The sequence below is a fragment of the Amycolatopsis sp. FDAARGOS 1241 genome, assembly GCF_016889705.1.
GTDB lineage: Bacteria > Actinomycetota > Actinomycetes > Mycobacteriales > Pseudonocardiaceae > Amycolatopsis.
Genome location: NZ_CP069526.1, coordinates 3,727,727 through 3,840,138 on the forward strand (window position 1 = coordinate 3,727,727; position 112,412 = coordinate 3,840,138).

The window sequence follows — 112,412 nt, forward strand, 5'->3', positions numbered from 1 at the left end:
GAACACGCTCGAAACACCACCCGATCACCGAAGCGCACGGTATCCCGCTGGCAGACGTGCTGACCGGCGGTAACCGCAACGACGTCACTCAGCTCATGTCGTTGATCGAGACGATCCCGCCGGTACGGGGCCGGCGCGGGCGACCCCGCGGGCGACCGGACACGATCTACGCCGACCGCGCCACGATCACGACAAGGACCGCAGACTGGTACCGGACAAGGCCAGCACGCCCCCGTTCGCCCGGCGTGGCGTCGAACACGGTTGCGGGTCGGGCGTGCACCGCTGGGTCGTCGAGCAAGCGTCGCCCCGCTGCACTGGTTCCGGCGTCTGCGCATCCGCAGCGAGGTCCGCGACGACATCCACGCGGCGTTCCTGAGTCTCACCCGCGGCATCACCTGCCGGCGCCGACCAGGCAACCCCGCATTGAGTTAGGAGTTCCAAGGAAACGCGGGCTTCAGGAAACGGCCGCCCGCAGCCGTTCGGTGAAGGTCTCAGTGTCGAGCCCATCGGTGAGGTGCGTGGCGTACTCGCCGTCGGGGCTCAGCACGTAGGTGATGGCGGTGTGCGGCACGGCGTACCCGTCGGGGTCCTCGGGGTCGTCCTTGCGGCGCGCGAAGACGTGGAACGAGCGCTTCGCGGCCTCGATCCGCTCCGGCGTGCCGGTGAGCCCGGTGAACCGCGGGTGGCCGGCTTCGAGGAAGGCGCGCATGACCTCGGGGGTGTCGCGCTCCGGGTCGACGGTGATGTACAGCGGCCGGATCTTCTCCGCGAGCGGCCCGAGCCCGTCGAGCACGGCCGACAGCCGCCCGAGCGCGCGCGGGCACACCACCCGGCAGTGCGTGAAGCCGAAGAACACCGTAACCCACTGGCCCCGGTAGCTCTGTTCGGTCACGGGCGTGCCGTGGTGATCGACGAGGCTGAAGGTGGCGTCGATCGGTCTCACGGCCGGGTCCTCCTTGTCGCGGGTCGCGAACAATCGTGGGTCTGGACTGTCCGGTGTGGACAGCAGCGGCGGACGGCGCCTGCCGATCATCACGGTACCCGGGAACGTTTCGGTCGTCGCTCCAGGTTCGGGCGCCGGGCGAGCGAAAGGGATCGGCTTCCCCGGTGCGGCATACCCAGGCTAAGTCAAGCACTTGACTTAACACGCGGACCTCCGGTTGACTGATCACGAACCGGGCCAGGGGTGCGGGGAGGAGCAACGGTGGTCGCAACGGTCGGGAAGGTGGCGCGCGCCGGCTCGACGCGGGAGCGGATCCTCGTGACGGCCGAGCGGCTGTTCGCCGAGCACGGGGTGTACGCCGTGTCGAACCGGCAGATCAGCGAGGCCGCGGGGCAGGGCAACAACGCCGCGGTCGGGTACCACTTCGGTGCGAAGGCCGATCTGGTGCGGGCGATCGCGCGCAAGCACGCCGGTCGCATCGAGCTCACGCGCACGCGCATGGTCGAGCAGGTGGGCGCGGACGCCACGGCCCGCGACTGGGTCGAATGCCTCGTCCGGCCGGTCACCGACCACCTCGCGGAGCTGTCCGGCCCGACGTGGTTCGCGCGCTTCGCCGCGCAGGTCATGACCGACCCGGCACTGCGCGGGATCCTAATCGACGAAGCGCTGAGCGCGCCCGCGCTGCACCGCATCCTCCACGGGCTCGACAGCTGCCTGCCGCACCTGCCCGCCGCCGTCCGCGCCGAACGCGACGACATGGCGCGCCAGCTCATGGTCCACACCTGCGCCGAACGCGAACGTGCCCTGGCCGAAGGAGCGCCGACCCCGCGTCCCGACTGGCACGCCGCCGGCACCGGCCTCGTCGACGCCATCGTCGGGGTCTGGCTCGCACCATCCACATCAGACTGACGAAAACCGTTGCGGAGGAACGCATGACGAGCACCCTGGACCCCGCCACCCCCGAGGCGGACGCGATCCCGGACTTCCCGATGGCGCGCGCGGCCGGCTGCCCGTTCGACCCGCCGCCGCGGACGCGGGAGCTGCAGGACGAAGCGCGGCTCGCGCGAGTACGCCTGTGGGACGGCAGCACGCCGTGGCTCGTCACGCGCTACGCCGACCAACGGGCGCTGCTCGCGGACCCGCGGGTGAGCGCGGACGTGACGCGGCCGGGTTACCCGAGCCCCGCGCCGCTGCCGCCGGGCGGGCCGGCGGTGAGCTTCATCCTGATGGACAACCCCGAGCACGGGCGCCTGCGCCGGATGGTCACGGCGCCGTTCACCGTGCGCCGCATCGAGGGGCTGCGCCCGGCGGTCCAGAAGATCGTCGACGACACGCTCGACGAGATGCTCGCCGGGCCCAACCCGGTGGACCTCGTCGAGGCGTTCGCGCTGCCGGTGCCGTCGCTGGTGATCTGCGAGCTGCTCGGCGTGCCCTACCGCGACCACGACTTCTTCCAGGCCAACAGCAAGGTCATCATCAAGCGCGACACCGAGCCGGCCGAGCGCGCGGCCGGCCACCGCGCGCTGCTGGACTACCTCGACGAGCTGATGGGGGAGAAGCTCGCGCGCCGCCGGGACGACCTGCTGTCGGGCCTCGCCGACCGCGTCGAAGCGGGAGAATTGACGCGGTCCGAGGCCGCGCAGATGGGCGTGCTGCTGCTGATCGCCGGCCACGAGACGACGGCCAACATGATCGCGCTCGGCACGCTGACGCTGCTCGACCACCCCGATCAGCTCGCCGTGCTGCGCGAGACCGACGATCCGAAGGTGATCGCCGGCGCGGTCGAGGAGCTGCTGCGGTACCTGACGATCACGCACAACGGCCGCCGCCGCGTCGCGCTGGAGGACATCGAGCTCGCCGGGCAGACCATCCGCGCCGGCGAAGGCCTGATCATGGCCAACGACATCGCCAACCGCGACGCCGCGGTGTTCCCCAACCCCGACGGGCTCGATCTGCGTCGCCCGGACTCGCGCCGGCACGTCGCGTTCGGCTTCGGGGTGCACCAGTGCCTCGGGCAGCCGCTCGCGCGCGTCGAGCTCCAGGTCGCGTACTCCACGCTCTACCGGCGAGTGCCGACGCTCGCCCTGGCCGGCGATCCGGCCCGGATCCCGTTCAAGCACAACGGGTCCGTGTACGGCGTGTACGAGCTGCCGGTCACGTGGTGATCCGCAGGCCTTCCAGCACCACGTCGAGGTAAGGCTTCGCGGTCCGGCCCGTCTCCGGATCCTTCGGCAGCGCGCCCACGAGCGTGAGCACTTGCGCCGCCGAGACGTCGGGCCGGACGCGGCCCTCGTCGCGGGCGCGGGCCAGGAGCCGCTTGAAGCTCGCCTTCATCGGCGCGCACGTGACGGCGACGGGCGAGCCGTCGTCGGTGACGTGACCGGTGAGGCCGGGGTACTCGGTGGCGGCGCGGTCGAAGTGGCGCAGCCACTCCGGCAGCCGCGCGCCGCCGTCTGGGGCGTCGAGCAGTTCGCGGGCGTGGGCGTCGAGCGCGTCCGCGCTGTCGCGCATGATCGCGGCGAACACGTGCTCGCGTGAGGGGAAATGCCGGTACAGCGTGCCCCGGCCCACGCCGGCCTCCTGCGCGACGAACTCCAGCGGCGCGTCCGTGCCCAGTCGCGCGAACACGTCCTTCGCGGCGGCGAGCAGCACGTCGTAGTTGCGCCGCGCGTCCGCGCGCTGCCGCTTCTCCGGGGTGGCCACCGCCCGAGTCTAGCCACTATCCGGACGCCGTGTCCGCTATCACCGTGACAAGCGGACACGGCGTCCATATCGTCGGGAGCGGCAAACGGACACGGCGTCCGGATGGAGAGGAGAACCGATGGCTCCCACGATCGCCGTGGTCACCGGCGCCAGCCGGGGTGGCAAGGGCATCGCCGTGGCGCTGCGCGCGGAGGGCGCCACCGTCTACGTCACCGGCCGCAGCACCCGGCCCGGCGACTCGCCGCACGGCGGGACGGTCGCCGAAACCGCCGCGCTCGTCGACGCGGCCGGCGGGCGGGGTGTACCGGTCGCCGTCGACCACGCCGACGATTCGGCCGTCGCCGCGTTGTTCGCCCGGATCGCCGACGAGCACGGGCGGCTCGACGTCCTGGTCAACAACGCGGCCAAGGTCCCGGCCCCGATCGAACCGGGTGGGTTCTGGGTGAACCCGATCGCCGCGGCCGACCTGCTCACCGTCGGCCTGCGCTCGCACTTCATCGCGGCACACCACGCGGCTCCGCTGCTGATCGCGAACGACCGGGGTCTCCTCGTCAACACCGGCCACTACGGCGCGGTGTCCTACCACCAGGGTCCGGCGTACGGCGCGCAGAAGGCCGGCGCGGACAAGATGGCCGCGGACATGGCGAAGGACCTGCGCCCGCACCACGTCGCCGCCGTGTCGATCTGGATGGGCAGCATGCGCACCGAACGCGCCGAAGCCCACCTCGCCACGCTGCCGCCCGGCGCGCGGACGGCGCCCCGCGAGTCACCGCAGTTCACCGGCCGCGTCATCGCCACGCTCTACGCGTCGCCCGATCTCATGGCCTACTCGGGCCGCGCCCTCATCGGCGCGGAACTCGGTGCCGAGCTCGGGGTGACCGATGTGGACGGCACGGTGCCGCGCAGCCGCCGCGCCGAACTGGGCGCGCCGCCCGAGCTGCACCCGTCCCTGCTCGGCTGACGAGCGTCGATCGGCTCGGCGTGGACGAGCCGGCCCCTCGGCGCCGTGAACCGCGCCGGGGCGTGAACCACAAATTTCCGAAAGCCGCAGCGCGGCTGTCGAGTTACGGTCAGGCTGTTCGTCATCCTCTTCGACCGACGGCGAGCAGGTGACTGGAGGACACGTGCAGTACATGCTGTTGATCTACAACTGCGAACGCCCGGAACCCGGCGACCCCGGGTTCGAGGAAGCGGTCGCACGGGTGAACGCGTTCGCCGACGAATGCCGCCGGCGCGGGGTGTGGGTGGACGGCAAGCCGCTGCACGGGGAGGCGACGGCGACGACCGTCAGCGTCCGCGACGGGCGCACGCTCATCACCGACGGACCGTTCGTCGAGACCCACGAGCACCTCGGCGGCTACTACGTGCTCGACTGCCGCAACCTCGACGAAGCGATCGAGCTGGCGGCGCTGTGCCCGATGGCGGCCGACGGCTCGATCGAGGTGCGCCCGATCGTCGGGGTGCCCGGGGTGGACCACGCGCCGGTCGACGCCGGGCGCCCGGGCGCTCCGGCCAAATGACCCGCGCATGACGGTGGCCGCTGCGGACGCGGTCGAACGGGTCTACCGCGCCGAGCGCGCCCGCATGCTCGCCGCGCTGATCCGCGTGCTCGGCGATTTCGAGCTGGCGGAGGACGCGCTGCAGGACGCGTGCGCGCTCGCACTGCGCAAGTGGGCCGCGGTGCCCGACGACCCGGTGGCATGGCTGCTCACCGCCGCGCGCAACAGCGCGATCGACCGGCTGCGCCGGGCCAGGCTCGGTCGGGAGAAGCTCGCGGCGCGAGGCGCGGACCCGGAGGTGGTGCCGATGACCGGCTTCGGGGAACACCGCCTGCTCGAGGTCGGCGACGAGCGGCTGAGCCTGATCTTCACCTGCTGTCACCCGGCGCTGGCCGAACAGGCGCGCGTGGCGCTGACGCTCAACGCCGTGGTCGGGTTCACGGCCGGGCAGATCGCGCGGACGTTCCTCGTCGGCGAGGCGACGCTCGCGCAGCGGCTGGTGCGGGCCAAGCGGAAGATCCGCGACGCCGGCATCACCTTCGAGGTCCCGCCCGACCACCTGCTGCCCGAACGGCTCTCCGGCGTGCTCGCGGTGCTGTACCTGATCTTCACGCAAGGCTACACGGCCGCGGCGGGTTCGCCTGAGCACAGCGCGCTGCGGCAGGAGGCGATCCGGCTCGGCAAACTCGTCGCCGCGCTGATGCCGGACGAACCCGAGGCCTTCGGGCTCGTCGCGGTCCTGCTGCTGCACGACTCGCGGGCCGCGGCGCGGCACAGCGCGGCCGGCGATGTCGTGCTGCTGGAGGACCAGGACCGCGCGTTGTGGGACCGCGCCGAGATCGCCGAGGCACTGGGGCTGCTGGACCGCGCGCTGCGCTTCGGCGAGCCCGGTCCGTACCAGCTGCAGGCCGCGATCGCCGCGTTGCACGCGCAGGCGCCGTCGGCGGACGAGACCGACTGGGGCGGCATCGCCGCGCTGTACGCCCGGTTGCTCGGCTTCACGCCGTCGCCGGTGGTGGCGCTCAACCACGCTGTCGCCGTCGCGATGGCCACCGGGCCGGCCGAAGGGCTCGCGCTGATGGACGGCATCGACGGACTGGAGCAGTACCACCTGCTGCACGCCGCGCGGGCCGACCTCCTGCGCCGGCTCGACCGGCGCGCGGAAGCGGCCGCCGCGTACCGGCGGGCGCACGAACTCGCCCACACCCCCGCCGACCGGAGGTTCCTCGCCGGCCGCCTGCTGGAACTCGACCGTGCCGGCACCGAGACCGGCACCGAACCCGACACCGAGGAGCACCGGTGAGACTGTCCATCCTGGACCACGGCCACCGCCGCCGCGCGAAGCTGTTCCTGTCCGCCACAGCGGCCATGTCGCGAGTGGACAGTCCCGACATCGTGCTGATGCTGCTGTACCGCCCGGACTTCATGTCGCGGGCGCTGCTGGAGCTGACCGCTCCGGCGATGCGCGGCCCGTCGCACTGGACGGCTGGGGAGCGCGAGTTCCTGGCGATGGGCACCGCGAAGCTGCACGAGTGCCCGTTCTGCGCCGTCACGCACGAGGAGCTCGTCAGAATCGCCGGCGTCGGCGAGATCGACCCGGACCGGCCGGAGTCGGCGCGGCCGGAGCTGCGGGCGGTGCGCGCGTTCCTCGACACCGTCTCGGGACCCGGCGGCGAGCCCGACGCGACGCTGGTCGCCGACGTGCCGAAGGACGCTGTGCTGGAGGCGCTGCGGGTAAACCTGGTCTGGGACGTCGTCAACCGCCTGGCCAACGCGTTCGGCTTCGTCCTGCGTGACGGGCAGCTGCACAGCGGTACCCGGTCGCTGCACCGGTTCGGCTACCGCTTCCCGGGCTTTCTCCTCGCCGGCGGCGTTGCGGCCGACCACGGTGACGTCGTGGAGAACCTGCGCCACAGCGTCCTCGACGCGGACGGTGTCACCGACCGGGCGCTGCGGGTGGCGCTCGTGGCCGGCGACCCCGTCGGCGAGCCCTGGCGGAGCTATGCGGAGAAGGTGCGCGGCGCGTCCTACCGCGTCACCGACGAGGAGGTCGCGGCGCTGGTCGCCGCGGGCCACAGCGAGGACGAGATCTTCGAGGTCACGGAAGCGGCGGCCGTCGGTGCGGCTCTGCACGCGTACGACACGGGCCGCAAGGTGATCGACGGCTAGCGGGGTGCGTCCGCAGTGTCCTCTGTCCGCCCTGTCCACTTCGGACGCACCCCGGCGCCTACGCGGCCACCGGCTGCCACGCCGCCCGGCCGAGGAACGCCAGGAGCCGCGTCTGCTCGTCGGCGCCGGCGGGCGGCGTGAGCTCCGGGCCGAAGAAACCGGGCCGGCGCACGGCGTGGGCGCGGGCCCAGTCGAAGGCCGCCGCGATCGTGTCCGGGTGCAGCCGCACCACGGTGCCGAGAGCGTGGCCGATGTCCCAGGCGTGCGCGACGAGGTCGGTGGTCAGCAGGCTTACGATGCCCGCGATCGGGACCTCGCCCAGGCCAGGCAGCGTGGTCGTGTGGCCCAGCGTTTCCGGCGTCAGCGCGGCGAGGGACGCCTCGCGCGCCGCACGCCAGGTCGTCAGCGGGTCGTCGCCGGCCAGCGCGGCCGGGTGCGGTGAGCCGGGCGCGCCGGAGTGTTCGGGGTAGTCCTCGCCGAGCGCCCACGCGCGCAGCTGGCGCTGGCCCCACACCGCGTGGCCCGCGACGTCGCGCACCGTCCACTCGGTGCACGCCGAAGGTGCGGCCCAGCGGTCGGACGGCACCGTGGCCAGCACGGTGTCGAAGTCGTCCTGGGCCCGGTGGTAGAGCTGCATGGTGTCCATCGTCCGTCCTTTCGAGGCGGTGTTGTCACCCCGAGGACGAACGGGCGCGGCGCGGCTCGACACGACCTCACGGCGAGGCGGCGAGGAACACGAACGCCGCCAGCAGCACCAGGTGCACACACGCCTGCAGCCGCGTCGCGCGGCCGGGGACGATCGTGAAACCGCCGATCACGACAGTGATCACGAGCAGCACGATCTGCGTCGGGTCCAGGCCCAGCACCAGCGGGCCGCTGAGCCAGATCGACGCGAGGGCGATCGCCGGGATCGTCAGGCCGATGCTGGCCATCGCGGAACCCAGCGCGAGGTTCAGGCTCACCTGCACCCGGTCGCGGCGCGCGGCGTTGGCGGCGGCGATCGTTTCGGGCAGCAGCACGAGCAGCGCGATCACCACGCCGACGAACGACTGCGGGAACCCGAGCGCGGCCACTGCGGCCTCGATCGCCGGTGACTCGACCTTCGCCAGCCCCACCACGGCGATCAACGCGACCAGCAGCAGGACGAGACTGAACGCGGTTTCGGGGCCGCTGGGCCGGCCCGAGTGCCCGCCGGCGTCGTCGAGCACGGCGCCGTCTTCGCCGACCGGCAGGAAGAAGTCGCGGTGGCGCACGGTCTGCGTGACCACGAAGACCCCGTACAGGATGAGAGACGCGATGGCCGCGAAACCCAGCTGCGCCGGGGAGAACTCCGGGCCGCGGCGCGACGTGGTGAACGTCGGCAGCACGAGGCTGAGCGTGGCCAGTGTCCCGACGGTCGCGAGCGCGGAGCCCGTGCCCTCGGCGTTGAACACCGCGGTCTTCCGCCGCAGCGTGCCCAGCAGCAGTGACAGGCCGAAGATGCCGTTGGCCGTGATCATCACGGCGGCGAACACCGTGTCCCGCGCGAGCGACGCGGTTTTCGGCCCGCCGGACACCATGAGCGTGACGATGAGCGCCACCTCGATCACCGTCACGGCGACTGCGAGTACGAGTGAACCGAACGGCTCGCCAACCCGGTGCGCCACCACCTCGGCGTGGTGCACCGCGGCGAGCACGGCCGCCGCGAGCACGACGGCGACGATGATCACCGGCACCGTCCCGAGCACGAGGCCCCACGTGATCGCGAGCGTCACCACCGCCACGACCGGCGCGATCGTGGTCCAGCGCAACCAGGGCGAACGCATCGGGACAGCCATGGAGGGAGCTTCGCAGATCCGCGGACGGACCGCTTCCGGAACACGAGGCGGGGGTCGCCTGCTGCGAGGGCACGGTCCCGAACCGGACCCCGAAACGGCCGTCGAGCCCGGATCGCGAGACCTTCACCTGCTGAGTCCTTTGAAAAGACTGCCTTTTGACGCGTCGTGCCGAGCCCTGCTCACCTCAGCCGGTTGGAAAACCGACGGCGAGTCCGCGCGTCCTCGCGCAGGTCGCAGGACGCGCCGGCGAAGGTCAACTGCGGGTCCGATCCTGGCTCGAGCACGGCGTGGCCTGACGAGTGTTTCCGGGCGCGGGGTCGCGGGTTATCCCGGCGGGGAAAGGGTGAGCCCCGGGTTCACCGACCCGCGACCCCAGGGAGCGCGCATGCGCATCGGCTACACGTTGATGACCGAACAGGCCGGGCCGAAGGACCTGGTCGGCCACGCGGCCTCGGCCGAGCGGGCCGGCTTCGACTTCGAGGTCTGCAGCGACCACTACTCACCTTGGCTCGCGGAGCAGGGACACGCGCCATACGCGTGGAGTGTGCTCGGCGCGGTGGCGCAGGTGACCGAGCGGGTCGACCTGATGACGTTCGTGACCTGCCCGATCATGCGCTACCACCCGGCCGTGGTGGCGCAGAAGGCCGCGACCGTCCAGCTCCTGTCCGACGACCGGTTCACCCTGGGCCTCGGAGCAGGGGAGAACCTGAACGAGCACGTGATCGGGCAGGGCTGGCCGCCGGTCAACGTGCGCCACGACATGCTCGCCGAAGCCCTGCAGATCATCGGCGGCCTGTTCGACGGCGGTACGTTCAGCTACGAGGGCAAGCACTTCCGCGTCGATTCGGCCAAGCTGTGGGACCTCTCGCCCCGGCGCGTGCCGATCGGCGTCGCGGTGTCGGGCAAGCAGTCCGTGCACCGCTTCGCCCCGCAGGCCGACGTGATGATCGCGGTCGAACCCGACCCGGGCCTGTGCGGCGAGTGGGACGCGACGCGCCTCGGCCCGCCGACGCGCAAGATCGCTCAGCTGCCGGTGGCGTGGGACGCCGACCGGGCCGCGGCGATCCGTCGCGCGCACGGCCAGTTCCGCTGGTTCGGCGGTGGCTGGAAGGTCAACTCCGAGCTACCCGGCCCGGCGGGATTCGCCGGCGCCACGCAGTTCGTGCGCGAGGAGGACGTCGCCGGGAGCATCCCGTGCGGCCCGGACGTGGAGCCGATCCGCGACGCCGTCCGGCAGTTCGCCGACTCGGGCTTCACCGACCTGGCGCTCGTCCAGATCGGCGGCGAGCACCAGAGCGGCTTCTTCGAGTTCGCCGAGAAGGAGCTGTTGCCGGCACTGCGCGCCGGTTAGTGGCTACCGTGAGGGCCGGTGCACCGCGGGCAGTTTCGCCAGCGCGGTGCGCACGCCCTCGGCCACGCGCGGGTGCCCGAGTGGCAGCGGGGCCGGGATGCGGTCGTCCGGGGTGTCGGTGGTGTGGGCGACCAGCTCCACGTCGATGCCGGCGTCGCGCAGCCGCGCGATCTCGTTGCCGTGCGCCGCGAGCCAGCCTTCGTCGGCCGCGAGCGCATCACCCGGGCTGACGACGCCCTCGGCGGAGGGGTCGACCAGCAGCACCGAGCGCACGCGGTCCCGGTGCTCCTGTGCGAGCCGCAGGGCATCGCCGGCGTCGGGGCCGCTCGCGACGATGTCGGCGAGGTGCCGCGCGTCCGCCGGTTCGGCCAGCGCTCGCGCGGCCTCCCGGGCGCCGTTCTCGACGGGCAGGCGGCACCAGAAGATCTCGTGGCCACCGGCGAGCGGGCGCCAGGTGGGCGGGAGGTCGTCGTGCTTGGCCTCGCCGGCGGGGTCGAGCACGACGAGCCGCCGCGCGCCGCGCGTGCCGCCGGTGACCAGCGCCGGGCCCTCGGCGCGAACCGGGTCCACCGTCGGGTCCTCGGGCATGGGGCACTCCTTCCTGTCCGCTCCGGCGGGTACCCGTCGCAGGCCGTGAAAAACGCGGCGATTTCCGCGTCGCGGCCGGGGGTATCCGCCGCTCATGAGCCGAAGTCGTGGAAAAGTCGAGGTCTCGGCCCGGGTGCGGCTCGAAGGCCCGCAGGATCTCGCGGAGCAGTACACGCCCGGGGTGGCCGAAGTCGCGAAACGGGTGGCCGAGGACCCGTCGGCACTCGCCCGCGAAACGGTGAAGGCCAACTCGGTTGCGATCGTTTCCGACGGGTCCGCCCTGCTGGGCCTCGGTGACCGCGGCCCGGCTGCGGCGCTGCCCGTGATGGAGGGCAAGGCCGCCCTGCTGAAGCGGTTCGCCGACGTCGACGCGTGGCCGATCTGCCCCCTCAGCCGGGATCCCGATGACCTGGTGCGGACCGTGAAGGACCTCGCGACGTCGTTCGGTGCGATCAACCTCGAGGACATCGCCGCGCCGCGCTGCTTCACCGTGGAGCGGCGGCTGCACGACGAGCTCGACATCCCGGTGTTCCACGACGACCAGCACGGCACCGCCGTCGTCGTGCTGGCCGCCCTGCACAACGCGCTCAAGCTGACGGACCGCGAACCCGGTGACACGTCGGTGGTGATCTCCGGCGCCGGCGCGGCGGGGAGCGCCACCGCGCGCCTGCTGCAGGAAGCCGGCTTCCGGCGTCTCGTGGTCTGTGACAGCAAAGGCGTGCTCCACCCGGAGCGGGACCTGGTCGGGGAGAAGCGGTGGCTCGCGGAGAACACCAACTCCGGCGGTGAAGCCCGGGGGAGCCTGCGCGACTCGGTGTCCGGCGCCGACGTGTTCGTCGGGGTGAGCGCCGGTGGTCTGCTGAGCGAAGAGGACGTGGCCGGCATGGCCGACCGCGCCGTCGTGCTGGCGCTGGCCAACCCCGATCCCGAGATCGACCCCGAGGTGGCCGGCCGACACGCCGAGATCGTCGCCACCGGCCGCAGCGATCACCCGAACCAGATCAACAACGTGCTCGTGTTTCCCGGCGTGTTCCGCGGCCTGCTCGACTCCGGCGCGCCGCGCGTGACGTCCCGCACGCTGTTGGCGGCCGCACGGGCGCTGGCCGACGTCACCGGTGACGACCTCGACGCGCGCCGGATCGTGCCGAGCGTGTTCGACGACGGGGTGGTGGAGGCGATCGCCGAGGCCGTGGCCGGCGCCGCCAAAGAAGACTCGCTGTGAGGACATCCCTTTCGCGGCTGGGCCGCGGGCGTGACCCTGCGACCGGCTGACCTCCTGCCTGGGGCAGGACCTGTCCGTCCGTGGTTGCCGGTCCCAGCACGGTCGGAGCAGCCGGCCTGATCCCGACCGCGGGAAGCCGGCGACAAGTCCGGCGAAGAGGGCGGCCGCACTCCAGCCGCCCTCTTCGCCGGGCAAGGACGGGCGGACGCACCCCACCGCGTGTCCGCCCGCCGGTTCTCAGGGGTGGCGGAGCAGTGCGGCGAAGCCGTCGGGCAGGTCGATCCGCTCGTCCATCACCACCACGTCGGCGCCGACGGCCACTGCCGCGTACGGCAGCGCTTCGTCGGCGCGGTGCTTCGCCGGGTGCTCGGCGCCCAGCGCGGCGAGCCGGGGCTTCGCCACACCGACCTGGGTCGGTTCGGCCCCGGTGAGCACTTCGGCGTCACCCGGCTCGCCGACCAGCAACGTCTCGACGTTCGCCTCGGCCAGCGCCGCCGTCACGGCTTGCAGCCCGCTGACCGCGAGACCGGACTCGCGTCCGGCTTCCGCGCGGAACCGCTCGGCCAGGTCGTCCAGCTCGACGAGGTGGCGGCCGGTGAGCAGCTCGTGGACGCGTTCGTCGAGCTCGTCGCGGTCCGAACCGGCCGCCCGGCCGCCCGTTCCGGTCTCCTGGGTGATCGAGCGCACCGGTTCCGGCAGCAGCTCGTGCAGTTCGGCCCGGGCCTGCACCTCGCCGGCGAGCACGACGAGCCGCGCGCCGGTCCGTTCGACGGTCTTCGCGACGTGCGCGGCGACGTCTTCGAGGTTGTGCCGCACGGTTTCTTCGCTGTGCGCCTGGATCGACCGGTGCGCGGGCCCACCGCCGCGCACCTTGTGCACGTCGTCGTCGCGGCCCCGCACGGTTTCGGTCTGCGTGGTGCCGTCGGCGTGGTGCACCTCGACCTCGGCACCCACCCGGTCCACGAGCACCAGCACGTAGTCGGGCACGTCTTCGGTGTGCGTGACCACGGGCAGGAAGTAGGGCAGGTCCGAGTAGCGGGCGTCCTGGCCGGCGGGCGGCGCGGCGAGCCGGCGGTCGGCGACGATCTTCCTGTTCGCCGCGATCAGGCTCCGGCCGGCACGGCCGACGGGCGGCGGACCGGCCTCGGCGGTGCGCAGGACGACGTCGACGGTCTCCGGATCGGCGTTCTGCTCGGACAGCGCCGCCTCGATCTCCTTGAGCCGCAGGCGCAGCTGCTTGGCGGCGTCCTCGGTGTCGTGCGACTCGTCGAAGTGCACGGACACGAACGGACCGGTGGCGGCGGTCAGGGGGCGCAGGCCACGGGTGTCCACAGGGGACTCCTTTCAGTTCCTCGACGGCAGGAGCTCCTGGACCTTCGTCTTGAGGCCCTGGGCAACCAGGTGCCAGGCGTTCGGGTCGCCCTTGAGCACCGATTCGGTCATGGACTTGAGCTGCTCCATGGTCGCGTGCGGCGGGATCGGCGGCACCTCGGGATCGCAGCGCACGTCGAGCACGGTCGGCACGTCGGCGGCGAGCGCCGCGGCCCAGGCGGCACCGAGCTGGGCGGGGTCCTCGACCGCCACGCCGCCGAGCCCGATGCCGCGCGCGAAGTCCGCATAGGACACTTCGGGCAGCGACTGCGACGGTTCGAACTTCGGCGCGCCGCCCATCGCGCGCAGCTCCCACGTGACCTGGTTGAGATCGCCGTTGTGGAACACGCAGATCACACATCGCTGGTCGGGCCACAGCTCGCGGTAGCGGGCGATCGTCAGCAGCTCCGCGAGGCCGTTCATCTGCATGGCGCCGTCACCGACGAGGGCGACCACCGGACGATCGGGGTGGGCGAACTTCGCGCCGATCGCGTACGGCACGGCGGGCCCCATCGTCGCGAGCGTGCCCGAGAGCGAGCCGCGGATGCGGCCGCGGATGCGGAGGTTGCGGGCGTACCAGTTGGCCGTCGACCCCGAATCGGTGGTGACGATGGCGTCCTCGGGGATGCGCTCGGACAGCTCGTGCACGATGCGCATCGGGTTGATCGGGTGCGCTTCCAGCATCGCCTGGCGAGTGACGGTGTCCGTCCACTCGGTTACGTTCTTTTCGACGCGCTCGCGCCAGGCGCGCACGGTTTTGCGCTCCAGCAACGGGATGAGGTGCTCCAGTGTGCTCTTCGCGTCACCGAGGAGCGTGACCTCGGTGGGGTAGCGCAGCCCCAGGAACCGCGCGTCGAGGTCGATCTGCACGGCGCGCGCCTGCCCGAACGGCGGCAGGAACTGGCTGTAGGGGAAGCCGGAGCCGACGATCAGCAGGGTGTCGCAGTCGCGCATCAGCTCGTAGCTCGGGCGCGTGCCGAGCAGGCCGATCGCGCCGGTGACGTAGGGCAGGTCGTCGGGCAGGACGTCCTTGCCCAGCAACGCTTTCGCCACGCCCGCAGCGGTCAGCTCGGCGACTTCGCGCACCTCGGTGACGGCGTTGCGCGCGCCCTGGCCGACGAGGATCGCGACCTTCTCGCCGGCGTTGAGCACCTCGGCGGCTCGCGTCAGCTCCTCGTCAGGCGGCACGACCTTCGCGTGCGGGTGGTCCGGCGGGCTGGAGGGCACGTGCTTGAACTCGTGTTCCGGTGGTTCGTAGGGGAGTTCCTGCACGTCGGCCGGGATGATGAGGGCCGTGGGGGCGCGCTGGGCGAGCGCGGTGCGGATCGCGCGGTCCAGGGCGTTGGGCAGCTGTTCCGGCACGTTGACCTCGACGAGGTACTCGCTGGCGACGTCCTTGAACAGCGCCTGCAGGTCCACTTCCTGCTGGTAGCTGCCGCCCATCGCGCTGCGTGCTGTCTGCCCGACGATCGCCACCACCGGCACGTGGTCGAGCTTTGCGTCGTACAGCCCATTGAGCAGGTGGATCGCGCCGGGCCCGGACGTCGCCGCGCACACCCCGACGCGCCCGCTGAACTTCGCGTACCCCACGGCTTCGAACGCGGCCATCTCCTCGTGCCGCGCCTGGACGAACCGCGGCTTGTTCCCCGCCGCGCCGAACGCGGTGACGAGCCCGTTGATCCCGTCACCCGGGTAGCCGAAAACCTGCTCGACGTCCCATTCGCGCAGCCTGGCCAGCACGTAGTCCGCAACGCTTTGACTCATGCGGCCCGGGTACCGCGGGGCCCGGCCGGGCAAACATCGTCTCAGGCGGCCGGATACTGCCGCTCGCGCACCAGGTCGGCGAGGTGCACCCCGTTGCGCACCAGCTTGGCGTTCGTCGAGGCGGCGGCCTTCGGGTTTCCGTGAGGTCGAGGTAGTCGCCGCCCTGCATGGCTTCGCCGTTCCAGCAGGTGGCGCCCTGCGCGGGCACGGTGAAGCCCGTGTCGTCGAGCGCCTGGAACAGGTCCGCGATGATCTTGTGGGCGGCGTCCTCGTTGCCGACCACCGCGGCGACGCCGACCTTGCCGAACATCGCCGGGCGGCCTTCGCCGTCCGTTTCGGACAGCTCGGCGTCGAGGCGCTCCAGCACCCGCTGCGCGACGCTCGACATGTGCCCGACCCAGGTCGGCGTCGCCACGAGCAGCACGTCGGCCGCCGCGACCTTCCGGCGGATTTCGGGCCACTCGTCGCCGCGGCCCAGGTCGGCCTCCACGCCGGGGCGCACGTCGTAGTCGACGACACGCACCACCTCGACGGTCGCCCCGTGCTCGGCGAACAGCTCGAGCGGCTGGCGTGCGATCAGGTCGCTGCTCGACTTGGCCGGCGAGGGCTTGAGCGTGCAGGTCAGCGCGACGACGCGCAACGGCTGGTTCACGGCTTCCTACCGACTCGGACAGGTTCGGATGGCTTCCCGCGAGCCGCCGGTTGAACCCGCGCCCGGCTGGGCACTCTCCGGAATCGGATCGCGCCGGTGAAGGGACGAGGCAAGAATGCGGCTCACGCCACGGGGGACGAAGTTCTTCGATCTGCTCACCGATGCCGCGGCCAACCTCGTGACCGCGACGGCGCTGCTCCGCGACCTGGTCGGCGCCGCACCGGGGGAGCGGGAGCTGATGGCGAAGCGCCTGCACGAGGTCGAGCACCAGGGCGACGAGCTGACCCACACGATCATGGTGGAGCTCAACAGCTCCTTCGTCACGCCCTTCGACCGCGAGGACATCCAGGCGCTTGCCGCGAAGATCGACGACGTCCTCGACTTCATGGACACCGCCGCCGACCTGTCGGTGCTCTACCGAGTGGACGCGTTCCCGCCCGGCACCGAGACGCTCGTGCGCGTGCTGTGCCGCTGCTCCGAGCTGACCGCGGCGGCCATGCCGGGCCTCGCGAAGGTCGGGGAACTGGAACCGTACTGGATCGAGATCAACGAGCTGGAGAACGAGGCCGACCGCGTCTACCGCCGTATCCTCGCGCAGCTGTTCGAACCCGGCGCGGACGCGCTGGAGGTGCTGAAGACGAAGGAAGTCGTCGAGCAGTTCGAACTCGCGGCCGACGCCTTCGAGCACGTGGCCGACGCGGTGCAGACGATCGCGGTCAAGGAGTCGTAGTGACGGGCACGGCCGCGCTCGTCACGGTCGTCGTGCTGACCCTGTTCTTCGACTACACCAACGGGTTCCACGACGCGGCGAATGCCATCGCCGGCGCGGTGTCCACGCGTGCGCTGACCCTGCGGACCGCGCTCGCGCTCGCCGCGGTCATGAACGTCGCCGGGGCGTTGCTGTCCACCGGCGTCGCGGCGACCGTCGCGAAAGGAGTGATCGACGTCCCGGCGGGGCCACATGCGCTCTCCGTGGTCTTCGCCGCGCTGGCCGGGGCCATCACGTGGAACCTGATCACGTGGTACTTCGGCCTGCCTTCGTCTTCCTCGCACTCGCTGATCGGCGGCATGGTCGGCGCGGCGCTGGCGGCGGCGAGCACCGTGCACTGGACCGGCATCGTCGAGAAGGTGCTCGTGCCGATGGTCGCCTCACCGCTGCTCGGCCTGGGTCTCGGCTACGTCGCGATGGTCGGCGCGCTGTGGCTGCTGCGGCGCGCGAACCCGCACCGCAGTGGCCGGGTGTTCCGCCGCTGCCAGATCCTCTCGGCGTCGGCCCTCGCGCTGGGCCACGGGCTGCAGGACGCCCAGAAGGGCATGGGGATCATCGTGCTCGCGCTGGTCGCCGCCGGGCGGCAGACGAGCTTCGCCGTGCCGCTGTGGGTCACGTTGCTGTGCGCCGGCGCGCTGTCGCTGGGCACGTACTCGGGCGGGCTGCGGATCATGCGCACGCTCGGGCGCCGCGTGTTCCCGCTCGACCCGCCGCACGGGTTCGTCGCCGAGTCGGTGGCCTCTTCCGTGCTGTACGTGACGGCGTTCGCGGTGAAGGCCCCGATCTCGACCACGCACGTGATCACCGCGGCGATCATGGGCGTGGGTGCGACCCGCCGGCTGTCGGCGGTGCGCTGGGGCATCGCTCGCGACATCGTGCTCGGCTGGGTGCTCACGTTCCCCGCGGCGGCCGCGGTGTCCGCGGTGGTCTACTTCGTGGTGAACGCGGTGAGCTGAGCCCTCAGCAGTCGTCGGGTGAGCGCCGGCGCAGGATGAGCCGCAGCACGATGATCAGCCCGAGCACGCCGGCGAACACCGGGAACGGGTTGGCTCGCACGGTGTCGGCGCCGTGGCGGAACTTCGCCGCCGCGGGCTCGCCGACCACGCCGCCGACCTTGGCCTCGGCCTGGTCGAGCCGTGCGTCGATGCCGCGGGTGATCTTCGGGCGCACGTCGAGCTTCTGCTCGAGCGTGTCGAGAGTCTGGGCCAGCTCGGCCCGCGTCGCGTCGCGGTCGATGCGGACTTCCTCCGGCGTCTCCGGGAACTCGCGGTTCACGAGCGCACCTCCTGCCGCACGACCTCGACGTCCTCGCGGACGCCCTCGATGGCTTCCTCCGGCATCGGCGGGCTGCCGCGCTTGAGCTGCGTGCGCCCCACCAGCGCCGTCAGCCCGGCCAGCACGAACAGCACCCCGGCGACGACGAGCGCGGCCGCCCAGCCAGGCAGCACCAGGGCGAGTGCCATGATCGCAGCGGCCACGACCGCACCGCCACCGAACAGCGCGACCAGCCCTGCCGCGCCGAACAGTCCGGCGCCAACCCCCATCCGGGTGCTCTTCTTGCGCACCTCGAACACGGCGAGGCGGACCTCGTCGCGCACCAAGCGCTTGATCTGTTCGGTCAGGTCGGACACCAGCTCCCCGAACGACCGCTCCTCCGGCGGCTTCGCGGGCACTTCCTCGATCACCACACACCTCCAAGGTCGCAGGATCGCCTTGAGACCCCGGGTTCCCGCTGTGCTCGCAGCTCAACCCGACGTCGAACGGTTCGTTTCGAGGGCCGTCCACACGCCGTCGAGGTCGTCGTAGCGCGCCTCGGCGGCGAGTGCGCCGAGCGGGCCCAGCACGTCGTCGCCCGCGCCGGCGGCGGTGGCCTGCCGCAGCAGCTCCGCGCGGCCGCACGGGTAGCGGACACCGGCAAGGTGCCGCGAGAGCGTGTCGTGGTCCGGAAAGGACATTCGCGCCTCCTCGGTTCGTCGCGCTTCCCGGGTACCCGCCGCGGCGCGGGTTCACCCGGGGACGTCACCGCGGCCGAGGGGCACGTGGTCGCCCCGCGCTTCGATCCGCCGCATCAACGGTTGGGCGAGGATCCCGTGCACCAAAACCGAAAGCGCGACGGCCAGCGCGCCGACGCGCCAGAGCGACGCCCGCCCGGGCACGGGGACCGCGTGCAGCGCGTGGGCCAGGTAGTAGAGCGTGCCGATGCCGCGGACCCCGAAGAACGCGATGCCGGACGCGGCCCGGCCCCGCGCGGCCGAGCGGATGAGCGAAACCAGCCCGGTCAGCGGCCGGACGAGGAACACGACGGTGAACACGAGCAGGATCTCGGTGACCGTGAGCCCCCGCAGTAGCCCGTCGCCGAGCGCGAGACCGAGGCCGAGCAGGGCCACGGCGACGAAGAGGCGCTCGAGCTGGCGGCCGAAGGAGTGCAGCACGTCGTGGTAGCGGTGGGACCGTTCCCGGTTCCGCACGGTGACGGCGGCGGTGAACACGGCGAGGAAGCCGTTGCCGTGCACCAGCTCGGCCAGCGCGTAGGGGAGGAAGGCCAGCGCGAGCAGCACGAGCCCATCGGCGTACTCGGCGAGCCGCACCCGCGACGAGGGGGTGCGGAACATCGTCCACGCGAGCAGCCGGCCGGTGCCGAGGCCGGCGAGGACACCGACGGGCAGCGGCAGCAGCACGTCGGTGAGCACCCAGGCACCGCCGTGCGGTTGTCCTGCGAGGCTGAGGGCGACCACGACGAACGGCATGGCCAGCCCGTCGTTGAGCCCGGCTTCCGTGGTGAGGGTGAACCGGACCTCGTTGTCGCGCGCGAGTTCCGGCCCGGCGCCGGGCGCGGGCACGCCGACGTCGCCCGCGAGCACCGGGTCCGTCGGGGCGAGCACGGATCCCAGCAGCAGCGCGGCCGCGGGTGCCAGACCCAGCCACCACCACCCGAGCAGAGCCACGGCGGCGATCGCGAGCGGCATGGCCAGGGCCAGCAGCCGCCACGTCGACAGCCAGCGCCGCGGGCCGAAGGGGCGGTCGACCGACAGCCCGGCCCCGGCCAGCGCGACGAGGATGCCGAGCTGCGCGAACGATTCGACACCCGCGAGGTGCGCAGCGGGATCGGCCCAGCCGTCGCCGTACGGTGCGGGCAGCGGCGCGATCCCCAGCAGCACGCCGGCGACGAGCATCACCAGCGGCGCCGAGAACGGCCGGTCGGCCACCAGCTTCGGCAGCACCGCCGCGGCGAGCGCGAGCAACCCGGCGACACCGAGCAGGACCGTCAGCGCCGACACGGCGGGGGCCAGGTCACGCGGAGACCGTCGTGGCGAACCTCAGACCGTCGGTCCCGCCCTCGCCGGCGTCGACCCGCACGGTGCTGCCGGGCCGCAGGTCACCGGAGAGCAGCATCGTGGACAACGGGTTGTCGACGTGGCGCTGGATCGCGCGCCGCAGCGGCCGGGCACCGAATTGCGGTTCGTAGCCCAGCTCGCTGATCCGGCGCACCGCTTCGGGCGTGAACTCCACCGTCACGTCCTGGGCCTGCGCCCGCCGTTTCGGGCGGTCCAGCAGCAGGCTCGTGATGCGGTCCAGCTGGCCGGCCTCGAGCTTGCGGAACACGATGATGTCGTCGATCCGGTCGAGGAACTCGCGCCGGAACGACTCGCGCAGCCGCCGCATCAGGCGCTCACGCAGCCCGTCCCCGCTGCCGCTCGCGCCTTCGCCGGACGGGCGCACGAACCCGAGCGCGCCCTCGGTCGCGCTGCCGACCAGGTCCGAGCCGAGGTTGCTCGTCATGATCAGCACGGTGTCGGCGAACGAAACGGTGCGGCCTCGCCCGTCGGTGAGGCGGCCGTCGTCGAGCACCTGCAGCAGCACGTTGAACAGGTCCGGGTGCGCCTTCTCGAGCTCGTCGAGCAGCACCACCGAATACGGGCGCCGGCGGACGGCCTCGGTCAGCTGGCCGGCGTCGGAGTAGCCCACGTACCCCGGCGGCGCCCCGATCAGCCTGCTCACCGTGTGGGCCTCGCCGTACTCGCTCATGTCGATGCGGACCATGCTGTCCTCGTCGCCGAAGAGCGCTTCGGCGAGCGCGCGGGCCAGCTCGGTCTTGCCGACGCCGGTCGGGCCGAGGAACAGGAAGCTGCCGAACGGCCGTCCCGGCTCGGCCGTCCCGGCTCGGCCAGCCCGGCCCGGGAGCGCCGCACGGCCTCGGCGAGCGCGCGCACCGCGTCGTCCTGGCCGATGACGCGGCCGTGGAGGTGTTCTTCGAGGTTCAGCAGCCGTTCCCGTTCGCGTTCGGACTCGGTGAGCCGGGTCGCGGGGATCCCGGTGAGGCGCGAGACGACCTCGGCCGCCTCGGCTTCGGTGACCTCCTCGGTGCCCGCTTCGCCGCGGCGTTCGTCGAGCTGCCGCCGCAGCTCGGCGGCGCGGTCGCGCAACTGCGACGCCCGTTCGAAGTCCTCGGCGGCGACGGCCTGGTCCTTCTCCCGCTGCAGCTCGTCGAACCGGGCCTGCAGCTCGCGTTCGCCGTCGGGCCGGGTCCGGGTCCGCAGCCGCACGCGCGCCCCGGCCTGGTCGACGAGGTCGATCGCCTTGTCGGGCAGGTGCCGTTCGGTGAGGTAGCGGTCGGACAGGTCGACGGCCGCGAAGAGCGCTTCGTCGGTGTAGCGCTCCTGGTGGTGGGTTTCGTAGCGGTCACGCAGACCGGGCAGGATGGCCGGCGCGTCGTCGGTCGGCGGTTCCGGCACGAGGATGGGCTGGAACCGCCGCTCGAACGCGGGATCGGTCTCGATGCCCGTGCGGTACTCGGCCAAAGTGGTCGCGCCGACGATGTGCAGCTCGCCGCGGGCCAGCGCGGGTTTGAGCATGTTCCCCGCACCCTGGTTGCCCTCGCCGCCGGCGCCGACGATCGTGTGCAGCTCGTCGACGAACACGATCAGGTGATCGCTGCGCTCGCGGATCTCGGTCAGCAGCGCGGAAATCCGCTCCTCGAAGTCTCCGCGGTAGCGCGTGCCGGCAACCATCGCGGTCACGTCGAGCTGGACGACGTGACGGCCGCTGAGCACATCGGGCACGTCGTCGTCGGCGAGCCGCTGGGCCAGGCCCTCGACGATGGCTGTCTTGCCGACGCCGGCCTCACCGATCAGGACGGGGTTGTTCTTGGTGCGCCTCGACAGCACCTCGATCGTCTGCTCGATCTCGTCGTCGCGGCCGATCACGGGGTCGATGCGGCCTTCGCCCGCGCGCAGTGTGAGGTCCTCGCCGTAGCGGTCGAGAGCGGGGTGTCGATGGCGGCGGGCCGGTCACCCACGCGCTCGGTGCCGGCGGACCGGAGCCGTTCGGGCGTCACGCCCTGCTCGCTCAGCAGGCGCCCCGCCGCGGATTCGCCGTTCGCGGCCAGCGCGAGCAGCAGGTGCTCGGGGCCGATGAACGAGGAGCCGAGGCCGCGCGCGATCCGGTGGGCGTCGAGCAGCGTCCACTTCGCCGCGGGCGCGAGCCGCGCGGGTGCCGTGCCCGCGGACCCGGCCTCCCGGCGGCTTCGCTCGAGCACCTGCGAAAGACGCCGGACGTCGACGCCGGCGCGCTGCAGCAGCTGTGCGGTCGACGCCGACCGGGTGGCCGCCCACAGGAGGTGCTCGGTGTCCACGTGCGGGTGGCCCGTGTCCAGGGCGAGTCCCGCGGCTTCGGCCACCAGCTTGCGGGCCGGGTCGCTCAGCAACTGCGTCACGTCGACCGACGAGGGCCGCCGGCCCGGCGCCGTCTGGCCGAAGAATTGGGCGAGGAACTGGTCGAACGGGCTGTCCCCCGGACCGCGGGGGAAGAAACCGGTCATCGTCGTCACCGTTGTCGTCGGGGATTGGTCCGGGCCACCCGGGCCCATGTCCTGCACCTACCCGCTGCGGCACCGGGCAAACGTGTGTTTCGGTCGGGCGCAGGCGGGTAGGCCGCCACGACGAGAAGATCGGGAGGAGCGAGCGTGAAGGCAGTTGGGTGGCACCACGTGGGCGACATCCGGCTCGACGAAGTGCCCGATCCGAAGATCCTCGAACCGAGCGACCCGACCGTGCGCATCACCCGCAGCGCGATCTGCGGCACCGACCTGCACCTGGTCCGCGGCGCGGTGCCGGGGATGCGGCCCGGTGGACGGCTGCAGGCCGAGTACGCCCGCGTGCCGTTCGCGATGACGACGCTGGTGCGCATCCCCGACGCGGTGTCGGACGACCGGGCGATCCTGCTGGCGGACATCTTTCCGACGGCGTGGTTCGGCGCCCGGCTCGCCGAGGTGTCGCGCGGGGGTCGCCTCGGGGCCACCGAAGAAGCACGTGCCCGCGGCGGGGCCATGGGGGTTCGCGCGGTCGCACTGCGCGTAGTACCCGGCGCGGCGGTACGAGTACGTGCCACAGCCGATGGTCGACGGGATCACCACGCGGTCGCCCGGCGAAAAGCCGCGCACGCGGGTCCGACGTCCTCGACCACGCCGACGGCTTCGTGGCCGAGGAGCGTGCCTTCGACGGCGTGCTCGTGCTCGGTGCCGGCGTGGTGGGCCAGTTCGCGATCGCGTCGGCCAAGCGCCAGGGCGCCGGCCGCGTGTTCGCCCTCGACCGGATCGCGTCCCGGCTGGAGCACGCACGCGCGCAGAACGCCGAAACCGTGAACTTCGACGACGAGGACCCGGTGGCGGTGATCGGCGAGCTCACCGGGGGGATCGGCGTGGACCGCGTGATCGACGCGGTGGGGGGCGACGCGGAAAGCCCGACGACCGGCTCGCCCCCACCGGCGGACTGGACGCCCGGCGGCGCGCCCGCGCAGGCCGCGCGCTGGGCCGTGGGCGCCGTCGCGAAGGCCGGCAGCATCGGCGTGATCGGCGTCTACCCGCCGGGCTTCGACGAGTTCCCGTTCGGGTTGGCCATGAACAAGAACCTGACTCTGCACATGGGCAACTGCAACCACCGCCGCTACCTGCCGGACCTGCTGGAACTCGTCCACTCCGGCGTCGTCGACCCGCTGAGGTTCATCACGCAGCACGAGAAGCCGACGGCCGCGATCGAGGCGTGCGAGACCTTCGACCGCCGCGAGGAAGGTTGGCTGAAGACGGTGCTGGACGTCGCCTGAGCCCCGCTCGACGGGCGGCCGGCGCGAGGGCCGGCCGCCTGCCCGCAACTCGCGGTTCCGCTTTCAGGCTACGGGGTTCAGGACGCTCGTTCAGGACGCTCGTTCAGGACAGAGTGGCCGGTTCGCGAGCGACCGAGTAGATCGCGTACGCCGACCGCAGCACCGGCTGCGCGACGTTGCGCACGCGCACCCCGCCGGGGGTCACGCCCTGTTCGGTGCCGAAGTGGGCGTGGCCGTGGAGCGCGAGGTCGGCGCCGACCTCGTCGATCGGTTCGCACAACAGGTACGAGCCGAGGAACGGGTGGATCTCCGGCGGTTCCCCGTGGAGCGTGCCCGGGATGGGGGAGTAGTGCGTCAGCGCGACGACGACGTCCGTCCGGAGACTCACCAACGCCTCGCGGAGGCGGGCGGCGGAGTCCATCGTGTGCTCGACGAAGTCCTTCATCTCGCGTTCCCCGAAGTGGCTCGCGCACTTGCCGGCGAACCCGCCCCCGAAGCCCTTCACCCCGGCTACACCCAGTGTGCCGCCGGGCAGGTCGAAGGTCGCCGCGTCGCCTTCGAGCACGGTGATGCCCGCCTCGGCGAGCAGGGCGGCCACGACGTCCTGGCGGTCGCTGTGGTGGTCGTGGTTGCCGAGCACAGCGGCGACGGGCACGGGCAGCCCGGCGAACTCCTCGGCGGCCACCTGGGCCTCCGCGAGGCTGCCGTGGCGCGTGAGGTCACCCGCCAGCAGCAGCACGTCCGCGTGCCCGGCGAGCCGGTCCAGCGCTGGGCGCAGCAGGCCGCGTGAGTCCTCGCCCAGGTGCACATCTCCGACGGCGGCGATCCTCATCGGCCCATCTCCTCGGCGTGGGCGGGCTCGCGGACCTCCGCCACCCGCACGTCGTTGTGCACCAGCTCGCCTGTGAGGTGCTCGGCGACGACCCGGGCCAGCTCGTCGCGCCGGGACGCGCAGGTGACCTCGCCGGTGAGGTGCACGTGGTCCCCGCGCACCGTCACGTGCACGCCCAGCTCGGCGGTCCGGGGGTCTTCGGCCAGTGCCCGGCTGAGCCGGGCCACGAGGTACTGCGGTGGTTCGTTCATCGGTTCGTCCTCTCCGTCGATCACGGACAACGCGGCGAGCAGTGACAGGAACGCCCGCGCGTACGGCGAGGCGGCCGTCTGCGCCGCGACCGAATGCCAGTCCACCTGCTCCCGCAGGTCCCGCGCGATCCCGAGCACCGGCGCGAAGTCGCAGTGGTGCGCGTCGAGCACGAGGATCTTGTGCACCAGCAGGTCCGTCGCGGACACGACCGGTGCCTCCGTCGGGCCGATCCGCATGGGCGTGGCCCGGTCGAGCAGCTCGTCGGTCACCGGCCACTGGTTGGGCCGGAAGACGAGGTCGACGAGCCGGTCGCCGTCGTAGGCCTTGGTCAGCCAGTCCTCGGGCGGGTGCACTGGGCGCATCCCGGCCCCGGCGAGCGCCGCTTGCGCCCGCGGGGCGTCTTCCTCCCGCAGGAACAGATCCACGTCGTGGTCCGAGGGTGGGCCGCCGCGCGCGTAGACGGCCAGCCCGCCGGCCACGGCGTACCGGATCCCGGTCGGTGCCAGTGCGGTCACGACCCGGGTCAGGCTCTGCAAGAGCGCTTCGACATCCACGGTCAGGGCCGTTGCCCGACGCCGGATCCGAGCTCGCTCGCCCGGGTGTTTTCACCGGCGAGCTGCGGGGTTCCTCCGCCACTGCCTTCGCGCAGGCCGCGCAGGAATTCGCCGAGGGTTTCGGCCGCCGAGTGCACCGGGCGCCAGTCCAGTTCGGATCGCGCGCGCGTCGTGTCCATCAGCGGCAGCCGCAGCACGGTGTCGAACAAGCCGGGAGTCGCGGGCACGAGGTGCAGCCGCCACGCGGCGGCCAGCGCGGGCCGGACGAGCCACGACGGCACCGGCACGAGGCGGGCATCGAGCAGGCTCGCGAGGAAAGCGGGGTCGACGACGTCGTCCGTTGCGATGTTGAACGCGCCGGAGACCGGGCGCAGCACGCACCGCCGGACGGCATCGGCGAGGTCGTCGCTGTGCACGACCTGGAAGCGCAGCCCCGGCACGTCCGGCACCACCGGCACGAGGCTCGGCCGCAGCAATGAGCCGGGCACGAACGGTCCCGCGAACAACCGCCGCTGTTCCGGTGAGGCCGAGCGCTGGAACACGAAGCCCGGCCGCACGCGGACGGCGCGCAGCCCGGGGTGCTCGCGCTCGAACGCGTCGAGACACCGCTCCACGTAGGCCTTTTCGCGCGGGTACGCCGCGGCGGGCCAGCCGTGCGTGGGCCAGTCTTCGGCGACCCGCCGGTCACCCTCACCGGGCGAGTAGGCGCCTACCGAAGACGCGTACACGAGCGTGGGAACTCCGGCTTCGGCCGCGGCCTCGAAGACCCGCAGCGAACCGTGCACGTTGGCTTCCCAGGTGAGGTCCGGGCGGTGCGTGGGCTGGAAGAGCCACGCGAGGTGCACCACGGCGTCGGCGCCGCGCAGCGCGAGCGTGAGATCGTCGCGGGTCACATCGAGCGGCACGTATTCGGTCTTGGGCGGCGGGTGCGCCGCGGGCCGGCGCTCGATGCCGACGACGGACCCGACGGCGGGGTCCGCGGCGAGCGCACGAACCACCGCGGTGCCGAGGTTGCCGGTCGCGCCGGTCACGACGATCCGTTGGCCAGTCATGGTCCCGGGTTAGCCCCCGCCGGGCCGGGCTAATCGTCCAGTCGCTGCAGCAACCGGCGGGCGGGCAGCGCCATCGCGCCGAGGCCGAGGGTCGCGGTCACGCCGTCGCGCGAGGTGACCAGGCGCTCCTCCACCTCGGCGAGCAGTTCGCGGCAGCGAGTCAGGTCCACGGTCGCCCCGGGGGCGGTCGTGGCGCGGACGGCGTGCGCCAGCTCCCGCAGGAGATCGGCGACCGTGTCGCGCGCCTCCGGCCACGGGTACAGGAACGGTTCGTGACCATGCGAGGCGGTGCGCACTGAGTCCACGAGCTGCTCCACGGGCGGCCACAGCGATGCGAGGGTCCGGAGTGGACGGTCGTGGACCAGCCCGGCGCGCGGGCGGCGCCGGCGGAAATTGAGGTAGCGGTCCTCCTGCGTCAGCAAGGCCGCGTCGTCGGCTTCGCGGGCGAGACTGCGGACGTCACGGATCTGGCCGAGCCACTCGTCGAGGTCTTCCGGCGGGTCGTCGGTGCGCACGACGCCGGCGGTCGCTTCGACCAGGTCGGCGATGGCGTGGGCCAGACGGTGGCCCGCGGCGGCGAGCCGTTCCCCGTGCAGGGGCGGGAAGAGCAGCACGTTGACGGCCAGCCCGATGGCGGCGCCGAGCGCGGTTTCCAGGAGGCGGTCGCCGAGCAGGCTGAGGTCCCGCGCCGTGCCGTAGGTGACCACCAGCATCCCGGTCACGCCGACCCACACCCCGGAACCGCCGAAGCGGCGCCACCCGCCGACGAGCAGGCCGGCGAACACGACGACCGCCAGCGCCCAGGTGAGGCCGGGCACCACCGCGGACACCACCGCCGCGAGCAGGACGCCGGTCGCGACCGAACCCACCTGCTGCAGCCAGTTGCGCAGGCTGCGGTACACCGTGACTTCGATGAGGAAGATCGCGGCGTACGGGGCCAGGAACGGCTGCGGCAGGCCGAGCACCAGCCCCGCGAGCAGCCACGCCGCGACCGCCGCGACGGTCGCCTTCGCGGCCTGGACCAGCGCGCGGCGTTCGGATCCTGGCAGGCGCAGCGCCCGCGCGAGCCAGCCCAGCGGGGATCGGTCGTCGCGCAGGAACGCGCGCAGCTTCCCGAGCGTTCCCGGCCGGCCGTCGGGCACGGCGTCAGCGCTGGGGCGCCGCCGCGCGCACCCGGCCGCCGGCGAGGACGACCGCAAGGGCGACGAGGGCGGTGAGGCCGTGCAGCCAGTTGTCGGCCCAGTTGATGTTCACCGGGTCTTCGTCCACCGTGCTGAACGTCGCCGAGAGGATCCCGTACGCGGTCAGACCGGCGAACGCGACGAACACGAACCAGCAGTAGCCGATGGTCCCGGACAGCTTCCGCGCCGCGAGCAAGCCGAGCAGGCCGACCGCGGTGTGCACGATGTTGAGCACGGTGCTGGTGCTGAATAGCCAGACCGTGCGCGTCGTGTCGTGTCCGAGGTGGGCCGTCTCCGGCACGAAGAACCCCGTGATGCCGAGTACGAGGTAGACGAGCGCGACCACACCGACGATCAGCCTCGGCCAGGAACGTGGGGTGTCTGCCATGGTTGCCTCCCTTCCCGGCCCGGCGGTTACCCCACCCGTCGGCTCGTACACGCCTCACCACCAGACCAGTGCCGCGAACGCGGCCACCCCGGCGAGCAGCCACGCCACGTAGTCGCCGACGTGCCCCGAATGGGCCCGGTGCAGCAGGTGCACACCGGAGCGCACGGCCGACGGTGCCCTCCCGCGCGACCACAACCCCGCCGCTGCGATACCCGCGGCGAGCACCACCGACGCCGCGGCGCCGATCAGGCCCGGGGTGGTCCACGCCACCTCCGCCGGCTCGACCGCCGAAGGGGGCAGGCCCGGGAGAACGTCGTGGAAGTACCCCGTCGGATCGGCTGCCTGCCCGCCCGCGAGCGCCGCCGTGTCGCGCAGCCACGCCAGGGTGCCCGCGGCGAGGGCGGCCAGCAGCAGGAGCACCACGGCGGCGAACATGGGAGCGGGGGTGCGGCGGATGGGCCGGCGCGTCTCGGGCTGCTCGCCGCCGCCGGTGGACCGGTCACCGGAGTCTCCGGACGGCGCGTGGCCGAGTCCGAAGTAGACCCGCAGCCCGGCCCTGACCGCCGTCCCGGCCGTCAGGGCGGAAACCGCGACGAACAGCACGGAAAGCCATTCCGGCAGCGCGTGTTCCGTGATGTCCTTGCCCAGCGCGACACCGAAGGGCGGCAGGCCCGCGAGCGCGAAGGCAGCGACGAGGAACAGCACGCTCTCGACCCGCGAGTGCCGGGCGCGGCCGGCGAGCTCGTCTTCGTCGACGCTGCCGTAGCGGTTGAGCAGTACCCCCACCAGCAGGAACAACGCGCCCTTCGCGCCGGCGTGCCCGTACACGGACAGGGTGAACCCCGTGCCGGGTTCCACGGCCGTCAGCCCGCACAGGAACAGTCCGGTGTGGGCGATCGTCGAATACGCCAGCATGCGCTTGAGGTGCCGCTGGGTCAGGCACAGCGCCGAGCCGAGCATCGCCGTGACCACGCCGAGCACGAGCAGCGCCCGGTTCACGGCGGCGTCCGGGGGAGCGGTGGCGAAGACCGTGGCGCGGACCCGCAGCACGCCGTACAGCCCGAGCTCCACCATCACGCCCGAGAACAGCACGCACACCGGCGCGGGCGCGACCGCGTGCGCGTCGGCGAGCCAGAAGTGGAACGGCACCGTGGCGGCCTTCACGAGCAGGCCCGTGCACACGAGGACGAACGCGGCCACCACCAGCGCGTCGGAGCCGTGGCCGGCGAGCGCGACGCCCAGCTGCGCGAGCCCGAGCTGCCCGGCGCGCGCGTAGAGCAGCCCGATGCCCATCAGCGTGAAGTAGGCGCCGAGGGAGTTGACCACACCGAAGTTCAGCGCGCCCTGCACCGAGTCGGCTTCCTCGACGCGGTAGCCGGTGAGCGCGTACGCCACCCCGCTCATCAGCTCGAAGAACACGAACATCGTGAACAGGTCGCCCGTCACGAGGAACCCGAGCACACCGGTGAGGAACAGCAGCACCATCGCGTGGAAGCGCGCCTCGACCGCGTCGAAGTAGCGCCAGCTGTAGAGCAGCGCGCAGCACGTGAGGAAGGCCGCGAGCAGGGCCAGCGCCGCGCTGAGCTGGTCGGCCACCAGGACGATCCCGACCGTGCGCGGGCCGGTGGGCCGGTGCCCGCCGAGCCAGTCGACCACGCGGCCGTGGCGGGTCGCGGCCACCAGCAGCGCCGCCAGGACGGTCACGGCCACGGCGGCCGCTGTCGCGAAGAGGTCCGCGGCGAGGCGCGGCAGGAAGCCGCCGACCCCCAGCAGCAGGCACGCCGCCAGCAGTGGCACGGCGACGAGCAGCACGGGGACCACGGACATGTCAGCCGCGCAGTGCCTTGAGTTCGTCGGGGTCGACGGTCCCGTGGCGGCGCGAGATCTGCACGGTCAGGGCGAGCAGCAACGCGGTGATCGTGGCGGACACGACGATGTCGGTGAGCGTGAGCGCCTGCACCGTCGGGTCCACGATCGGCGTCGCCTGCCCGGGTGTGACGATCGGCGCGCCGGCGCCACGCTGGTAGCCGATCGCGAGCAGCAGCACGTAGGTCCCCGACTGCGCGACCGACAACGAGACGACCGTGTGCACGAGGTGGCGGCTGCGCACGATCCCGAGGCAGCCGAGCAAAAGCAGCCACGCGGCCACGCCGTAGCAGGCCGCGGTCACCGGCTCTCCTCGTCCGCGTGGCCCAGCGCGTGGGCGAGGAACCGCGACAGCAGCACCACCACGCCCGCGGCCACCTCGACGCCGACGATGACGCTCAGCACCGGCACGGTCCCCGCAGACAGCAACGAGCCGAAGCTGCCCAGCGGCAGCACGTTCGCGAGGAACGACCCGGTGACGAACAGCCCGGCCAGCCCGACGAGCACGTACGCGGCGGTGGCCGCGGCTTCGGCGTACTCGAGACTGCCCAGCGGCCGCAGCTTCAGCAGCGCCGGGTAGCTGCCCGACAGGTAGAGCAGGTGCCAGCCGGTGGCGAGCACGACGCCGCCCTGGAAACCGCCGCCCGGGGTGAGGTGGCCGTGGACGATCACGTCGAGCCCGAGCAGCGCCGCGACCGGCAGCAGCAACCAGCCGGCGAAGCGGACGGCGGGCATCACCTGTCCGGGCGGGTCGGGAACCTTCCGCCGCGGCGGCTGGAGCAGCGCGAGCACGCCGACGACCGCGGCGGCGACGATCGTCTCTTCGCCGAGCGTGTCCAGCGCGCGCAGATCGAAGTTCACCGACGACACGAGGTTCGGCGTCCCGGCGCGCAAGGCGGCCGGCAGCACGAGGTCACGGTAGGGGTGAACCGCGCCGCCCGCGGCGGGCATCTTCGTGAACGCGGCGGCGAGCACCGCCGCCACCCCGGCGGCGCCGGCGAACCCGACGACGTCGCGCGCCCTCACCGGCCCACCTTGCGCAGGGTCAGCAGCACCAGCAACGGCAGCACCGCGGAACCCACGGCGAGCTCGGACAACGCGACGTCCGGCGCCTGGAAGACGACGAACAGGATCGTCAGGCACAAGGAGAACACCGACAGCGTCACGGCCTGGCGCTTCGGGTCGGCGGTGAGCACGACCGCGGTCGCGGAGACCGCCACGAACGCCAGCGCCACCAGCAGCACAGCGGTGTTCACGACGGCAGGTCCTCGTCGGTGAGCTCGCGCCGGTTCGCTTCCAGCCGCGCGGTGGCCGCCTGCAGCACCGGTCCGGTCACCGCGAGCAGCACCACCACCGCGACGATCGCGCCGGAGCCCAGGTGCCACCCGTTGGTCAGCACCAGTCCGGCGCCGATGAGCGGCGCGCCCAGCGTGGTCACGGGGGACAGCAGGTGCAGGCGCGTGAACAGGTCGCGGGCCCGCAGCATCCCCACCGCGGACAGCAGCACCACGGCCACCCCGGCGAACACGAGGACCTGCGCCGCGACCGTCACCGCGCACCCAGCAGGCGGACGAAGACGAGCGTGCCGGCGAACGCCAGCACCACCAGCACGAGCGGCAGGATGATCGCGCTCGACGGGCCGTACGCCTGGATCAGCAGCAGGAGCACGAGCACGGTGACCGCGCCGGCCAGCTCCAGGCCCGCGAGCCGCTCGACGGCATCGCCCCGCGCGGCCAGCCACAACCCCGGCCCGAGCCCGCCCGCGAGCAGGACCAGGGCCGCGAGCAGCAGCCACGTCACCGGCTCACCCGCCGCAGCACCGCCGAACCGCCGCCCGGCAGGCGGTGCACGAGCAGCCGCCCGCCGGCGTGTGTGACGACCATCGTGCCCGGCGTGGAGCCCAGGACCATCGTCGCGGCCGCGATCCGCGCTTCCCGCGTCGCTCCCGGTTCACGCGGGAGGGTGGTGTCCTCGACCTCGCCGACGGAGGGGTGCCGCGCGACCGTGGCCAACGTCAGGACGGCTTCGCGCACCGCGGTCAGGGGGACCCGGGCCGGCCAGGCCAGCCAGCGGGCTCGGAACCGCCAGTCACCACGCAGTGCCTTCCGCGCCGCGCGGGCAACCCACGCGCAGGCGAGTGCGCCGAGCGCGCCGGCCACCACTTCCGCCGGTGCGGGCGAGGACAGGGTGAGCAGCCAGAGGCCCGTGAGACCCAGCCACCACCCCAGCACCTCGGTCACCGCGCGCATGCCGCGGGTTTTCCCAGCCCCACCGCGCGCCAAACCTCAGCCTGGCGGCGGCGGAAGAGCCGTCCGAGCGCCGAGCGATCGGTCCGCCGGCAGGAGCTCGCCGACGACCGGATCGGCGGCACCACGGCTGCGCATGAGGTAGCCGGTGTGCGGGTGACCAGGCGGCGGTGGGGCCGGCGCGCCGAGCCATTGGTAGGTCGGCCCCTATTGCGTGTTCGCCTCGGGCAAGAGTTCCCACGATGACCAGGTCAGCCGGGCACGAGTGAAGCCGGCTCGGTTCAGCCGGTGATCGGCGGCGCTGGTGGGGCTGCCGGTGAACGTGCCCATGGCCGCTCAGCAGGCCGCCGTGTTCCTCGGCGGGCAGCACAGACGCTGTGCCGCTCGAGCACCGGCCCGGCAGGCGCGCGGAAGCGGGCCGGGCCAGTCAGCCCCTGCCCGGGTGGTCCGGCACCGGTGCCGCACGCGCGGGCAGCCGACCCGGCCGGGCAGGCGCTCAGCCGACGACGACGGTGTGCTCGCCCGCGGGCAGGAGTTCCCCGATCACCGGATACCCCGGCACCTCACCGGCCACCAGCAGCCCGCCGGACGTCTGTGCGTCGGCGAGCAGCAGGGCTTCGGTCTCGTCGATGCCGCGGGCGTCGAGGTGCGGCCTGACCCAGTCGAGGTTGCGCCGGGTGCCGCCGCTCACGTGGCCGGCGGCGAGGGCTTCGCGGGCGCCGTCGAGGTAGGGGACGGCGGCCGGGTCGAGGCGGGCGGTGACGTGGCTGGCGCGGGCGAGCTTGTGGAGGTGCCCGAGCAACCCGAAGCCGGTCACGTCGGTCGCGCACACCGCGCCCGCGGCCAGCGCCGCGCGGGAAGCGTCGGCGTTGAGCGTCGTCATGGTGGCGATGGCGTGTTCGAACCGTTCGCCGGTGGCCTTGTGGCGGGAATTGAGGACTCCGATGCCGAGCGGTTTCGTCAGTGTGAGGGGTACGCCAGGGCGGCCGGCGTCGTTGCGCAGCAAGCGGTCCGGGTCGGCGATGCCGGTGACGGCGAGGCCGTACTTGGGTTCCGGGTCGTCCACGCTGTGCCCGCCCGCGAGGTGGCAGCCCGCGGGGCCGCAGATGTCGAGCCCGCCACGCAGGACCTCCGTGGCGAGCTCGAACGGCAGCACCCCGCGCGGCCAGCCGAGCAGGTTCACCGCGACGACGGGCGTGCCGCCCATGGCGTAGACGTCGGACAGGGCATTGGCGGCCGCGATGCGGCCCCAGTCGTACGGGTCGTCGACGACGGGTGTGAAGAAGTCGGTCGTCGCGATGAGCGCAGTGCCGCCGGACAGGCGGACGGCCGCCGCGTCGTCGCCGTCGTCGAGGCCGACGAGCAGCTCACCCTCCGGGTTTTCGGGCGATTTGCCGGTCAGGCCGCGGACGACGTCCTCGAGCTCGCCGGGCGGGATCTTGCACGCACAGCCGCCGCCGTGCGCGTACTGGGTCAGCCGGTGTTCCACCCGCCCCATCGTGCCCGGGCTGCGCGCGGGCCGCGACCTTGGCAGGATGTCGGCATGCTCCAGGGAGGCGTCTCCGGCCTGGTGGCCGGCGCGGTCTTCAAAACCGTCGGGTGGCAGACGCTGTCGCCGGCGGGTTCGATTCCCGTCCGCCTCCGCCAGGAGCCGCTGCGGTGACCGATCCGCGCCGGGCCGTTCCCCGTACGGACGCGCTGCTCGCCGACCCCCGCATCGCCAAGGCCGCCGAGACGCTCGGGCGCGACCTCGTGAAGTCCGTCGTCACCGCGGCTCAGCAGCGGGCCCGCGAGGGCCGGATCGCGCCGGGCGAGGTCGTCGACGACGTGCTCGCGCACCTGCCGGGGCAGGCGTCCTCGCTGCGGCCGGTCCTGAACGCCACCGGCGTCGTCGTGCACACCAACCTCGGCCGGGCGCCGCTGTCGGCCGCGGCGGTCGAGGCGGTGACCGCGGCGGCGGGCTGCACCGACGTCGAGTTCGACCTCGCCTCCGGCCGCCGCGCGCGCCGGGGCCGGGGCGCGCTGGCCGCGTTGGCCGATGCGGTGCCGGCGGCCGGCGGCGTGCACGTGGTGAACAACAACGCGGCCGCGTTGCTGCTGTGCGCGCTGGCGCTCGCGCCCGGCCGGGAGATCGTGGTCAGCCGCGGCGAACTGGTCGAGATCGGCGACGGCTTCCGGATCCCCGATCTGCTGGCCTCGACGGGCGCGCGCCTGCGCGAGGTCGGCACGACGAACCGCACCTACGCCGCGGACTACGCCGCCGCGATCGGCCCGGACACCGGGTTCGTGCTCAAGGTGCACCCGTCCAACTACCGCGTCACCGGCTTCACGGCCGAAGCTTCCGTCGCCGAGCTGGCGGAGCTGGACGTGTCGCTGGTCGTCGACATCGGCTCCGGCTTGCTCGCGCCGGAGCCCCTGCTGCCCGACGAACCCGACGCGGCCACCGCGCTGGCCCAGGGCGCCGACCTGGTGACGGCGAGCGGGGACAAGCTCCTCGGCGGCCCGCAGGCCGGGTTGCTGCTCGGGGATGCCGCGCTGGTGGAGCGGCTGCGGCGGCACCCGGCGGCGCGCGCGGTGCGCGTGGACAAGCTGACTCTCGCGGCCCTGGAAGCGACCGTGAGGGGGCCGCGGCCGCCGGTTCAGGCAGCCCTGCGCGTGGCGCTGCCGGAGCTGCGCCGCCGCTCGGAGGAGCTCACCGCGGTACTGCGGTCGGCCGGGATCGACGCGGAGGTGCTCGACTCGACGGCCGCGGTCGGCGGCGGCGGGGCACCCGGGGTTGAACTGGCCAGCGTCGCAGTCACCCTGCCCGCGCGCTACGCCGAGGCGCTGCGCGCCGGACAGCTCCCGGTCGTGGGCCGGGTCGTGCGGGACCGGTGCCTGCTGGACCTGCGAACCGTCCCACCGGCCGACGACGCGAAGCTCGCGGAAGCCGTGCGCCGGTGCGGGTGATCGCCACCGCCGGCCACGTGGACCACGGCAAGTCCACACTGGTGCGGCGGCTCACCGGGATGGAGCCGGATCGCTGGGCGGAGGAACGCCGCCGCGGCCTGACGCTCGACCTCGGCTTCGGGTGGACCCGGATCGGCGCCGAGGACGTCGCGTTCGTCGACGTGCCCGGTCACGAGCGGTTCGTGCCAACCATGCTCGCTGGCGCCGGTCCGGTGCCTGCCGTCGTCTTCGTCGTCGCCGCGGACGAGGGCTGGAAACCGCAGTCGGCCGAGCACCTGGCGGCGCTGCACGCGTTCGGCGTCGAGCGCGGGCTCCTCGTGGTCACCAAGCTGGACCGGGCGGATCCGGGACCGGCGACGACCGAGGCGTTGCGCGAGCTCGCGGCGACCTCGCTGGGCACGGTGCCCACCGTCGCGTGCTCTGGGACCAGCGGCGAAGGGCTGACCGGAGTGCGGGCCGCGGTGGGCGAGCTGGTCGCCGGGTTGCCGGTACCGCCCGCGGGCGCCGACGTGCGGCTGTGGCTCGATCGCGCCTTCACCATCCGCGGCGCCGGCACGGTCGTCACGGGGACGCTCGCAGCCGGCACCATCACCACCGGCGACGAGCTCGACCTCGGCGGGACCACGGTGAGCGTCCGGGGCATCGAGTCGCTCGGCACGGAGCGCACCACTGTGCGCGGGGTCGCGCGGGTCGCGCTGAACCTCCGCGGCGTCGACCGCGACCGGGCCCGCCGTGGCCACGCGCTGCTCACCCCCGGCGCGTGGCTCACCACGTCCGAGGTCGACGTCCGCCTCCGCGGCGCCGCTTCGGCCGACCTGCACCGCGAACTCGTCCTGCACCTCGGCACCGCGGCGGTGCCGGTGCGCGTTCGTCCACTCGGGACGGACACGGTCCGGCTGGCCTTGCGCACTCCGCTGCCGCTGCGCGTCGGCGACCGCGGGCTGCTGCGCGACCCGGGCGCCCACCTCATTGCCGCCGGCGCCGACGTGCTCGACGTCCGCCCGCCCGAACTCCGCCGCCGAGGTGCCGCCCGCGCCCGCGGCGCCGAACTGTCCGGCGACCTGGCCCTGGCCTACCTCCGGCGCCACGGGTTCGTGCGGGCCGCGGACTTCCGCGCCATGGGCCTGCCCCCGGCTGGTAACCGCGTCGGCGACTGGCTCGTCGACCCCGGCCGCTTCGCCCGCCTGCGGTCCACGGTGCGCGACGAAGTCGCCGCCTGGAGCCGGGCGCACCCCGTCGCCGCCGGCATGCCGGAAGACGCCCTGCGCCACCGGCTGGGGTTGCCGTCCGCCGACCTCCTGGCCCCGCTCCTCACCGGTCTGGAGACGTCCTCCGGCCTCGTCCGCCTGCCCGGTACGGGCCTCGACCCGCGGGTCGCCTCCGCCCTCGCCCTGCTCGACGAGGACTTCGCGGCGCACCCCTTCCGCGCGCCGGAGACCGACCACCTGCGCGACCTGGGCCTCGGCCGCCGCGAACTCGCCGCCGCCGTGCGCCACGGCCGGCTCACCCCGATCGCCGACGGCGTCTACCTCGCTCCCGGCACCGAAACCCGTGCCGCGGACGCACTCGCCGGTCTCGAGCAGCCGTTCACGGTCTCCGCCGCCCGCCGCGCCCTCGATTCCACGCGCCGGGTGATGGTGCCGCTGCTGGAGCACCTCGACGCGGTCGGCGTCACGGAACCGCTGGGCGACGGAACCCGCCGGCTCCGCTGACGAACCCGAAAGTGTTTGACGATCCCCCGTGCAGGGTAACCGGGCGCGGAAGGTTCCACCGGAAGCGGACCTGCGCCCCGCTCGCGAAGGGATTATGTTGGCACGCATGGGTGTCCGGCAGTGGTTCGAGGGCTGGCCCGTCTACCGGCAGCTGACCGGTCCCGACCGGCTGGCCCGCGGCGCGGCGGCCAAGTCGCGCGGGTCCGAGGAGTGGCACGCGCGCACCGGCGACGCCGATCGCGTCGTGAAGTCCATCTGTCCCTATTGCGCGGTCGGCTGCGGCCAGAATGTCTACGTCAAGGACGGCCGCGTCACCCAGATTGAAGGTGACCCGGACTCGCCGATCTCGCGCGGCCGCCTGTGTCCCAAGGGTTCGGCCAGCAAACAGCTCGTCACCAGCCCCGGCCGGGTCACCGAGGTGCTCTACCGGCGGCCCTACGGCACCGAATGGGAACGCCTGCCGCTCGACGAGGCGATGGAGATGATCGCCGAGCGGGTCCTGCGTACACGCGCCGAAACCTGGGAGGAGACGGACGAAAAGGGCGTGCAGCTCAAGCGCACGCTCGGGTTGGCCAGTCTCGGCGGCGCGACGCTGGACAACGAAGAGAACTATTTGATGAAAAAGCTCTACACGGCGCTCGGCGCGCTCCAGATCGAGAACCAGGCCCGTATTTGACACTCCGCCACGGTTCCCGGTCTGGGGACCTCCTTCGGTCGTGGTGGCGCCACGACGTTCATGCAAGACCTGGCCAACGCCGACTGCATCGTCATCCAGGGCTCGAACATGGCCGAAGCCCATCCTGTGGGCTTCCAGTGGGTCATGGAGGCGAAGGCCCGCGGAGCGAAGATCATCCACGTCGACCCGCGGTTCACCCGCACGAGCGCGCTCGCGCACACCCACGCGGCGCTGCGGGCGGGCTCGGACATCGCGTTCCTGGGCGGGCTGATCAACTACGTGCTCGACAACGAACTGGACTTCCGCGAGTACGTGCTGGCCTACACCAACGCCGCGGCGATCCTGCGCGAGGACTTCCGAGACACCGAGGACCTCGACGGCCTGTTCTCCGGCTACGACCCCGAGCGCAAGCAGTACGACGTGTCGAGCTGGGCCTACGAAGGGGTGCCGACGTTGCCGTCGGCGGGCACCGGCGAGGCCGAGCTCCCCGGTGAGCAGCAGCACGGCGGCGAAGGCCACCAGAGCACCGCACGCGCCGACACGTACGGCAGCGGCGGCGCGGCCGTCGGCGGGAAGCCGCACATGGACGAGACGCTGCAGCACCCCCGCTGCGTCTACCAGGTCCTCAAGCGCCACTTTTCGCGGTACACGCCGGAAGCCGTCGCGGACATCTGCGGTATCCCCGTGCGCCAGTTCCTCGAGATCGCCGAGGCGGTCACGAAGAACTCGACCCGCGACCGGACCACGGCGTGGGTGTACTCGGTCGGGTGGACGCAGCACACGGTCGGCGTGCAATACATTCGTACCGCGTCGATCCTGCAGACCCTGCTGGGCAACATCGGCCGGCCGGGCGGCGGGATCCTGGCGCTGCGCGGGCACGCGAGTATCCAGGGCTCCACCGACATCCCGACGTTGTTCAACATCCTGCCGGGTTACCTGCCGATGCCCCACGCCCACCAGCACTTCGGGCTCGACGACTACGTCGCGACCGACGCCGGCGCCACCGGGTTCTGGGGCAACATGGACGCGTACATGGTCAGTCTGCTCAAGGCGTACTGGGGCGACGCCGCCCAGCCGCACAACGAATTCTGCTTCGGCTACCTGCCGAGGCTGACCGGCGACCACGGCACGTACGCCACCGTCCGCAACCAGCTCGAAGGCATCTGCAAGGGCTACTTCCTCGTGGGCGAGAACCCGGCCGTCGGGTCGGCCAACGGCAAGATGCAACGGCTGGGTCTCGCGAACCTCGACTGGCTGGTGGTGCGCGACCTGCAGATGATCGAGTCCGCGACGTTCTGGAAGGACGGCCCGGAGATCGAGACCGGTGAGCTCTCGAGCACCGAGATCGGTACCGAGGTGTTCTTCCTGCCCGCCGCCGCGCACACGGAGAAAGACGGCAGCTTCACCAACACGCAGCGGCTGCTGCAGTGGCACCACAAGGCCGTGGAACCGCCCGGCGACGCCCGCAGCGACCTGTGGTTCTACTACCACCTCGGCCGCCTGATCCGCGAGAAGCTGGCGGACAGCACGGATCCGCGGGACCGCCCGGTGCAGGACCTGACCTGGAGCTACCCGACAGAGAGCCCCACCGGTGACCCATCGGCCGAGTCGGTGCTGGCCGAGATCAACGGCCACGGCCCGGGAGGTCCGCTGTCGTCGTACACGCAACTGAAGGACGACGGGTCGACGGCGTGCGGGTGCTGGATCTACTGCGGCGTGCGCGCCGACGGGCACAACCACGCCGCCGACCGGAAACCCGGGTCCGAACAGGACTGGGTGGCCGGTGAATGGGCGTGGGCGTGGCCGGCGAACCGGCGCACCCTCTACAACCGCGCGTCGGCCGACCCGGACGGCAAACCCTGGAGCGAACGCAAGAAGTACGTGTACTGGGACTCCGATCAGGGCCACTGGACCGGGCCCGACGTCCCCGATTTCGAGGTGACGAAACCGCCGGACTACGAGCCGCCCACGGGCGCGAAAGCCCAGGACGCGATCGGCGGCGCCGATCCGTTCATCATGCAGGCCGACGGCCGCGCGTGGCTCTACGTACCCGCCGGCCTCGCCGACGGCCCGCTGCCCGCACACTACGAACCGTTCGAGTCTCCGGTGGACAACCCGTTGTACACGCAGCAGCACAACCCGGCGCGCCAGACGATCGACGCGGCGGCGAACCCGTACAACCCGGCGCGCAGCCCGGTCTACCCGTATGTGTTCACCACCTACCGGCTGACCGAGCACCACACCGCGGGCGGGATGAGCCGCACCCTGCCGTACCTGTCGGAGCTGCAGCCGGAGTTCTTCTGCGAGGTCTCGCCGGAACTCGCGGCCGAACGCGGACTGGAGAACGGAGGCTGGGCCACGATCATCGCGGCCCGCACGGCGATCGAGGCCCGGGTGCTGGTGACCGCGCGGATGAAACCGCTGAAGGTCCGCGGCCGCACGATCCACCAGGTCGGGCTGCCCTACCACTGGGGCCCGAACGGGCTCTCGCGCGGCGACGCGGCGAACGACCTGCTGAGCGTGGTGATGGACCCGAACGTGTACATCCAGGAGTCGAAAGTGGCGACGTGCGACATCGTGCCCGGGCGGCGCCCGCGCGGGCCGGCGCTGCTGGAACTCGTCGAGAAGTACCGCAGGAGGGCGGATGGCTGAGTACGGCACGCAGCCGCGGATGGGCTTCTTCACCGACACCACGGTGTGCATCGGCTGCAAGGCGTGCGAAGTCGCGTGCAAGGAGTGGAACGACGTACCCGGCCGGGAGCTGGACCTGCTCGGCACGTCGTACGACAACACCGGCGACCTGGGTGCGAACGCCTGGCGGCACGTCGCGTTCGTCGAGCAGCCCACCCGGCCCGCCGTGGACCTCGGCATGCCGACGGTGGGTGCGCCTTCGCAGGACGGCGACTCGGAAGAACCGGGCGTGCGCTGGCTGATGTCGAGCGACGTGTGCAAGCACTGCACCCACGCCGGCTGCCTCGACGTGTGCCCGACGGGCGCGCTGTTCCGCACCGAGTTCGACACCGTCGTGGTGCAGCAGGACATCTGCAACGGCTGCGGCTACTGCGTGCCCGCCTGCCCGTACGGCGTGATCGAGAAGCGGGAGAGCGACGGGCGAGCGTTCAAGTGCACCCTCTGCTACGACCGGCTCGGCGCCGGCCTGGAACCGGCGTGCGCCAAAGCCTGCCCGACCGACTCGATCCAGTTCGGCGAGCTCGACGAGCTGCGCGCGCGGGCCGACGCCCGGGTGGCCGAGCTCCACGAGTCCGGCGTGGGCGAGGCCCGGCTCTACGGCCGCGACCCCGACGATGGCGTCGGCGGGAACGGCGCGTTCTTCCTCCTGCTGGACGAACCGGAGGTCTACGGCTTCCCGCCGGACCCGGTCGTGCCGACGAAACACCTGCCGCAGATGTGGAAACGCGCAGCGGCCGCGGCTCTCGGCGTCGCGGGCACGCTCGTGGTCTCGTTCCTGGGACGGCGCCGATGAGCCCGCGCGCCGAACGGACGATGGTCGACCCGGTCGAGTTCACGTCGTACTACGGGCAGCCGATCCTCAAGGAACCGGCGTGGAAGCAGCCGGACGTGCCCCTGTACCTGTTCCTCGGCGGCGCCGCCGGTTCGTCGGCGACGATGGCGAGCCTCGCGGACCTGACCGGCCGTCCGGCTCTCGCGCGCGTCGGCCGGCTCGTCGCCGCCGCCGGCGCCGGGGCGAGCGTCGTCGCGCTGATCCACGACCTCGGCCGGCCGGCGCGGTTCCTGCACATGCTGCGCGTGCTGAAGCCGACGTCGCCGCTGTCGGTGGGGTCGTGGATCCTCGCGCCGTTTTCGGGACTGGCCGCGGCGTCGGCGGGGTCGGCGGAAACGGGGCTGCTGCGGCCGATCGGGAAGCTCGCGGGTGCCGCGGCGGGCGTCGCCGGTCCGGCGATGTGCACGTACACGGCGGTGCTGCTGGCCGACACGGCCACCCCGTCGTGGCACGAAGCGCGGGGCCACCTGCCGTTCCTGTTCGCGGGCAGCGCCCTGACCAGCGGTGCGGGCGCGGCGTTGATCGCGGCCCCGCGGGACGAGGTCGGGCCGGTGGTGAGTGCGGGCCTCGTCGGCGCGGCCGCCGAGCTGGTGGTGGCACGGCAGCTCGAACACGGGCTGGGGGTGGTTTCCGAGCCGTACCGGACGGGCCGGGCGGGGAAACTGCTGAAGGCCGCTCGCGGGTTGACGGCGGCGGGCGCCGCGTTGTCGCTGGCCGCGCGGCGCAGCAAGGTCGCGGCGGTGGCCAGCGGGGCGGCGTACCTCGCCGCCGGGCTGTGCACGCGGTTCGGCGTCTACCAGGCGGGCGTGGAGTCGGCGAAGGACCCGAAGTACGTCGTGGTGCCGCAGCGCGAGCGGATGGCCGAGCGCGGGTAGCGTCCGGAGCCGGTGGGTACCCGGCCGGCCAGGAGGTGATCCCCGTGGCCGACTACCACCACAGCGCCACCGTCGATCTGCCGGCGGACGAGCTGTTCGCGTACCTGCGCGAACCCCGTAACCTGCCGCACTACTTCACCCAGATGACCGAGGCCGAACCGGAGGGCGGTGACACCGTCCACGTCGAAGCCGACATCCACGGCGAGCACGTCGAAGGCGAGGCGTGGCTGAAGGTCGACGAAGGCACGCGCACGCTGTCGTGGGGCGCCGAAGGCCCGCACGACTACCGGGGCGAGCTGAGCATCGCCGAGTCCGGCCCCGCCGCGAGCCGCGTGAAGGTGACGCTGCGCAGCGTCCGCGAGGGCTCGGCGGCCGAGATCCAGCGTGGTCTGGAGGAAACGGTCGCGGCACTGGCCCACACGGCGGTGGCGGATTCGGACGTCTCGGCGAGCGAACGCGAGGGCGGCTGGACGGCCGGCCCGGGCGATTAGCCGCGCCCTCCCCGGTTATCCGGAACTTCACCCGTGGACAGAAGGGATTCGGCGATGACAATCGCGCGCGACATCATGACTTCGGACGTCACCTGCGCCCGCGTATCGGACACGGTGTTCGACGCGGCGGGAACCCTGGCGCGCCTGGGGGTCGGCGCCCTGCCCGTGTGCGGCGAGGACGAGCGGCTCAAGGGCATGCTCACCGACCGCGACATCGTGGTGAAGGTCCTCGCGGAGGGCAAAGACCCCCGTGCGGTGCACGTCGGCGAACTCGCCCAAGGGCGAGGCCGTCACCATCGGCGCGGACGACGACGTGGAAGACGTACTGCGGACCATGTCCGAACACCGCGTCCGCCGCCTGCCGGTGATCGACGGCCGGAACCTGGTCGGCATGATCGCCCAGGCCGACGTCGCCCGCGCGATGCCCCACCTCGCGGCGGGTGAACTGGTCGAGGCCCTCTCCTACGACTGACCGGGACTGAGTGAGACGGACTGAGTGCCGAACGCTCTGAGCAGGCCAGACTGATGATGGCTTGGTGGACGTCGGCTCGGCGTTCGGCGCGGATGCGTAGACGGCGGAAGCCTTTGCACCAGGCGAAGGTGCGTTCGACTGGCCGGCGGATGGTTCCAGCCGATCCCGGGGGCCGCTCGTCCGTGCGCTTGCGGCCTGGATAACAGAAACGCCGCTCAGGAACCGGAATCAGCGGTTCAAGCCGAGCCGACAGCCCACCGGGCCGATCTCCACAAGCACCCTGGCGATCTTGCACGCCGCCGCCGCACACGACACCGACACATCGACCTCATTCTGAACTGTGCTCCAAACGCCGAGGTGCCGGGCCCGCCGGGGTCCGGCACCTCGGCACGTCACTCAGCGGATGTCCTCATCCGATGGAACATCGGGCGCGCGCAAATTGCGTTGCGCCGCTTCGGTGGCCGCGTCCGGACGTTCCTCCGCGAGCCGCTCGTCCAAGGGCCGCGGCTCGGCTTGTTCGCGGGGCGTCATGCCGTACTTGTCCACGCCGCTCCAGTGTTCGGGTGAGTCCATGCCCGCTTCGAGCGGGTCGGCCTGCAGTTCGTCCTCGTCGAGGTCCGGCGCGGCGCTCAGGGCGGCCGGGTCGGACTCGGCGGCGGGCCGGTCGGGTTCGCTCACCGGGGAACCCTTCCTCCGTCGCGGAATTCCCGGTGCCGCACAGCTGAAAACCCAGGGGTCAGCGCTTCTTCGTGTGGAAGTTCACCTGCACCAGTGCCGCGGCCAGCCGAGCGAGGTCCGAACCGGACACGCGATCCGCGAGCTTCGCCGGATCGCCGGGCAGCCCGGCCTTCCCGGCGCCCGTCAGCGCCCGCTTGTCGAAGTACGGGCGTACCCACGGCCACACCGCCTGGACCTCCTGGCAGAAGATCTGCGCGCCCGTCGGGCCGATGCGCGGGAACTCCGTGAGCAGTTTTTCGAGTTTCTTCACGGACCCGCCGGCGGCTTCGGCCAGGCCGCGCAGGTCGTCCCGATATCGCTCGCGCAGGAATTCCGCGCTGTCGACCAGGTAGCGGGCCGTGCTCTCGTCGTAGCGGACGTAGTGGCCGCGGCCGAGCGCGTGCACGCGGTCGATCCACTCGGAGTCCCGCATGGCCCGCGGTGTCTTCCAACCCGCCCGCCACAGCTCCTTCGCCGCCTCGATGGCGATGTCCGTGCCGATGCGCGCCGACATCAGCGTGGTCAGCACCAGCAGCTGGTACAGCGGTTGCGGTTTGTCGGCGAGCTTGATGCCGGCCTGGTCCGCGTGCGTGGTGCCGTACTCGGCGAGGACGTCGTCGACCTTGCTCATGCGGTGGCTCCTACATCTGCACGCGGTGGTGCCCGCGCCGGGCGACGTGCTTCTCTTCGTTGATCCGGTCGACCATCGCAGGGTAGTGCAGCTCGAACGCCGGCCGCTCGGAGCGGATGCGCGGCAGCTCGTGGAAGTTGTGCCGCGGGGGCGGGCACGTCGTCGCCCACTCGAGCGAGTTGCCGAAGCCCCACGGGTCATCCACCTCGACGACCTCGCCGAAGCGGTAGCTCTTCACGACGTTCCAGATGAACGGCAGCATCGACGCGCCGAGCACGAACGAGCCGATCGTGGACACGGTGTTGAGCGTGGTGAACCCGTCGGAGGACAGGTAGTCGGCGTAACGGCGCGGCATGCCTTCCGCGCCGAGCCAGTGCTGCACCAGGAACGTCGCGTGGAACCCGATGAACGTCAGCCAGAACTGCCACTTGCCCAGGCGCTCGTCGAGCATGCGCCCGGTCATCTTCGGGAACCAGAAGTAGATGCCGGCGAACGTGGCGAACACGATGGTGCCGAACAGGACGTAGTGGAAGTGCGCGACGACGAAGTACGTGTCGTGCACGTGGAAGTCGAGCGGCGGCGCGGCGAGGATGACGCCGGTGAGCCCGCCGAGCAGGAACGTGACCATGAACCCGGTGGACCACAGCATCGGTGTCTCGAACGAGAGCGAGCCCTTCCACATCGTGCCGATCCAGTTGAAGAACTTGATCCCGGTCGGCACAGCGATCAGGAACGTCAGGATGGAGAAAAACGGCAGGAGCACCGCGCCGGTGGCGAACATGTGGTGCGCCCACACCGTCGCCGAAAGCGCGGTGATGCCGATGGTCGCGAACACCATGAGCCGGTAGCCGTAGAGCGGTTTGCGGCTGAACACGGGAATGATCTCGGTGACGATCCCGAAGAACGGCAGCGCGACGATGTAGACCTCGGGGTGACCGAAGAACCAGAACAGGTGCTGCCACAGGATGGCGCCGCCGTTGGCCGGGTCGAACACGTGCGCACCGAGCCGGCGGTCGGCCTCCAGCGCGAAGAGCGCGGCGGTCAGGATGGGGAACGCGAGCAGGATGAGGATCCCGGTGAAGAAGATGTTCCAGGTGAACAGGGGCAGCCGGAACATCGTCATGCCGGGCGCGCGCAGGCACAGGATCGTGGTGATCATGTTGACCGCGCCGAGGATCGTGCCGAGCCCCGACACGATCAGCCCCATGATCCACAAGTCGCCGCCAACGCCGGGGGAGTGCACCGCGTCCGAGAGCGGCGTGTAGGCGGTCCAGCCGAAGTCCGGCGCGCCGGCGGGCGTGAGGAACGCGCTCAGCACGATCAGGCCACCGAAGAGGTAGAGCCAGTAGGAGAACGCGTTGAGCCGGGGGAACGCGACGTCCGGGGACCCGATCTGCAGCGGCAGGATGAAGTTCGCGAAGCCGAACACGATCGGCGTGGCGTACAGCAGCAGCATGATCGTGCCGTGCATGGTGAACAGCTGGTTGTACTGCTCCTGCGACAGGAACTGCAGGCCCGGGCGGGCGAGCTCGGCGCGCATCAGCAGGGCCATCGCGCCGCCGGCGAGGAAGAACGCCGTCGCGGTCGTGAGGTAGAGCAGCCCGATCTTCTTGGGGTCGGTGGTGCGAACCAGGGCCAGGAACACCGCACCGCGCGGGGAGTGGCGCGGGCTGAGTTTGATCGGTTCCGCCCTGGTCTTCACCTCGGTCACGGCTGACCTCCCGGGTTCGGCGCACTGCTCGAACGAGGGCTACCCGCCCGGGCGCGGCGCTACACACCTCACAGCTGATTCCGAACCCCTGCCTCGTGCGGCAGGCGGGCGTTTTGCCGGGAAAGGTCGCCTTCGAGCGCTTGCCGGGCAGCGGCCCGCCGCAGGATCGGGAGCGTCGTGCGCTGCCGGACGTCTTCGACGAGGAACGCTGTGCCCGCGTAGAGCGCCAAGGCGAACAGCGCGAACGCCACCCAGCCGCCGGCGTGCTCGATCGCGGTGGGCGCTCCGAACTGGTACGCCGCCGACAGGGCGGCGCGCACGGCGGACACGGTGAGCACGATCCCGAGCAACGCCTTGCCCAGGAACGCGACGACGATCAGCGGCACGAGCGTGAGTGCGAAGGCGCCCAGGTAGAACCCCAGGGCGACGCTGGTGTGCTGCTGCGGCGCCACGATGTGCACCACGCCCAGTCCGAGCCACGACGTCGCGAAGAGGCCGAGGGCAGCCGCCGCACCGGTATCGCGGGCGAGGAACGCCATGACGGCGGCGAGGAACTCGAGCGGGAAGACGAAGCCGGCGAGCAGGATGCCGGCCGTGCGCAGCTGGTCGCCGTCCACGAGGCCCAGCCCGATCCCGCCGAGCAGTGCCATGCCGATGCCGAAGCAGAAGAACCCCAGAGGCAACGGGCTCGCGTAGGGCCGGACAGTCACCGCGGGGTGCTCTGGATCGCTCATGATCCCGGCGTACCCGGTGCGGGTGCGCCGAAACCCTTCCGTCCTCAGTGGACGGATGTCAGAGCCGCCCGCGCCCGGTCGACGAACCCGGGTCCGGTCCGCAGGAGCGTGGCCACCTGCGCCCGGTCCGCGATCGCCGGGTGCGGGACGGACACAGCCGCCTTGCGGCGGTCCAGGACCTCGTCACCGAGATCGCGCAGCCGCGCGGTGCTGTAGCGGGCTTTCAGCCGGACGAGGCCGGTTTCCCGCAGGTGCCGCCGGACCGCGCGGATCAGCTGCGAAAGCAGCCACTCGAACCGGGTGTCCTGCGGGCCCAAGCCCTCGAGCCGCCGCATGAGGTCGTCGGCTCCGGCGAGCGCCGGGCTGGGGGAAACGTGGGGCTCTTCGGCCACTTCGTGCCGCACCAGCTGGGCGATCAGGTGGTCCGCCAGCTCCCGGCGGTTCTCGGGGCTGCCGGGCCCCAGCTCGAGTTCGGTGCAGATGCTGCTCAACCGGAGGTGGTCCTCGCTCAAGACGGTCGCGAGGTCGTGGGTGCTCATCGAAATGCTCCAAGCGGGTTGCTGCACCGGGGATACCCGCCGTGGACGCGGTCAACCATCCGGGTGGCTCGGGTCACCGCGCGATCTCGTTGATCGCCCGCGCGACGAGATCCGGTTCGTCCACCGTCACCGTCAGGGCGGGGTGGCGCAGGAGCCCGAACGGGTCGAGTCCCGGCACCGCGTGGTGGAAGCGGATGCACACGCCGCGGGCCGTCGAGGTGCCCAGCGTCAGGCCGTGATCGGCGAGGGAGAGCCGGGGCCCGAGGGCGCGGACCGCGTGGAACGGGCCCGTCACCGTCGCGCCGGCGAGGTTGCCCAGCGCGGTGGTGACGACCCAGGGCCCGAGGCGGACCCGCAGGCCCCTCGGCGTCGAGCTGCAAGCCGCTCCCGGAGAGGAGGCGGCGCAGCCCCGGGCGGGCCGCGAAGCGAGCGAACAGCCGGTAGCGGACGACTGTGCGGCAGGGCGCGTCGAGGACGGGCTTCGGTTCGCGGTCCATGGATCCTCCCGGAAGCGGTGGCCCCTCCTGGCTACCCGGCGGGAATCGCTGAAAAACCGCCGGGCGGCGGGCGGCTTGCGGGCCGCTAGGGTCAGGGCATGTCCGGCGCCGTGCTCGTCGCCGTCGACGGGGACGCGGATGTGCTGCGCGACCTCGGGCGGGAATTGCGCGAGCGCTACGGGCGCCATTACCGCGTCCTCACCTTCACGACTCCCGACGACGCACTGGCGAGCCTCAAGGACCTCGACGACGTCGCGCTGGTGCTGTCCGGGCAATGGCTTTCCGGGATGACCGGCGGTGAATTGCTCAGCCGCGTCCGGCGCCTGCATCCGCACGCCAAACGCGGCCTGCTGATCGCCTGGGGCGAATGGGGCGACCGGGAGACGGGTGAGGCGATCTTCGAGGCGATCGCCCGCGGGCACATCGACCACTACGTGCTCCGCCCGCTCGCCGCGCCCGACGAGGTCTTCCACCACGCCATCTCGAACCTCCTGCTCGAGTGGACGGAAGCGCGGCGCACCTCGCCGTACACGATCCACGTCGTCGGGGAGTCGTGGTCCGGCCGGGCCTACGAGCTGCGCAAGGTGCTCGGGCGCTGCGCGATCCCGCACGCGTTCTCGCTGGCCGACTCCCACGAGGGCCGCGCGCTCATCGCCGAAGTCGGTGCCGACGGCGGGCTCCCGCTCGTCGTCTTCCCCGACGGCAACGTGCTGCGCAACCCCACCGACGCCGACATCGCCGTCGCGACGGGCGCGCCGGTCGACCCGGAGCGCATGGAGTTCGACCTCGTCATCGTCGGGGCGGGACCGGCGGGGCTGTCGGCGGCCATGTACGGCGCGTCGGAAGGGTTCGGCACGCTCGTCGTCGACGAGGGCGGGCTCGGCGGGCAGGCGACGTCCAGTTCGCTGATCCGCAACTACCTCGGCTTCCCGCGTGGCGTCAGCGGCCGCCGGCTGGCCCAGCAGGCCTACGACCAGGCCTGGGTGTTCGGGGCGAAGTTCGTGTTCATGCAACGGGCGGTCGACCTCGAACGCGATGGCGAGCTCACCCTGACGCTCAGCAACGGCACGCGGGTGCACTCCCGCGCCGTGCTGCTCGCGACGGGCGCCGCCTACCACCGGCTCGGCGTGCCCGGGCTCGAAGAGCTGAGCGGCGCCGGCGTCCACTACGGCGGCCCGGCCTCGGAGGCGCCCGGTGCGACCGACCGCGAGGTCTTCGTCGTGGGCGGCGGCAATTCGGCCGGGCAGGCCGCGCTGTACCTGGCCCGCTACGCCCGCCGCGTCACCCTGCTGGTCCGCGCCGATTCGCTGGGCGCGGGGATGTCTCACTACCTCACGCGGGAGATCGCCGCGACGCCGCGGCTGGACGTGCGCCTGGCCACCGAGATCGTCGGCGGCGGAGGCGATGGGTGGCTCGACCACCTCGTCCTGCGCGACCGCCGGACCGGCGAAGTAGAGACGGTGCCCGCCGACGGGCTGTTCGTGATGATCGGTGCCCTGCCGCACACCGACTGGCTGCCCCCGGAGATCCGGCGCGACGAACGTGGCTTCGTCCTCACCGGAGCCGACCTCGACGGCTGCTCCTGGCCGATCGCTCGCACCCGCCTGCCCCTGGAGACGAGCATGCCGGGCGTTTTCGCCGCCGGCGACGCGCGGCACGACTCGGTGAAGCGCGTGGCGTCCGCCGTCGGCGAGGGCTCCGTCGCGATCCAGCTGCTGCACCGGATGTTCACCGCCGAGGGGCTGCGGCCGCGCGGCCGCCCGCAGGAGCCCGTCACCGCGCTCGGCCGGTGACTCACCGGCGGGGGAGCACGCAGAACTCGTTGCCCTCGGGATCGGCCAGCACGATCCAGTGGTCGTCCTCCGGGTCGGCGAGGACCTTCGCGCCCAGGGTCACGAGGCGCTCGACCTCGTCGCGCTGGTCGACGGTCCGCGGGGCGAGATCCAGGTGCAGGCGGTTCTTCACCGTCTTTCCTTCGAGCACCGGCTGGAACAGCAGCGACGGCCGGTCCGGTGCCCTCAGCTCGACGTACGTGACGCCGTGGCTGTCGGTCCACCGGTGCGTCTCCCGGTAGTCCAGGGCCTCCCGCCAGAATTCCGCCAGCGCCTCCGGGTTCCGGCAATCCACGGCGACAGCGACGAGCCGGCTGGTCACGAGCTCTCCCTCAGGTGGTGGTGGGCCGGACGGCACGGGATCCCGCCGGCAAACGGCGTGGGGCGGAACGCAATCACGGTGTCCACACCGGACACGGAGCGCCCGCCGGCGGTGGGCACCGCCGGCGGGGCGAGGTGGGTATCAGCGACCCAGCGCGCTGGCCAATTCCTTCTTCGTCATGCTGGAACGGCCCTTGATGTTGCGCTTCTTGGCCTCGTTGTAGAGCTGGTCCTTCGTGGGACCGCCCGGGCCGAGACGCTTGCCGCTGCGTTCGCCGCCGCGCTGCTGGGGGCTCTTGTCGCGCAGCGAAGTCTTGCTGGCGGAGCGGGATTCTCCGGAGCGGGCGCGGTTCTTGTTCACCGTGCGCGCGGCAATCTCCTCGGCGCGCGATTCGCTCGCGCCCCGGTCCTGCTGCGACGACTTGATGTGCTCGTACTGGCGTTCTCGCTTGCTGTTCCAGCTCTGCTGCGGCACGGCTCCTCCTTGGTCCTGCGAGAGTCCTGCCCGGCGGATACCCGCCCGGCCACCGGCGAAACGGAGGTCAGCCGGAGCCGGACTGCGGGTCGGTGTCGTCGTGCGGGTCGCGTGACGTGCCTTGTTCCCCGCGCAGCGTCTCGCGTTGCGCCTCCGGCGTGTCGCCGTAGGGGTCGTCTCGTTCGGGCGTTTCGGGTTCGGTCATCGGAAGCTCCTTCGGGCTTTCGTCGGCCGGCCGGGCGGGTACCCGGAAGCCATGGCAGGACGACCGGCCAGCGCCATCTCGCTGTTCACCGCGATCGGGACCGGGCTGTGCCTGGCCGTCGGGCTGATCGCGCTCATCCGCCACTGGGCTCCGGGCTACCTGGTGATCTGGTGCGCCGCCCTCGCGGTGGGCGTGGCCGTGAACCTGTGGGCGGCCAAGGGCTCCGGCGGCGAGTGAACCCGGGAAGCTCAACGCTGTCCGGGCGCCTCCTCCTGCGAGTCGCGCGCGGTGTCACCCATCGGGTTCGGGCGCGACTCGCGCTCTTCCTGGGCTGCGTCCTTGGCGTCCCGGATCGCGTGGCGCACCTCGTCGAGCTGCTCTTCCAGGTGCTTCTCGTCGGCAGGCATCGTGAGCTCCCTTCCTGCCTCCGGGTTACCACTGAGCACCGGGCGTGAAACCGCGGTCAGCTCTGGGGCGGCGGCGCGACGTCCCCGCGCCACGTCCCGGTCTCGCGGCCGTCGCGGTGCTCGATGAACGTCTTGAACCGCTGCATGTCAGCCTGCACCCGGCGGTCGAGGACGCCGAGCTTGTCGGCCGCGTTCTCCGCGAACCCCTCGGGGTCCAGGTCCATCTGGGCGGTGACGCGCGTGGTCTCGTCGTCGAGGCGGTGGAACGTGATCACGCCCGCGTGGGTCGGCCCGGAGTCCGACGCCCAGGCGATGCGCTCGTCCGGGTGCTGCTCGGTGATCGTCGCGTCGAATTCGCGCGTCACGCCACCGATCGCTACCTTCCAGTGCGTGTGGGTGGCGTCGAGCTGCCGGATCTCTTCCACGTCCGCCATGAAACGCGGGAACGACTCGAATTGCGTCCACTGGTTGTAGGCGGCGGAGACCGGGACTCGCACATCGACGTGCTCGGTGATCGTGCTCATGGGTCGACGTCCTTCCGTCGGTCGGGTCGCTTCCTTTCCGGCTTACCCGGACGAGCCGCCGCGAAACGGTGGACCATGAGAGCATCGGCGGCATGTCGTCGCGCCGCCGGAACCCCGCAGGAGTCGCGCCGCCGCTGGGGCGGTACAGCCATCTGGCGGAGGTGCCGCCGGGACACCGGCTGGTGTTCGTCGCCGGCCAGCTCGGCCTTCGCCCGGACGGCGCGCTCGCGGGCGCCGGCGCGGAGAGCCAGGCGCGGCAGATCTTCGCCAACATCGAGGCGGTGCTGGCCGCGGCCGGCGCCGGGCCCGAGCACCTCGTGAAGCTGCAGACGTTCGTCGCCGGCACACACCACCTCGCGGGCTACCGCGCGGCGCAGGCCGAAGCGTTCGCGCGGTGGTTCCCGGACGGCGACTTCCCCGCGCAGTCGCTGCTGGTCGTCGCCGCGCTCGCCGGGCCGGACTACGCGGCCGAGGTGGAGGCCGTCGCGGCGGTGCCGGGCCAGGACCCGCCGGGCTGACCTGCGGCCGCGCCGGTTGCCGGGGTTCGGCCGGCCGGTCGGCCAGCGTGAGCAGGCAGTGCGCATGGGGCGTTCCGGTCTTCGGCGTGAGCAGGGACCGTGCTGCGCTTCGAGCCGGCCGGCGGGTGCCGCAGCGATGGCTCTGCCCGCAGGATCACCTTCGCCGAGCCAACTACGTCACGGGGAGTTCGGCATGGGCCTCATCCACCTCGAGCTGTTCGCGATCCTCGATCTCATCGGGCCATCGCCCGGCGGCTGGAGGAGACCCGGTCGGGTTCCCGTACGGCGGCTGGCAGGCGCCGCTGCTGGACGAGGTCACCGGGGCGCAGGTCGGCGGACGGATGACCGCTTCGCCGCCTACCGGGCGCACCAGGAAGGCGGCGAGGACCACGAGATCGCCACGCTCTTCACCAGCGTCGTGAAATACGTGGACTCCCGCGGCGAGCCCGAGTCTCGTGGGCCGGGTTCATGCAGCTCGGCCCGGGCCTGCCCGCCGCGGTGCGCGAGATCCGGGACCGGCACGAGCACATGCGGGTCGTCGGGAGCCTGAACCTGGTGCAGACCCCGCTGCGCGAGAAGCTCTTCGAACGGCTCGGCCTCTGGTCGCACCCGATCGTGCTCGGAGTCGGGAAGAAGGTGTTCGACGGTGGCGCGGTGCCCACGAACGTCACGCGCCTCGAACCGCTCGCAGCCGGTCCGAAGCCACCGTGTTCCTGCGCTACGGACTCGCCGCCGGCACGCCCGGGACAGGCGACATGAGCACACCCGGCGGCGCGATCGAACGCGACGACCGACGCAGCCCGGCCCGTGGCCGCAGTGCTACGCGGGCACGAACTCCCGCAGGACTTCGGCCAGGCGTTCGGGCTGGTCCTCGGGCACGAGCGTCCACGAGTCGGTGATCTCGACGAGCCGGCCCTGAGGGAACAGCTCCGCCAGCCGCCGGCCGTGGGGGCGCGGCATCATCCGGTCCTCCGGTGCCCAGACGACCAGCACCGGACGGTCGAAGTCGCCGAGCCGGGCGGTCCACTTCAGCAGCACCTCGCGCTCCGGCGTGGAGACGGCGAACTTCGCCAGGTCGCGGCGGATCCTGCCGTCACGGGTGGCGGGAGCGAACCAGCCGTCGAGCACCTCGTCGGGGATGCCGTGCTTGCTCAGCCCGCCGTAGGCCTTTTCGTGGTGGCGGAAGAACTTCGTGCCCAGCAGGCGCATCAGCACCCAGACGCCGCCCGGCACCTTGGCCAGGTGCACCAGCGGTCGCGCCGGCGGGGGCGGGAAGTTGTCGAACGCTTCGCACGCCACCAGCACCAGCCGCCCGACGCGCTCGGCGCGGCCCTCGGACAGCAGGAACTGCGGCCCGCCCCAGTCGTTGAGCACCAGGGTGACGTCGTCGAGTCCCAGCCGTTCGAGCAGTTCACCGACCAGCAGCGCCTGTCCGCGCTGGGACAGATCAGCGTCCTCGCGCATCGGCCACCGGTGCGCGCCCAGCGGCAGCGTCGGCAGCACGCACCGGTACCCGGCCAGCAGCGGCACGACCTTGCGCCACTGCGTCTCGTTCATCGGGAACCCGTGGGTGAACACGACCACGGGCCCCTCGCCGCCGGTGTCGGCGTAGTCGATCGGTCCCGCGGACAGCTCGATCGTCGGCATGGCACCTCCCACTAGAACGATCGCTCTAGTGAGGTTAGGTGCCGCGGTCGGGCTTGTCGAGCCGAGCCACGCTCGGCTCCGGCAGCGCTCAAAGCCGTCGCCCGGTGGGGCCGGCTCGACGTGCTGGTCGACAACGCCGGGAGTTTCACCGGCATGTCCTTGACGGACTTCCGCCGCCCTCAGACGGCTCTTCTTCGTCGATGTCGCGGCCCCGAGCCTGCTGGCGAGCGTCGCGCTCAAGCACCTCAACCAGACCCGCGGCGCCCCCGGCAACGTATCTGTCACCTACGGACACCGGCCATGGCCCGGAGCCGCACTACGGCGCGTCGAAACCGGCGCTCGAAGCGGAGTGTCAAAACCGACGATGCCGCGCGCATCCCGCTCGGCCGCCGCGGCCGGCCCGCCGGCATCGCCGCCTGGATCCTCGGCCTGGCCGACCCGCTCGCGGACCGGCTCACGGGCCAGGTCCCGCCGGTCGGCGGCGGCCTGGCCGTCGCCGGCTGAGCCCCGTCAGTTCGCCGAAGCCTGCCGGTACACGGTTTCCGCGACGGGCCCCAGCACCGGGCCGCCCATGGTGTTGGGCTGGTCCGGGTCGAGGCTGCTGTTCACCGAGACGACCGTGCCCGAGCCGGTGGCCGCGTCGAAGTCGGCGAGCCACGGCCCGCCGCTCGAGCCGCCGTCCAGATCACACGGCACGAGCTGCTGCGGATCGCCGGGGGTGCTGGCGCGCTGATCGACCGTGCTGTTCCCCGTGCAGGACAGCAGTTCCTCGCCGAGCTGCGGGTGCGTGTCGGGGTAGCCGAACGTCGTGACCCGCGGTCCGGGCTGCCGGTCGAACGCCACCGGCTGCGCGCCGGCCACGTCGTTGACGTGCTTGCCGCCGACGGGGTCGACGACGACGGCGGCCACGTCGTGGTGCGAGTCGGTGGTCAGGTCCTTCGGGGTCAGCACCGTGCGCACCGGGAACACCCCGAACGGCCGGTCGCCCTGGTCGTAGCCGGGCACGAACACCATGGTCGGGTACGACAGATCGGGTGCGCCGGGCTTCCAGACACAGTGCCCGGCCGTGAGCACGACGTCGTGGTTCCCGCTGCGGACCGACGTCGCGGTGCAGTAGCTGTCCAGGCCGTTGTCGCCGTGCACGAAGAAGAGCCTGCCGATGGTGCCCAAGGGTTTTCCGTGCCACGGTTGGGAAATCGGCCCGGTCGGCCCGAGGTCGTTGTCCTGGCCGACCTGCTTCATGCGCTGCGGTGTCCAGTACGCCAGGGCGTCGGCGCGTTCCTGCGGGGTGAAGTTCACGACCGCGACGCTGTCGTCGGCCGAGGCCACCGCGGGCGCGGCGCCCGCCGTAACCAGGCACGCGGTCGTGATCGCCAGTGCTGTCCGGGTCCTGTGCAACGTCGGCCTCCCTTGTGACGAGATGATCACTCGGGAGACGTGCCGAGCCGGGTCGGGGTTGGGCCCCGAGAGCACCCCGACCGGGTGATCGGGGCCTGCGAACGCGGACCCGGCCGGGTGGTCGCGGCACCCGGCCAGGGTCGCGCCGTGCTCAGAGCGTGGCGTACAGCGCCCGCTCGAAGTCTTCGTAGAGCTTCATGAACGGCGGCGGCACGAACGGCAGCGACTGGCTGTAGATCGCGCCCGTCACGCCCGTCTCGCGGTCGACCCAGAAGAACGAGTTGCACAGCCCGGCCCACGTTCCGCTGCCCGCGGCGCGCATGCCCGTGGCCTGCTCACCGTTGAGCAGCAGCCCCAGACCCCACCGGTAGCCCGGCCCGGCGGCGAAGTCGTGGGACGACGCCGGGTCGGCGGTGCTGATGCGCTCCGGGAACTTCAGGTCGCCGATCTGGTTGGTGAACGCGGCGTCCACGGTGGACTTCTCGAGCACCTTCGTGCCGTCGAGCGTGCCGCCGCCCAGCAGCATGCGCTGGAACTTGAGGTAGTCGCGCGGCGTCGAGTACAGGCCGTGCCCACCCGCCCAGTACTCGGGCACCTCCGGGATGTTGATGTCGGTCGCGAGCCAGCCGCCGTCTTCGCCTCGGACGTGGATCGGCGCGAGGTTGGCGCGCTGCGCCGCGGTGGGGGCGAACGACGTCTCGGTCATCCCCAGCGGTCCGGTGATGTGCTCCGCGAAGTACTTGTCGAGCGTGGTGCCCGAGACGGCTTCGACGACGCGGCCGAGCCAGTCGGTGTTGGTGCCGTATTCGACGGTGGTACCGGGGTCGGCGATCATCGGCGCCGTGAACACCACGTTCTGGCCCGACAGCACGTTGGGGGTGCCGGTGGCGGCCTCCCACTTGACGATGTCGGAGTTCCAGAACCAGTAGCTCAGGCCCGACGTGTGCGTCATCAGCTGCCGGATCGTCGCCTGCGAGGCCGGGGCCCGCAGCTGCGGTGTGTCGCCGTCGAACCCGGTCAGCACCTTGACGTCGGCGAACTCGGGGCGGTAGCGCTCGACGGGGGCGTCGAGCTCGATCTTGCCCTCGTCGGCCAGCCGGAGTGCGGCGGCGGTCGTGACCATCTTGGTCATCGACATGATGCGGAAATGGGTGTCGGCCGAAGCGGGTTCGCTGCTGCCGGCGGCACGCGGGCCGGCGGCGCCTTCGTAGACGATCCCGTCGCCGTCGGCCGCGATGGCGACGACGTTGGGCACGTCGCCGTTGTCCACGGCGTCGCTCAGGATCTTGTCGATCGAGGCGGTTGAACTCATCGTTGAGTCCCTTTCGGGTGGTTAGTTACGTGGGCTGTGCTCGGCACGGCGCAAGCGCCGGCCCCATTCCCGCGCTTTCGCGACGAGAGTGGCTCCGAGGAGGGCCAGCGCGCCGGGCGGCTTGGCCGCCGCCGTGCGCACTCCGGACACCGCGGTCTCCTCCACGGCCGCGGCGAACTGCTCGAACATGCGCCGGCTGACGTCGCCGGCCAGCGCCCGGCCGAACTGCGCGATCCGGCCGGTCAAGTACACCTGCGCGGTCGCGCGCAGGCGGGTGCCGGCCGGGGTTTCCTCGGCCAGCAGCAGGATGTCGGCCTGGGTGCGCCCGCCTCCGGCGTCTTCGCCCTGGCCGATCACGCGCAGCCGGTGCGCCGCGGCGTCGCGTTCGCTCACCTGCGCGAGCCCGGCGAACGACAGCCGGATCGGCCCGACGGCCACGCGCGCGCGGCCGCGGTAGCGGTCGTCGCCGAGGTGCTCGGTGATCTCCGCGCCCGGCAGGCACGCGGCGACGAGGTCGATGTCGTCGAGCACCCGCCACGTCTTCTCCGGCGACGCGGCGAGTTCCTGCGTGACCTCGACGGTGAACGTCGGATCTCCCTGCGGCAGCTCGATCTCGCGCGCGCCGGCGGTTTCGGGCGCGGTCTTCGCGCCCGGCTTGGCGGCGGTGTGCCCCAGCAGCACGTGCTGCCCGCAGTTGCGCGGCGCCGGGATCCCGTCGCGGTGCGCGTGCGCGACCTCCGAGACCGCCGAGAGGATGTTGCGGTACCCGGTGCAGCGGCACAGCACGCCCGACAGCTCGACCGGCAGGTCCTCCTCAGCCACGTCCGGTTTGCTCACCAGCAGATCGTAGGACGACAGCAGAAACCCGGGAGTGCAGAAGCCGCACTGCAGCGCGTGGTGCGCGCCGAACGCCTCCTGCAGCGGGTGCAGGTCGTCGGGGCGGCCGAGACCCTCGACGGTCACGATCTCCGCGCCGTCGAGCTGGCAGGCGAACAGCAGGCACGCACGCGCGGCCGAGCCGTCGACCAGGACCGTGCACATGCCGCAGACGCCGTGCTCGCAGCCGAGGTGCGTGCCGGTGAGGCCGAGGTGGTCGCGCAGCGCGTCGGCGAGCGTGACCCGCGCCGGCAACGACAGCGTCACTTCGGTGCCGTTGACGGTCATGGTCACGTCGAGCGGTTCGCCGGCCTCGGCGCGGACGGGCCGGGGCCGGGTCATGCGGGTCCTCCTTCCGCGGCGCGCCGGGCCCGGGCGACCTCCCGCACGGCCAGCGCGGCCACGAGCCGCTGCCGGTACTCGCGCGAGCCGTGCGGGTCGCCGGCGGTGTCGACGAGGTCGCGGGCCAGCGCCGCCAGTGCTTCGTCGTCGAGACCGGTGACGTCACGGGTCACCGGCCGGTCGGACACGCCGAACGCGGTGAGCACGGTTTTGCCGCCCGCGTGGGCGCGCGTGGCGACGCCGGCGAGAGCGAAGTCGCCGTGGCGGCGGGCGATCTCGGCGAACCCGAAGCCGTCGCCCGGCCGCGCGACGGGGAAGCGCACCGCGGCGAGCACGTCCTCGGGTCCGACCGCGGTGGCCATGGCGCCGTGGAAGAACTCGGCGGCGGTGACCGTGCGCCGGCCCCGCTGCCCCGCGATCTCCAGCTGCGCGTTCAGGCAGCAGGCGACGGCGGGCAGTTCGGCGGCGGGGTCGGCGTGCGCGATGCTGCCGCACACCGTCCCGCGGCTGCGCAGCTCGCGGTGCCCGATCCACGGCAGCGCCAGCCGCAGCAGCGGCACGGCCGCGGTGAGGGAGTGCTGCTCCAGAGTCCGCTGGCGCACGAGCGCGCCGATCACCAGCTGGTCACCCTCGCGGCGCACGTAGTCCAATTCGGACAGTGCCGAGATGTCGACCACAGTGGACGGGCGGGCCAGGCGCATCGCGAGGATGGGCACGAGCGACTGCCCGCCGGCGAGCACCTTCCCCTCGCCCCGGCTGCGCACGAGCTCGGCGACCGCGTCGTCGAGGGTCGCGGGCCGCACGTAGGCGAACGGTGCTGCTTTCACGGCTCAGCGTCCCTGGAACTTCGCGGCCCGCTTCTCGGTGAACGCAGCGACACCCTCGGCGAAGTCGTGGCTCGCGCGCAGCATCGCGTACGCCTTGCGCTCCAGCTCGATGCCGGTGTAGAGCGGTCCATCGACACCCTTGTCGAGCACCTCCTTGGCGGTGCGCGCGGCCATCGGTGAGTACCCGAGCAGGGTTGCCACGACCTTGTCGGTCTCCGCGTAGAGCGCTTCGCGGTCGTCGGCGAGCTTGGCCACCAGGCCCCAGTCCAGCGCCTGCTCGCCGGTGATCCGCTCGGCCGTGAGGATGTGGAACTTCGCCCGCGACAGCCCGATCAGCCGCGCCAGGCGCTGGGTGCCGCCGCTGCCGGGGATCATGCCGAGCTTCATCTCCGGCAGCGCGAAACGGCTGCGCGGGGTGGCGAGGCGGATGTCGGTCGAGAGCACCAGTTCCAGGCCGACGCCGAAGCAGTAGCCGTCGACCGCGGCGACCACGATCTTCTTGCTGCGCGAGGGCGCGGTGACGTTGTGGCCGAGGTCGGTGAAGTCCACCGGCTCGACCTCCATGAACCCGGGGATGTCACCGCCCGACGAAAAGTGCTCGCCGTCGGACTTGAGCACGACGACCCGCACGTTGTCGTCCGCGTCGATCTCGGTGAACAGGTCCGCCATGCGCTGGCGCATCTCCCACGTGATGATCGTGAAGCGGCCGTGGGACAGGGTCAGCTCCGCGACCTGCCCGTCGTGCGTGCGGTCGAGGCGGATCTCGCCTCCGGTGAGCGCCATCAGGCCTTCCTCTCCAGTAGTTCGTGCACGACGGTGCCGTGCAGGGGCAGGGACGTGACCTCGACGCCGAGCGCGTCGGTCACCGCGTTGGCGATGGCCACCGGCAGGCTCATGCTGGAGCCCTCACCGCAGCCCTTCGCGCCGAGCGTGGTGAACGGCGACGGCGTCTCGAGGTGGTCGCTCAGCAGCGGGTAGCTCGCTTCCGCGCTGGTGGGGCACAGGTAGTCCATGAACGTCGCCGACGTCGGCTGGCCGGAGTCGGCGTAGCGCAGCTCCTCGTAGAGCGCACCGCCGAGCGCGTGGGCGAGGGCGCCGTGGACCTGGCCCTCGAGCAGCTTCGGGTTCAGGATCGTGCCAGCGTCGTGCACCGTGGACACCAGCTCGACCTCGACGGCGAGGCTCACCGGGTCGATGCGCACGGCCACGAGCTCGGCGACGAACCCGTAGCACAGGCTGGAGTTGATCTGGTCCCCTGTGGACGGTGCCTTGGCCTGCGGCGGGGTGAACGCCGCTTCTTCGTAGAGCCGCGCGGAAACCCCTTCGGGCAGCGAGCCCGGGTCCCAGTGCACCAGCCCGGCCGCGTGCCTGAAGGCGACCCGCCGGCTCGGATCATCGCGCCTGCGCACGAATCCGTCGGCCAGCTCCAGCCGATCGGGGTCCGTGTCGAGGAGGACTCCGGCGGCGGTGCGGATCGTTCCGGCGATCTTGTCCGCCGCGGCGACCAGTGCGCTGGTCAGCAGGGGAGCGAACCGCGAGGAGTAACTGCCGGAAGTGATGGTCCACGGTGTGGTCGCGGTGTCCATCTCGACGACCGGCCGGACGGCTTCGACCGGCAGCCCGAGCCGCTGCGCCACGACCTGGCGCGCGACGGTGGCGTGCCCCTGACCCTGCGGCACCGTCCCGAGCAGCACCGACACCACGCCCTGCGGGTCGACGCTGATCCGCACGTGCTCGGTACTGCCCGACTTGCCGCGTCCGGCCGCGCGCTGTTCGGCCGGCGTCGCGAGCCCCACGTAGCCGATGTTGGTGGCCGACGGGTCGACGATCGTCGCCAGCCCGATGCCGAAGTACTCGCCGGCTTCGCGCGCCTGCCGCCGGCGTTCACGCAGCTTCTCGTAGTCGGCGTTGCGCAGCGCCAGCTCGAACGCGCGCGGGTAGTCGCCCGAGTCGTACACGCCGCCGCTGGGCGTGTGGTAGGGGAAGGAACCGGCCTGGATGAGGTTGCGGCGCCGGATCTCCGCGGGGTCGAGACCGAGCTCGTGCGCGACGCGGTCCATGATCCGCTCGAGCCCGAAGTACAGCTGCTGCCCGCCGAACCCGCGGTTGAGGCCGGTGGGCGTTTTGTTCGTGACGACCGCGCGAGCCCGGATCTGCACCGCCTCGATGCCGTACGCGCCGGTGATGTTGCCGAAGCAGCGGTAGAGCGTGCTCGGCTCGGGCGGGCGCAGGTAGGCGCCGACGTTGTCGATCAGGTCGGCGCGCAGCGCCTCGACCTTGCCGTCCGCGTCGACGGCGGCTTCGAACCGCATTCGCCGGTCCGACCCGGCCGAGCTGGACAGCAGGTGCTCGATGCGGTCCTCGGTCCAGCGCACAGGCCGGCCGCAGTGCTTGCTGGCCAGCGCCATCAGCGCGACGTACGGGTAGATCCCGGACTTGATGCCGAAGCTGCCGCCGATGTCCGCCGGCACGCGCAGCCGCACCCGCGACGTCGGCAGTCCCAGTCCTGCCGCGAGCACCGGCACCATTGAGAACGGGCCGTGGAAGTTGGCCCACGCCGTGACCGCAGGGCCGTCGGCGTCCTCCTGCCACTCCGCGATCACGGAGTAGCACTCCATCGGTGCCGAGGTGTAGCGCGGGAAGCTGTATTCCCCGGTCACCACGTGGGCGGCGTTCGCGAAGAGCTCGTCCACCGCGCCGAACGTGAACGTGCGGTCCGTGGCGACGTTGCTGCCGACTTCGTCGTGCAGCACCGGTGCGTCGCCGGCGATCGCCTTGACGGTGTCGACGACCGCGGGCAGCGGCTCGTAATCCACATCGACCAGTTCCGCGGCGTCCTCGGCCGTGTATCGGTCGGCGGCGACGACGACGGCCACCGGCTCACCCACGAACCGCACCTTGTCGGTGCCGACCGGGTAGTAGCGGATGGGCGTCTTGAGCGAGAGCGGGAACGGCTTGAGCGCCGCGAGCACCTCTTCCGGGCCGAGCGCCACGGCGACGCCGGGGTGCGCGCGGGCGCGCGAGAGGTCCACCGAACGGATGCGCGCGTGCGGGTGCGGGCTGCGCACCACGGCCGCGACGAGCGCGCCGCGCATCGGGTCCAGGTCGTCGAGGAACCGGCCCTTGCCGCACAGCAGCGGGACGTCTTCGACGCGGGCGGCCGTCATGCGCGCTCCTTCCCGGGCATGAGCCGAGCGAGTTCCCGGTAGTGGCCCGCGGTCAGCTCGCGGCGCAGGATCTTGCCGACGGCGGACTTCGGGATCCCGGCGACCGCGAGGTAGCGTTTCGGCCGCTTCAGCGACGGTAGCCCGGACTCCTCGCGCGCGTAGGCCTCCACCTGCGCCAGGGTTTCCTCGGGCCGGCGCCCGTCGGACGGCACGACGAACGCGGTGACGGCGCTGCCCCAGCGGTCGTCGGGGAGCCCCACGACCACGACCTCGGCCACGGCCGGGCAGCGCACCAACGCGTCTTCGATGTCCTCCGGGTAGATGTTCTCGCCGCCGGAGTTGATCATGTCGTCGACGCGGCCCGCGACCCACAGGTCGCCGTCCTCGTCCTCGGTGGCGAGGTCACCGGTGAAGTACCAGCCGCCGCGCAGGGCTTTCGCGTCGGCGTCGGGCCGGTGCCAGTATCCCTGGAACGCCTCCGGGCTCTCCAGGGACACGGCCACCTGCCCCGGTTCTCCCGGCGCTACGAGATCGTCGGGCGTGGCGCCCTCGGCCGGGCTGACCAGCCGGACGCGGGAGAAGACCCCGGCGCGGCCGGCACAGCCCGGTTTGCGGCGCACGTCGGGGCCGATCGTGAAGGTGTAGATCTCCGTGCTGCCGAAGTGGTTCACGAACACCTCGGGGTGCAGTTCGGCGTCGAGGCGTTCGGCGAGCGCCGGCGTCATCGACGCGCCCGCGTAGGCCAGGCGCCGCACCGACTTCGCCTCGGCCAGCCGTCCTGTGTGGACCAGCGACCAGTACGCGGTGGGCACGAGGTAGAGCGCGCTGATCGCCTCGCCCGTGATCAGCTCCAGTGACTCCTCGGCGTCGAACTTCTCCTGCGGCACCCACGTGCCCGCCGCGACGATGCTGGCGAGCAGCGCGCGCATGCCCATCGTGTGGAACATCGGCATGACACCGAGCGTGACCTCGCCCGTGCGCTGCTGGGTCTGGATCAGGTGCGCGACCGCGGCCGCGTGCTCGGCGGAGTGCCGGCGCGGCACGCCCTTCGGCCGGCCCGTGGTGCCGGACGTGTAGAGCATGACGCTGGTGTCGTCTTCGGCCGGCTGGTGCTTCGGCGCGGGGGTGTCGAGCAGCCGGGCCAGCGGGGTCGCCTTTCCTGGCGCGTCCAGGGGCTCGCCGGCGTGCGCGCGAGCGGGCAGTCCGTCGATCCCGGCCACGGTCGGTTCGGTCGAAGTGTCCGTGACGAGGAGGGCGGGGGAGCAGTCGCGCAAGCAGTAGGCGACGTCGCCGGCGTCGAACCGCGTGGACAGCGGCACCGAGATCGCGCCCGTCTTCTGCACGGCGAGGTGGAGGCTCGCGAGCGGCTCGCCGCCGGCGAGGAGCAGGGCGACGTGGTCGCCGGGCCGCACCCCGAGGCGGGTGAGCGCACCCGCCAGCCGGTCGGTGCGCTCGTCCCACTCCGCGTAGGTCATCGGGTGCCGGCCGCCGACCGCCCGGCGGTGCGGGTAGCGCTCGGCCGTCCAGCGGAAGGACCTCACCAAGTCCATCGGCGCACTCCTGGGTCAGATGGTCCGATTCGCATCGTCTGTTTCGGACTATGGGCGAAATTACGGTAGGGTCGAGGGCATGTCAAGCGGACGGTTGAGCACGACTTCGTACGTCGTGCTGGGGACGATCGGGCTGCGTGGGCCGTCCACGCCGTACGACCTGAAGCGCGCCGTCGGGCACTCGGTGGGGTACTTCTGGTCGTTCCCGCACGCGCAGCTGTACTCGGAACCGGAGCGGCTCGAGCGCATGGGCCTGCTCTCGGTCGAGACGGAGCAGACGGGACGGCGCCGCAAGGTCTACAGCATCACCGACGAGGGCCGCGAAGCCGTGCGCTCCTGGCTCGCCGGGCCGACGCACGAGCACTTCGAGATGCGCGACATCGCGGAGATGAAGCTGTTCTTCCACGAGCTCGGCGAGCCGGGCAACATCGCCAACCTCGCGCGCGAGCAGATCAAGCAGAACGAAGAGCGCATCGCGGTGTACCAGGACATGCAGCGCCGCTTCGGCGCGGAACCGAAGTACGCGCGCCGCATGATCCCGCTGCGCCTCGGCCTCGAGATGGAACAGGCGGCGCTGCGGTTCTGGCGGCAGATCGCGGAGGAATACTAGGCCTGGGGCAGCCCGTCGAGGTTGCCGGCGTGAAGCCACTTCCGCGGCCGCGACTCGGTGGCTCCACTGTGGACACACACCCTCCCGGATCCGGAAAGTCCCGGCGAGGTGACGGGGCCCGGCTTCGGCGCGTTTCATCTTGCCGGTGCTCGCCTTCGGCAGCACCGCCGGGCACGGCCAACGCGGAGACGGATCCGCGCCGCACGGCCGGGTGCGCGGCTGCGACGGTGTGCTGTACGACGGCCCGATCCGTTTGGCGGAGGCGGGGGAGCGGTTCGGCGTCGGCGACGTTCAGGCGCGGTGCGCCGGTTCGTAGCGGAGGACCTCGACCTCGTCGAGGAGCACGGTGCCGTCGGCGAGGAGCTCGTCGAGCTCGGGCAGGAACCCACGGACCTTGTCCTCGTCGTCGACGATGATCACGAGGATGGGGAGGTCCTCGGCCAGGCTCAGGATCTCCTCGGTGTGGATCAGCGACGTCGTGCCGAAGCCTTCACACCCGTGCAACACCGTCGCCCCGGCCAGGCCGGCTTCGTGGGCGCGTTTGACGATTTCGTGGTGCAGCGGCTGGTGGTGCCAGGTGTCGTCCTCGCCGAGGAAGATCAAGGCCCGCAACGCTTTGCCGCTCCGGTGCACGCGTCGCACCTCCTTCTCGTCTGGGGGTGTCGCCGGCTACTCGGCGTGCTGCCACCAATGGGTGTGCGGGCGCTCCGGCACGGTGTACCGGATGCCCTCGACCTCGTCGAGGGTCACCAGCCCGCTCATGCCGAGGTCGTCCAGTTGCGGCAGGAACGCCCTGATCCGCTCCTCGGTGTCGGCGATCGTGATCAGCAAGGGGAGATCGTCACTGAGCCGGAACACGTGTGCGGTGTGGATCCGCGAGGTCGCGCCGTAGCCTTCGATACCGCGGATGACCGTCGCACCGGCGAGACCCGCGTCATGGGCCCGCTGCACGATCTCTCCGGCCAGCGGCTTGTGGTGCCAGAGATCCCCGTTGCCGACGAAGATCGACAACCGCAGGATCCGCTCGGAACTCTTCATGGTCATCTGCTACCTCCTGGCACGAGTGGTCGCCACGCGTCTGTACCAGGAAGCCATCAGCCCCACCGGGGCGGTTCGGCCCGAAGGCCAGGCGGGATCCATCGCCGGGTCAAGTACATCCCCGCGGAACGGTCGCGTCAAGCGTTCGCGGGTTGCCGGTGCGCGTGCTGCCCGGACCGGGCTGCGGAACCGGTGTCGCCGTCCGGCCGCGGCCGGCGGAGCACCTCAGCTGCCGGAGGGCTCGGCACCGTCATCCCCACGGCAAAGTCGGCCCGGTGTCCCTTTCCCCGGCGGTCGACAAGGTGGTGCCGGCGAGTGGAAGCTGCACCTGCAGGCTCGTGCCCGATCCGCGCGGGCTGCGGAGGACGATCCGGCCGCCGATCGCCTCGACGCGGTCTTTGAGGCCGAGCAATCCGGTGCCCCGGGTGAGGTCGGCGCCGCCGACGCCGTCATCGCGGACCGCAATGTGCAGGACGTCGTCGGCTGCGTTGGCCTGGAGGGCCACGGTGACCGTGGACGCGCGGGAGTGCTTGGCCGCGTTGGTGAGTGCCTCCGCGACGATGAAGTACGTACTGACCTCGACGTGCTTGGGCAGCGGCGGCAGCGGGTGCAGGTCGAGGTCGACCGGGATCGGTGAGCGGCGGCCGAGCGCGCGCACGGCGGGCTCGAGCCCCGCCGTGTCCAGGATTCCCGGGTGAATGCCGCGCGCGATCTCGCGCAATTCGTCGAGCACGCTGACGGCCTCGGTGGCGAGCTCGCCGAGATCGGTGGCCAGTTCGCCGGATTCCGCAGCCTCGGCCGCGCGGAGGCGAAGGGCGAGCGATATGAGCCGCTGCTGGGCACCGTCGTGCAGGTCCCGCTCGATGCGGTGGCGTGCTTCGTCAGCCGCGGTCACGATGCGAGCCCGCGAATCGGTGAGCTGGGTGTACAGGCGGGCGTTGTCGAGGGAGACGGCGAGCTGGCCCGCGATGAGCTTGACGGCATCGAGCCGTTCCGTGGTGAAGGCGCCGCGGATCAGGCGGTTTTCCAGGAGCAGTGCAGCCCGCAGGACGCCGCGGCTGAGGATCGGCACCGCGAGCAATGAGCAACATGCGAGGCCGGCGAAGCACGGGTCGCGAGCGAAGCGGTCGTCGCGGGTGGCGTCGGCGACCACCAGTGGTTCGCCGGTGCGCTGCACGTAGCGCAGTACCGACAGCGGGACCGTGTGTTCGTGGCCGGTGTCCACCGCAGGGTCACCGGCGGGCGAGGGCGGCAGCCAGCCGCGGTGGTCGTCGTTCCAGTGCAGCAGTTGCACGGCGGTGGCGCCGGTCAGCTCGGAGAGCACCTCGACGACACGGGCGTGCAGACTGCCGATGCTGGTTTCGGAGCTCAGCGCCTGGGAGGCGGACAGGATGCCGAGCAGGTCGAGGGTGCCGGTGGTGATGGTGGAGCGCTCAGGGACGACGTCGGCGGGTGGGTCACCGCCGAGGCCGGGTGTGGTCTCGGTTCGGGGTCGCAAGGTGGGGTAGGCCCAGTCGAGCTGGGCGACCTTGGCGGTGGCGCCCCAGGCGGCGTAGTGCCGGCGGGCCTGACCGAGCAGGTCGTGGCCGGTGTGGTCGAGCCCGTGCGCGAGGTGGAAGAGGGCCGCGCGCTCGGTGATCAGGGCTCGGTGCCAGGGGCGCTGACGCCGGGCGGCCTCACGCAGGGCGGTGTCGAAGGCGAGGGCGCAGGCGCGGAACTCCCCGACCGCCCACGCCCGTTCCGCCTCCAGCAGGCGCAGCAGGTGCAGGAAGTTGTCGGGGGCGTCCGCGGCGCGGGCGGCCAGCCAGCTCGTCACCTCGTCCAGATCGGTCAGCAACGCCGCACGTTCGTCGCCGTCGGTGGCGCGGGCTCGGCCGGCCAGGGCCAGGCCGCGCAACAGCCGGGCCAACGCGGACGGGTAGAAGCCGGCGGTCGCCGGGAGCAGCGGCATCGCCGCCGCGGTGTGGCGCGCCAGGCCGGCCGGATCGCCGAAGACGGCAGCGGCGACCGCCCGGGCGATGTGCGCGAACACCAGCGCCGACGGGTTGTCGGCATACCGGTCGATGGGAATCGGGTCACCGGCTCGAGCCGGGCTTTCGCCACGCAGGACAGCGGCCAGCCACCGATAGCTGTCGAGCCACTGGGCGGTCTGTTCGCTGCCGGTCCGGCGCACGAACGCCAGGCCGGCCTCCACATCGGCGACGTAGCCGTGCAGCGACGGCGCGCACTCCAGCAGGCCGGCCACGCCCGGCGCGTACGCGTAACCGGCCCAGGCCGGCTGTCCCGCCGCGATCAGCTCCTCCCGGGCGCGCCTGGCTGCGCGGACGGCATTTTCGATCGGCTCGAACCAGCAACAGACGCTGGCGAACGCCGAGCGCACCGGCGAGGTGTCGGGGTCGTAGCCGCGGGCCTCGCCCAGCTCCAGGATCCGGCGCATCGCGCGGTAGGCGGCGGCGTAGTCGTCGCGCAGCACCATCACGGCGATGGCAGCGTGGCTCACCGGGCCGATCAGGGTGCGGCCGGGGCCGTGTTCGAGCCACATCCGCACCGCCGCCAGGCCCAGCCACGCATAGAGGGCAGCATCTGCGGCGAAGTAGGCCGGTGGCAGAACCGCGTTGATCAGGCGGGACGCGGCGAGCAATGGGGGATCGGCGAGCTCCGGCCGAGTCAGGTCGTCGGCGGGCTCGGTGTGGTCCAGCCACCTGTACAGGTGATCGAATTGAGCGTCGAGGGCGGCGGGGAGCCGGTCGGCCTCCGGGACGGTGATGCCGCACTCCCGCAATGACTCCAGGCCGAGGTCGATCGCCTCCGCGAAGCGTTTCCGGTGCGTCAGGCTGCGCACCTGCAGGTCTGTGGCGCCGGCCCGCTGCACAGCGCTGGGGCACAGCCGGGCGATCGTGCGGTACTCATCGTCCGCTTCGTCCAGGCGCCCCAAGCTGTACAGGGCGGAGTGGCAGCCGGTGTGGAGATTCACCCGTGTGCCGGTCGCGTCGGGGTCGGCCGGCTGAAGCGCGGCGGTCAGCAGGGCGTGCACCAGCGCGTGATCTCCGACCAACCGTGCCTGGTCGGCAGCGCGGCACAGCAGGTGCACCGCCTGCCGGCGCTCGGCGGGGTCGCCGATGGCGCCGGCGACGGGCAGGTACTGCTCGGCGGCGGCGGCGAACAGTTCCGGCACTTCGGCCAGCCGCCGGGCCATGGCCAGCTGCAGGGTGCTTCGCCGCTGGGGGCCGAGCCGGCGCAGGATGGCCTCGCGGATGCGGTCGTGGCGAAACCGGACGACCCCGGCCTCCGCCACCAGAAGGCCTTCGTCGAGGGCGGGCGCCAGTTGCCGTCGCAGCGCGCCCTCCGGTTCGCCCGTGGCGGTGCCCAAAAGGCTCAGCTCCGCGCGCCCGCCCAGACAGGCCATCGCCTCCACCAGCGCCCGGGACGGTTCCGGCATGGCCTCGACCCGCGCAGCCGGCAGGTCGCCGACTTCCGACTGGCCCAGTTGCGCGCGCACCGCTGCCGGGTCCCACTGCCACCCGGTGCCGGTGGCGGCGAGGACGCCTTCGCGGCCCAGCGAGTCGAGCAGCTGCACGGTTTCGTAGGGGTTGCCGGAGGTGCGCGGCGCGATCACCTCGACCAGGCTCGCCGCCACGACTGCGTCGGCACGCAACATTTCGGCGACCATGGCGACCTGCCCCTCAACATGCAGGTTGTGCAACCGCAGGGACTGCACGCCGGTTCGGGCGCGAGAAAGCGGTGCCGCCGGCTGTGCCGAGTCCACGTCCTCGTCTCGGTACGCGCCCACCAGCAGCAGACCGGTGATCGGCGCCTCGTCGAGCAGGAGGTCGACGAACCCGAGCGGGCCGAGCCCGGCCCACTGCAAGTCGTCGAGGAACAGCACTATCGGTCGTTGCGGTGAGGCGATCGCGCGCAGGATCTGAACGCCGTTGTGCTGCGCTCGCGATTGCGCGGTGAGCGGATCCCCCGGGTCGGGCGGCACCCCCAGCAGCGCGGCGAACTCCGGCACCACCGCGGTCAGCAGACCCGCGTTCGGGCCGACCGCGTCGGAGATCCGTTGCCGCAGCAGGGCGAGCTCGCGCTCCGGCTCGGCCAGCAGCAGCCGGCCCAGCGAGCGGAGCGCCTGGTACAGCCCGTCGAACTCGAGATCTCGCCGGTACTGGTCGAACTTGCCCGCCACGAACCAGCCGCCCCGGCTCGCCACCGCCGGCCGCAGTTCGTCGACCAGCGCCGTTTTGCCCACTCCAGCCGCGCCACTGACCAGCACTCCCCGGCACCGGCCACCCAGCGCGTCCTCGAACGCCGCCCGGAGCGCGGTCACCTCGGCATCGCGCTCCACCAACCGGGGCGGCGCGGCCGGCCCGGGCGGGAAGTCGTGCTCACCGACGCGGAGCGAAGCCGTCACCGGTCCGCCCCGGGCGTCCCGCAATCGTTCCAGGTCGTGGACCAGGCCCTCCGCGGTCTGGTACCGGTTGTCCGGCTCCTTCTCCAGCAGATGCAGGATGATCTCGGACAACGGTGCCGGCAGGGCGCGGTTCACCTCGACCGGTGGCGCCGGGACCCGCGCCAGGTGGTCGTGGGTGAGGCGCAGCGGGTCGCCCGAACCGAACGGCGGCGCAGCCGTCGCCAGTTCGTACAGCGTGGCACCCAACGCGTACAGGTCGCTCCGCCGGTCCACCGGGCGGCCGGTTCGCCCGGTCTGCTCAGGGGCCAGGTACGCCAGCGTCCCGACGATCTCGCTGCGCTCGGCGGGCCGGTCACCGCTCTCGGCGAGCGACGTGGCCAACGCGAAGTCCACCAGGCACGGGGTACCGTCGCGGGAGAGCACCACGTTCGCCGGCGTGATGTCGCGGTGCAGCACCCCGCGCCGGTGCACGGCGGCCACGGCTCTGGCCAACCCCAGCGCGACACCGACCAGGACCTCGACGGGCAGCGGCTCCGCGCGTCCGGCCAGGTTCGCGGCGCCCGCGTCCGCCAGCACGATCGACCCGGGGTACCTCGGCGCTGCCACCAATTGCGCGACTCCGGGGACACCGCGAAGCCGTTCCAGCACCGCCCGCTCGTGCCGCAGCCGCCGCTGTGCCTCCGGCCCCAGCGGCCGCTTGCCGACGACGGTGCGACCATCGGGGAGGAACAGCCGCACCACGCGGGTCCGCGCGTCCTCGTGGAGTATCTCGACCCGCGTGGGCGGGCCGCGGCCCGGCAGGTCACCCGTGCTCATCCGACACCTCCACCGTCGGACTCCGAATCTTCTGCTTACACCTATTTGAACGCGATGGCGATCCCGCCGGCCAGCAGGGCTTCTCGGTGAACGGGCGGGGCGACAGCCGCTCGACGGCGCCACGCCCGGACCGAGCACGGCGACCCGTGGGGAGTACAGCGACCTCACTCCCGCTGTTGTCCACAAAGGATCGCCGGCGAAGGCCCCTGGCCGGATAGTGGAAGCGTGTGACGTCGGCGCCGGGACGCGACTCGACGCCGACGTCTACGCCGATCGCCTTGTCCGGTGACCCCGTGACCACTGGATACTTGGTCGTGGCCGGCCGACGTCGGTTGACTGGCGCCGTATTGGGCGAACGTCACACGCCCGAGACTGCGCCGAGCTGCGATCCAGGCGGCAGGCGTACTGGGCGTCTTGGAAGCCATCGCTGCTGTTGAAGACTTCACCCCGGCACCGTGTACCCCACGGCGCGCAGCAGGTCGCTGAGCCAGACCAGCTGAAGACGACTCCTTGATCTTATTCGCCGTTTCGTGGACCTTGACGCTTTCCTCGCTTTACCTTGCGGGAAAAGGTGGCCGTCGCTCATTTCGCGGCGAGCATGACCTGCGAGAACCGGGACCTAGGCGGTCGGTTGCCTTCTCGTCGGCCCAGGTCATGGTGACGACGGTGCCCTGGTCGGCCGGGGTGATTTCTGGTCCGGTCCCGCGAGGGGAAGGTTCACGTGCAGGGTGGTGCCCGCGCCGGGTGGGCTTTGCAGGTGGAGCCGGCCGCCGATGGCTTCGGCGCGGTCTTTGAGACCGAGGAGCCCGGTGCCTTGCGTGAGGTCGGCGCCGCCGACGCCGTCGTCGCGGACCGTGATGCGCAGAGCGCCGGTGGGGGGATCGGGGTCGATCGTGACGGTGACCGAGGACGCGCGTGCGTGTTTGGCCGCGTTGGTCAGGGCTTCGGCGATGATGAAGTAGGCGCTGACTTCGAGGGGTTCGGCCAGGGGCGGCAGCGGGTGCAGGTCGAGCTCGACCGGGATCGGCGAGCGGCGGGCGAGAGCGCGGACGGCCGGCGTGAGTCCGCCGGTGGCCCGGATGCCGGGGTGGAGACCGTGGGCGATCTCGCGCAACTCGTCGAGCACGCCGGTGGTTTCGGCGGCGAGGTTGTCGAGTTCGGTGGTGAGGTGGCCGCTGTCCGGCGGCATTTCGGCTTGGATCGCGCGCAGCCGCAGGGTGAGGGTGACCAGGCGTTGCTGGGCACCGTCGTGCAGGTCGCGTTCGATGCGCAGGCGTGCTTGGTCGGCGGCGGTGACGATGCGGGCCCGGGAGGCGGTGAGCTGGGTGTAGAGCTGGGCGTTGTCGAGGGAGACCGCGAGTTGGCCGGCGATGAGCTTGACGGCGTCGAGCCGGTCGGTGGTGAACGCGCCGCGGATCAGGCGGTTCTCCAGCAGCAACGCGGCTCGCAGGGTGCCACGGCTGAGGATGGGCACCGCGAGCAGCGAACAGCACGTGAGGTCGGCGAAGCACGGGTCGTGGGCGAAGCGTTCATCGTGGGTGACGTCGTCGACCACGAGTGGTGTCTCGGTCCGGCGAAGGTAGCGCAGCACCGACATCGGCACCACGCGGTCGTGCCCGGGGGTGCCGGTGGATTCGGGCAGCAGCCAGTTCTGCTGGTCGTCGCTCCACAGCAGCAGGCGGACGCCGGTGGCCCCGGTCATCGCGCTGAGCACCTCCACGACGCGCGTGTGCAGGCGCTCGATGCTGGTCTCGGAACTGAGTGCCTGGGACGCGGAGAGAATGCCGAGCAGGTCGAGGGTGCCCGTGGTGACCGCGACTGGTTGAGTCAGCAGCTCGCCGGGCTGGTTCACGGCCGGCCCGAGGCTCGCCTCGAAGTGTCGTCGCAGGGTGGGGTAGGCCCAGTCGAGTTGGGTGACCTTGGCGCTCGCGCCCCAGTCGGCGTAGTGCCGGCGGGCCTGGGCGAGCAGTTCACGACCAGCGTGTTCCAGGCCGCGGGCCAGGTGGAAGCGCGCGGCGCGCTCGGTGATCAACGCACGGTGCCAGGGCCGGGGGCGGCGGGAGACCTCGCCGCGGGCCGCGTCGAACGCCAGCTCGGCGGCCTGCACATCACCTGCAGCCCAGGCCCGCTCGGCCTCCGCCCACCGCAGCAGGTGCAGGAAGTTGTCCGGGGCGTCCGCGGCGCGGGCGGCCAGCCAGCCGGTCACCTCATCCAGCTCGGACAGCAGCGCGGCGCGTTCGTCGCCGTCGGCCGCCTGGGCCCGCTCGGCGAGGGCCAGCCCGTGCAGCGAGCGGACCACCGCGGTGGGGTAGAAGCCGGCGGCCACCGGGAGCAGCCGCATCGCCGCCGCACTCTCCCGCGCCAGACCGGCCGGCTCCCCCGACACGGCGGCGGCGATCGCGCGGGCGAGGTGCGCGTGGAGAAGCGCGAGCGGGTTGTCGGTGAACCGGTCGAGGGCGATCGGGTCGGCAGGGCTGTCACCGCGGAGCGCGTCGGCCAGCCACCGGTAGGTCTCGAGCACCTGTCCGGTCTGTTCGTCGCCGGTCCGGTGCACGAGGCTCAGTCCACTGTCGACCTCGGTGAGGAGGCTTTCCAGCGAGGGGGCGCAGTCCGCCAGGGACCGCACTGTCAACAGGTACGTGTAGCCGGCGTTCGTCAGGTCGCCCCCGGCGATCAGCCCCTCCCGGGCTCGCTGTGCTTCGTGGACTCCGTTCTCGATCGGCTCCAGCCAGCAACTGAAGAGGGCGGACCGGTGGCGCGCCCGCGACATGCCGGGCTCGGCGCCGCGGGCCTCGGCCCACGCCAGGAGCCGCCGTGCCGCCCGGTACCCGCCGACGTAGTCACCGCGCTGCGCCACCGCGCAGTAGGTGGCGGCGCCGGCGGGCCCGAGCAAGGTGGGGCCCGGGCCGTGCTCGATCCAGATCCGCAAGCCTTCCAGCCCGACCCACGCGACCGAGGTGAAATCGGCGGCGAAGTAGGCCGCCAGGAACGCCGCGTCGAGCACCTGGGTCGCACTCAGGAGCACGGAGTCGGTGAGGTCCGCCCGCGCCAGGTCGTCGGCGGGATCGCTGTGCTCCAGCCAGTGGTGCAGGAGGGCGAACCCCCGGTCGATTTCGGCGGGGAGCCGCTCCGCCGACGGGACGTCGAGCCCGCACTCTCGCAGCGACTGCAGGCTCAGGCTGATCGCCTCCCCGAACCGGCCCTGGTAGCTGAGGCTGCGCACATGGATCGCGGTCGCTCCCGCGCGATCCGGTGCGCTCCGGCAGAGCCGCTCGATCTCCCGGTACTCCTCGTCCGCCTCCGCCAGCCGGCCCAAGCTGAACAGTGCCGCGTGCCGGGCCGTGCGCAGCTCGAGCGCCACGGCGGTCTCCGTGGGGTCGACCACCCGCAACGCGGCCACCAAGAGCGCGTTCACCAGCGTGTGATCGCCGATCAGAGCGGCCTGGCCGGAAGCACGCTGCAGCAGCTCGGTCACCTCTCGCCGCTCGGCGAGGTCCTCGACTGCGTCGAGCACCGGCAGGTACTGTTCGGCGGCGACCGCGAACAGGTCCGGTGCTCTGGCCAGCCGTCGTGCCATGGCCAGTTGCAAGGCGCTTCGCCGCGGGGGACTGAGCCCGCGCAGGATGGCCTCGCGGATGCGGTCGTGGCGGAACCGCACGGCGCCGCGCTCCAGCACGAGCAGGCCCTCGTCGAGGGGCGGGGTCAGGCGCTGTGCCACCACGTCCGCCGGCTCGCCGGTGGCGGTCTGCAGAACCTCCGTCTCGACCCGCCCGCCCACGCAGGCCATCGCCTCCACCAGCTGCCGCGACGGCGGCGGCAGGGCCCGGATCCGCGACGTCAGCAAGTCGCCGCTCTCCGCGGGGCCCAGGTGGGCGCACACTGCTGCGGGGTTCCACTGCCAGCCCGCGTCGGTCGCGGTGAGGACGCCGTGGTGAGCCAGTGCGGTGAGTAGCTGCACCGTTTCGTAGGGGTTGCCGCGGGTACGTGGCGCGATCACCTCGACCAGGCCCGCCGCCGCGGCGGCGTCGGCGTGCAGCACGTCGGCGACCAGGGTGATCAGGCTTGGGGTGGGCAGGTTCTCCAGCTGCACGTACCGCACGCCGGCCCGGTCGCGTGACCGCGACAGCGTCGGTGGCTGCGCCGTTTCCCCCTCGTCGTCTCGGTGCACGCCCACCAGGAGCAGGCCGGGGATCAGGTCGGTGTCGAGCAGGAGGTCGACGAAGCCGAGCGGACCGGGCCCGGCCCATTGTAGGTCGTCGAGGAACAGCACCACCGGCCGGTCCGGGGAGGCGACCGCGCGCAGGATGCGAACGCTGTTCTGTTGCGCGCGCTCTTGCGCCGTCAGTAGATCGCCGGCGTCGGGCGGCACGGCCAGCAAGGCGGCGAACTCCGGCACGACGGCGGTGAGCAGCCCCGCGTTCGGGCCCACCGCGTCGGTGATCCGTTGCCGGAGCCGGGCCAGCTCGCTCTCCGGCTGGGCCAGCAGCAGCCGGCCCAGCGAGCGGAACGCCTGGAACACCCCGTCGAATTCGAGGTCGCGCCGGTACTGGTCGAACTTGCCGGCCAGGAACCAGCCGCCCCGGCTGGTGACCGCCGGCCGGAGCTCGTGGACCAACGCCGTTTTGCCCACTCCGGCCGCGCCGCCGATCAGCACCCCCCGGCACCGGCCTGCCAGCGCGTCCTCGAACGCCGCCTGCAACTCGGCCACCTCGGTATCACGCCCCACCAGCCGTGCCGGGGCGACGGGCCGGCGCGGGTAGTCGTGGTGCCCGATCCGGATCGGTTCCGTGCCGCGCCCGGCCCGGGCGTCGCGCAACCGTTCCAGGTCGTGGGCCACACCCTCCGCCGTCTGGTAGCGGTGGTCGGGTTCCTTTTCCAACAGGTGCAGGATGATCTCGGACAGGAGCGCCGGGAGGGCCGGGTTCACCTCGGCCGGGGGCGCCGGCACCCGGGCCAGGTGGTCGTGGACCAGGCGCAGCGGGTCGTCGGAGCCGAACGGCGGCGCGCCTGTTGCCAGTTCGTAGAGCGTGGCACCCAAGGCGTAGAGGTCGCTGCGATGATCCACCGGACGGCCGGTCCGCCCGGTTTGCTCGGGCGCGAGGTAGGCCAGTGTCCCGACGATGTCGCTGCGGCCGGGGGAGGGCGGAGCGGCGTCGGTGAGGGAAGTGGCCAGCGCGAAGTCGAGCAGGCACGGGGTGCCGTCGGGGGAGAGCACGATGTTCGCGGGAGTGATGTCGCGGTGCAGCACCCCGCGCCGGTGCATCGCCGCCACGGCTCGGGCCACCCCGAGCGCGACCCCGAGCAGGACGTCGACGGGAAGTGGCTCCGCCAGCCCCGCCAGGCTCGGGCCGCCGGCGTCGGCCAGCACGATCGACCCCGCGTAGCGTGGCGCGTCCAGCAGCTGTGCGACATTCGGGACTCCGCGAAGCCGTTCCAGCATCGCGCGCTCGTGCCGCAGCCGCTTGGGTGCGTCCGGGCCCAGCGGCTGCTTGCGCACCACGCTCCGCGTCCCGAAGGACACCCGGCAGACGCGCGTGCGCCCGGTCTCGCTCAGCACGGCCACCTGCGCGGACGAACCCCGCCCCGGCAGCCCACCAGTGTCCATCCGACACCTCCACGACACACCGCGCCTCCTGCCTACACCTGTTCCGGCCCGATTTCGACCCCCTCGGACGAAGGTGAATCTGGTTCTCGTTCGTGGCTCTTTCCGAGCTCGCCGATTCCGCCGTGTCCCGGATACCGGACGGGCTTCAGTACGAGCTCACCCAGCGTGTAGCTCTGGGGGGTTCCGAATCAGTTCCGTGAGCCACGACGAGGACGGGCGGTGGTATGTACCCTTGCCGGCTCGGATTGCGGCGTACCACTGCTCGCTGAAGCCTACGCAGAGGTACCTGCATCCGGGCCGCCAGTCGGTGACGGACGCGGGAGCGTTGCCGACGAAGCATCTGCGATCGCCGCGGCTACCAAAAATTACCTGCGGGCTGATCAACGAGTGTCAAATTCTTGAACGCTTCGTCGCGGAGGAGTTGTGAACGGTCCGCCATTTGTTCTGTGTCCGCCTGAGGCGATTCCTGGTTGACAGCAACGAGGACCACAACTCCCCTGTCGGCTTTATCCGGTCGGGCTGACGGGATTTGATCCTGCGCCCCTGACCCGAGGAGCTCGCGGCGTGCGTGACCTGCGGAACCAGTGACATAGGCGGTCAGGTCAGCCTTCTCGACTTGCGTGTTTCGCAGCTGCCGCGGGTGTGCTGGTCGATGCCTGGTCCACGCCCGGCACATGTCAGCGATGGGCCGAAGTCGTAGCAGGTGCGGGCGCGGCTGGGACGGGTGCGGCATGTATGCGTGGGTGAGCGGATCGTCTACTGATATCGGTGCGGGACCGCGCGGCGGGATGTGCCGGCAGTGTTCGGGACGTGGCTGGCGGTGGGAGCACGAAGGTCCACCACCTCGCGGACCGAACGGCCGGCCACCGGTGCCGCTGGCGGGGCCGGGGACGCGCCGACGACCCTGCACCCGATGCGGCGCTTGCGGGTCGCTCGCCCCGGGTGCGGTCGGGCCCGTGCTCGTCCCGACCGCGCCCGAGGCGACAAGGCCTATTCCTCGCGGGCGATCCGCAATCATCGGCGCGCCCGTCGGATCACCGCAGTGACCCCCCGCCTGCCGGTCAGGTCGGACCGGGGAAACGCCGCGGTTCTCGCAGTGGTCGGCCACCCGTGGTCGGCTCGGTCGACTACTGCTGCACAACGTGGTCGAACGCACCTTCAACCGGATCAAGCAACGGCGTGGCCTCGCCACTCGCTACGTCCCGTTGGCCATTTCCCCCGTTGGACGGTGATCCTCCACGTGTTAACCCGCCCGGATTTGAGGCCGGGTGGGAACGACCTGGCCACATGCAGCTAGCCCGCGTCGTGGATCGTGGTGGTGTAGGTGTCGATCGAACCGCCCGCGGCGTACTGCGTCAACACCACTCCGTCCGTGGTGGGCGTCGCGAGGATCTCGTTGGCGTTGCCGCCGCCGATCTTCGTCGGGTAGCCGTTGAGGATCGCGTGGTCGGGGTCCTTGAGGTCGATCAGGTCGAACCCGCCATGGGACTGGATGCCCTCGGAGGCGCCGGAGCAGAGCATCTTCTCGTACGGCACGTACTGGCAGTCCTGGTAGCCGACGTAGTCCGAGGGGTTCTTCCAGGTCCCGACGAGCTTCCCGTTCAGGGTCCACTCGTAGAAGGTCCGCGAGTCCCAGCTCTGGCCCACCAGGGTCTTCTTCACCGGGTCGTAGATGACGCCGCCGACGTGGTCGTAGTTGACCGTGAAGAGGGTCGTGACCTGGTAGGACTTGATGTTGATCCGCAGGATGTCGGCCGAGCTGTGCGGCGAGTCGACCGCGAGCGGAACATAAGCGTAGTCCCCGTAGAGCTCGAAGCCGCCGGCGTGGGTGCGGGCGCCGTCGACGAACGCGATGTCCTTGATGAGGGAGCCGTCCTCGTCGAGGATGACGAGGTGGCCGTCGTTGGCGGTGTGGTCGTAGACCGAGATGTAGTAGCGGCCGTTGTAGTACTTGAAGCCCTCTTGCTCGTAGTCGACGCCGGAAGGCTGCCAGGTCTGCGGGATGGAGCCGGACTTGATCCAGACGGTGTTCTGGTCGACCTGCTCGAAGGCCGCCACCAGCGGAGCGTCGCGGTGGTCGGCGCCGCGGATTTTGACGGTGTCCTTCGGGGACTCCGCGGCCGGGCCAGCCTGGATCTGGATCGGAGCCGGGTCGGCCAGGGTCGCGGCGACAGCGGTGGAGGCGATGCCGGCCACGGCGAGGGAGGCGCCCACGATGACCGCGAGACGCGTGCGATTGCGGTGGCGCGAGCTCGAGTGCTCGGCAGTGGACCTGGTGGGGAAGATTCTCATGGGCCGACGTTCTCGGTGGCTTCTGGCCGGTTCGTAAAGCTGGACGGGCCGGATCGCGAAGCTTGCCTGAAAACCATGATCCGTTGTGTTCACCACCTGGCCGATGTTCGTCGCTCCGATCAGCCGACCGGCGCCGCACGGCTGTCAACGGCCACCGCCGCGGTCTCTTCGCCGGGCTTATAGAATTGGAGCCGATCGGACGAGAGGCCCACTTCGGTTTGTCCGTTCGGGCTGACAGGGCGCCGCGGACCGTAGGCGAGGCGAACGGTGACCTGCTGTTCACCACCCAAGCGCGGCGATTCTCTGCGGGCACACAACTGGCCGCATGCGGGAGTTCAACGCGGCGGTGACGGCCACCAAGCTCAACGTGCCTGGCCTGACGCCGCACGAGCTGCGCCACACCGCGGCCTCGCTGACGATCAGCGCGGGGGCGGACGTGAAGGTCGTGGCAGACGCTCGGCCATGCGGACACATCGATGACGCTGAACGTCTACGGGCACTTGTGGCCAGACCGCCGCGACGAGGTGGCCGACATCCTCGACCTACGCCGGAAGCAGACCCTGGAGCGCATGGCGGCCTGACCGGTAGCCCCGGAGCATGTGACATGAATGCGGCATGCTCCGGGGGCTCTCGTCGTCTCCAGCACACCCGGGCCAACAAAAAAGCCACGCTCACCTGCGTGAACGTGGCCTGTCCGGTCGGGCTGACAGGATTTGAACCTGCGACCCCTTGACCCCCTGGGATTTCGCGGCGTGCGTGACCTGCGAAAACACCGACACAGGCGGCCAGGTGGGCCTTCCCGACTTGCGCATTTCGCACCTGTCGCGAGCGTGATGGTCCACGTCTGGTCCACGCCCGCCACATGCCAGCGATGGGCGAGAGTTCGCGGTGTAGAAGAGGCTGCTCCTAAAAAAAACCGGTTGTCCGAGGTGAAGCGGACAACGCCGAGGCGGGCGCGGGCGACCGATACGCGCGTGGTCGTCTGGTGTCGGATCAGAGCTGGTCGTCGTCTGAGCCTCGTGCCCATTCCTCGCGCGGCCGCAGGTGCGAGAGGACCCTGAGGGCCTCGTTGCGGACTCCGTGGTCGTCATCGGCGGCGAGCTCGTGCAGCTGTTGGGTCAGCCGGTCCGCGCCTTCGGTCGTCATCCACTCGGGGTTGCAGTCCAGAGCGGCGACGAGCTCATCTCTAGTCCAAAACTCGACAGCTCGGCTGCTGGCCAGCAACACACAGCGCAGGCCGGCGATGTCCTTGCGTGCGAGCAGGGCCACGGCGGTCTCCTGCGTGACTGCGGAGTCTCGCGGATCCAAGAGAAGACGACGGAGGACGTCTGCCACTCCGTCGATCTTGTCCGATGCCGCGAGCCGCCGACCGGCCGACGCGCGAACGGACCAGTCTGGGGAGTCGACGTCCTGACCGGCGGCGACCAGTTCTTGCTCGTCGGGACGCACCATGCCCCCAAGCCTGCCTGCCAGGGAGCTCGTCGATCTCCACTCGATTTCCTCGCCGGCAGACTAGTGTGTCCTCCCGTGATCGTTTGGCTGAACGGCACCCATGGTGCAGGCAAGACGACGACCAGCGCTCTCCTGCAACCGCTGTTGCCTGATTCGCGGGTGTTCGACGCCGAGAAGGTCGGCGAGACGCTCATGGACATCAGGCCAGGGCTGCCCGAGACGGACAACTTCCAGCATTGGCCGCCGTGGCGACCGCTGGTCGTTGAGACCGCCTCTCGCGTCCTGGACTACACCGGCGGCACGCTGGTGATTCCCATGACCGTCCTGGTCGAGCAGTACTGGCGCGAGATCTGCACGGGCCTCGCCCAACGCGGCATTCCCGTGCGGCACTTCGTCCTGCACGCCGACCAACCAACGCTCCGCGGGCGCATCGAGCGCGAGCACGCCATCCCGTCCCCGTTCCGCCTCAAGTATCTGGAGCCCTACGCTGAGGCAGCCGGGACCTGGCTGCACGCTGAGGCTGAAGTCGTGGACACCACGCACCTCACCGCCGCCGCGGCGGCCGCGCAGATTGCGCAGGACCTCAAGAGTTGAGGTCGACTGTCACACAGATGGAGCGCTAGCGGCCAAGGCTCCGGGCCAAGCCTCGTGAGATTCGGGCTCTCAATGGATGGGTTTTGAAGCCGGCCAGGAAACGGCCCCTGACCTTCGCAGCGTCGGGTCCCGACGTTGCGTGGACCGGGCATAGAACGCGCGAAGCCGTGAGCGTGCCCGGAGCCCGGCCCCAACCATACAAGGCACGTGGCTGGTTTCACCCGCCGCCGGACCTCCATGCACCATGGGAGAGGACCGGACTCACGTCCTGACGAGTGCGGCCTCTCGACCACGGCCGGGGCTCGGTCGAGCCCCGCGTTCAGCGCGACCGGCACTCGCGATCGGCGCGTTCTCCGCCGGCAGCAGCTCGCCCCGGTCCTTTGGCGGCAGCTTGAGGTCGACGTCTCGAAGCGTGACCGCCTTCTCCGCTTAAAGAACCGCGGTCGGTCCACAGATGGTTTCGGCATGCGCGACGGCAGTGGGCGGCTCCGGAGGCCTTTGCCCGTCAGACGAGTGACGTTCGACCCTGCTGCTGGAGTCGGGCAAGTCGCCTCATGGGACCAAACCGACGAAGCAGGTGGAGGGTGATTAGGAAGCCAGGGAGAAACTAGGGTTCGTCGGCCTGTCGGTTGGCGTACTCCGTGCGTGAGACGGTGACGGTCTGAGGTGCCGCCACACAAGTTCGGGTGGTTCTTATGGACGATGGCGAGAACATAGCCCAGGTAAGCCACGTCTGCCGGCGCGACCGCCCGTATCGTGTGGGCCGAAGGCGTTGGTATCGATTGGCTTTGCTCGGTGCCGTGCTCGGCGTCGTTTTCGGCTGTGCTTTCCTGTTTACCGTCCCCGCGGTGGGTCAGCCTGCGGTCAACCTGACGGGTGACTACCAGCCGGTGAAGGTCACCAGCGCCACGGGACAGTACTGCCCACCCGCTTTGGACGGGGCCCAGATCCTGGTTGAGGGCGACGACGGCCGAATACCGGTACAGGTCACCGGGACGAACATTACGCTCACGCCGCTGATCCTGCGCCACGGTCCCGCCGGGGATTACCCGGCGAACTACCAGTTCTCCGGAACGCTGGCGCCGGACAACAGCTTCAGCGCCACCTGGGCCGACCCCGACAATTCGTCGACGACCGAACGCATCGACGGCCAGTTCGCCGGGGCGGGATCCACGGTCCAGTTGACCGGAACCCTCACCACGGTCGGCGTGTTCCTGCGCAACGGCGAGCCGGACTGCGCCCAGGCGTTCACCGCTTCCCAGCAGGCCGCGGCTCAGGCGCCGCCGCCCGCCGCGCCCCCGGCTGCGACCTTGGACTGCGACCCCGGCATGCTGCAGGCCGGACAGCTCACCTGCGCGGCCACGGTGACCAACCTCGCTCCCAACGCCCAGCTCACCTACCAGTGGAGCGTCGACGGCCAGATCCAACCCGCGCTCACCGGCAACCCGGTCACCATCCCGGGCCTCAGCGTCGGTGAACACCTGATCGGCCTGCTGGTCACCGACACCGCGAACAACCTCAGCGCAGTTCCGCAGACCAGCGGGCCGTACACCCGGCAGCCGTTGACCGCGGCCCTCACCTGCGACACGTCCACCCTCGACCCCAACGGGACGGCCACCTGCACGGCGACGGTGACCAACCAGGCCCCCAACGCGCGGCTGACCTACACCTGGGCCTACGACGACCATGACCTCACCCCGGCCAGCGACAACGTGGCCAGCATCCAGGACAACGTGCTGAACCTCGACAACATCACTGTCGGTGACCACTCGGTCCGGGTGGAGGCGACAGACAGCACGAACAACATCAGCACCGATCCACAGGCCCAGCCGCTTACTCGGGTCGGCGGCGCGGTGCCGCCTCCCGCGCCGCCGCTCGGCCCGCCGGGCCCTGGACCACAGGCGCCCGGGCCGCCGCACCCTGCGGCCGGCAAGCTTCCGTTGATCGGGGGCGTCCTGGGTGCGCTGTTGGCGCTCGCCGGACTGACGTATGTCGCGATGAAAGGACTGCGCCGCCGTCCGGCCGGTGTGCCGGCTAGCGAGGGCTCCTACGAAGACGATCGTCACCATCGTGACATCGAGTGCGCAAAGGCGCACGCAATCGCCGACCGGATCGGCAAACTGCGCTCGGATATCCAACAACAGGAGCGGTCCGCGAAAGACATCCTCCAGAAGGGAATTGCCGACGACCGGAAGTTCGTCGAGGATCAATTGGATAGTCAAAGTTGGATTGAATCCGACGTGCGGGCCGGTTGGATGCTGTTCTACGCACTGGATGCGGTCCAGATGCTGGGTGGCAAGTTCGGCAAGATGGGGACCACGGCGCTCGCATGGCTGACCGATGACAAATTGGCCGAGTGGGCTACGCACGCCGCGTCGCGCCTGTTCACCGAGAAGACCCTGGAAAAGTACCAGGAAGACCGGGAAAAGCAGCTGGACTCCCTCTACGGAGCACGTCTAGCCAAGATCGATAACGAATTTACCAATTCACTCAAGGTGATCATTAGCCAACGTAAGGCCACGATTTCCGTGCTGTCGAAAACGTATATGGAACTGAAACGTGCCACGATCGAGGTGCGGGATGCCGAGGAGAACATGCGCCGCAATCTGCCACGAGGCGAAAATTTCACTCCATGCTCCCTGCAAGACCTGCCCTCACTTCGAGACATTATCAGTGGGAAACAATGACTGAAGCAACGACACTCGCCCGGTGGGCCAAAGGCCTGGGGATCGACCTCGAGGTGACCCCCGCCGCGCAAATCAAAACCGTCAAGGACGCGACACCGGCGCCGTCGTTCTCCCTTCAAGCCGGCCCCGGCACCTGGGTCGTGACCTGCACAAACGTCATGACGCGGGCCGCTGTGCACCAATCGTGGACCAGTCCCGGGGACGACACGCCCGCACTGGAAAGAATTCGACAGGCCGCGCACGACTGGACGCGCGGGTTCCCACTGGTGGAGGCGCACGCTACCGACATAAAGGGTGGCGTGGTTGTCACTTTTTCAGCAATCGTGTACAACGACGGGCTTACCCGGCAAGCGTTTGCGCTGACCCTGTCCGCGGTCGCCCGGTCCGTCGAACAGTTCGAGCTGAACAGCGCGGCGCGAGTCAGGGAAATCAGCCTCCTGTCCAAGCTGCGCGCCGACGCGGAACTTGCCCTACAGGAGCGCCAGAACATCCGGGAGCAGACCCTCAATGACGCGCTACGGCAGGCGAGCGACGAAGCGATGACGGAGAACGGTCCCGCCATAAAGTAAAAGATCCATCCACGCCACCCTGTTCACCACGACGGGCGCCAATCGCGGGTGCAGCGTGGACGGACACCGGCGACCGTCGTCAGCTCAAGCAGCGCGCCAAGGACGAGGCGGGGCCGGTGCCGTGCCCACCTCCGCTGACCGCGATGCTGCCCGCCACGTCGAGCAATATGGCGTCGGGGAGGACGGCCGGCTGTTCCCGGGGCCTCGACGGTGGTGACGTCACCTAGTCGACGCTGGCGCGGTCTGGGACAACGCTCGCCGAGCCGCGCTGTCGGAGGAGGAGTATCGATGGCCGCTGGCACGTCGGCCGTACGACCTGCGATATGCGTGAGTGTCGAGGTGGCTGGCGGCTGGCGTACAGTCCACACAGTGTGCCGAGTGGGCGGGGCACTCGGTGATGGTGCTCCACCGGACCTATTCTGCGGTCATCGTCGGCCTGGAGTCGCGACCATGGGCCGGTTGACGGCGTCTACGTAGGCATAGATCGTCGCGAGGCCGCGCTGGCGAGCCGCTCGGTAACCCGCATAGGCAAGCTGCTCGCCCAGCCGGCGGCCGCGATACTCAGGTACCACACAGAGATGGCAGAGTATGGCAGAGTCGCCGGCGGCGCTGATTCCGACAACTCCGACTGACTCGCCGTCTGGTGACTCGGCGAGCAGCCAGGACTTCTCGTCGGCGGGCTGCACATCGTGATGAATAAAACTGCCGGTCCAGTTTCGTGGGTCCTGTCGGCTCAAGTTGAGGCGGTCGTTGCGGTCGAGAGTGGTTGTCACGGCGCCTGCCATCACCTTGGCCAGCCGCTCACGGCCGACTTCGGCCAGAGTCCGGAACCGGAGGTTGTGCGGCATGATCAACGGTTGCTCGCTATCGGTCCAAGCTAGAGGATGCTTTTCGATGGCCAGCTCGAAGCCGAACTCTCGGGCGATCGTGCATCGGTCGTCGGCGTCCTCGTGGACAGAGTCATTGATGTCGAGATAGAGCTGCGCGGTACGTAGAGCGGGATCCGCGCCCGCCGAGAACAGGACAATTGGGGCATTGCAGCAACTGACGGAGGTGACCTGTAGTGATGCACTGGAAGACTGGCGAGATATCGCTCCCGAACAGCTAGAGGCGGACTCGGGTGTGACACTAAGGGAGGAACCTGATGCCTGAGGTCGGCATCGAGGGGCACGTCGCGAGGATTGTCACATCCGACGAGCTAATTATCAACCGTGGAGCCAATCACGGCGTTGAGGTTGATATGGTGTTTAACATCGTTGATGAGCGTACTCAATCAATTCGCGACCCAGAAACAGGAGAAGATCTGGGTTCTTTGATCGTTCTAAGGTGCAAATATACATCACGCAAGTGGCAGAAAAAATGGCACTAGCTAAGCCGATCAGGGGCTCCTCTTCCACTGCCTCCTCGTCGTTGATGGGCGTATTTCCAAAGTCTTTTGCAGTTGGTTCGCATTCGCGACGATCCATTCTGGGTAGTGAAGTCTGGACGGAAGGTGTCGTTGAAGGAGATACGGTTCGATCTACTGGCCGCCGGATAAAGCGCACCTCCGCCGAGTAGCCGTTGAATCTGTCTGGGCAAGCTGCAAGTGGGTGGCCTCTTCGCCATCTCGTCGACCTGGCGTAGCCCCATCACGCCGTGTCAAAGGGGCGCCTTCATGCGATCCGGGAGCGTGCCGGCCGAACTGCCCCCTTGACGCGGCGTGATAGCCCTCGGGGAGGTCGGCGAGACGGCGACAGGTCACTGACGGACGCAACGTGCCTGCGCCCGGCGAGGACATGTTCTTTCTTCTTGTCGTCGGCCCCCGGTGCAGCCGCCGGCCGGTCGCGTGGGTGCCGGAAGCGGGCCCCGCGTGTGCCGGCCGATAGCAGCGCGGCCCCAGGGGCCGCCTTGAACAAGAAAAGAAACTCTGAACACGTGCTCGAGGTGTACACGATCGCCGGCGCCCCGACGCGCTGGTCCACGTGGGGGCCGGCGGGGGAGGTGGGATGCTACTGGTTCGGGGCAGGAATCCGTTCACTCGCCTTGGCTGCGAGCTCTTCATCACTGACCATGGTGATCATTTCCACCCCGGGAGCGCACATCGCGACCACGATGACACGGCTCGTCTTGTCGGGGAGCAGGTTGGCGATCGTGTAATGGATGACGTCACCACCTGGTTCCCAGAAGGCCTCTCCGGCCTTGATCGGATAAGGTGCCTCACCCTCGAGTTCGAACAGCATCTCACCCTCGAGCATGTAGCCGAAAACGGGGCCGGAGTGACGGTGGGGAGCGAGACCTGGGTCCCCCGGCGGTAGCTCGAGGAGCCGGATCATCGCGGAGGAACCCTGCGCGATGAACGGCGGCACAATTTCCAGCAGATCCTTCTGGACCATGTTGGTGACAGTAGGCATTTCATCCCTCTCCAACTGAATGCATCTCTTGTAAGTCCTCCGAGTCTTCCGGACCGACTCCTTATCGAGGCTGGAGCCCGTGGCCACCCGCGCAGCCAGGTTCTAGTGAACACCCTGAGCACCGCGAGCGGCGACTGGCCGTCCGACGACACCGGTCCCGGGCATCGCAACGCCCTCCCGGTTATCGCGGCGATCATGGTCGTGATCGTCGGCCCACCACCTGGCGAACATCACGCGTGCTGTTGATCTGGCCGGCGTTCATCCGGACCCGTCTGCCGGGGGCGACCTCCGTGAATAGACCCCGCTGGGCCGTGGTCGGGTGGGTGTGACACGCGCCCAGGCCACGGCGAGCAGGGCTGTGGCGCCGACGATGACCATGACAGAAAGACGGCGACGGATTGATGGCACGGCGAGTATTTCAAAGAAACGGGTTGCCCGGGCAAAGGCGACAGATTTTCGGGATAGCTGGCGACGATCGCCCTGCACTCCTGTTCGGCTTTCGGGTGATCGTTGACCGACTTCGGAGCACTGCCAGGTGGGCCACGACGTTGACTGCGTGCTTGTGCCGCTCCAGTACCCGGCAGGTGGTGGGAGCGCCACGGCTGTGGTCCCGACGAGGCCTTCCAAGCTCTTCGCTCCGTGTCTCAGGAAACACACCAAACTGCGTGAGGTCGCGGTCTCCTTCGCACGTTTCGGCGAGGCGAATCCGCTCCCCGGCGAAGTACGAGGAGATTCCCGCCGGCCGACTGCTTGACCGGCGGGACTCCAGCCCCAGCGGGGCAGACCGAGGCGTATCCGTCGATGCGTGGTTTAGACCCCGGCCGAGTTTCCACGGGCCGGTTGCCGCGGTCGTCCGTGAAGTTGGGGAGCGTCTCAGCGAGAACCTCCGCCCGCATGGACTACGCCCACTCGACCGCAGCGACCAGCAAGTTCCGCTGCCTCACACCCAGGCCGCGGACACGTCGAGAAGCGGAGATCCCGACCTCATCCATCAGCCGCTGCGCCGTCACCGGGCCGAAACCGGGTAGGGAACTCAACACCAGCCGCACCCGGGTCCGGGCGGCCGGACCGTCCGGGTCAGCGTCGGCTTGCTCCAAGACGCCAGGCAGCGTGACGACGCCGTTCTTCACGGCCGCCAACAGCTCGGTTCTCTGGTGGCGCAGCAGCTTCGCCTTGTCCAACGCGGCATGCCGCTGCGCGCTGGTCCGCGCCGGCACAGGAGGCATGGTCGGCTCCAAGATCAAGCAGTCCGGGCCGGTACCGTCACGGCCGACTCGAACCTACCCGCCGCTGGGCCGTCTGGCTGGCTGGCGGAGATCTCGAAGCACGCCGCCGCCCGGCCGAGCTCATCCGGCGAGAGCGAGGACGCCTGCCCACAACCGCGCGACCGTGGCGGCGAGGGCTTACACAGGAGGCGTCCGGTGTCGCAGACCAGCTACGGGTTCCGCGTCTCAGGCTATCTGCCCGACCGGGCGCAGCACGCGGTCGACGACTTCGGCGAGCTGGAGGTTGCAGTCACCCCGCCGGAGGCTGCTGGCCTGGAGCCGGGGGAGTGGACGCCCGCGGGAGATGCGGCATTGCTTCGTGTCGCTGCTCTCGGACGCGAAGGTGCCGATTGAGGACATCGCACGGTTGTGGGGGCACAGGGGGACGGCGGTGACCGAGCGGGTCTACTGGCACCAGATTCGGCCGGTGATGGTTGAGGCTTCGACGGCGATGGACGGCATCGTGGCCGAAGGGTCGGGGAACCGTAGTCAGGCATGTCCACAAATGGTCCACAGCGGGGATCATGGCCGCGATGGCGCATGAACGCGAAAGGGGCGCTTGAGCTGCGGTGTTGCCGCTCAGGCGCCCCTTTTGATCCGGTCGGGCTGACAGGATTTGAACCTGCGACCCCTTGACCCCCAGTCAAGTGCGCTACCAAACTGCGCCACAGCCCGGACCCGTGCTTCCCGGAGTGCTCCGTGAAGCTCGATGTGAGTACTGTAGCGGGTCGCGATCAGGGGGTTGCAAGGAGGTCCACATTTGTGGCCTGACCTGCGGAAACCATGGCCACAGAGCGTGAGCCCGGGACCCGCGGGCAGGGCGGGTCCCGGGCTGCAGCGGGGTCAGTTGGGGTTGTCGGCGTGGGTGAGGGTTTGCCAGGCCACGAAGAGGTTGTTGGTGCCGGCCGGGCGTTGGCGTTCGGTGAGGGTCTGGGTGTTGGTCATGGCGATGCCGAGGCGGCCGTGGAGGGCGTTGAAGCCCACTTCGGTCACCGGGCCGAGGCCGAGGTTCAGGTGGCCGCCGCAGAGGTCGGCGGGGACGGCGGCGCCGAGTTCGTACTTGGACTGGAAGCCGAGGGCCTGGCGCAGGCGTTCGCCGACGTCGGTGGAGTACAGGTCCTGGCCCTGGATGCGCGCGGTTTCGGCCACGTCGGCGATGGAGGCGATGCCGTAGCCGGTGTGGACGAAGTCACGGCAGGTTTCCTGGGTGAGGCCGGTCATGAAGGTGCTCTGCTTCTGCCAGTAGTTCACGATCTGGTCGCGCGTCGAGAGGCCGCTGCCGGGGACGGTCTTGGGGAGGGCGCCGTCGGCGGAGAGGTAGACGTAGGCGGCCACGCGGTTGCGGTAGCGCGTCATGGCCTGGTCGTAGCTCGACTTGTCGTCGAGGAAGACGGAGATGCCGACGGCCGCCTCCATCATCACGAGTTCCCAGTTGCCGTTGCTGTTGCTGCCCACGAGCAGGTTCGGCAGGTAGACGGTGCGCAGCATCGTCGCGAACCGGCCGGCGTTGGGCCAGCTCGAATAGGTCGACTTGATGAGCTCGGCGGCGCGCGACCACGAAGCGCCCGCCCAGCCGGTCTGCAGCGGCGCGTTGCTGTTGGTGTGGCTCGTGATCGTGCCTGACCACGCGTCCATCAGGGCGATGGACTTCTGTGCGTAGCGGGCGTCCTGCGTGAGGTACCAGGCGAGGGCGTCGGTGTACGCGGCGATGGCGTCTTCGCGTTCGTCTGTGCAGCCGTAGTTCGGGTTGGAGTACGAGCCGCACTCGACAACCGAACGCGGTTTCGGGGTGCGCGACAGCGAGGCGTATTCGCTGCCCATCATCTGGTCGTACGCGCTCTTCCACGGCTGCGCGCCGGCGTTCACCTTGTCACGGACGAAATCCAGCTGCGACTTGCTCACGAGCACACCCGGGTGCGTGAACGCGGCGGGCGCTGCCGACGCCGGCACCGGCGTGGTCAGCAGCCCCAGGCTGACGGGGATCAACGCGGCGAGGGACCAGAGCTTCCTCGATCGGCGTGTGGACATGGCTCTCCTCGGTGGGGGGATGGGAGGTCGTCGTCGATCTCGATCACCGGTGAGCGCTGCGTTCAGTGTGGTGGTCCAGACCACTATCGTCAAGCGCAAACGTGGACATTGTTCGCGTTGGAAAACCGTGTTCAGCGGGCTGAATGAGAGGGTCTGCCTCGGCCCGTTCTCAGGTACAGCGCGGACGCGCGCGCTCGCCTTTCAGCGGCCGGTGAAGGTGGCCTTGCCCGGGCCGTCGGTGAGGAACGACTTCACGGCGCCGCGGAGGTCCTCGGTGTCGAACAGGTCCGCGGCGATGGCCGTGACGTGTGCGTTGGCCTCCGGGACACCGCCGTGTTCGAAGTGGGCCAGGACGCGCTTGGTGGCGGCGTGGGCCCGCGTCGGGCCGGCGGCGAGACCGGCGGCGAAGGAACGAGCGGCGGAGTCGAAATCTTCGTCCGGCAGGACCCGGTTGACGACGTTCCAGCGCTCCAGCGCCGAGGCGGAATGGGTCTCGCCCGTGTAGACGAATTCCTTGGCGCGGGCGACGCCGGCTCGCGCGGCCAAACGCTGGGTGCCGCCCATCGCCGGGGTCAGGCCGACGACCTTCTCCACCAAGCCGAACTTTGCGCTCGAAGCCGCCAAGAGCAGGTCGCAGGCGAGGGCGACCTCGAACGCCCATGTGAGGCACAAGCCGTGGGCCGCGAAGACCGTGGGGAACGGCAGGGCGGCGAGGCGGTCGGGCACCGTCATCAACGAGTCGAAGAAGACGCGGGCCTCGGCCGCCGAACCCTGGGCGCCGAACAGGGCGACGTCGACGCCACCGCTCACGACGCGGCCCTCGGCGCGGATGAGCAGCGCCCGGGCCGGCGTGGTCTCCAGCGACGATAGGGCGTCCAGGAGCGAAGACTGCAAGGAAGCCGTGTACAGGTTCAGCGGCGGTTCGTCGATGGTCAGGACCGCCAGGCCGCCCTCGCGGTCCAGGTGTGTCACGCCTTCTCCTCGGTTTCCACCAGCTTGTCCCAGTAGGCCTGCGCTTCCGGGCGCCACTCGACGTGCTTGCAGTGGAACAGTTCGCTCGCCTTGCGGCCGCTCCACTCCGCGGGCAGGAGCTCGGTGGGCAATCTCGGGTCGAGGAACGGGAAGCGGCGCCATTCGTGCACGAGTTCGGTCTGTGCGCGCAGCACGGCCGGACCGCCGGCCGGGCGCAGGCCGGTGAAGCGGTCGATGAAGTCCTCGTAGCGGTCGGTCAGCTCGGACAGGTCCCAGGACCGCTCGACCATGCTGTCCTGCTCGCCGACGTCGCCGTACTGCGCGGTGAACGACATCGCCTGGGCGTCGAGCTGGAGCTCGGCGACGATCTGCTGCGCCTCGTGCTGACGGCTCGGGTCGGGGCACACCCAGACACCGGCGACGGGCGAGCCGAAGCCGGCCCAGGTCAGGCGGGTGCGGAGGCGGTGGCGGAGGTCGCGTTTGGCCTCGGGCACCGACACGATGAGCATGAGCCAGCGACCCTCCCACGCGACGGCCTCGCGGCCGAAGGCGTAGATCCGCTCGGCGCCCTCGGTGAGCAGCCGTCGGCCCGGCGGCGTGAGGGACCAGCGGACGCGGCGGCCGACGCGTTCGGACACCAGCCAGCCCTCGGCGGCCGACCGCGCGAGCGCCTGGCGCGCCGACTTCTCCTCGATGTCGAGCATGCCCAGCGCCTCCACCAACGTCGACGTCCACACGGGACGGTCGCGCGGCAGCACGTACTCACCGAGCACGGTCATCAACAGTGAGCGGGCACTCGCGTGGCTGACCTCGCGGCGCCTGCTGACCGTCGGCCGGGGCAGCGCCGAGCCGGGCTCCCGCTGCTTCGCCCTCTGGCCGAGTGCGACCGTGCCGGCGGGTTCCGCCATCGTCTTCACCGACCTCACTGCTCGCTGGATTCGCAACCCGCCCAGGGTACCCACGATGAGTGACCGGGACGACACTCGACACACTGGGAGCGAGTCCGCCGAGTGCGGGCGTCCCCGTAGACTCAGCTGCGAAATGAGCGCAACACTCGTCGCGAAGGGCCTGGCCGCGGGCCACGGCGACCGCATCCTGTTCTCCGGCCTCGACCTGGTCGTGGCCCCCGGCGACGTCGTCGGGCTCGTCGGCGTCAACGGCGCCGGCAAGTCCACGTTGCTGCGGACACTGGCCGGCCTGCAGCCCTCCGAGGCGGGGGAGATCCGCCTGAACCCGCCCACGGCCACCGTCGGTCACCTCCCCCAGGAGCCCGAACGGCGGGCGGGGGAGTCGGTGCGGCAGTTCCTCGCGCGCCGCACCGGGGTCACCGACGCGCAGCGCGACCTCGACGCCGCCACCGAAGCGCTCACGGACGGGGCCACCGGAGCGGACGACGCGTACGGCGCCGCGCTGGACCGCTGGCTCGCGCTCGGCGGCGCCGACTTGGACGACCGTGCCGGAGAGGTCGCGGCGGAGCTGGGGCTGGCGGTGGACCTGGACCAGCCGATGGTGTCGCTGTCTGGTGGCCAGGCCGCGCGCGCCGGGCTCGCGTCGCTGCTGCTGAGCCGCTACGACGTGTTCCTGCTCGACGAGCCCACCAATGACCTCGACCTCGACGGCCTCACCCGGCTGGAGCGGTTCGTCACCGGCCTGCGCGCCGGGACCGTGCTCGTCAGCCACGACCGCGAGTTCCTCGCGCGCACCGTCGACCGCGTCGTGGAGCTGGATCTCGCACAACAGCAGGTGAATTCCTACGGCGGCGGGTACGAGTCCTATTTGGAGGAACGGGCCGTCGCCCGGCGGCACGCGCGCGAGGAGTACGAGGAATACGCCACCACGAAGGCGTCGCTGGAGGCCCGCGGGCAGATGCAGCGCGCGTGGATGGAGAAGGGCGTCAAGAACGCGCGGCGCAAGTCGACCGACAACGACAAAGCGGGCCGCAAGTTCCGCAGCGAGTCCACGGAGAAGCAGGCGGCGAAGGCGCGCCAGACCGAGCGCATGATCGAACGGCTCGAGGTCGTCGAGGAACCGCGCAAGGAATGGGCGCTGCGGATGGAGATCGCCGCGGCCCCGCGCGCGGGCGCGGTGGTCGCGGCGCTGCGCGGCGCCGTGGTGCGGCGGGGCTCGTTCACCCTCGGACCGGTCGACCTGCAGGTGGACTGGGCGGACAAGGTCGCCATCACCGGCGCGAACGGCGCGGGGAAGTCGACGCTGCTGGCCGCGTTGCTCGGCCGGCTGCCGCTCGACGAGGGCAGCGCGGCGCTCGGCCCCGGTGTCGTCGTGGGCGAAGTCGACCAGGCGCGGCGGCTGTTCCTGGGCGACGTCCCGCTGACCGAGGCGTTCGGGCTGGAGGTGCCGGCGCTGTCCGACGCCGACGTCCGCACGCTGCTCGCCAAGTTCGGCCTCAAGGCCGCGCACGTGCTGCGCCCCGCCTCGACGCTGTCGCCCGGCGAACGCACGCGCGCCGCGCTGGCGCTGTTGCAGGCGCGCGGGGTGAACCTGCTCGTGCTCGACGAGCCGACCAACCACCTGGACCTGCCCGCGATCGAGCAGCTGGAGTCCGCTTTGGACCGTTACCCGGGCACGCTGCTCCTGGTGACGCACGACCGCCGCATGCTGGAGTCCGTCTCGGTGACCCGCCGCTTCGAAGTCGCCGACGGCAAGGTCACCGAGAGCTGAGCGCTCAGCCGGCCACGGCGTCGACGCCGACGGTGTGGGCGGGGTGGATCACCACGAGTACCTTGCCCGGCGCGGTGGCGTAGCCGACGAACCCGTCCACGGCCTCGGCGGGCAGGTAGCGGCGCGCGATCAGCTCCGACCCGGCCCGGACCCGCGTGGGGTCGGTGACGATCTCCGCCGTGCCGTCCACGGTGACGAACGTGTACGGCGGCGCGTCCTCCTGAACCACCAGCGCGACTTGCCCGGACGCCGCGATCGCGCGGCCCTTCACGGTGTCCTGGCTGATGTTGACCACCAGATCGGCACCGTCCGGCGCGTACCAGACCGGCACGGCGTGCGGCCGACCGTCGGCACGGACCGTGGCGAGCACGGCGCTGCGGTTGCCCTCCGCGAGGAATTCGCGGGCGCGCTCGGCGGACATCGGCGTGGGCATGAAGGGTCCCTCCCCAGGGTCGTGGCACCCGGCACCCCCGCCGGGAAACGGTTGTGGCCACCGTACCCCGGCGCGCCGACAATTCCGGCGCTTCGCACTCTCACGGGCGGTCGGTGAGGTACCCGCCCATCGCCGTGAAGTAGTCCACCGCCGCGAGGTCGGTGCCGTCGGCCGTGCGGACGCGCTCGACCAGCAGGAGCGACCGCGACGCGCGTCCGGGCCGGCGACGATCACCACGCCGTCGCCTTCCCTGATGAAGATGCGCCCGGGCGTGCCGCCGTAGCGGCCCGCCGACACCGAGGCTCGGACGATCCGCAGCGGGGCGCCGCGACGGTACGCGAACGCGTTCGGGTACGGGTCCGACTGCGCGCGCACCAGGCGTTCGATGTCCGCGGCCGGCCACACGCGTGGTTCGCGTTCCTCGGCGCCGCCGTTGCGTCGGTGGTGGTGTACCTGCTGGGCACGGCGGGCCGCGGCGGCGCGACTCCCGACCGCCTCGTGCTGTCGGGTGCGGCGCTCACCGCGGTGCTGCAGACCTACCTCGGCGCGATCCTGCTGATCGACCCCGACACGTTCAACCAGTTCCGGTTCTGGAACGTCGGCTCGCTCACCGGCCGGCGCGCGGACGTGCTGGTGCAGGTGTCGCCGTTCGTCGCCGCCGGGATCGTGCTGGCAGTGCTGCTCGCGCGCCCGCTCAACGTGCTCGCGCTGGGGAAGCAGACGGGGAAGGCGCTCGGCGCGCACCTCGGGCGGACGCGGGTGCTCGGCGCGATCGCGATCACGCTGCTGTGCGGCGCGTCGACCGCGGCGATCGGGCCGATCGCGTTCATCGGGCTCGCGGTACCGCAGGCCGTGCGGATCCTCGTGGGTCCGGACCAGCGGTGGATGCTGCCGTTTTCGATGATCCTCTCGCCCGTGCTGCTGATCGCGTCGGACGTGCTCGGGCGCGTCCTGAACCCGCCGGAGGAACTGCAGGCCGGCATCGTGACCGCGTTCCTCGGCGCGCCGGTCTTCATCGCGCTGTGCCGGCGCCGGAAGCTGGCACGCCTGTGACGGCCATCGGGGAACGGCCGGTCCACGTCCGGCGGGTTTCGCTGCGCGTGGCCCCCGCGCGCGCTCGTGGTGGGGCTCGCCCTGTTCGTGGTGCTGCTCGTGCTCAGCGCCGTGAGCATGACGACGAGCGACTACCCGCTTTCGGTGCTCGACGTCGTGAAGACGCTCTTCGGCTTCGGCGGCGCGGGCACGGAGTTCATCGTGACCACACTGCGGCTGCCCCGGCTGCTCCGGCTGCTCCTTGCGATCCTGGTCGGCGCGTCGCTGGCGGTGAGCGGCGGCGTGCTGCAGAGCCTGTCCGGCAACCCGCTGGGCAGCCCGGACGTCATCGGGTTCACCGAGGGCTCGGCGACCGGCGCACTGCTGATGATCGTGCTGGCGCACGGCGGCTCCGGTTCGGTGGCGCTCGGCGCGCTCGCCGGTGGCGTGCTCACCGCGCTCACCGTGGGCTTGCTCGCGTTCCGGCGCGGCGTGCAGGGCTTTCGGATGATCCTCGTGGGCATCGGCGTGGCCGCGATGCTGACCGCCGCCAACTCGTACCTGCTCACGCGGTTGTCGATCCAGGACGCCTTCGCCGCGCAGGCGTGGCTCGTCGGCGGGCTCAGCGGCCGGGGCTGGGACGAGATCTGGCCGGTCGCGATCGCCGTGGTGGTCCTGCTGCCGATGGCGTTCGGCTTCGGCCGCAGGCTCGCGCTGCTGGAGATGGGCGACGACGCGGCCAAGGGGCTCGGCGTGCCGGTCGAACGCAGCCGCGGGGTGCTGCTCGTGGTGGCCGTGACGCTGTGCGCGATCGCGACGGCCGCGGCGGGACCCACCGCGTTCGTCGCGCTCGCCGCGCCGCAGCTGGCGAAACGGCTGGCGCGCTCGGCGAAACCGGCGCTGGTGTCCTCGGCGCTGATGGGCGCTGCTGCTCGTGGCGAGCGACCTCGTGACGCGGCTGGTGTTCGGTGAGGAAGGCCTGCCCGTCGGCATCGTGACCGGCGCCATCGGCGGGCTGTACCTGATGTGGCTGCTCACCAACCAGTGGCGGCGCAACCGGGGCTGAGTCAGCGCGTTGCGGCCTGGTCGATCGGGGCCGGCTCGCCGAAGCGGGCCAGCGCGAGCGCGGCGCTCACCGCGAGCACGAACCCGGCGACGGCCACGGCGGCGAATCCGGGCCGTGTGCGGTCGCCGAGCAGCAGGACGCCGATGAGCGAGGGCAGCACGGTCTCGCCGAGCACCATCATCGCCGTCGACGTCGTGACGCTGCCGCGCTGCAACGCCGTGGCGAAGAACAACATCGCCATGCCACCGGAGACGGCGACGAGGTAGAGCGCCGGGTCGGTGAGCAGGTCAAGCGGCGCGAAGCTCGGGATGATCCGGCCCGCCACGGCGACGAGCCCGAAGCTCAGGCCCGCGATCAGGCCCAGTGCGGGCGTGCGCACGCGGCGGCTCGCCTTGCCCGCCATGATCCCGGCCAGCCCCAGCACCACGACGGCTCCCGCGAGCGCGAGCCGGAAGTCCAGCCCGACCGCCTCCGATCCCTCGCTCTGCGCCGAAGCCCCGAGCAGCGCGAGCCCGGTGCAGACCACGGCGACCGCCGCCCACTCGCGCGGGCCGAGCCGCACGCCGAGCACCCGCACCGCCACGGCCGTGACCGCCAGGCTCGCGGCCTGCGTCGCCTGCACCACGAACAGCGGCAGCACGTGCAGGGCGGCCAGCTGCGCGACGAAGCCGAGCACGTCCAGGCCCAGGCCCGCCACGTATTTCCCCTGCCGCAGCACACGCAGCAGCAGGCGCGGATCGACCCCGGCGCCGGCGTCGGGCGCCGCCTTCGCCGCGACGGCCTGCAGCACCGAAGCGATGCCGTACGCCACGGCCGACAGCAGCGCACACAGGAGTCCCCACACCATGACGCCACCCTATTCCGGGCGGGCCGCGCTACGCTCCGCACCATGTCGAACAGGAGTTCGAAGGTCGAGCGCACCTGGCCCGATCCCCTGGGCGGCGACGAGCTGACCGTCCAGATTCGGTTCGTCGGCTTGTTGCGAGCCACGCCCGTGAACAAGCTCGCCGGACTCGACACCCCTGCCCGCGTCACCCCGCACGAGCGCCCTCGGCGTGGTCGAGCACCTGACGGCTGTCGAACGCTGGTGGCTGTCGAACGCTGGTGGCTGTCGATCGAAGTCGGCAGCTCTTCACCACCGGCCCTCTGGGCCGGCTCCCCCGATCCGAGCTGGGACCTCACCCAGGCCGCCGACCCCGCTTCGGTCACCGCCCCCTACCAGGCCGAGTGGACGCACTCGGCGGCCGCCCTGACCGGCCTCGCGCCGGACGACCGGACGCGCCGCAGCGGCGATTTCACCGTCCGCTGGGTCCCGGCCCACGTCGTCCAGGAAACCGGCCGGCACGTCGGTCACCTCGACACCCTGCGTGAACTCGCCGACGGCGAAGTGGGGGAGTGAGCGGCGCGCTACGCTGCCGTCATGGCAGACCAGCTGTACTTCCGCCAACTGCTCGCCGGCCGGGACTTCGCGGTCGGGGATCCGGTCGCGACGCAGATGGTCAACTTCGCCTACCTCATCGGCGACCGCGAGTCGGGCGAGGCGGTGGTTGTCGATCCGGCGTACGCGGTGCGGGATCTGCTGGACGTGCTCGCCGGGGACGGCATGCGGCTCACCGGTGTGCTCGCCACGCACCACCACCCCGACCACGTCGGCGGCGAGATGATGGGCTTCTCGCTCGCGGGGATCGCCGACTTGCTCGCGATCGACCAGGTGCCGATCCACGTCAACACCGAAGAGACGGAGTGGGTCCGCCGCGTCACCGGCGTGTCGGCGACCGACCTGCGCGCCCACGACCACGACGATGTCGTGAGCGTCGGCGCGATCGACATCCGCCTGCTGCACACACCCGGCCACACGCCGGGCAGCCAGTGCTTCCTCGTCGGCGACCGGCTGGTCTCGGGCGACACGCTGTTCCTGGAAGGGTGCGGGCGCACCGACTTCCCCGGCGGCGACTCCGACGCGATCTACCGCAGCCTGCAGTGGCTCGCGACCCTGCCCGGTGACCCCGTCGTCTACCCGGGGCACCAGTACTCGGCCGAGCCGTCGGCCGCCCTGTCGCACGTGAAGGACACCAACTTCGTGTTCCGGCCCCGCTCGCTCGACGAGTGGCAGCGGATGTTCGGGGGCTGACGCGTCCCACTCCTCGGATGTTCCCGGGGTTTTCACCGCGCCGAGGTGGCACAAGCCCAGCGCCGGTTCCAGTGCGTGAGAGCGGGGGCGGGTCTCGTTGACGCTGCAGTGCGCGGCCGTGCAGCTCGGGGTGTGAACCTCGGCGCTCTGCCCGTCAGCCGCCTGCACGTCGGCCTCCGGCGCCAGGCGAGCGCGGTCTGCCGCGCGCGCTGAGCGTTTTCCCTTCCCGTACCGCAAACCCGTACCCGGGAGAAATCCGTGTCGATTTTTCACGGGTGCTGACGCGCGCCCGGACCGCTGCTGGACCGCGACCGAACCGGCGGCGGCCGTCGCTGCGCCGCTGGATCAGCCCGGTCGCGCTCGTGGCCGCCTGGCAGCTCGCGAGTGCCACCGGTGTGCTGCCACCCGAGAGGCTCAGTTCACCGTGGACAGTCCTGACCAGCGCGGTCGATCTCGTGCGCACCGGAGAACTCGGCGACGCCTTCGCCGTCTCGCTCGGCCGGGTGGGCGCCGGATTCGTGTTCGGCGCGCTCGCCGGCGTGCTTCTCTGAGTGCTCGCGGGACTCTTGCGCTGGGGTGAGGCACTGGTCGACCCGCCGGTGCAGATGCTGCGGACGCCGCCGTTCCTCGGCCTGATCCCGTTGTTCATCTTGTGGTTCGGGATCGGCGAGGAGACGAAGATCGTGCTCGTGGCCCTCGGGGTCGCGTTCCCCCTCTACCTCAACGTCCACTCGGGAATCCACACGGCCGACGCGCGGCTCGGGGAAGCCGCGCGGGCGCCCGGGTTCACCCGCGGCGAACGGCTCTGGCACGTGATCCTGCCAGGTGCGCTGCCGCAGGCTCTGGTCGGGCTGCGGCAGTCGCTCGGCCTCGCGTGGCTCGCGCTGATCGTCGGCGAAACCGTGAACGCCGACGCCGGGCTCGGGTGTACCTGATCACCAACGTGCGGGAGTTCCTGCGCACCGACGTCGTGGTGGTGGGCCTGATCGTCTACGCGATCCTCGGTCTGGTCACCGACACGCTCGTGCGGCTGCTGGAACGGAGGGCCCTGCGATGGCTGGCTCGGTGACGCGCGTGGTCGCGGTGCGCGGCCTGACCAAGCGCTTCGGTGAGCGCACCGTCCTCGACGGACTCGAGCTGGAGATCAGCCGGGGCGAGTTCGTCGCACTGCTGGGCCGCAGCGCTTCCGGCAAATCGACGCTGCTGCGCGTGCTCGCGGGACTGGACCACGACCTCGAGGGCACCGCGGACGTCGAGGGCACGGTGTCGGTCGCGTTCCAGCAGCCGCGGCTGCTGCCGTGGCGCAAGGTCTGGCGCAACGTCGTCCTCGGCCTGCGCCGCGACGGCGCGAACCGCTCGCGCGACCGGCGCGTCGCCGAGCAGGCGCTGGACGAAGTGCGCCTCGCCGGGCACGAGGACTACTGGCCGCTGACGCTGTCCGGCGGTGAGGCGCAACGGGTTTCGCTCGGGCGAGCCCTGGTTCGCGAGCCGGACCTGTTGCTGCTCGACGAGCCGCTCGACGCGCTCACCCGCCTCGCGATGCACCGACTCGTGGAACGGCTGTGGCGCACGCACGAACCCGCCGTGCTGCTCGTGACCCACGACGTCGACGAGGCCCCTGCTGCTCGCCGACCGCGTCCTGGTCCTCGACGAGGGCCGCATCGTCTCCGAACACGTCCTCGGCCACCCGCGGCCGCGGACGGCCACCGACCACGCCGACGTGCGCTCGCGCGTCCTGGCCGATCTGGGAGTGACCGAAGGCGCACCTGCGTAATCTGCCCGCCGCGCTGGCCGCGGTTCTCGTCCTCGGTGGGCTCACCGCCTGCTCGTCGTCCGGCGCGGCAGAGGGCCCGGCAGCCGTGCCCGCGCCGGTCTCACCGGCCGATCTCGCGAAGGTCACGTTGCGCGTCGGCGACCAGAAGGGCGGCGTGAAGTCGCTGCTCACGGCCGCGAACCTGCTGTCCGACGTGCCTTACCGGATCGAGTGTTCGACGTTCCCCTCCGGCGCGCCACTGCTGGAGGCGGCGTCGGCTGGGGCGATCGACGTCGGCCGGGTCGGCAACACGCCGCCGATCTTCGCGGCCGCGGCGAAGGCGAAGACCTCCGTGGTCAGCGTGGCGCGCAGCAACGTGGAGCGCGAGGCGATCCTCGTCCCGCCGGACTCGGCGCTGCCGAACGTGCAGGCGTTGCGGGGCAAGACGATCGCGGTGGCGAACGGCAGCTCCGCGCACGGTCGGCTGCTCAACACCCTGAAGCGCGCAGGGCTGTCCACAAAGGACGTGAAGCTGTCGTTCCTGCAGCCCTCGGAGGCCTACGCCGCCTTCACGCAGCACGAGGTGGACGCGTGGGCGATATGGGACCCCTACACCGCGCAGGCGCCGCTCGACGCGCACGCCCGCGTGCTGTCCGACGGGCGCGGCAGCTCCAACGGGCTCGCGTTCGAAACCGCGAGCACCGCGGCGCTGGCCGACCCGGGCCGCAACTGCGCGATCCGGGACTTCGTGGAGCGCGTGGTGAAGGCCCAGCTCTGGGCCGACACGCACGGCGATGCGTGGGCGAAGGCGTGGGCCGCCGAAACCGGGCTGGAGCCCGCGGTCGCCCAGAAGGCCGTGTCCGCCTGCCGTGACGAGCCGATTCCCCGGACGACTCGGTCATCGCATCGGAGCAGCAGCCGGCCGACGCGTTCAACCGAAGACGGAACCCTGCGCGGGAAGGTCGACTTCGCGGCGTTCGCCGACCGCCGCTACGGGCCCGACGTCGAAGCCGCGAGGAGCAGCCGATGAGCGTGAAACTGCACTGGTTCCTGCCGACCGGCGGCGACGGCAGCACGATCGTGGAACGCTTCCACGCAGAACAAATCCCCGGGCCGCGCGGCGCAGCGGCCCGCGGACGTCGACTACCTCGCGCAGGTCGCGAGGGCGGCCGAGCAGCTCGGGTACGAAGGCGTGCCGACGCCGACGGGCACGTGGTGCGAGGACGCCTGGCTGACCACCGTCGCGCTGATCCGCGAGACGCGCCGGCTGAAGTTCCTCGTGGCGTTCCGGCCGGGCGTCATTTCACCGACGCTCGCGGCGCAGATGGCCGGCACGTTCCAGCGCTTGTCGGCCGGGCGGGTCCTGCTCAACATCGTCACCGGCGGCGACGCGGCCGAACAGCGCCGCTTCGGCGACTGGCACGACCACGACGCCCGCTACGCCCGTACCGACGAGTTCCTCACCATCGTCCGCGGCGTGTGGTCGGGCCGGCCGTTCGACTTCGCCGGCGAGCACCTGTCGGTCGAGGGCGTGACCACCCTCGCCGTCCCGGATCCCGTGCCGCTCTTGTACTTTGGCGGCTCCCCGGCCGCGCTGCCGGTCGCCGCCCGCCACGCCGACGTGTACCTGACGTCGGGCGAACCGCCGCCGCAGGTCGCGGAGAAGATCTCGAAGGTGCGCGCTGGCGGGCGGCCGGGACGTGCGCTTCGGTGTCCGCCTGCACACCATCGCCCGCGACACGTCGGCCGCCGCGTGGGCCGAGGCGCAACGCCTGCTGGACGCCCTGGACCCGGCGCAGGTCGCCCGCGCGCAAGCCCAGCTCGCCGCCAGCGAATCCGAGGGCCAGCGCCGCATGGTCGCCCTCCACGGCGGCCGCCTCACCGCCGGCGCGCGGACCCTCGAAATCCATCCGCACCTGTGGTCGGGCACCGGCCTCGTCCGCGGCGGCGCCGGCACGGCGCTGGTCGGGAGCCACGCGGAGATCGCGGACCTGGTCGAGGAGTACCACGCGGCCGGGATTTCGGAGTTCGTGCTGTCCGGATATCCGCACTCGGAGGAGGCGTACTGGTTCGCCGAAGGGGTCCGGCCGGAGCTGGCCCGGCGCGGGCTGCTGCCGGACACCCCGGCTGCAGCGGACCTGGCGGAGCAGTTCGACGCGGCGTTGTCGCTGTGACCGGAGGTGGGTGCCGCTCCGTCGGGCGGCGCCCGCTTCCCCCTGCGGCGACTCGGGTTTCGCGGATCGGGGCGACCTGCGCGGCGAAGCTCGGCCTGGAGGTGCCGACCGGCTGCTCGTCCGTGCGAAGGCGTCGCAGGCGTCTTCGACCCGCGTCGGCGACAGCGCACCCGGCCCATGCGCCGCGGCCCGCGTCGGTGATCCGCACGCGGCGTGGGCGCGTGCGGCCGGCTCGTCGACACGACCCGGCCTGGCGGTAGCCACGCCATGGCCCGCCGCTTCACCGAACCGCAGGTCCGCGTCACCGTGCGTGCCCTCGACGCCGCGCGCGGCTCGCTGGCGCGGCGGCCGTCGACGAGGCGCAGCCGGCGAAGATCACCGTGGAGGAAATGGCTCAATGATCGAAGGCGTCGGCGCCGAGCACCAGCCGGACACAGTGCGCCACGAGCCGCTCGCGGCTCACGCGCAGCGTCCCGTCGAGGTAGGCGATGAACACGTTGCTCAGCGCGCCGACGAGCCCGATCGCGACCAGCTGCCGGTCGGTCTCGTCGCCGTGCGAGAGCTGTTCGCCCACGAGGGCGGCGAACGCCGGCAGCAGGTGCCGGCCGCGCCGCGTCAGCGCCGGGTCGGTGAGCGGGGCCAGCAGCAGCACGCGGCCCTGGCGCGGATCGTCGACCATCAGCGCCACGAAAGCCCGCACGGCGCGTTCGGCGCGCCGGCGCGGGTCCGGCGCTTCGCGGATCGCGTCGACCAGCGCCTGCCGCGCTCGTTCGCCGACGTGCTCGTAGACCGCGGCGACGAGGTCTTCCCGGTCGGTGAAGCTCTCGTAGAAGTACCGCTCGGTCAGGCGCGCGTGCCGGCACACCGCCCGCACGCTCACGGCCGCGGTGCCCTCGGTGCCGAGCAAGTCGAGCCCGGCGGCGACCAGCTGGTCGCGCCGCGCCGCCTTGCGATCGTCCAGCGTCGTGCCCGCCCACGTGCGGCCCGGCATATCCACTCCCGTAGTTGACCACGCCCGTTGTCACATCCTAACCTGACAACGGCCGTAGTCAGTTCGTGGACACACGGGACGGAAGGGGCGCCGATGACCCGGGAGGAACCCGAACCGCTGGGCCCGGACTCGCTCACCTGGCGCTACTTCGGCGACTGGCGCGGGCTGCTGATCGCCCTGTGGGCCGGTTCGATGCAGAACATGCACCCGGGGCTCGGCGCCGGCGTCGAACAGCACTCCCGGTTCTTCGAGGAACGCTGGCAGCGGCTCTTCCGCTCGCTCTACCCGATCGGCGGCGTCGTCTACGACGGACCGCGCGCGCACCGGACCGCGCTGGAGGTCCGCGGCTACCACGACCGCATCAAAGGCGTCGATTCGCGGGGCCGCCGCTACCACGCGCTCGACCCCGGCACCTTCTACTGGGCGCACGCCACGTTCTTCGTCAGCACGATTCTCATCGCCGAGAACTTCATGGGCGGCATCGGCGAAGCCGAGAAGCGCACACTGTTCGACGAACACGTGCGCTGGTGGGGATGTACGACCTGACCATGCGGCCGGTGCCCGAGTCCTGGGAGGACTTCCAGCGGTACTGGAAGCACATGTGCGCCGAGGTGCTCGAGGACAACAAGGCCACGCGCGACGTCCTCGACCTGCACGGCATGGCGAAACCGCCGTTCCTGCGCTGGCTGCCCGACCTGCTGTGGCGGCCGCTCTCGGCGCTGATCGCGAAGCAGTTCGTCTGGCTCACCATCGGGCTCTACGACCCCGAAATCCGGCAGTTGCTGGGGTTCACCTGGTCGGCCGAGGACGAACGTCGCCACCGCTTCTTCGGCCGCGCGGTCAACGCCGTCTTCTCGCTCGTGCCGCGCGAGCGCCGCTACCACCCGCGGGCCCGCGCCGGCCGGCGGCGCGCGCGGGGCGAGGTGGCCGCGGACGCGCCCGTGGTCGAGACTCCACGGAGGAACCTGCCGCCGCTTTCGCGGCGCGGCGAGCCGGAGCACTACTCGCCGAACGTCTGAGCCGACTCACGGAGGGCTGCATGAAGCTGGGCTACCACCTCGGGTACTGGGGGAGCGGGCCGACGCCGGGCGCGCTGGAAGCGGTGCTCGAGGCCGAACGCCTCGGGTTCGACTCGGTGTGGTCCGCGGAGGCCTACGGCTCCGACGCGTTCACCCCGCTCGCGTGGGCCGGCGCGTCGACGAGCCGCGTGAAGCTCGGCACCAACATCGTGCAGATGTCCGCGCGCACGCCCACCGCGACCGCGATGACCGCCCTGACGCTGGACCACCTCTCCGGCGGCCGGTTCGTGCTCGGGCTCGGCGCGTCCGGGCCGCAAGTGGTGGAGGGCTGGTACGGCCAGCCGTACCCGAAGCCGCTCGCCCGCACGCGCGAGTACGTCGAGATCATCCGCAAGGTCCTCGCCCGCGAGGAGCCCGTCACGATCGACGGGAAGTTCTACCAGCTGCCGTACCGGGGCGGCGCCGGGCTGGGCAAACCGCTCAAGCCCACCGTGCACCCGCTGCGCGAGGACCTCCCGATCTACCTCGCGGCCGAGGGGCCGAAGAACGTCGCGCTGGCCGCCGAGATCTGCGACGGCTGGCTCCCGCTGTTCTTCTCCCCGAAGGCCGACGAGTTCTACCGGGGCGCCCTCGCCGAAGGGTTCGCTCGCCCGGGGGCGCGGCGCACCGCGGCGGGGTTCGAGGTGCCCGCGTCGGTGCCGGTGATCGTGCACGACGACGTGGAGGAAGCGGCGAACTGGATCAAGCCCGCGTTCGCGTTGTACATCGGCGGCATGGGCGCCAAGAACGTGAACTTCCACCACGACGTGTTTGCGCGCCTGGGTTACGAGGAGGTGGCCGACCGGGTGCAGGAGCTCTACCTCGCCGGGCGCAAGGACGAGGCCGTCGCCGCGATCCCAACCTCGCTCGTGGAGGACACGTCGCTGATCGGACCGCCCGCGAAGATCCGCTCGGAACTCGCCGAGTGGGAGAAGACCGTGGTGACGACCCTGCTGCTGCGCGGAGACGCGGGTTCGCTGCCGAAGGTGGCTGCGGCCCTGTCCTGAGCAGGGGTTCCGGGTGGCGCACGGGCCGAGGTCGGCCCGGTACGCGCGGTGCATCACGACGGTGGCACGATTCCCCCCGACCACTACCGGGGAACCGCGAAGATCCACTAATCACTTCCCCTTGCACCGCCTTCGCCGGTACCGCCTCGAGGAGGACCATTGGCGCCGCTGCCCCGCCGGACGAGATTCAACTACTCGCTCGGCTCGTTCGTCACCGGAGCGTTCGGCACGGTGCCCGGCCTGCTGCTCCTGCCGTACCTCACCGACACGATGGCGGTGCCCGCGGCGTGGGCCGGGGTGATCGTGTTCGTGCCGAAGGCGTGGGACGTGTTCTTCAACCCCGTCGCGGGCCGGCTGTCCGACGCGGACCTCGTGAAGACCGGCAGCCGGCGGCGGTTCCTGCTGCGCGGCGGGGTCGGCGTCGCGATCCTCTTCGCGGCGCTGTTCGCGCACCCCGGGTTCGGCACGCCCGCCGTGGACGCGATCTACGTGGTGATCGTGTTCTTCCTGTGCGCCACGGCGTACGCGTTCTTCCAGGTGCCGTTCAACGCGCTGCCGGCCGAGCTGACGGACTCGGCCGAGGAGCGCACGAAGCTCACCAGCGTCCGCATCGGCGTGCTCGCCGTCGCGATCCTCGTCTCCGGTGGCGCCGCGCCGGCGATCACCGACATCCTCGAAGGCGTCGCGGGCTACCGGGTGATGGGTGTCGTGATGGCGGTGATCATCCTGGCCGCCACCATGGGTGTCTACTTCGGCCTGAAGGGCGCGCCGGTCGGCCTGCTGCGCCCCAACGCGGTGAGCTTCAAGCAGCTGATCCGCACGATCGCGCAGTGGCGCCCGTTCTGCTGGCTCATGGGCTCGTACTTCATCCAGGCGCTGGGCATCGGCACGGTGCTCGCGGCGATCCCGTACTTCGCCCAGCACGTGCTCGGCGACCCGAGCTACCGCACCGTGCTGTTCGTCGGGTTCGTGGGACCGGCGCTCCTGACGATGCCGCTGTGGCCGCGGCTGGGGGAGCGGTGGGGCAAGCTCATCGGCTTCCGCATCGCGACGACCTCGTTCACCGTCGGGCTGCTCGGCATCCTGTTCGCCAAGGACATCCCGCTCGCGGTGACGATGGTGTTCGTGGCGCTGGCCGGCGTCGGTTACGCGGGCATCTCCGTGTTCCCGCTCGCGATCCTGCCCGACCTGATCAGTGCCGAAGAGGAGCGCACCGGCGAGACGCGCGCGGGTATCACGGCCGGGGTGTGGACGGCGTCGGAGACCCTGGGCCTCGCGCTCGGGCCGGGCCTGTTCGGCCTGGTGCTGCAGGCCGGGCACTACGTGTCGAGCACCGACGCCACCTCCGCGCAGCCGAGCTCGGCGATCACGGCGATCACGATCGGCTCCTCGGTGCTGCCCGCGGTGCTCATCGCGCTGGCGATCCCGCTGCTGCGCCGCAAGACGCTCGAACCGCGGCCCGTGGAGCCGAAGCTGTGACCGACGTGCTGGCCGAGCTGCGCGGTCTGCGCGCGGGGGATCTGCCGACCCACGGCGGCCGCACGCTCGCCTACGTCTACGACAGCGGCCTGTCCGAAGTGGACGAGATCGCGGCGGCCGCGCACGCGCTCGCGTCGCCGGCCAACGCGCTCGACCCCACGGCGTTCCCCAGCCTGCTCAAGCTCGAGAACGACCTCGTCGGCCGCGCGGCGGCGTTGCTGGGCGGCCCGGACGGGACGGTCGGCACGGTGACCTCGGGCGGTACCGAGTCGTGCCTGCTGGCGGTCCTGGCCGCGCGCGACGCCCGGCCGGACATCGGGGCACCGAGCATCGTGCTGCCCGACACCGCGCACGCCGCGTTCCACAAGGCGGCGCACCTGTTCGGCGTCCGTGAGATCGTGGTGCCGGTCGACCCGGAGACGTTCCGCGCCGTGCCCGAGGCGATGGCCGCGGCGATCGACGGATCCACCGTGCTCGTCGTCGGGAGCGCGCCCTCGTACGCGCATGGTGTGGTCGATCCGATCCCCGAGATCGCGGCGGCCGCGGCGGACCGCGGGGTGCGCATGCACGTGGACGCGTGCATCGGCGGGTGGGTGCTGCCGTACTTCGCGAAGCTGGGCGCACCCGTGCCGCCGTTCGACTTCCGCGTTCCCGGCGTCACCAGCCTGTCGGTGGACCTGCACAAGTACGCCTATTGCGCCAAGGGCGTCTCGGTGCTGCTGCACGCGAACGCACAGCTGCGCCGCACACACTACTTCGCCAGCGCCGCCTGGCCCGGCTACACGATGCTCAACCCGACGCTGCAGAGCACACGCTCGGGCGGACCGCTCGCCGCCGCGTGGGCCGTGGTGAACCACCTCGGTGAGGACGGCTACCTGCGGCTGGCCGAGGTCACGCGCGAAGCGGTCACGCGGATCCGGGCGGGTGTCGAGGACATCGCCGGGCTGCGGGTGCTGGGCGAGCCGGACTCGACGCTGGTCGCGTTCACCGCCGACGGCGCCGCCTTCGACCTGTTCACGGTGGCGGACGAGATGAAGCTGCGCGGCTGGTACGTGCAGCCGCAGTTCGCGCACGGCGGCTCGCCGCTGAACCTGCACCTCACGATCACCGCCGCCAACCACGGCAGCGAGAAGGAGTTCCTCGCCGATCTGGCGGCCTCAGTCGCCGCGGCGACCGAAGCCGGGCCGGTGGCAGTCGACGTGGACGTCGCCGCCTTCGTGGCCGCGCTCGACCCGGAAACCCTGACGCCGGAGCAGTTCGCGGGCCTGCTCACCGCCGCCGGCCTGATGGGCGACGGCGGCCTGCCCGACCGGATGGCGCCGATCAACGCACTGCTGGCCACCGCGCCGGTAACCCTGCGCGAGCGGCTGCTGCTGGAATTCCTGGGCGCGCTGTACACACCCTGACTTTTTCCGGGTCATGCGCGGGGGCGTGTTGCGTGGCGTATGCACCCCAAAGCTCGAGTGTGACTTCGGCCGCCGACCGCGGCCGTGTTTCTGGCTTCGGATCGAGGTGCCGGGCAGGGGCCGGGTGCATCCTCGGTGGGTGGTTTGGCGGCGGATTCGTATGCGTGGTTCGTCGCCGGTCGAGGTGGCAGGCGGGGTTGGGCGCCGGGATTGTTGCGTTGTCAGCCGGCGGTTGCGTACGTGGCCCTAGGTCTTCCCTCGGTCACTGGTTGCGGGAAGCCAACCCGGCGGGCGCGGCGGCCAGGGCCGCGCGGATCGCGTCGGCCAGGGCCAGCGCGTCTTCCTCGGTCAGCTCGAGCGCGACGCGCGCGGACGGGCCGAGCTTCGGGTTCATGAAGTCGATGTTCACGGTGTGGGCGTAGCGCGCGTGCGTCGGGTGGTCGACGTACACGGTGGCCTCGCTGACGCTGTGCCAGCCGGTCGCGCTCTTGCCGCTGCCTGCCACGGCGAACTTCTCGGTGAGGTAGGTGCACATGGGAATGTCCTTCCGGTGGGTCGGGCGGCTCGGTGGTTCAGGCCGCTCGGTGGTTCAGGCGGCGAGGTGCCGGCGGTAGAAGTCGAGGATCTTGGCCCAGCCGTCGACGGCGGCCTCGGGGCGGTAGCTCGGGCGGTCGACGGCGAAGAACGCGTGGCCGGCGCCCTCGTAGGTGTGGAACTCGTGCTCCTTGCCGAGGCGATCGAGCTCGGCGGCGAGTTTCGCGGTCTCCTCGGGCGCGGGGTACTGGTCGTCGGCGCCGAAGATGCCCAGCAGCGGGGCCGACAGCTGCGGCGCGAGGCCCAGCAGCGGCTTCATCGACGCGGGCATGCCGGCCGGCGGCTCGTTGACCACGAACGCGCCATAGCAGTCCACCGCGGCGTCGACCTTCGTCGAGCACGCGACGAGGAACGTCTGGCGCCCGCCCGAGCAGTGGCCGATCACGCCGATCTTGCCGTTGGCGTTGGCCAGCCCCTTCAGGTACTTCGCCGCGCCCTCGACGTCACCGACGAGGCGCTCGTCGGGCACGCCGCCGGCGGCGCGCACCGTCGCGGCGGCGTCGTCGGGGCTCGCGCCCGGCGCCTCGCGCGAGTACAGGTTCGGGCACAGCGCCGCGAAACCCTCGGCGGCGAAGCGGCGGACCATCTCCTTGGTCGCCGGGTCGTAACCCGGCATGTGGTGGATCACCACGACACCGCCGCGCGGAGCGGGGTCGAGCGGGCGCGCCAGGTACGCCTCGATTTCGTCACCGCCGTGGCCGGTGATCGTGACGGTGCCGGCGGTGAGCGTGTCGTTCATCCGTTCTCCCTGTCTGGGTTGACGCTTTGTTCGTGGAAGTAGCGCTTCCCGCGGGACACCGAGGCGATCCCCGCGACGAGCGCCATCACGGCGGCCGCCGTGAAGACGGTGACCAGCCCGTGGTGGAACGGGCCGGAGATGAGCTGCGGGAAGAACTCCTTGCCGGTCAGTGCCGCGGCGTCGGTGGGGGACAGTCCGGAAAGGACATCCGGGCCGAGCAGGTGCGCCACCGGGTTGCTGCCGAGGAACGCCGCGAACAGCGTGCTCACCGGCGGCAGCTGGGCCACACCGGCCGCGGTGGCCGGCGGCACGCCGTGGGCCTGCAGCCCGCTCGTCAGGGTCTCGGACAGCGACCCGGCGAGCCCGGCGATCATCAGCGAGAAGAACACGCCGATCGACAGCGCCGTGCCGGAGTTCTGGAACGTCGAGCGCATGCCGGAGGCGACGCCGCGCTGGTGGTCGGCGACGCTGCTCATGATCGCGGACGTGTTGGGCGCGGAGAACATGCCCTGGCCGAGCCCGCTGAGCACGAGCAGGAGCGCGAACACGGGGTAGGAGAAGTCGACGGGCAGTGCGAGCAGCCCCAGGAACGACCCCGCCACGAGCACCAGGCCGGTCGTGGAGAACAGCCGGGCGCCGAACCGGTCGGACAGGTAGCCCGACACCGGGCCCGCGACGAGGAAGCCCACCGTCAGGGGCAGCAGGTAGATGCCGGCCCACAGCGGGGTCTTCTCGTACTCGTAGCCGTGCAGCGGCAGCCAGATGCCCTGCAGCCAGATGATGAGCATGAACTGCAGGCCGCCGCGCGCGATCGCCGTGAGCAACGCCGCGAGGTTGCCCGCGCTGAACGCCCTGATCCGGAACAGCGCGAGCTGGAACATCGGGTCCTTCACACGGGACTCGATCACGCAGAACACCACGAGCAGAAGCACGCCGATCGCGATGCCGCCCAGCACCCACGGGTTGCCCCAGCCGGTGGCGGCGTCGCCGTAGGGCTGGATGCCGTAGGTGATCGCGGCGAGCAGGAACGCGGTCCCGACGGCGAAGGTGATGTTGCCGCCCCAGTCGATGCGCGCGCGGCGCGGTTTGCCGATCTCGCGCAGGCTGCGGATCGACCACACCGTGCCGAAGATGCCGAACGGCACGCTCACCCAGAACACCGCGCGCCAGTCGATCTCGGCGAGCAGGCCGCCGGCGACGAGGCCGAGGAACTGCCCGGCCAGCGCGGTGATCTGGTTGATGCCCAGGGCCATCCCGCGCTGCTCGCGGGGGAACGCGTCGGTGAGGATGGCCGCGGAGTTGGCCGTGAGCATGGAGCCGCCGACAGCCTGCACGATGCGCCAGCCGATGAGCCACAGCGCGCCGCCGCCGGCGTGGAACGGGTCGAACGACAGCGCGACCGACGCGACGCTGAAGATCACGAACCCGACGTTGTACATCTTCACGCGGCCGAACATGTCGCCGAGCCGGCCGAGCGTCACCACCAGCACGGCGGACACCAACAGGTAGCCCAGGATCATCCAGAGCAGGTACCCGATGTTGGCCGGGGCGAGCGGATCGAGCCCGATGCCGCGGAAGATCGCGGGCAGCGAGATGATCACGATCGAGCCGTCGAGGGCCGACATCAGCACGCCGAGGGTGGTGTTGGAGAGAGCGACCCACTTGTAGCGGCCGCCGCGGCTGGTGGCCGTGGTCGTCACAGTTCGTCGGCCAGGCGTTCGAGCAACGGGATCACCTCGAGTAGTCGGCGGCGTTCCTCGGCATCGAAGCCGTCGGCCAGGGCCCGGGCGACGCGCTGGGTGTTGAGTGAACGCCGGTCGGTCAGGAGTTTGCGGCCGGCTTCGGTCACGGACATCAGCACCCGCCGTCCGTCGGCGGCGTCGGGCCTGCGCGCCACGAGCCCGCGGTCGACCAGCCCCGCCAGGGTCGCGCCGATGGCCTGCGGTTTCACCCGCTCCTGCTCGGCGAGGTACCCGGGCGTCGCGGGCCCGTCGCGGTCGAGGCGGGAGAGCACGGAGCTCTCCGACAGCGTCGCCTCGCCGACCACGTAACCCTGGCGCAGCCGCCGCACGAGGCGCCCGAGCGCGACCCGCAGGTCGGCGGCGCCCTCCACGAGGTCCTTGGTGATCCGATCCGCCCCGTTCGTCAACCTAAACTCATAAACCTGGATTGATCAACCTTCGCGAACCGCTCCTAACGGCAACGAAACGCGCAGTTCAGGCGCGGTCTGTCCGCCGTGGACCAGCACTGATGATCAGGCTCGCGCGGCCCGGTGAACGAGTCCGGAACTTGCCGGAAACGGCGAAGACCGCGCGACCCCGGGGTGGGGTTCGCGCGGCCTTCAGTGGCGTCGTCTGTCCTCAGTGGACGTGCACGGGAGTCCATTCGGGGAACGGATCGGTGGTCACCGGCTCGTCGGTGAGGCACGCCTCGAGTGCGGCCAGCAGCGGGTCGCCGGCGAAGTCGACGCCGATGAACACCAGCTCCTGCTGCGGCGCCCGCGTCACGCCTTGCGGCTCGAAGCGGGCCACCGCGCCCGCCTGCGACCACAAGCCCAGCGTGCCCGTGCGCGACGCGAGCGTGAAGAACCCCTTGGAGCGCAACACCGTCCCGAACTCGCCGGAGTCGAGCCGCGTTGTGACGAAGTCCCACAGCGGCGCCGGGTCGAACGCCCGGGTGGCGCGGAACACGACGCTCGAGATGCCGTACTCCTCGGTCTCGGGGACGTGGTCGCCGTTGAGCTCCACGACCCACCCCGGGGCCTGCTGCGCACGCGCCGGGTCGTGGCGGGCCGTGCCGAACACCCGCCGCAGTGGCACCCGGCCGAACTCCGCGGTGAGCACGTCCGCCGCCGGGTTGAGCCGCCGCAGGGCCGCCACCAGGCGCTCCGCCTCCGTGGCGGGCACGAGGTCGGTCTTGTTCAGCAGCAGCACGTCCGCGAACTCGACCTGGTCCACGAGCAGGTCCGACACGGTGCGCTCGTCGCCTTCGTACTGGTCGAGCCGGCGCTGCGCGAGCGAATCGCCGCCGGCGAGTTCGCGGCCGAAGTTCACGGCGTCGACCACCGTGACCATGGTGTCCAGCCGCGCGCCGGAGAGCACCGGCGCGCCGTCCCCGCCGGGGAACGCGAACGTCGCGGCCACCGGCATCGGCTCCGAGATCCCGCTCGACTCGATCAGCAGGTGGTCGAACCGGTCGTCCGCGGTCAGCCGGGCCACCTCGTCGAGCAGGTCTTCCCGCAGGGTGCAGCAGATGCACCCGTTGGTCAGCTCGACGAGGCGTTCCTCGGTGCGGGACACGCCGTCGCGCACGAGCGCGGCGTCGATGTTGACCTCGCTCATGTCGTTCACGATCACCGCGACCCGCAGCCCGTCGCGGTTGGCGAGGATGTGGTTCAGCAACGTGGTCTTCCCGGCGCCGAGGAACCCGGACAGGACGGTGACGGGGACGCTCACCGCGAGAGCCGCTGGAAGTGCTTGATCAGCCGACGGGGGACCAGTCTGCGTTCCCCGTCGACGGTGATCGGCACGAGATCCGGCGTGACGGCTTTCCACTGCGCGCGCCGGGACCGCGTGGCGCTGCGCGACTTCTTCCGCTTGGGCACGGCCATCAGCGCGCACCGTCCTGACCCGTGCCGCCCTTGTCCCGGCGGCCGTAGCGGCGGTGGAACTTCTCGACCTGGCCCGCGGAGTCGACGATCCGCTGGTTGCCGGTCCAGAACGGGTGCGACCACGCGCTGATGTCGACGACCACGAGCGGGTAGGTGGTGCCGTCGGACCACTCGATCGTCCGGTCCGAGGTCGCGGTGGAGCGGGTGCGGAACGCGTCGCCGGTCGACGAGTCGCGGAACACCACGGGGTGGTAGTCGGGGTGGATGCCGGGTTTCACTGCGGTTCGTC

Annotated in this window: 104 protein-coding genes, 2 tRNA genes and 11 pseudogenes (2 of these 117 running past the window's edge); 44 read left to right on the plus strand and 73 right to left on the minus strand. The window is 71.4% G+C overall.

Annotated elements, in window-relative coordinates; genetic code table 11:
• A pseudogene (locus I6J71_RS18290) lies at window positions 1-432 on the plus strand (IS5 family transposase) (it extends 379 nt beyond the left edge of the window).
• Between the two features lie 22 nt (window positions 433-454).
• Here I6J71_RS18290 and I6J71_RS18295 read toward each other — a convergent pair.
• A complete protein-coding gene (locus I6J71_RS18295) occupies window positions 455-943 on the minus strand; it encodes an SCO family protein (RefSeq protein ID WP_239154990.1) in 489 nt (162 codons plus the stop codon).
• Window positions 944-1,204: 261 nt separating this feature from the next.
• On the opposite strand from I6J71_RS18295, the gene I6J71_RS18300 reads away from it, so the two are divergent.
• Both I6J71_RS18300 and I6J71_RS18305 read left to right on the plus strand, forming a co-directional pair.
• Window positions 1,205-1,852 carry a TetR/AcrR family transcriptional regulator gene (locus tag I6J71_RS18300; protein ID WP_204095811.1) on the plus strand — a complete coding sequence of 216 codons (648 nt, stop codon included), beginning with the start codon at window positions 1,205-1,207 and terminating at the stop codon, window positions 1,850-1,852.
• Between the two features lie 23 nt (window positions 1,853-1,875).
• Window positions 1,876-3,108, plus strand: coding sequence for a cytochrome P450 (locus I6J71_RS18305; protein ID WP_204095812.1), 1,233 nt, complete (start codon window positions 1,876-1,878; stop codon window positions 3,106-3,108).
• Here the strand turns inward: I6J71_RS18305 and I6J71_RS18310 are convergent.
• Window positions 3,098-3,646 (minus strand): TetR/AcrR family transcriptional regulator, encoded by a 549-nt coding sequence (locus tag I6J71_RS18310; protein WP_204095813.1) that lies wholly within the window; start codon window positions 3,644-3,646, stop codon window positions 3,098-3,100. The two genes, I6J71_RS18305 and I6J71_RS18310, sit on opposite strands and share 11 nt — an antisense overlap.
• A gap of 118 nt (window positions 3,647-3,764) precedes the next feature.
• Between I6J71_RS18310 and I6J71_RS18315 the strand changes: the two genes are divergently transcribed.
• The 4 genes from I6J71_RS18315 to I6J71_RS18330 all read left to right on the plus strand — a co-directional run bounded on the left by I6J71_RS18315 (window position 3,765) and on the right by I6J71_RS18330 (window position 7,314).
• Window positions 3,765-4,607 carry an SDR family NAD(P)-dependent oxidoreductase gene (locus I6J71_RS18315; protein WP_239154992.1) on the plus strand — a complete coding sequence of 281 codons (843 nt, stop codon included), beginning with the start codon at window positions 3,765-3,767 and terminating at the stop codon, window positions 4,605-4,607.
• A gap of 163 nt (window positions 4,608-4,770) precedes the next feature.
• A complete protein-coding gene (locus tag I6J71_RS18320; RefSeq protein WP_204095814.1) occupies window positions 4,771-5,166 on the plus strand; it encodes a YciI family protein in 396 nt (131 codons plus the stop codon).
• Between the two features lie 7 nt (window positions 5,167-5,173).
• Entirely contained in the window at window positions 5,174-6,448 is a 1,275-nt protein-coding gene (locus I6J71_RS18325; RefSeq protein ID WP_204095815.1) for an RNA polymerase sigma factor, read from the plus strand.
• Window positions 6,445-7,314, plus strand: a complete 870-nt coding sequence (locus I6J71_RS18330) for a hypothetical protein (protein WP_204095816.1) — start codon at window positions 6,445-6,447, stop codon at window positions 7,312-7,314. Before I6J71_RS18325 ends, I6J71_RS18330 begins: the two co-directional genes overlap by 4 nt.
• Before the next feature lie 58 nt (window positions 7,315-7,372).
• Here I6J71_RS18330 and I6J71_RS18335 read toward each other — a convergent pair whose 3' ends face one another.
• On the minus strand, window positions 7,373-7,960 hold the full coding sequence (locus tag I6J71_RS18335; RefSeq protein ID WP_204095817.1) for a TIGR03086 family metal-binding protein: 588 nt from the start codon (window positions 7,958-7,960) through the stop codon (window positions 7,373-7,375).
• Window positions 7,961-8,027: 67 nt separating this feature from the next.
• Window positions 8,028-9,131, minus strand: coding sequence for a calcium:proton antiporter (locus I6J71_RS18340; protein WP_204095818.1), 1,104 nt, complete (start codon window positions 9,129-9,131; stop codon window positions 8,028-8,030).
• A 385-nt stretch (window positions 9,132-9,516) separates the two neighbouring features.
• Between I6J71_RS18340 and I6J71_RS18345 the strand changes: the two genes are divergently transcribed.
• Window positions 9,517-10,482, plus strand: coding sequence for a TIGR03557 family F420-dependent LLM class oxidoreductase (locus I6J71_RS18345; protein ID WP_204095819.1), 966 nt, complete (start codon window positions 9,517-9,519; stop codon window positions 10,480-10,482).
• A gap of 3 nt (window positions 10,483-10,485) precedes the next feature.
• On the opposite strand, the gene I6J71_RS18350 is transcribed toward I6J71_RS18345, so the two are convergent.
• Window positions 10,486-11,070, minus strand: a complete 585-nt coding sequence (locus I6J71_RS18350; protein ID WP_204095820.1) for a hypothetical protein — start codon at window positions 11,068-11,070, stop codon at window positions 10,486-10,488.
• A gap of 94 nt (window positions 11,071-11,164) precedes the next feature.
• Between I6J71_RS18350 and I6J71_RS18355 the strand changes: the two genes are divergently transcribed.
• Entirely contained in the window at window positions 11,165-12,292 is a 1,128-nt protein-coding gene (locus I6J71_RS18355) for an NADP-dependent malic enzyme (protein ID WP_204095821.1), read from the plus strand.
• 237 nt (window positions 12,293-12,529) lie between these two features.
• Here the strand turns inward: I6J71_RS18355 and I6J71_RS18360 are convergent, their stop codons facing one another.
• The 3 genes and pseudogenes from I6J71_RS18360 to I6J71_RS18370 form a co-directional block, all read right to left on the minus strand.
• Window positions 12,530-13,624: a Vms1/Ankzf1 family peptidyl-tRNA hydrolase gene (locus I6J71_RS18360; protein ID WP_239154993.1), complete on the minus strand. Its 1,095-nt coding sequence runs from the start codon at window positions 13,622-13,624 to the stop codon at window positions 12,530-12,532.
• Window positions 13,625-13,636: 12 nt separating this feature from the next.
• Window positions 13,637-15,427 carry a thiamine pyrophosphate-requiring protein gene (locus tag I6J71_RS18365; RefSeq protein WP_204095822.1) on the minus strand — a complete coding sequence of 597 codons (1,791 nt, stop codon included), beginning with the start codon at window positions 15,425-15,427 and terminating at the stop codon, window positions 13,637-13,639.
• Between the two features lie 41 nt (window positions 15,428-15,468).
• Window positions 15,469-16,079 (minus strand): annotated as a pseudogene (locus tag I6J71_RS18370) (flavodoxin family protein).
• Window positions 16,080-16,194: 115 nt separating this feature from the next.
• On the opposite strand from I6J71_RS18370, the gene I6J71_RS18375 reads away from it, so the two are divergent.
• Together I6J71_RS18375 and I6J71_RS18380 are read left to right on the plus strand one after the other, a co-directional pair.
• Window positions 16,195-16,809, plus strand: coding sequence for a DUF47 domain-containing protein (locus I6J71_RS18375; protein WP_204095823.1), 615 nt, complete (start codon window positions 16,195-16,197; stop codon window positions 16,807-16,809).
• A complete protein-coding gene (locus tag I6J71_RS18380) occupies window positions 16,809-17,804 on the plus strand; it encodes an inorganic phosphate transporter (RefSeq protein ID WP_204095824.1) in 996 nt (331 codons plus the stop codon). The genes I6J71_RS18375 and I6J71_RS18380 overlap by 1 nt, the downstream gene beginning before the upstream one ends.
• A 4-nt stretch (window positions 17,805-17,808) precedes the next feature.
• Here I6J71_RS18380 and I6J71_RS18385 read toward each other — a convergent pair whose 3' ends face one another.
• From I6J71_RS18385 to I6J71_RS48365, 7 genes are read right to left on the minus strand one after another with little or no spacing between them, the layout of a single operon-like run.
• Window positions 17,809-18,123, minus strand: coding sequence for a DUF3618 domain-containing protein (locus I6J71_RS18385; RefSeq protein WP_204095825.1), 315 nt, complete (start codon window positions 18,121-18,123; stop codon window positions 17,809-17,811).
• Window positions 18,120-18,533, minus strand: a complete 414-nt coding sequence (locus tag I6J71_RS18390) for a phage holin family protein (protein ID WP_204095826.1) — start codon at window positions 18,531-18,533, stop codon at window positions 18,120-18,122. Before I6J71_RS18390 ends, I6J71_RS18385 begins: the two co-directional genes overlap by 4 nt.
• 60 nt (window positions 18,534-18,593) lie before the next feature.
• A complete protein-coding gene (locus tag I6J71_RS18395) occupies window positions 18,594-18,803 on the minus strand; it encodes a DUF2795 domain-containing protein (protein WP_204095827.1) in 210 nt (69 codons plus the stop codon).
• Between the two features lie 51 nt (window positions 18,804-18,854).
• On the minus strand, window positions 18,855-20,126 hold the full coding sequence (locus I6J71_RS18400; RefSeq protein ID WP_204095828.1) for a sodium:proton antiporter: 1,272 nt from the start codon (window positions 20,124-20,126) through the stop codon (window positions 18,855-18,857).
• A gap of 13 nt (window positions 20,127-20,139) precedes the next feature.
• Window positions 20,140-20,970 (minus strand): AAA family ATPase, encoded by an 831-nt coding sequence (locus I6J71_RS48355; protein ID WP_370542220.1) that lies wholly within the window; start codon window positions 20,968-20,970, stop codon window positions 20,140-20,142.
• Window positions 20,871-22,052 carry an AAA family ATPase gene (locus I6J71_RS48360; RefSeq protein ID WP_239154997.1) on the minus strand — a complete coding sequence of 394 codons (1,182 nt, stop codon included), beginning with the start codon at window positions 22,050-22,052 and terminating at the stop codon, window positions 20,871-20,873. The genes I6J71_RS48355 and I6J71_RS48360 overlap by 100 nt, the downstream gene beginning before the upstream one ends.
• Window positions 22,049-22,666 (minus strand): Clp protease N-terminal domain-containing protein, encoded by a 618-nt coding sequence (locus I6J71_RS48365; RefSeq protein ID WP_239154999.1) that lies wholly within the window; start codon window positions 22,664-22,666, stop codon window positions 22,049-22,051. The genes I6J71_RS48360 and I6J71_RS48365 overlap by 4 nt, the downstream gene beginning before the upstream one ends.
• 656 nt (window positions 22,667-23,322) lie before the next feature.
• Between I6J71_RS48365 and I6J71_RS18410 the strand changes: the two genes are divergently transcribed.
• Window positions 23,323-23,946, plus strand: a complete 624-nt coding sequence (locus tag I6J71_RS18410) for a zinc-binding dehydrogenase (protein WP_239155001.1) — start codon at window positions 23,323-23,325, stop codon at window positions 23,944-23,946.
• 103 nt (window positions 23,947-24,049) lie between these two features.
• Here I6J71_RS18410 and I6J71_RS18415 read toward each other — a convergent pair whose 3' ends face one another.
• From I6J71_RS18415 to selD, 13 genes are all read right to left on the minus strand, one after another.
• On the minus strand, window positions 24,050-24,778 hold the full coding sequence (locus I6J71_RS18415; protein WP_204095830.1) for a metallophosphoesterase: 729 nt from the start codon (window positions 24,776-24,778) through the stop codon (window positions 24,050-24,052).
• Complete coding sequence (locus I6J71_RS18420) at window positions 24,775-25,584, minus strand: BON domain-containing protein (RefSeq protein WP_239155003.1); 810 nt, start codon at window positions 25,582-25,584, stop codon at window positions 24,775-24,777. Before I6J71_RS18420 ends, I6J71_RS18415 begins: the two co-directional genes overlap by 4 nt.
• Window positions 25,585-25,586: 2 nt before the next feature.
• Entirely contained in the window at window positions 25,587-26,636 is a 1,050-nt protein-coding gene (locus I6J71_RS18425; RefSeq protein ID WP_204095831.1) for an NAD-dependent epimerase/dehydratase family protein, read from the minus strand.
• A gap of 29 nt (window positions 26,637-26,665) precedes the next feature.
• Entirely contained in the window at window positions 26,666-27,778 is a 1,113-nt protein-coding gene (locus tag I6J71_RS18430; RefSeq protein ID WP_239155005.1) for an aromatic acid exporter family protein, read from the minus strand.
• A gap of 4 nt (window positions 27,779-27,782) precedes the next feature.
• Window positions 27,783-28,205 (minus strand): DUF4383 domain-containing protein, encoded by a 423-nt coding sequence (locus I6J71_RS18435; protein ID WP_204095832.1) that lies wholly within the window; start codon window positions 28,203-28,205, stop codon window positions 27,783-27,785.
• 54 nt (window positions 28,206-28,259) lie between these two features.
• Entirely contained in the window at window positions 28,260-30,032 is a 1,773-nt protein-coding gene (locus I6J71_RS18440) for a complex I subunit 5 family protein (RefSeq protein ID WP_239155007.1), read from the minus strand.
• A gap of 1 nt (window position 30,033) precedes the next feature.
• Window positions 30,034-30,375 (minus strand): sodium:proton antiporter, encoded by a 342-nt coding sequence (locus I6J71_RS18445; protein WP_204095833.1) that lies wholly within the window; start codon window positions 30,373-30,375, stop codon window positions 30,034-30,036.
• The gene (locus tag I6J71_RS18450; RefSeq protein WP_204095834.1) at window positions 30,372-31,097 is read right to left on the minus strand and encodes an MnhB domain-containing protein; all 726 of its coding nucleotides are present in this window, start codon (window positions 31,095-31,097) and stop codon (window positions 30,372-30,374) included. The genes I6J71_RS18445 and I6J71_RS18450 overlap by 4 nt, the downstream gene beginning before the upstream one ends.
• On the minus strand, window positions 31,094-31,327 hold the full coding sequence (locus I6J71_RS18455; RefSeq protein WP_204095835.1) for a hydrogenase subunit MbhD domain-containing protein: 234 nt from the start codon (window positions 31,325-31,327) through the stop codon (window positions 31,094-31,096). Before I6J71_RS18455 ends, I6J71_RS18450 begins: the two co-directional genes overlap by 4 nt.
• Entirely contained in the window at window positions 31,324-31,623 is a 300-nt protein-coding gene (locus tag I6J71_RS18460; protein ID WP_204095836.1) for a monovalent cation/H(+) antiporter subunit G, read from the minus strand. Before I6J71_RS18460 ends, I6J71_RS18455 begins: the two co-directional genes overlap by 4 nt.
• Window positions 31,620-31,871: a monovalent cation/H+ antiporter complex subunit F gene (locus I6J71_RS18465; RefSeq protein WP_204095837.1), complete on the minus strand. Its 252-nt coding sequence runs from the start codon at window positions 31,869-31,871 to the stop codon at window positions 31,620-31,622. Before I6J71_RS18465 ends, I6J71_RS18460 begins: the two co-directional genes overlap by 4 nt.
• Window positions 31,868-32,320, minus strand: a complete 453-nt coding sequence (locus tag I6J71_RS18470; RefSeq protein WP_204095838.1) for a Na+/H+ antiporter subunit E — start codon at window positions 32,318-32,320, stop codon at window positions 31,868-31,870. Before I6J71_RS18470 ends, I6J71_RS18465 begins: the two co-directional genes overlap by 4 nt.
• 493 nt (window positions 32,321-32,813) lie before the next feature.
• The gene (selD, locus tag I6J71_RS18475) at window positions 32,814-33,815 is read right to left on the minus strand and encodes a selenide, water dikinase SelD (RefSeq protein WP_370542161.1); all 1,002 of its coding nucleotides are present in this window, start codon (window positions 33,813-33,815) and stop codon (window positions 32,814-32,816) included.
• 54 nt (window positions 33,816-33,869) lie between these two features.
• Here selD and I6J71_RS18480 point away from each other — a divergent pair.
• The 8 genes and pseudogenes from I6J71_RS18480 (at window position 33,870) to I6J71_RS18520 (ending at window position 43,015) form a co-directional block, all read left to right on the plus strand.
• Window positions 33,870-33,964 (plus strand) — tRNA-Sec (locus I6J71_RS18480).
• Between the two features lie 12 nt (window positions 33,965-33,976).
• Complete coding sequence (gene selA, locus I6J71_RS18485) at window positions 33,977-35,266, plus strand: L-seryl-tRNA(Sec) selenium transferase (RefSeq protein WP_204095840.1); 1,290 nt, start codon at window positions 33,977-33,979, stop codon at window positions 35,264-35,266.
• The gene (locus tag I6J71_RS18490) at window positions 35,257-36,978 is read left to right on the plus strand and encodes a selenocysteine-specific translation elongation factor (protein WP_204095841.1); all 1,722 of its coding nucleotides are present in this window, start codon (window positions 35,257-35,259) and stop codon (window positions 36,976-36,978) included. Before selA ends, I6J71_RS18490 begins: the two co-directional genes overlap by 10 nt.
• Before the next feature lie 106 nt (window positions 36,979-37,084).
• Window positions 37,085-40,306, plus strand: a complete 3,222-nt coding sequence (fdh, locus tag I6J71_RS18500; RefSeq protein ID WP_239155009.1) for a formate dehydrogenase — start codon at window positions 37,085-37,087, stop codon at window positions 40,304-40,306.
• Entirely contained in the window at window positions 40,299-41,138 is an 840-nt protein-coding gene (locus tag I6J71_RS18505; protein ID WP_204095844.1) for a 4Fe-4S dicluster domain-containing protein, read from the plus strand. Before fdh ends, I6J71_RS18505 begins: the two co-directional genes overlap by 8 nt.
• The gene (gene nrfD, locus I6J71_RS18510) at window positions 41,135-42,052 is read left to right on the plus strand and encodes an NrfD/PsrC family molybdoenzyme membrane anchor subunit (protein WP_204095845.1); all 918 of its coding nucleotides are present in this window, start codon (window positions 41,135-41,137) and stop codon (window positions 42,050-42,052) included. The genes I6J71_RS18505 and nrfD overlap by 4 nt, the downstream gene beginning before the upstream one ends.
• Window positions 42,053-42,096: 44 nt before the next feature.
• Window positions 42,097-42,543, plus strand: a complete 447-nt coding sequence (locus I6J71_RS18515) for an SRPBCC family protein (protein WP_204095846.1) — start codon at window positions 42,097-42,099, stop codon at window positions 42,541-42,543.
• A 54-nt stretch (window positions 42,544-42,597) separates the two neighbouring features.
• Window positions 42,598-43,015, plus strand: a pseudogene (locus tag I6J71_RS18520) (CBS domain-containing protein).
• A gap of 91 nt (window positions 43,016-43,106) precedes the next feature.
• Here I6J71_RS18520 and I6J71_RS50830 read toward each other — a convergent pair.
• The 7 genes and pseudogenes from I6J71_RS50830 to I6J71_RS48375 all read right to left on the minus strand — a co-directional run.
• Window positions 43,107-43,325 (minus strand): annotated as a pseudogene (locus I6J71_RS50830) (hypothetical protein); the annotation flags it as partial.
• An 86-nt stretch (window positions 43,326-43,411) separates the two neighbouring features.
• Window positions 43,412-43,693 carry a hypothetical protein gene (locus tag I6J71_RS18525; RefSeq protein ID WP_204095847.1) on the minus strand — a complete coding sequence of 94 codons (282 nt, stop codon included), beginning with the start codon at window positions 43,691-43,693 and terminating at the stop codon, window positions 43,412-43,414.
• A 58-nt stretch (window positions 43,694-43,751) separates the two neighbouring features.
• Window positions 43,752-44,363, minus strand: coding sequence for an endonuclease (locus tag I6J71_RS18530; protein ID WP_204095848.1), 612 nt, complete (start codon window positions 44,361-44,363; stop codon window positions 43,752-43,754).
• A 10-nt stretch (window positions 44,364-44,373) separates the two neighbouring features.
• Window positions 44,374-46,074, minus strand: a complete 1,701-nt coding sequence (ctaD, locus tag I6J71_RS18535) for a cytochrome c oxidase subunit I (protein WP_204095849.1) — start codon at window positions 46,072-46,074, stop codon at window positions 44,374-44,376.
• Between the two features lie 68 nt (window positions 46,075-46,142).
• On the minus strand, window positions 46,143-46,808 hold the full coding sequence (locus I6J71_RS18540; protein ID WP_204095850.1) for a GPR1/FUN34/YaaH family transporter: 666 nt from the start codon (window positions 46,806-46,808) through the stop codon (window positions 46,143-46,145).
• 44 nt (window positions 46,809-46,852) lie between these two features.
• Entirely contained in the window at window positions 46,853-47,347 is a 495-nt protein-coding gene (locus I6J71_RS18545) for a hemerythrin domain-containing protein (RefSeq protein ID WP_204095851.1), read from the minus strand.
• A 73-nt stretch (window positions 47,348-47,420) separates the two neighbouring features.
• The gene (locus I6J71_RS48375) at window positions 47,421-47,642 is read right to left on the minus strand and encodes a hypothetical protein (protein ID WP_239155011.1); all 222 of its coding nucleotides are present in this window, start codon (window positions 47,640-47,642) and stop codon (window positions 47,421-47,423) included.
• Between the two features lie 300 nt (window positions 47,643-47,942).
• Between I6J71_RS48375 and I6J71_RS18555 the strand changes: the two genes are divergently transcribed.
• Window positions 47,943-49,637, plus strand: a complete 1,695-nt coding sequence (locus tag I6J71_RS18555) for an FAD-dependent oxidoreductase (RefSeq protein WP_204095852.1) — start codon at window positions 47,943-47,945, stop codon at window positions 49,635-49,637.
• A gap of 1 nt (window position 49,638) precedes the next feature.
• Here I6J71_RS18555 and I6J71_RS18560 read toward each other — a convergent pair whose 3' ends face one another.
• The 3 genes from I6J71_RS18560 to I6J71_RS18570 all read right to left on the minus strand — a co-directional run bounded on the left by I6J71_RS18560 (window position 49,639) and on the right by I6J71_RS18570 (window position 50,677).
• Window positions 49,639-49,998, minus strand: coding sequence for a VOC family protein (locus tag I6J71_RS18560; RefSeq protein WP_204095853.1), 360 nt, complete (start codon window positions 49,996-49,998; stop codon window positions 49,639-49,641).
• A 141-nt stretch (window positions 49,999-50,139) separates the two neighbouring features.
• Window positions 50,140-50,472, minus strand: a complete 333-nt coding sequence (locus I6J71_RS18565; protein ID WP_204095854.1) for a plasmid stabilization protein — start codon at window positions 50,470-50,472, stop codon at window positions 50,140-50,142.
• 67 nt (window positions 50,473-50,539) lie between these two features.
• Complete coding sequence (locus tag I6J71_RS18570; protein ID WP_204095855.1) at window positions 50,540-50,677, minus strand: hypothetical protein; 138 nt, start codon at window positions 50,675-50,677, stop codon at window positions 50,540-50,542.
• 51 nt (window positions 50,678-50,728) lie between these two features.
• Here I6J71_RS18570 and I6J71_RS18575 point away from each other — a divergent pair, with 51 nt between their 5' ends.
• Window positions 50,729-50,914 carry a hypothetical protein gene (locus tag I6J71_RS18575; RefSeq protein ID WP_204095856.1) on the plus strand — a complete coding sequence of 62 codons (186 nt, stop codon included), beginning with the start codon at window positions 50,729-50,731 and terminating at the stop codon, window positions 50,912-50,914.
• Window positions 50,915-50,925: 11 nt separating this feature from the next.
• Here the strand turns inward: I6J71_RS18575 and I6J71_RS18580 are convergent, their stop codons facing one another.
• A complete protein-coding gene (locus I6J71_RS18580) occupies window positions 50,926-51,084 on the minus strand; it encodes a hypothetical protein (RefSeq protein WP_204095857.1) in 159 nt (52 codons plus the stop codon).
• A gap of 56 nt (window positions 51,085-51,140) precedes the next feature.
• Window positions 51,141-51,608 (minus strand): SRPBCC family protein, encoded by a 468-nt coding sequence (locus I6J71_RS18585; protein WP_204095858.1) that lies wholly within the window; start codon window positions 51,606-51,608, stop codon window positions 51,141-51,143.
• Between the two features lie 92 nt (window positions 51,609-51,700).
• Here I6J71_RS18585 and I6J71_RS18590 point away from each other — a divergent pair, with 92 nt between their 5' ends.
• Window positions 51,701-52,126: a RidA family protein gene (locus I6J71_RS18590; protein ID WP_204097127.1), complete on the plus strand. Its 426-nt coding sequence runs from the start codon at window positions 51,701-51,703 to the stop codon at window positions 52,124-52,126.
• A gap of 468 nt (window positions 52,127-52,594) precedes the next feature.
• Window positions 52,595-52,885: a dihydrofolate reductase family protein gene (locus I6J71_RS18595; protein ID WP_204095859.1), complete on the plus strand. Its 291-nt coding sequence runs from the start codon at window positions 52,595-52,597 to the stop codon at window positions 52,883-52,885.
• A gap of 60 nt (window positions 52,886-52,945) precedes the next feature.
• Here the strand turns inward: I6J71_RS18595 and I6J71_RS18600 are convergent, their stop codons facing one another.
• Window positions 52,946-53,773, minus strand: a complete 828-nt coding sequence (locus I6J71_RS18600; RefSeq protein WP_204095860.1) for an alpha/beta fold hydrolase — start codon at window positions 53,771-53,773, stop codon at window positions 52,946-52,948.
• A gap of 300 nt (window positions 53,774-54,073) precedes the next feature.
• On the opposite strand from I6J71_RS18600, the gene I6J71_RS18605 reads away from it, so the two are divergent.
• Window positions 54,074-54,277 carry an SDR family oxidoreductase gene (locus I6J71_RS18605; protein ID WP_204095861.1) on the plus strand — a complete coding sequence of 68 codons (204 nt, stop codon included), beginning with the start codon at window positions 54,074-54,076 and terminating at the stop codon, window positions 54,275-54,277.
• Between the two features lie 6 nt (window positions 54,278-54,283).
• Here the strand turns inward: I6J71_RS18605 and I6J71_RS18610 are convergent, their stop codons facing one another.
• From I6J71_RS18610 to I6J71_RS18640, 7 genes are all read right to left on the minus strand, one after another.
• Entirely contained in the window at window positions 54,284-55,171 is an 888-nt protein-coding gene (locus tag I6J71_RS18610; RefSeq protein WP_204095862.1) for a serine protease, read from the minus strand.
• A gap of 151 nt (window positions 55,172-55,322) precedes the next feature.
• A complete protein-coding gene (locus tag I6J71_RS18615) occupies window positions 55,323-56,483 on the minus strand; it encodes a serine hydrolase (RefSeq protein ID WP_204095863.1) in 1,161 nt (386 codons plus the stop codon).
• Between the two features lie 21 nt (window positions 56,484-56,504).
• Window positions 56,505-57,701 (minus strand): 2Fe-2S iron-sulfur cluster-binding protein, encoded by a 1,197-nt coding sequence (locus I6J71_RS18620; RefSeq protein ID WP_204095864.1) that lies wholly within the window; start codon window positions 57,699-57,701, stop codon window positions 56,505-56,507.
• The gene (locus I6J71_RS18625) at window positions 57,698-58,528 is read right to left on the minus strand and encodes a xanthine dehydrogenase family protein subunit M (protein WP_204095865.1); all 831 of its coding nucleotides are present in this window, start codon (window positions 58,526-58,528) and stop codon (window positions 57,698-57,700) included. The genes I6J71_RS18620 and I6J71_RS18625 overlap by 4 nt, the downstream gene beginning before the upstream one ends.
• A gap of 3 nt (window positions 58,529-58,531) precedes the next feature.
• Entirely contained in the window at window positions 58,532-59,311 is a 780-nt protein-coding gene (locus I6J71_RS18630) for an enoyl-CoA hydratase/isomerase family protein (RefSeq protein WP_204095866.1), read from the minus strand.
• The gene (locus I6J71_RS18635; protein ID WP_204095867.1) at window positions 59,311-61,695 is read right to left on the minus strand and encodes a xanthine dehydrogenase family protein molybdopterin-binding subunit; all 2,385 of its coding nucleotides are present in this window, start codon (window positions 61,693-61,695) and stop codon (window positions 59,311-59,313) included. Before I6J71_RS18635 ends, I6J71_RS18630 begins: the two co-directional genes overlap by 1 nt.
• Window positions 61,692-63,245 carry an AMP-binding protein gene (locus tag I6J71_RS18640; RefSeq protein ID WP_204095868.1) on the minus strand — a complete coding sequence of 518 codons (1,554 nt, stop codon included), beginning with the start codon at window positions 63,243-63,245 and terminating at the stop codon, window positions 61,692-61,694. The genes I6J71_RS18635 and I6J71_RS18640 overlap by 4 nt, the downstream gene beginning before the upstream one ends.
• Window positions 63,246-63,324: 79 nt before the next feature.
• Between I6J71_RS18640 and I6J71_RS18645 the strand changes: the two genes are divergently transcribed.
• Window positions 63,325-63,855, plus strand: coding sequence for a PadR family transcriptional regulator (locus I6J71_RS18645; protein ID WP_204095869.1), 531 nt, complete (start codon window positions 63,325-63,327; stop codon window positions 63,853-63,855).
• Between the two features lie 291 nt (window positions 63,856-64,146).
• On the opposite strand, the gene I6J71_RS18650 is transcribed toward I6J71_RS18645, so the two are convergent.
• The 6 genes from I6J71_RS18650 to I6J71_RS18680 all read right to left on the minus strand — a co-directional run bounded on the left by I6J71_RS18650 (window position 64,147) and on the right by I6J71_RS18680 (window position 79,466).
• Complete coding sequence (locus tag I6J71_RS18650; RefSeq protein WP_204095870.1) at window positions 64,147-64,488, minus strand: DUF190 domain-containing protein; 342 nt, start codon at window positions 64,486-64,488, stop codon at window positions 64,147-64,149.
• Window positions 64,489-64,524: 36 nt separating this feature from the next.
• Entirely contained in the window at window positions 64,525-64,893 is a 369-nt protein-coding gene (locus I6J71_RS18655) for a DUF190 domain-containing protein (RefSeq protein WP_204097128.1), read from the minus strand.
• 250 nt (window positions 64,894-65,143) lie between these two features.
• Window positions 65,144-70,117 carry an AAA family ATPase gene (locus I6J71_RS18660; RefSeq protein ID WP_204095871.1) on the minus strand — a complete coding sequence of 1,658 codons (4,974 nt, stop codon included), beginning with the start codon at window positions 70,115-70,117 and terminating at the stop codon, window positions 65,144-65,146.
• Window positions 70,118-70,769: 652 nt separating this feature from the next.
• Entirely contained in the window at window positions 70,770-75,722 is a 4,953-nt protein-coding gene (locus I6J71_RS18665; protein WP_204095872.1) for an AAA family ATPase, read from the minus strand.
• A gap of 1,293 nt (window positions 75,723-77,015) precedes the next feature.
• Entirely contained in the window at window positions 77,016-78,014 is a 999-nt protein-coding gene (locus I6J71_RS18670; protein WP_204095873.1) for a DUF6454 family protein, read from the minus strand.
• Between the two features lie 993 nt (window positions 78,015-79,007).
• Entirely contained in the window at window positions 79,008-79,466 is a 459-nt protein-coding gene (locus I6J71_RS18680) for a hypothetical protein (protein WP_204095874.1), read from the minus strand.
• 75 nt (window positions 79,467-79,541) lie between these two features.
• On the opposite strand from I6J71_RS18680, the gene I6J71_RS18685 reads away from it, so the two are divergent.
• The 3 genes from I6J71_RS18685 (at window position 79,542) to I6J71_RS18695 (ending at window position 83,316) form a co-directional block, all read left to right on the plus strand.
• A complete protein-coding gene (locus tag I6J71_RS18685) occupies window positions 79,542-80,060 on the plus strand; it encodes an AAA family ATPase (RefSeq protein WP_204095875.1) in 519 nt (172 codons plus the stop codon).
• A 695-nt stretch (window positions 80,061-80,755) separates the two neighbouring features.
• On the plus strand, window positions 80,756-82,747 hold the full coding sequence (locus tag I6J71_RS18690) for a hypothetical protein (protein ID WP_204095876.1): 1,992 nt from the start codon (window positions 80,756-80,758) through the stop codon (window positions 82,745-82,747).
• Complete coding sequence (locus I6J71_RS18695) at window positions 82,744-83,316, plus strand: hypothetical protein (protein WP_204095877.1); 573 nt, start codon at window positions 82,744-82,746, stop codon at window positions 83,314-83,316. The genes I6J71_RS18690 and I6J71_RS18695 overlap by 4 nt, the downstream gene beginning before the upstream one ends.
• A 425-nt stretch (window positions 83,317-83,741) precedes the next feature.
• On the opposite strand, the gene I6J71_RS18700 is transcribed toward I6J71_RS18695, so the two are convergent.
• Window positions 83,742-84,164, minus strand: coding sequence for a GNAT family N-acetyltransferase (locus tag I6J71_RS18700; RefSeq protein WP_239155391.1), 423 nt, complete (start codon window positions 84,162-84,164; stop codon window positions 83,742-83,744).
• Between the two features lie 296 nt (window positions 84,165-84,460).
• On the opposite strand from I6J71_RS18700, the gene I6J71_RS18705 reads away from it, so the two are divergent.
• The gene (locus tag I6J71_RS18705; protein WP_204095879.1) at window positions 84,461-84,685 is read left to right on the plus strand and encodes a hypothetical protein; all 225 of its coding nucleotides are present in this window, start codon (window positions 84,461-84,463) and stop codon (window positions 84,683-84,685) included.
• 619 nt (window positions 84,686-85,304) lie between these two features.
• Here the strand turns inward: I6J71_RS18705 and I6J71_RS18710 are convergent.
• Window positions 85,305-85,688, minus strand: a complete 384-nt coding sequence (locus I6J71_RS18710) for a cupin domain-containing protein (protein ID WP_239155014.1) — start codon at window positions 85,686-85,688, stop codon at window positions 85,305-85,307.
• Window positions 85,689-86,605: 917 nt separating this feature from the next.
• Entirely contained in the window at window positions 86,606-86,923 is a 318-nt protein-coding gene (gene mihF / locus I6J71_RS18715; protein WP_204095881.1) for an integration host factor, actinobacterial type, read from the minus strand.
• 204 nt (window positions 86,924-87,127) lie between these two features.
• On the opposite strand from mihF, the gene I6J71_RS48380 reads away from it, so the two are divergent.
• Window positions 87,128-87,325 (plus strand): hypothetical protein, encoded by a 198-nt coding sequence (locus I6J71_RS48380; RefSeq protein WP_239155016.1) that lies wholly within the window; start codon window positions 87,128-87,130, stop codon window positions 87,323-87,325.
• Between the two features lie 247 nt (window positions 87,326-87,572).
• On the opposite strand, the gene I6J71_RS18725 is transcribed toward I6J71_RS48380, so the two are convergent.
• From I6J71_RS18725 to I6J71_RS18740, 4 genes are all read right to left on the minus strand, one after another.
• Window positions 87,573-87,646: transfer RNA gene (locus tag I6J71_RS18725), tRNA-Pro, on the minus strand.
• 168 nt (window positions 87,647-87,814) lie between these two features.
• On the minus strand, window positions 87,815-88,999 hold the full coding sequence (locus tag I6J71_RS18730) for an alginate lyase family protein (RefSeq protein ID WP_204095882.1): 1,185 nt from the start codon (window positions 88,997-88,999) through the stop codon (window positions 87,815-87,817).
• 201 nt (window positions 89,000-89,200) lie between these two features.
• On the minus strand, window positions 89,201-89,971 hold the full coding sequence (locus I6J71_RS18735) for an enoyl-CoA hydratase/isomerase family protein (RefSeq protein WP_204095883.1): 771 nt from the start codon (window positions 89,969-89,971) through the stop codon (window positions 89,201-89,203).
• Window positions 89,968-90,750 (minus strand): PaaX family transcriptional regulator C-terminal domain-containing protein, encoded by a 783-nt coding sequence (locus tag I6J71_RS18740; RefSeq protein ID WP_239155392.1) that lies wholly within the window; start codon window positions 90,748-90,750, stop codon window positions 89,968-89,970. The genes I6J71_RS18735 and I6J71_RS18740 overlap by 4 nt, the downstream gene beginning before the upstream one ends.
• 262 nt (window positions 90,751-91,012) lie before the next feature.
• On the opposite strand from I6J71_RS18740, the gene I6J71_RS18745 reads away from it, so the two are divergent.
• Entirely contained in the window at window positions 91,013-92,650 is a 1,638-nt protein-coding gene (locus I6J71_RS18745; protein ID WP_204095885.1) for an ABC-F family ATP-binding cassette domain-containing protein, read from the plus strand.
• 4 nt (window positions 92,651-92,654) lie between these two features.
• Here I6J71_RS18745 and I6J71_RS18750 read toward each other — a convergent pair whose 3' ends face one another.
• Entirely contained in the window at window positions 92,655-93,083 is a 429-nt protein-coding gene (locus I6J71_RS18750) for a PPOX class F420-dependent oxidoreductase (protein ID WP_204095886.1), read from the minus strand.
• Between the two features lie 100 nt (window positions 93,084-93,183).
• Window positions 93,184-93,485 (minus strand): annotated as a pseudogene (locus tag I6J71_RS48385) (methionyl-tRNA formyltransferase); the annotation flags it as partial.
• Between I6J71_RS48385 and I6J71_RS48390 the strand changes: the two are divergent.
• Window positions 93,486-94,136: pseudogene (locus I6J71_RS48390) on the plus strand (FecCD family ABC transporter permease); the annotation flags it as partial.
• A gap of 117 nt (window positions 94,137-94,253) precedes the next feature.
• A pseudogene (locus tag I6J71_RS18760) lies at window positions 94,254-95,181 on the plus strand (FecCD family ABC transporter permease).
• Window position 95,182: 1 nt separating this feature from the next.
• Here I6J71_RS18760 and I6J71_RS18765 read toward each other — a convergent pair.
• On the minus strand, window positions 95,183-96,028 hold the full coding sequence (locus tag I6J71_RS18765) for a hypothetical protein (RefSeq protein ID WP_204095887.1): 846 nt from the start codon (window positions 96,026-96,028) through the stop codon (window positions 95,183-95,185).
• A 42-nt stretch (window positions 96,029-96,070) separates the two neighbouring features.
• Here I6J71_RS18765 and I6J71_RS18770 point away from each other — a divergent pair, with 42 nt between their 5' ends.
• From I6J71_RS18770 to I6J71_RS18795, 6 genes and pseudogenes are all read left to right on the plus strand, one after another.
• A complete protein-coding gene (locus tag I6J71_RS18770) occupies window positions 96,071-96,580 on the plus strand; it encodes a DUF664 domain-containing protein (RefSeq protein ID WP_370542162.1) in 510 nt (169 codons plus the stop codon).
• Window positions 96,581-96,601: 21 nt separating this feature from the next.
• Window positions 96,602-97,312 carry an MBL fold metallo-hydrolase gene (locus tag I6J71_RS18775; RefSeq protein ID WP_204095888.1) on the plus strand — a complete coding sequence of 237 codons (711 nt, stop codon included), beginning with the start codon at window positions 96,602-96,604 and terminating at the stop codon, window positions 97,310-97,312.
• Between the two features lie 275 nt (window positions 97,313-97,587).
• Window positions 97,588-98,381 (plus strand): annotated as a pseudogene (locus I6J71_RS18780) (ABC transporter permease).
• Window positions 98,366-99,086: pseudogene (locus I6J71_RS18785) on the plus strand (ABC transporter ATP-binding protein). Before I6J71_RS18780 ends, I6J71_RS18785 begins: the two co-directional pseudogenes overlap by 16 nt.
• Before the next feature lie 85 nt (window positions 99,087-99,171).
• Window positions 99,172-100,095, plus strand: coding sequence for an ABC transporter substrate-binding protein (locus I6J71_RS18790; RefSeq protein WP_239155018.1), 924 nt, complete (start codon window positions 99,172-99,174; stop codon window positions 100,093-100,095).
• A 117-nt stretch (window positions 100,096-100,212) separates the two neighbouring features.
• Window positions 100,213-101,239 (plus strand): annotated as a pseudogene (locus I6J71_RS18795) (LLM class flavin-dependent oxidoreductase); the annotation flags it as partial.
• Between the two features lie 394 nt (window positions 101,240-101,633).
• On the opposite strand, the gene I6J71_RS18800 reads toward I6J71_RS18795, so the two are convergent.
• On the minus strand, window positions 101,634-102,230 hold the full coding sequence (locus I6J71_RS18800; RefSeq protein WP_204095889.1) for a TetR/AcrR family transcriptional regulator: 597 nt from the start codon (window positions 102,228-102,230) through the stop codon (window positions 101,634-101,636).
• 93 nt (window positions 102,231-102,323) lie between these two features.
• Between I6J71_RS18800 and I6J71_RS18805 the strand changes: the two are divergent.
• The 4 genes and pseudogenes from I6J71_RS18805 to I6J71_RS18820 all read left to right on the plus strand — a co-directional run bounded on the left by I6J71_RS18805 (window position 102,324) and on the right by I6J71_RS18820 (window position 107,180).
• Window positions 102,324-103,249, plus strand: a pseudogene (locus I6J71_RS18805) (oxygenase MpaB family protein).
• 20 nt (window positions 103,250-103,269) lie between these two features.
• Entirely contained in the window at window positions 103,270-104,295 is a 1,026-nt protein-coding gene (locus tag I6J71_RS18810) for an LLM class F420-dependent oxidoreductase (RefSeq protein WP_204095890.1), read from the plus strand.
• A 159-nt stretch (window positions 104,296-104,454) separates the two neighbouring features.
• Window positions 104,455-105,774, plus strand: coding sequence for an MFS transporter (locus I6J71_RS18815; RefSeq protein WP_204095891.1), 1,320 nt, complete (start codon window positions 104,455-104,457; stop codon window positions 105,772-105,774).
• Window positions 105,771-107,180 (plus strand): aminotransferase class V-fold PLP-dependent enzyme, encoded by a 1,410-nt coding sequence (locus I6J71_RS18820; RefSeq protein WP_204095892.1) that lies wholly within the window; start codon window positions 105,771-105,773, stop codon window positions 107,178-107,180. The genes I6J71_RS18815 and I6J71_RS18820 overlap by 4 nt, the downstream gene beginning before the upstream one ends.
• A gap of 262 nt (window positions 107,181-107,442) precedes the next feature.
• On the opposite strand, the gene I6J71_RS18825 is transcribed toward I6J71_RS18820, so the two are convergent.
• From I6J71_RS18825 to mrf, 8 genes are all read right to left on the minus strand, one after another.
• Window positions 107,443-107,715, minus strand: coding sequence for a DUF6295 family protein (locus tag I6J71_RS18825; protein WP_204095893.1), 273 nt, complete (start codon window positions 107,713-107,715; stop codon window positions 107,443-107,445).
• Window positions 107,716-107,769: 54 nt separating this feature from the next.
• Complete coding sequence (locus I6J71_RS18830) at window positions 107,770-108,513, minus strand: dienelactone hydrolase family protein (RefSeq protein ID WP_204095894.1); 744 nt, start codon at window positions 108,511-108,513, stop codon at window positions 107,770-107,772.
• The gene (locus I6J71_RS18835) at window positions 108,510-110,138 is read right to left on the minus strand and encodes an MFS transporter (protein WP_204097129.1); all 1,629 of its coding nucleotides are present in this window, start codon (window positions 110,136-110,138) and stop codon (window positions 108,510-108,512) included. The genes I6J71_RS18830 and I6J71_RS18835 overlap by 4 nt, the downstream gene beginning before the upstream one ends.
• A gap of 71 nt (window positions 110,139-110,209) precedes the next feature.
• Window positions 110,210-110,662, minus strand: coding sequence for a MarR family winged helix-turn-helix transcriptional regulator (locus I6J71_RS18840; protein WP_239155020.1), 453 nt, complete (start codon window positions 110,660-110,662; stop codon window positions 110,210-110,212).
• 211 nt (window positions 110,663-110,873) lie between these two features.
• A complete protein-coding gene (locus I6J71_RS18845) occupies window positions 110,874-111,968 on the minus strand; it encodes a GTP-binding protein (protein WP_204095895.1) in 1,095 nt (364 codons plus the stop codon).
• Window positions 111,965-112,123, minus strand: a complete 159-nt coding sequence (gene rpmF / locus I6J71_RS18850) for a 50S ribosomal protein L32 (protein WP_204095896.1) — start codon at window positions 112,121-112,123, stop codon at window positions 111,965-111,967. Before rpmF ends, I6J71_RS18845 begins: the two co-directional genes overlap by 4 nt.
• Window positions 112,123-112,401, minus strand: a complete 279-nt coding sequence (locus I6J71_RS18855; protein ID WP_204095897.1) for a type B 50S ribosomal protein L31 — start codon at window positions 112,399-112,401, stop codon at window positions 112,123-112,125. The genes rpmF and I6J71_RS18855 overlap by 1 nt, the downstream gene beginning before the upstream one ends.
• Window positions 112,398-112,412: the final stretch of a ribosome hibernation factor-recruiting GTPase MRF gene (gene mrf / locus I6J71_RS18860; RefSeq protein WP_204095898.1), read on the minus strand. It continues 1,233 nt past the right edge of the window; only the last 15 of its 1,248 coding nucleotides appear in the window; its start codon lies off the right edge, out of view — the gene reads right to left on this strand; the stop codon is at window positions 112,398-112,400. Before mrf ends, I6J71_RS18855 begins: the two co-directional genes overlap by 4 nt.

Excerpts from the sequence above, each read along its gene's own strand:
- I6J71_RS18305 (WP_204095812.1), top strand. The coding sequence starts at position 1,876 with ATGACGAGCACCCTGGACCCCGCCACCCCCGAGGCGGACGCGATCCCG.
- I6J71_RS18315 (WP_239154992.1), top strand. The coding sequence starts at position 3,765 with ATGGCTCCCACGATCGCCGTGGTCACCGGCGCCAGCCGGGGTGGCAAG.
- I6J71_RS18325 (WP_204095815.1), top strand. The coding sequence starts at position 5,174 with ATGACGGTGGCCGCTGCGGACGCGGTCGAACGGGTCTACCGCGCCGAG.
- I6J71_RS18335 (WP_204095817.1), bottom strand. The coding sequence starts at position 7,960 with ATGGACACCATGCAGCTCTACCACCGGGCCCAGGACGACTTCGACACC.
- I6J71_RS18340 (WP_204095818.1), bottom strand. The coding sequence starts at position 9,131 with ATGGCTGTCCCGATGCGTTCGCCCTGGTTGCGCTGGACCACGATCGCG.
- I6J71_RS18345 (WP_204095819.1), top strand. The coding sequence starts at position 9,517 with ATGCGCATCGGCTACACGTTGATGACCGAACAGGCCGGGCCGAAGGAC.
- I6J71_RS18350 (WP_204095820.1), bottom strand. The coding sequence starts at position 11,070 with ATGCCCGAGGACCCGACGGTGGACCCGGTTCGCGCCGAGGGCCCGGCG.
- I6J71_RS18355 (WP_204095821.1), top strand. The coding sequence starts at position 11,165 with ATGAGCCGAAGTCGTGGAAAAGTCGAGGTCTCGGCCCGGGTGCGGCTC.
- I6J71_RS18365 (WP_204095822.1), bottom strand. The coding sequence starts at position 15,427 with ATGAGTCAAAGCGTTGCGGACTACGTGCTGGCCAGGCTGCGCGAATGG.
- I6J71_RS18375 (WP_204095823.1), top strand. The coding sequence starts at position 16,195 with ATGCGGCTCACGCCACGGGGGACGAAGTTCTTCGATCTGCTCACCGAT.
- I6J71_RS18395 (WP_204095827.1), bottom strand. The coding sequence starts at position 18,803 with ATGTCCTTTCCGGACCACGACACGCTCTCGCGGCACCTTGCCGGTGTC.
- I6J71_RS48365 (WP_239154999.1), bottom strand. The coding sequence starts at position 22,666 with ATGACCGGTTTCTTCCCCCGCGGTCCGGGGGACAGCCCGTTCGACCAG.
- I6J71_RS18415 (WP_204095830.1), bottom strand. The coding sequence starts at position 24,778 with ATGAGGATCGCCGCCGTCGGAGATGTGCACCTGGGCGAGGACTCACGC.
- I6J71_RS18425 (WP_204095831.1), bottom strand. The coding sequence starts at position 26,636 with ATGACTGGCCAACGGATCGTCGTGACCGGCGCGACCGGCAACCTCGGC.
- I6J71_RS18435 (WP_204095832.1), bottom strand. The coding sequence starts at position 28,205 with ATGGCAGACACCCCACGTTCCTGGCCGAGGCTGATCGTCGGTGTGGTC.
- I6J71_RS18440 (WP_239155007.1), bottom strand. The coding sequence starts at position 30,032 with ATGTCCGTGGTCCCCGTGCTGCTCGTCGCCGTGCCACTGCTGGCGGCG.
- I6J71_RS18470 (WP_204095838.1), bottom strand. The coding sequence starts at position 32,320 with ATGCGCGCGGTGACCGAGGTGCTGGGGTGGTGGCTGGGTCTCACGGGC.
- selD (WP_370542161.1), bottom strand. The coding sequence starts at position 33,815 with ATGGGGCGGGTGGAACACCGGCTGACCCAGTACGCGCACGGCGGCGGC.
- I6J71_RS18505 (WP_204095844.1), top strand. The coding sequence starts at position 40,299 with ATGGCTGAGTACGGCACGCAGCCGCGGATGGGCTTCTTCACCGACACC.
- nrfD (WP_204095845.1), top strand. The coding sequence starts at position 41,135 with ATGAGCCCGCGCGCCGAACGGACGATGGTCGACCCGGTCGAGTTCACG.
- I6J71_RS18530 (WP_204095848.1), bottom strand. The coding sequence starts at position 44,363 with ATGAGCAAGGTCGACGACGTCCTCGCCGAGTACGGCACCACGCACGCG.
- I6J71_RS18540 (WP_204095850.1), bottom strand. The coding sequence starts at position 46,808 with ATGAGCGATCCAGAGCACCCCGCGGTGACTGTCCGGCCCTACGCGAGC.
- I6J71_RS18545 (WP_204095851.1), bottom strand. The coding sequence starts at position 47,347 with ATGAGCACCCACGACCTCGCGACCGTCTTGAGCGAGGACCACCTCCGG.
- I6J71_RS18555 (WP_204095852.1), top strand. The coding sequence starts at position 47,943 with ATGTCCGGCGCCGTGCTCGTCGCCGTCGACGGGGACGCGGATGTGCTG.
- I6J71_RS18570 (WP_204095855.1), bottom strand. The coding sequence starts at position 50,677 with ATGACCGAACCCGAAACGCCCGAACGAGACGACCCCTACGGCGACACG.
- I6J71_RS18575 (WP_204095856.1), top strand. The coding sequence starts at position 50,729 with ATGGCAGGACGACCGGCCAGCGCCATCTCGCTGTTCACCGCGATCGGG.
- I6J71_RS18580 (WP_204095857.1), bottom strand. The coding sequence starts at position 51,084 with ATGCCTGCCGACGAGAAGCACCTGGAAGAGCAGCTCGACGAGGTGCGC.
- I6J71_RS18585 (WP_204095858.1), bottom strand. The coding sequence starts at position 51,608 with ATGAGCACGATCACCGAGCACGTCGATGTGCGAGTCCCGGTCTCCGCC.
- I6J71_RS18590 (WP_204097127.1), top strand. The coding sequence starts at position 51,701 with ATGTCGTCGCGCCGCCGGAACCCCGCAGGAGTCGCGCCGCCGCTGGGG.
- I6J71_RS18595 (WP_204095859.1), top strand. The coding sequence starts at position 52,595 with ATGCAGCTCGGCCCGGGCCTGCCCGCCGCGGTGCGCGAGATCCGGGAC.
- I6J71_RS18600 (WP_204095860.1), bottom strand. The coding sequence starts at position 53,773 with ATGCCGACGATCGAGCTGTCCGCGGGACCGATCGACTACGCCGACACC.
- I6J71_RS18605 (WP_204095861.1), top strand. The coding sequence starts at position 54,074 with ATGGCCCGGAGCCGCACTACGGCGCGTCGAAACCGGCGCTCGAAGCGG.
- I6J71_RS18615 (WP_204095863.1), bottom strand. The coding sequence starts at position 56,483 with ATGAGTTCAACCGCCTCGATCGACAAGATCCTGAGCGACGCCGTGGAC.
- I6J71_RS18620 (WP_204095864.1), bottom strand. The coding sequence starts at position 57,701 with ATGACCCGGCCCCGGCCCGTCCGCGCCGAGGCCGGCGAACCGCTCGAC.
- I6J71_RS18630 (WP_204095866.1), bottom strand. The coding sequence starts at position 59,311 with ATGGCGCTCACCGGAGGCGAGATCCGCCTCGACCGCACGCACGACGGG.
- I6J71_RS18635 (WP_204095867.1), bottom strand. The coding sequence starts at position 61,695 with ATGACGGCCGCCCGCGTCGAAGACGTCCCGCTGCTGTGCGGCAAGGGC.
- I6J71_RS18640 (WP_204095868.1), bottom strand. The coding sequence starts at position 63,245 with ATGGACTTGGTGAGGTCCTTCCGCTGGACGGCCGAGCGCTACCCGCAC.
- I6J71_RS18645 (WP_204095869.1), top strand. The coding sequence starts at position 63,325 with ATGTCAAGCGGACGGTTGAGCACGACTTCGTACGTCGTGCTGGGGACG.
- I6J71_RS18655 (WP_204097128.1), bottom strand. The coding sequence starts at position 64,893 with ATGAAGAGTTCCGAGCGGATCCTGCGGTTGTCGATCTTCGTCGGCAAC.
- I6J71_RS18660 (WP_204095871.1), bottom strand. The coding sequence starts at position 70,117 with ATGAGCACGGGTGACCTGCCGGGCCGCGGCCCGCCCACGCGGGTCGAG.
- I6J71_RS18665 (WP_204095872.1), bottom strand. The coding sequence starts at position 75,722 with ATGGACACTGGTGGGCTGCCGGGGCGGGGTTCGTCCGCGCAGGTGGCC.
- I6J71_RS18670 (WP_204095873.1), bottom strand. The coding sequence starts at position 78,014 with ATGAGAATCTTCCCCACCAGGTCCACTGCCGAGCACTCGAGCTCGCGC.
- I6J71_RS18680 (WP_204095874.1), bottom strand. The coding sequence starts at position 79,466 with ATGGTGCGTCCCGACGAGCAAGAACTGGTCGCCGCCGGTCAGGACGTC.
- I6J71_RS18690 (WP_204095876.1), top strand. The coding sequence starts at position 80,756 with ATGGACGATGGCGAGAACATAGCCCAGGTAAGCCACGTCTGCCGGCGC.
- I6J71_RS18695 (WP_204095877.1), top strand. The coding sequence starts at position 82,744 with ATGACTGAAGCAACGACACTCGCCCGGTGGGCCAAAGGCCTGGGGATC.
- I6J71_RS18700 (WP_239155391.1), bottom strand. The coding sequence starts at position 84,164 with ATGCCGCACAACCTCCGGTTCCGGACTCTGGCCGAAGTCGGCCGTGAG.
- I6J71_RS18705 (WP_204095879.1), top strand. The coding sequence starts at position 84,461 with ATGCCTGAGGTCGGCATCGAGGGGCACGTCGCGAGGATTGTCACATCC.
- I6J71_RS18710 (WP_239155014.1), bottom strand. The coding sequence starts at position 85,688 with ATGGTCCAGAAGGATCTGCTGGAAATTGTGCCGCCGTTCATCGCGCAG.
- I6J71_RS18730 (WP_204095882.1), bottom strand. The coding sequence starts at position 88,999 with ATGTCCACACGCCGATCGAGGAAGCTCTGGTCCCTCGCCGCGTTGATC.
- I6J71_RS18740 (WP_239155392.1), bottom strand. The coding sequence starts at position 90,750 with ATGACCGTGCTCGGTGAGTACGTGCTGCCGCGCGACCGTCCCGTGTGG.
- I6J71_RS18745 (WP_204095885.1), top strand. The coding sequence starts at position 91,013 with ATGAGCGCAACACTCGTCGCGAAGGGCCTGGCCGCGGGCCACGGCGAC.
- I6J71_RS18750 (WP_204095886.1), bottom strand. The coding sequence starts at position 93,083 with ATGCCCACGCCGATGTCCGCCGAGCGCGCCCGCGAATTCCTCGCGGAG.
- I6J71_RS18765 (WP_204095887.1), bottom strand. The coding sequence starts at position 96,028 with ATGGTGTGGGGACTCCTGTGTGCGCTGCTGTCGGCCGTGGCGTACGGC.
- I6J71_RS18770 (WP_370542162.1), top strand. The coding sequence starts at position 96,071 with ATGTCGAACAGGAGTTCGAAGGTCGAGCGCACCTGGCCCGATCCCCTG.
- I6J71_RS18775 (WP_204095888.1), top strand. The coding sequence starts at position 96,602 with ATGGCAGACCAGCTGTACTTCCGCCAACTGCTCGCCGGCCGGGACTTC.
- I6J71_RS18800 (WP_204095889.1), bottom strand. The coding sequence starts at position 102,230 with ATGCCGGGCCGCACGTGGGCGGGCACGACGCTGGACGATCGCAAGGCG.
- I6J71_RS18810 (WP_204095890.1), top strand. The coding sequence starts at position 103,270 with ATGAAGCTGGGCTACCACCTCGGGTACTGGGGGAGCGGGCCGACGCCG.
- I6J71_RS18825 (WP_204095893.1), bottom strand. The coding sequence starts at position 107,715 with ATGTGCACCTACCTCACCGAGAAGTTCGCCGTGGCAGGCAGCGGCAAG.
- I6J71_RS18830 (WP_204095894.1), bottom strand. The coding sequence starts at position 108,513 with ATGAACGACACGCTCACCGCCGGCACCGTCACGATCACCGGCCACGGC.
- I6J71_RS18835 (WP_204097129.1), bottom strand. The coding sequence starts at position 110,138 with ATGTCGGCCCTCGACGGCTCGATCGTGATCATCTCGCTGCCCGCGATC.
- rpmF (WP_204095896.1), bottom strand. The coding sequence starts at position 112,123 with ATGGCCGTGCCCAAGCGGAAGAAGTCGCGCAGCGCCACGCGGTCCCGG.